Origin of the sequence: Rubidibacter lacunae KORDI 51-2, from assembly GCF_000473895.1 — a bacterium.
Classification (GTDB): domain Bacteria; phylum Cyanobacteriota; class Cyanobacteriia; order Cyanobacteriales; family Rubidibacteraceae; genus Rubidibacter; species Rubidibacter lacunae.
In genome coordinates this window covers 57,672-173,014 of sequence record NZ_ASSJ01000076.1, presented here as the reverse complement: position 1 = coordinate 173,014, position 115,343 = coordinate 57,672, and the positions used below count along the sequence as shown (strand labels likewise).

The following is a 115,343-nucleotide window of genomic DNA, read 5'->3' as shown; positions in this document are numbered from 1 at the left end:
GCATGGTGGGAACGGAAACCACGACGATCGCGCCCGTGACGCCCGTTGAAGGTGTTTATCGTTTGCCTCTGACGGGGACCGACCCGCGACACGTCCCTTTGGCCGAGAAGAAGGCGCTATGCGATCGCTACAACCACATCCTGTGCGATGCCGATCCGCGCATCGCAACCACCTCCGTTCGCTATGGAGATGTGACCCAGCGCGTGACCCTCGCCACTTCTGACGGCACCCTGGTCGAGCAGGTGTGGTCGGATCTGGAAGCGCGCTTTGCGGCGACCGCTCGCAGTGGCGAACTGGTGCAAACCGGCCGCGAGACTACTGGCTCGCGTAGCGCCTTCGAAGACTTCCGCGATCTCGACGATCGCGTGCGCGCCGCGGCCGAGCGTGCCACCCACGCCCTGTCGATTCCGCCCGTCACGGGCGGTACCTACACCGTCGTCATCGACCCGATTTTGACCGGGCTGTTCGTGCACGAGGCGTTTGGGCATCTGTCTGAAGCCGATATGGCTTATGAGAATCCCGATTTGCTGGAGGTGATGAGTTTCGGCCGCCGCTTCGGACCGCCGGAGCTGCAGATTTTCGACGGCGCGGCACCGACCGGCCATCGCGGCAGCTATGCGATCGACGATGAGGGGACGCCTGCCACGACCACGCAACTGATCCGCGATGGCATTCTGGTCGGACGGCTGCACTCGCGGGAAACGGCAGGCAAGTTGGGGGAGCAACCAACGGGGAATGCGCGCTGTCTCGATTACCAATATTCGCCGATCGTGCGCATGACCAATACCTGGATCGAGCGCGGCACCACGCCCGTCGCCGACCTGATTCGCGACGTGGATCGCGGTATCTACGCACGCAACTGGCTCGGCGGCATGACCAATGGCGAAATGTTCACCTTCAGTGCTGGGGAAGCCTGGACGATCCGCAACGGCAAGCTGACCGATCCGGTTCGGGACGTGACGCTCTCGGGCAATGTATTCAAAACCCTCGCGAATATAGAAGCGATCGCGGACGACTTCTATTGGGACGAATCCGGCGGTTGCGGGAAAGGGGGTCAGAACGGTCTGCCCGTTGGATGTGGCGGTCCGAGCTTGCGGATTCGAGACGCGATTGTGGGCGGAGAAGCGGACTAGGGGGAGATACCGAATCAACATCCATTCGTGGGTCGGTATATGTCAGCTTTTCGTAATGGAGATTGGCGATACCCCAAGGAAGAGCCAGTGTGTTGTTCCCGCAACCCATCTACTTCAGTCATAGGGATGTCAGAAGCTTTGAGTCTGGGTAGCTGAATCCCTGATTCTGCAGAAAGTTTGGTCTGAAGATTCTTCAAGAACCCATATTAGTTTTCGGACAGGTAACACGTCCGCCCTTCCAACGGACGCGCGATCTTATCGGCAAAATCGCTCCCAAAGCCGATACTTTTACTCGAACGCTTAGCTAAAAATAAAGTTCTATAGCACTCGGCTTCAGGGATAGTCGTGTTAACGAGTTTGCCCTGACACCCGCTTGCGAGTGTAAAAGGGTGACGAGTGGCAGCACTACTTGCCGAGTGCATCGAAGCGCTACCCTCGGAGCAATCTCCGGCCGACCTGAATTACAGCAAGCGTTTCGATCGACTCGCGAGTGCCAAGGCCATCAAGTTAACTTCAATCGTATGACAAGCGATCGCCCGTTGATTCTAGGTATTAGCGGAGCCTCCGGCATGGTTTACGCCGTCCGTGCTCTCAAGTGGCTCCTCGAAGCTGACTACACTGTAGACGTTGTTGCTTCCAAGGCAAGTTTCATTGTTTGGCAGGCAGAGCAGGGCGTGCGCGTACCAGCCGAACCGGATTTGCAAGCTATGTTCTGGCACGAGCAAGCCGGCTGCCCCAGCAAAGGCAAACTACGCTGCCACCGCTGGGGCGACGTCGGTGCCACGATCGCGAGCGGCTCGTATCGATCGCTCGGCATGATCGTCATACCCTGCAGCATGAGTACGGTGGCGAAGATTGCAGCCGGGTTGAGTTCGGACCTACTGGAACGAGCGGCAGACGTGCAGCTCAAGGAAGGCAAACCGCTGGCGATCGTTCCACGCGAGACGCCATTTAGCTTGATTCACCTGCGCAATCTCACGGTCCTTGCTGAAGCTGGTGCGGCAATCGTTCCTGCGATTCCAGCGTGGTATCACAATCCCAAAACCATCGAAGATCTGGTCGACTTTGTTGTTGCGCGGGCGCTCGATCGCCTCGACATCGACTGCGTCCCCCTGAAGCGTTGGGATGGGCACTAGGTTAAACGCAATTGTGGTTGAAGTCGGCAACTAGTGCTCGCAACGAGACTGTCATCTGCGGAGGGAACAAACCAAGGCTATTTCGTTCTATGAAGAGTACGACGTTTTGTAGGGCATTGAGACTTTAAAGCTACTTCTGCAACCTGCGATCGTTGAAACCTTCATCAAATCTGAAAATAGTCGACTCCAGTCCGGTCAAAGTCATTTAAAAGCGCTTTATTTTGGCTATGCTCGCCCTGGCTGTCCGCTGATTAGATCCGAGCTTTCAAACCATTTTGGTCTGACTCAGAACTACCGAGATCCCCTGCCAATTAAGGGTCATGCCTCTTGAGGAGCGATTGCCCTCTTCCAGCACTATCGGTCCAATCTTGTTGATTGCGGACTATCAGGTCTACAGCCAACGCCTGCCCTAGTTTTTGATTTCAATCCATCCGAGTTGGCAATAAATTCATACTCGAATCCGATCTTTTCTCTCGCCATTGAGCTGCTTTTTCCAAAGTCCATTAGCCGAAGACAAAGTAAGCGGGAAGTCGCTGGTTCAGAAGCTGCAACGCAGTGCGAGTTTGCCGGTTTAGCTGAGGAAGTTGGAGCGTAATGAGGACAAAGTCGCGCGCGCGATCGCCATCTCTCAGACGGTAAAAGCTGGGCATATTTGCCCCCAGAAGGTGCCGTTTTGGTGGGCGGTTTCGTGCAGTAGTTTAGCAATTACCCCAACAGACCAATGAAGGATTCGAACGCGCGTTCACCCAAGCGATCGCATCCCTGTGCAGCAGCACAATCAACGCGTAGCCCACTGTGGCGAGTGGTGGCATTATATTTCTTCTCATGTGAGCTTGATGGAACTGACTGCTGTAACCTTTGCTAGAAGTTGAGCGAATATCAGAGTAGCCGTAGTTTTGTGGCAGTAAGCTCTGTAACTGAGAATACCGACCGCTCTTCGCAACAAATGCTAACGATTGAGAACAAGCAATCGCATTGCGATCCCGCAAAGCCCCTTCCAGTAGAGATCTTGCCATCTCGAGCTCTGTCGTACTTACGTTTCCCGATCCAGCGCAGCCCACTCAGAAACCCCTCGTAGTACTCCGTTGTCGAACCCTCCCGGGCATTGTCACCGCGCGCGCCCTCGCAGAAGCCTACAACCCACTCGATTCGCTGCCATGTGTCGCCGGCATGCGGACATCGCTCGTCAGCGGCGCGATTGCGCTCTACAAGCTGCTTAATCATTGGTTCCCCCAAATCTTGCTCTAAGACGATCGGGTGTGCCGAAGTGTGAGCAGAGCGCCTGTAAAGTCCACTATTGCCGCCTTGTTTACATTGCCACTCTGATTTCAGACGCGACGTAAGCAATTTGCTGCTAAATCGCTATGCGCCTCTGGCGGGAGGTTTCAGAGCCCTCCAGTCAGCTCGCAAACCAGGGACCATGAAGCGGGCTCATACCAATGCTCTCGATACCAGCTACATAAGTCGTGACGCTCATCAAGCCGCTCTCAACAATCTCTTAGCCGCAAGCAACGCTGCTAACGTGCCCTCATTCCAGCCAGCAGCGGCTCTAAAGATTCCAGCCAGCAGCGGTTCTAAAGAAAGACTAGCTTTCTTCCCAACTGCTCGAACGCAGTACCTAAAGCTCTTAACGGCACAGAGACCGATCGCTACGCTGCCAGCGGCACGCTGACCGTAAACGTGCTACCTTCCCCGGGCTTGGAGTTAACCCACACGTCGCCCTCCATGCCCTCGACAAGGATTTTGACGATTGACAATCCCAGTCCCGTCCCACCAGTCGATCGCGATCGCGCCTCATCAACCCGATAGAACCGCTCGAAGATACGCTCCTGGTGCGGCAGTGGAATCCCGACGCCGCGATCGCAAATCTGGATACAGGCAACGTTGCCCGGACGCAAGACCCGCAAGGCGATCGGTTGGTTCGGGGCAGAATATTTAACGGCGTTGTCGATGAGGTTGAGCAGTACCTGCGTCAGGCGGCTCTCGTCGGCCCGCACCTTGCAGTCGCAGCTGTTGAGATCCACCGTCACGGTGCGGTTGCTATAAGCGCGAGCCATCTCGGCAATCTTGTTGACGAACTCGCACAAATCCAATGTTTCGATCTGAAAGTGCATGTACCCGCTGTCGGCCCGCGCCAAGGTCAATAAGTCCTGCAGCAGTTGCGTGACGCGATCGGACTCAGATGCGGCAATCGTCAGGGCATCACGCTGGGGTTCGGTGAGGTTCGTTTCTCGCCGCAGGATACTCTGCAAATACCCCGAAACAATCGTCAGCGGAGTCCGCAGTTCGTGGGATACGTTACTCACAAACTGGCGCTGCTGCTCCCAAGACATCGACAGCCGCGCCAGCATCTTGTCGTACGTTCGTGCTAAGTCCTGCACCTCACTTGGCGCATGTTCGAGTTGGATTTGCGAACTGCTTAGGCTTTCAACCGAAATATTCTCCGCCAGTTGTCCCATACTCTGCAACGTCGCAAGCGAGTGACGCACGTACAAGGCAATAGCGAGGGTCATCGCACCAGTTGCCAACACGCTTGCCAACGTCAAACTCCCGATCAACTGGTCGAACAGCTGGCGATCGTTGTCGATATCTTGGGCGATATAAAATGTGCCGATGCCCATGCTGTTCGAGATCAACGGTCCGCCACATAGCACCCAATAGCGTCCGCCCACTTCAAAAACTCGTGTCGTGCGATCCGGCTCGATTCGACCAGACAGCAGCGAAAGGACCATTGAATGACCGGTGCCCTGGGAATGAGCGACGATCCGATCTTGATGATTTTCCACCCAAACCAGGGTGTTGCCCGCTCCGAGGTTGTCAATTGCCTTTTGAATCGCCCGTTCCGTCGGCATTGACTGACTGTAAAGTCCTACATCATCCGGCAAGCGTTGGGCTATGTACTCAATATTTTGCGTGTGGCTCATGACCAGGATACGCTGCATACTCCAAGTCATCCACAGTGCCACGCTTCCCAAACTGACTACTGAAACGGCCGCTACGCCTACAGTCAAACGCGTCCGCAACGAATTGGGCGCGAGCAATTCCAGCCAGCGTCGCTTCCAAGCATTCAACCAGCTGCGAGGAGCGCGTGCCAGTTGCTTTGGGATAGGCATGGCGTAGGGAGTAAAACGTTCGATCGTGAGGCGGCCTGCCAAAAAACATCCCGCAATTGCGGGCAGGCACGATGTCAAATCTCGGCTTTCGACAAGCGTATCTAACTTAAAATACCGTAGGTTGCGTTCCTGAGAACTTCCTGATAGATAGCCAGGAGAACCCGGATTTGAGCGACTCTAAGCTGGCACAAACCACTCTCTGAAGAATTCGCGGCAGCCGATCGCTACGCTCTGGTGTATCCATACAAGCCGAATCCTAAGCCCCAAAATCCAGGCAGATCCTGCCGGTAAATTGCAGCCAGTTTGCGAGCGATTCTTTAAGGCTGCAGCGATCGGTCTTCACTCCACGCATCAGCCATTGTTGATTCAACACGATCTGCGCGCGTGCTTGACACGATGGTTGCTCTTCCGGTTGCTAGACGCTTTAGTACGTCGAGGGCAGCGAGGAGAACCAACGTCGCGATCGCAACTAATGCTTGTTTTAAGGGCAGTGTACCGTCGGCCCAGATAGTCGCAGCTAATAACGCCAATACAACCGCTAAGAGCAGCAAACCCGTCAAAAAGGTATACGAGGGGTGGGTTTTCTCGTCCTTAAGGACTGGCTGCACCCGTTCCTGGGCGAGCGACTTTCCCCAGACTCCCACCACTCCCAGGACAATGGCAACCGGTCCCAGCAGCGGCGAAACCGTGACCGTCAGGCACAACCCGATGGTGGTGGTCACGAAGCCGGTTGCGATCGCGACGATCGTTTGGGTCACAACCATCCGCCGTTTGAAGCGATCGGTAGCTTCGCGCTCGCCGCGGCGCTCGAGTTCGCTGCAAAGATCGGCCAGGCGCTCGATGTCGCTTATATCCGTACTGCCCCGAGCCATGCGATCGAGCAGCAAGCGGTTCATCGCCTGCAGGTCGCTCTCGCGTGGAAGCGCGGCCGGTGCAGGGGCACGGCGAGGTTCGTCAATGTCGGTGTGGTTCGAGACCAGTGCCCCGCCATCAGATGTTCCAGTGGTTTCAGGTTCGAGTTCGTTCATAGCTTTCATCAATAGACCGTTAAGTGAACTGGTGATTGAATTGTTTCACAACTGTCAGCAACTGCGGTCTGTGGCAAACAACACCAGACTTCTGGCAGGCATCTTTAACTAGTTCGCTAACTAGTTCGCTCCAGCCGTCGAGATCGTCTAGCGTCTTAACGAACACGTCGTTTTTGCAAGAAAATCATCTACGCATGAAATTTTCGCTCGTTGGCAAATAACTCCCCCGATGGGTTGCCCACGCGCGCCAGACCATTCCGAACCCAGCTGTGCGGGCGCGACTGCGTGGGTGGCGCAGGTTGTCAGGTGCCCGGTCGGTTGCGGATGTGTTCGGGGATGTGGGTACGATCGCCGAGGACCTCCAGCAGCGGTCCGTGAACGTCGAACTTGACAATCGACACCGACGTCGTCAGAGCGGCAATGCGATCGCGATAGCGCCCGAGGTCGATGCCGAGTAGCGAACACAAAACGATCCGTATCGTCGCTTTGTGGGACACCACGAGCACGTTGCCGTCAGCATAATTCTCTTCAATTTCGGCAATGATGGGCATCGCGCGACTGGAGACCTGCGTTGCCGTCTCGCCGCCAGTTGGTGGGTTCCAAGCCGGTTCAGTCAGCCAGCGCACGTAGTCGGCATTGAAGCGCCGCTCGACGGCTTCGTGGGTTTGGTCCTCCCACTCGCCATAATTTAGCTCCTTGAGTCCGTCGCGGAGCTGCATCTGCAAACCAGCGGCCTCGCATATGGGCTTGGCGGTTGCGATCGTGCGGCGCATCGGGCTGACGTAGATGGCTTTCCAATCCAGATTGCGATAAGCCGCTGCAAACGCCTCGGCCATGGTGGCCCCTTCGGACGTGAGGTCGGGATCGAGGATGCCACAGAAGCCGCCTTTCTGGCTGTAGGTAGTTTCGCCGTGCCGCAGCAGGTACAGTCTCAGACTCATCGAGGTACCCTCCGTCTGGTTCTGCCCCAACTGTACTGCAGGTCGCGCAGGCGGGCGGGCAAAAAAACGTTCGCGGCGATCTGACCCACCGCGCACGCGTCTCGGATTAAGACGATCGCGGTGCCGACCAAGGCAAATGATGGTACTTGAGATAAAACCCGCCGACGACGAAAAGGGCAATCGCGATCGCGCCCCAACCCAGGGGTTCCACCGACCAAAATGCTGCCTCCAAGGAAGCGATCGTACCGGGTTGTAATGTCCACACGAGTTGCGAACCTTCGCGCCGTGCACCTGGAGACGCCTTACGGACCGAGCCAGGCACGTCGAGGTGGAACTCCAGATCGACCAGCGACCCCGCATCGACAACTTCTGCTGCCTCCGGCGACAGCAGTGCCAATGCCCGCAAGTCCAGTGCCAGCTTCAGGTACGTCCGCTGCACCAATAGTAAGTTGGTCTGCCGCACGTCCAAGCTGGCATCGAACGCCACCAAGTCGCTACTTGCCGGTGCGTCGGGATGGAAGAAGGCGTTAAACTTTTGTGCCAGTTCCGGACCGCTTCCGAACGGAATCTCGACCGCTAATTCCAGCGGCGACACCCGTTCCACTCTCCCACCGAGCTGCTGGGCCCGCCGCTCGATACTCCGCAGCCATTCCCGCACGCTCGACTTGCTAAAGCTCGATAGGCGATCGCCGAGCTGCACGCGTTGGACGATCGCGCCGCGATGCAATCCCTCGAAGCGAATGCCCGCGTCGTACTGCACGCAGCCCGACAAGAGCAACATGCAGCCCGCCAAAACCAGCGCCCAAACTCGTCGCAGCATCATGTCTTGCTTTCCCGCCTCGACGCGCTTATCTTACAGCAACGCTCGGCGATCGCAGGTTTTGCACTACATCAATCGTTGCCGCAGCCGCCCGTTCGATCTCCTCTTTCGTCACGAACCGGCCGATGCCGAAGCGCAGCGTCGCCCGCGCCAACTCCGGCGAACGCCCCAAGGCTCGCAACACGTGCGAGACCTGTTGCGATTCCGACGCACAGGCTGAGCCAGACGATACTGCCACCGTCGGTCGCAAACCCAGCAGCAACGCCGCACCATCTACCCCCGCAAAACTGACGTTGAGGTTGCCCGGTAGCCGTTGCGTCGGATGTCCGTTGAGTGTCACATCGCCCGCTACCTGCAGGTGCTGCCACAGGCGATCGCGCAGTGCCAGCTGCCGCCGTCCTTCACACTCCATTTCATCCAGTCCCAGTGCGATTGCCGTCCCCAGCCCGACAATCTGCGGTACGAATAGCGTTCCCGAACGGCGATCGCTTTCCTGCCCGCCGCCGTGCAGTTGCGCCGCCACCCGCACTTGCCGCCGAACGTAGAGTGCGCCAATCCCTTTGGGACCGTAAAGCTTGTGCGCCGTCAGCGACAGCAGATCGACTGACATTGCCTCCACATCGAGCGGGATCTTGGCAATTGCCTGGGCCGCGTCGGTGTGGAAAAGGATACCGCGATCGCGACAGAGCGCGCCGATATCCGCCAGCGGGTGCAGCACGCCGATTTCATTATTTGCCGCCATGACCGACACCAACACCGTGTTCGACCGCAGCACTGCTTCTAGGTTCGCTAGCCCCAGCAAGCCATCCGCTTGCACCGGCAGATACGTTACCTCGAATCCGAGCCGCTCTAAATAGCGACAGGGTGCGAGGACGGCACTGTGCTCGGTTTGTACCGTGACGATGTGGCGGCCGCGATCGAGATACGCTTCCGCCACGCCCTTGATTGCCAGGTTGTTTGCTTCCGTCGCGCCGCTTGTAAAGACAATCTCCTCAGATCGCGCGCCGATTGCCGCGGCGACGCGATCGCGTGCTTGCGCAACGGCTGCTTCGGCTTCCCAGCCGTAAATGTGTCCCGTTGATGAGGGATTGCCGAAGTGCTCGGTAAAGTAAGGTAGCATCGCCTCTACCACGCGCCGATCGACCGGCGTTGTGGCGTGGTAGTCGAGGTAAATCGGTCGGGGAGCGGCCATACCGGCGACTGAATTCTCAAGGCATCGATCCGTCTCTAGCGTAGCGCCACTCGGAGGTTCGCCGCGCTATGGTTGGAGACCAATCAGTTGAGATTTGCGCCAGCAAGATGCAGCATCCGGGACAGCCCGACAACCCGAATGACCACGACGAGCGCTGCGCGATCGCGCTCGGTGGCAACCTCGGTAATGTGGAAGCTACCTTAACCTCAGCACTGGCGGACCTCAACGCCACGGACGGCATCCGGGTCGAGACAAAATCGCGGTGGTATCGCACTGCTCCAGTTGGACCGCCGCAGCCAGAGTATCTTAACGGCTGCGCGCTCCTAACCGTTTCGCTACTGCCCGTTGAGTTGCTGGCTGCATTACAGGCAATCGAGGCAGGCTACGGGCGCGAACGTCGAGAACGCTGGGGACCGCGCACCCTCGACCTCGACGTATTGCTGTACGGCGATCGCGTAGTGGACCTACCGCGACTCCAGATTCCCCATCCGCACTTAGGCGAACGTGCTTTCGTTCTCGTTCCTCTTGCCGAGATCGCCGCCGACTGGATCGAGCCGCGATCGGGTCTCAGTATCGGACAACTGGCCGCACGGGTTGGGAACACCGGCGTACGGCTGGCTGCAGCCAATTGATGCCATCCCGAACCCAAGTTAGCTGCCGTGCGCCCTGCGACTGAGACAGAATACTCGCAGGAGACAGGTGTCGTGTCTGACGGGTGTGCCGATCGCTTGCGTCAGGCCTCAAGCAACAGTTAAAAACAAGTGGCTGAGGTTTGTCAGGAGCGCTGAGCTGCGGTAATGGGGAAGTGGATGCCTCTCAAAGAGAGTAACCGCTCTCGGGTGCGGGAAGCTGCTATCCTGCAGCAGTTGAAATCCAGAACCAGCTAGGTTTCTGGCACTCAGCACATTCCATCACGATTCCCTATGGTATTTCACGTTAGTTGCTTCAATAAAAAGCTGCTCCGAACTTCCTCTGTTTTGGTAAAGATGTCCGAGCCCGATCGAGCGAAGATCGGTCGTTTCAGCTATTTTCTGCTCGTAGTCACTGCAGTGGGATTAGTAACATCCTCAGTTTTTCGGGAGCGCGAGGCGCTGGCTTGTTTGAATGAGCTTTAAGAAGCCAGCGCTCTCGACAACGGAGAGCTCGAACCGATGGGACGCGTCCCTTGGGGACCGATTGCGCTCCTCGCCCCACACTTCAGTAAAGTCAGGCACAATCTAGGCATCCTGCGCCGTTCGTGCCGGATGCATCGAGTCAGTTGTGCCGGTTAGTAGAGGATTCGAAAAACTCCACACTACCTTCAAGTTCGATGGGCAACGGCTGAACCTTCCAGATATCGCGAGCATATTCGCGAATAGCGCGATCGGAAGAGAACTTGCCCATCCGTGCCGAGTTCAAAATCGACATCCGCGTCCAGTTCTCTGTATCGCAATACGCCGCGCTCACGCGCTTCTGAGCGTCTACGTAAGCTTGGAAGTCCGCCAGCACCAAGAACGGATCGTACTTCAGCAGCGAATCCAGCAAGGGCACAAACAGTTCGCGATCGCCGTGGGAAAAGTATCCCGAGGCAATCAAGTCGATCGTCTCTTTCAACAGCGGATTGGATTTGTAATAATCGCGGGGGCGGTAACCTTGCTGCTTGAGCTGCTTGACTTCCGGAGCCGTCAGCCCAAACAGGAAAAAGTTCTCTGCTCCCACTTCCTCGCGAATCTCAACGTTTGCGCCATCGAGCGTCCCGATTGTCAGCGCGCCGCTGAGGGCAAACTTCATGTTGCCCGTCCCCGACGCCTCCTTGCCTGCCGTCGAAATCTGCTCTGACAGATTTGCCGCCGGATACAAGCGCTGGCTGTTCGTAACGTTGTAGTCCGGTACGAAGACTACTCGCAAGCGCTCGCCTACATCCGGGTCGTTATTGACTATATCGGCGATCGAGGTAATCAATTTGATAATGCGCTTGGCCATGAAGTAGCCCGGCGCTGCCTTACCCGCAAACACGAACGTGCGTGGAACGATGTCGGCATTCGGGTCGAGTTTGATCTGAGCATAGAGACTGACGATATGCAGCGCGTTCAGATGCTGGCGCTTGTACTCGTGGATGCGCTTGATCTGCACGTCGAACAGCGAGTTCGGATCGATATCGATGTTCAGATGCTCGCGCACGTAAGCCGATAGCGCTTGCTTGTTTGCCTGCTTCACGCCGCGCCAGCGCTCCCGGAAGCCCGCATCGTCGACAAAAAACTCGAGCTTGCGGAGTTGGTCGAGGTGAACGAGCCAATCCTCGCCAATAGTCTCGCGCAGCAGATCCGTCAGCCGCGGATTGCACAGAGCTAACCAGCGGCGAGGCGTTACGCCGTTAGTCTTGTTCTGAATCTTGCCCGGATAAAGCTCGTTGAAATCGTGCAGGACGTCCTGCTTGAGCAGCTCGGTATGCAGAGCAGCTACGCCATTGATCGCGTAGCTGCCAACACAAGCCAAGTGCGCCATCCGCACGTAGCGCTCGCCCTGCTCGTCGATCAACGACAGGTGCGCCAAATGTCCTTCGTCGCCAAGGTACTTAACGCGGACGCGATCCAAGAAGCGGTTGTTGATCTCGTAGACGATCTCCAAGTGCCGCGGCAGCAAACGTCCGAAGAGTTCCAGCGGCCACTTCTCCAGCGCTTCTGGTAACAAGGTGTGGTTGGTGTACGCAAACGTCTTACGAGTGATATCCCACGCCTTATCCCACTGGAAGTGATGCACATCCACTAACAAGCGCATGAGTTCGGCAACTGCCACGGCAGGGTGCGTGTCATTCAGCTGTGCGGTGTACTTCTGGTGGAACGTTTCCAGGCTGCCACCTGCATTCAGGTGCATGCGAATCATGTCCTGGAGCGAGCACGATACAAAGAAGTACTGCTGAGCCAAGCGCAGTTCTTTGCCTTCAATCTGCTCGTCGTTGGGATAGAGCACCTTGGTGATGTTCTCGGAAAGGATCTTTTGCTTGACCGCGCCGTAATAATCGCCAGTGTTGAAGGCTTGGAAGTCGAAGTCTTGGGGCGCTTCGGCTTTCCAGAGACGCAGCGTGTTGGCCGTGTTGACGCGATAACCTGGGATCGGCGTATCGTAGGGCACGCCTTTAATTGTGCGCCCGGGATGCCAGTGAACGCGGTAGGCCCCCTGACTGTTGTGATAAACCTCGGTGTATCCGCCGAGCTTAACCTCAACGGCTTCCTCCGGACGCGCGATTTCCCAGGGATTGCCAAGCTGCAGCCACTTATCGGTGATTTCCACCTGCCAGCCGTTGCGGATTGCCTGGTCGAAGATGCCAAATTCGTAGCGGATACCGTAGCCGACCGCAGGAATCTCCAGCGTCGAAAGGGAATCCATGTAGCACGCTGCAAGACGACCCAAGCCGCCGTTCCCGAGTCCGGGTTCTTCTTCCTGAGCGATCAAGTCATCGAGCGACAAACCGGTGGCTTCTACCGCCCGGCGAATTTGCTCCTCCAGTCCGAGATTGAGTAAGTTGTTCGCAAGGTGCGGACCCAGTAAATATTCCGCTGACATATAGCACACCACGCGCACGTCTTCGCGCAGGTGACTCTGGATAGTATTCAGCCAGCGCTGCAACAAGCGATCGCGCACGGTATACGCCAACGCCATGTAGTAGTCGTTGAGGGTCGCATTCCCCGGATATTTACCCTGCACGTAGAACAGGTTGTCGGCAAAGCCCCGTACGAGGGTCTCGAGGCTCAACCCGGTACGATCGTCTTCGATACAGCAAATGTCGGACTGCGAAGCCTCGAACTGCGGAGTGTCGGATTGCGGAGGCGTATCTAGCATGGATCTCGGGATTGAAAGGTTTACTGAGGCGGTCAGAGCTCGCGCTCTGCTGCAGCGCATCCCGCTGCTGGAATTAGCTTCACGTAATCACAGTTGGCCGATCGCGTCCGGTCAGTGTCGGGATTTGGGCAACATCCTTGGCGATCGCGATGAGGTCGCCAAGAGCGTCTTGAGTGTCGCGATTTTGACGGGCAGAATCGGGTTCGTAGCTTTCCACGTACAAGCGCAAGGTTGCTCCTTGCGTACCCGTGCCCGACAACCGGAAGACGATGCGCGAGCCATCCGCGAAGCCGATGCGTATACCCTGCTTTTGCGCAACGCTGCCGTCAACGGGATCGGTATAGCTAAAGTCGTCGGCATATTTGACGGTGTAATTGCCGAATGGCTTGCCCTCGAGGTTGGGAATCACCGCTCGCAATTGCTCCATCAGTACGTTGGCTAGAGCCTTATCGACACCCTCATAATCGTGGCGCGAATAGTAATTGCGGCCGTAGGTTCGCCAGTGTCCTCGTACGATGTCGGCAACTGGCTGTTGCTTAACAGCCAGGATATTTAGCCAGAACAGTACTGCCCAGAGTCCGTCCTTTTCGCGGATGTGGCTGGAGCTCGTGCCAAAACTCTCCTCGCCGCAGAGCGTAGCTTTGTTTGCATCGAGCAAGTTGCCGAAAAACTTCCAGCCCGTCGGCGTCTCATAGGAGTGGATGCCGAGCTTCGCAGCAACGCGATCGGCAGCTTGCGAGGTGGGCATCGAGCGCGCCACGCCAGCCAATCCGTCCTGATAACCCGGGACGAGCGTGGCATTAGCTGCTAGAACGGCAAGGCTGTCGCTGGGCGTAACAAAGAAGTTGTTGCCCAGAATCATGTTTCGATCGCCATCACCATCTGATGCCGCTCCAAAATCGGGAGCGCCATCGCCGAACATGATGTCGACCAGGTCGTGAGCGTAAACCAGGTTCGGATCGGGGTGTCCGCCGCCAAAATCCTCGCGAGGCAATCCATTCAACACCGTACCGACCGGCGCACCGAGTTGCCGTTCCAGAATCGCCGTAGCATAGGGTCCTGTCACCGCATGCATCGAGTCCATACAGATTCGGAAATCGCCGCGCAGGTAATCGCGAATGCGATCGAAGTCGAACAGCGACGACATTAGCTCGGCATAATCGACCACAGAATCGACGACCTCAACTGCCATATTGCCAAGCGTGGAGGTGCCGAGGCGGTCGAGATCGAGTTCAACAGCCTCTATAGTCTTGTACTCGAGAATTTCCTGACTGCGTGCGTAGATTGCTTCGGTAACCGCCGCCGGGGCTGGACCACCATTGCCGATGTTGTACTTGACACCGAAGTCGCCATCGGGACCCCCCGGGTTGTGGCTAGCCGAGAGAATAATGCCGCCAAAGGCCCGATACTTGCGAATAATGCAAGAGGCTGCTGGGGTAGAAAGAATACCGCCCTGTCCGACGAGAACGCGCCCGAACCCATTCGCCGCAGCCATCTTGAGAACGATCTGGATAGCCGTGCGATTATAATAGCGTCCGTCACCACCGAGGACAAGAGTTTGTCCTCGAAAGCCCTCGAGGCTGTCAAAAAGCGACTGAATAAAGTTTTCCAGGTAGTTGGGTTTTTGGAAAATAGAAACCCGTTTGCGCAGCCCCGACGTGCCGGGTCGCTGGTCGTCATAGGGTTGCGTCGAGACGGTCTTGACATTCATTTCGGTGTATTTGCCCTCCCCGGCAACTCAAATCGCGCGATCGCAGTAGCAGCTTGCATTCAGTGGCTGAGACCGGCGGATTACCCGATCTGAAAACCAACATCCGATGCGCCAAAACCCCCTCTGCGGGCGACTTTGGCAAGAGTGCTTCAATGGTACAGCAGCCACTTGCGCGATAACGTTAACGAGACCTTACGATTTCTCACCACGACTCTCAACAGCAAGATGACATCGACATGCGTGCTCGCGGAAAGAAACTTAATCGGACGTTGATGTTGGCAATCACCTCACCACCCGACCGCTCCAATTCCAGAAACTTATGTTGCGAGCAGTGCGGCTAGTTTGAGACTTAGAGAAACAGAAAGGGCACGTCACTTTCGGGAGCTGAATATAGCTCTTTCTAGGAACGCTTCAGCCGTAAGATAGGAGCCTGCAGGTCATGCAGGCTTCAATATGCTCCAGCCGGCCGATGCCAGTCTAAATCTGCTCGCTGGGGGTTGTTCGCCGACTGACCAGTAGCGATAGAGAAGGGACGGTTAGATCGCGATCTCCTTCTTAAGGTTTCAGCCGCAAGTTCTGGCCCCCGGCACGGCTTATCCGCTGCATCTTCGCGCTTCGGCTGATTGCTTCGGTAAAACTTGTGGATGCACTGCAACCGTGCTTCGTTATAACACCCCTCGCGAGTCTAAGTGACCCCTAAACCTATGAATCAAGCAATCCAGACCCATCGCGCTCCTGCTCCGGTCGGACCTTACAACCAAGCCGTCAGCACTGATGGGCAGCTCGTCTTCGTTTCCGGCCAAATTGCTCTCGACCCTACCACTAGCCAGCTCGTCGGCGCGGATGACATTGTCGTTCAAACCCAGCAGGTGATGGCTAACTTGGCTGCCGTTCTCGCAGCCGCTGGCACTGACTGGTCGAACGCGGTCAAAACCACGATTTATCTTGTTGACTTGAACGACTTCGCCGCAGTTAACGAAATCTACAGCACCTATTTTGACCCCGCGATCGCCCCCGCCCGCGCTTGCGTCGAAGTCTCCCGCCTCCCCAAAGATGCTCGCATCGAGATCGAGTGCATCGCCGCGATCGCCTGAGCGCGAGGACTCACCCCTCTCGCCGTAACCATACACTGCTCGCCAAAGGCAAACTCGAATTGTAAATATTCATGACAGAACTGCCGTCAAGGTGGTAAGTCGGCTTGACGTTTACGTTTGTAGCCTCTAGCGTGGCAGGGTATACCCGGGTAGTACCTGTAAGTGACATGCCGGACCAGTTAATTAGCAAAGACAAGCCAAAAGAAAAGCAAAAGCTCACGCTGTATGTGCCGCCGGGGTTGCATCGCCAGCTGAAGATCCGAGCTGCTGTTGAAGCCGAATCGATGTCTGCACTAGCGGAGCGAGCTTTGGGTTTTTATCTTCAACATCCCGAAGCCGTCGAGAGTCTGGAGGCAGCCAGTTGCAATACGCACCGGGTTTATAACTGTCCCGAGTGCGCGAGTTCGCTGGTTTTTCGCGAGAACGGGATTTTGACCCTCGGTCGCCATCCGACGATTGTCACCGATGAGCTTACGGCTGAGGAGATCGAGGAGCTAGCTGTTGAGGAAATTTGTGAAGACTTTGTATCGCACTCGGATTCGCCGGGCGAAGGCGAACTCGTTCCCTGCTAGCACTCTTTCGGTCGCTGGAGGCGTCGGGTAAAAAACCAATTCTGGGTGGTATCGGACAACTAGATTCGGCGCTGTCTGCGCCTGGAACACAGGAGATTAACTGTTTGAAGCTATGAAAGAAGAGCTTAGCCTACTTTTCAAAGCTCAATACCCTTTGATCTATCTTGTCACCTCTGAAGAGGAGCGTGCCGAGCAGGCGATCGCCGCTCTCGCCGATTTGCGACTGTCTTCGTCGTCTCAGCGCCGGGTTTACGTGTGGACGGTAACCAGTGGGCTAGTCGAGCACGGTCAACCTCGTACCAGCACTCAACACAACACGCTCTCGCCTGAAGCAGCTATTGAATGGTCCCTACGCCAGCGCGATCCCGGCATCTACATTTTTAAAGACTTGCACCCGTTTGTCGATTCAGCAGCTGTGACGCGATGGTTGCGCGATGCGGTCGCCAGTTTCAAGGGTACGGATAAGGTGCTAGTAATGATGTCGCCTGTACAGAAGGTTCCTATCGAGCTCGAGAAGGAAGTGGTCGTCCTCGACTTCCCGCTGCCCTCCCTCAGCGAGCTCGACGACGTCCTGCAAGAGCAAATCGACAAAACCAATCGTCGCGTGACCACTGATGTGCGAGAAAAGCTACTGAAAGCTGCCCTGGGCTTGACGCGCGATGAAGCCGAGAAAGTTTTCCGCAAAGCTTACGTCAAATCCGCCCAGTTTACCGAAGCGGAAGTTGATATCATTCACACCGAGAAGAAGCAGCTGATTCGTCGGAATGGGATTCTCGAGTACATCGAACACGACGAGACCATCGACGCTGTTGGCGGTCTGGACGAGCTGAAAGTATGGTTGAGACAGCGCTCCGATGCCTTCACCGAGCGTGCTCGTGAGTATGGCTTACCCCAACCCCAAGGCATGCTGATCCTCGGCGTTCCCGGCTGCGGCAAATCAATGATTGCCAAAACAACTGCGCGACTGTGGGGATTACCGCTGCTCCGCCTTGATATGGGTCGCGTGTACGATGGTTCCATGGTCGGGCGATCGGAAGCCAACCTTCGGAACGCGTTGCGCACTGCCGAGTCGATCTCCCCAGTCATCCTCTTTATTGACGAACTTGACAAAGCTTTCTCTGGAAGTGCTGGCTCGGCTGACTCCGATGGTGGGACGTCCAGCCGGATATTCGGGTCTTTTCTGACCTGGATGCAAGAGAAAACGCAACCCGTTTTTGTGATGGCGACGGCAAACCGCGTCGAACGTCTTCCGGGTGAGTTTTTGCGGAAGGGTCGCTTTGACGAAATTTTCTTCGTCGATTTACCCAATACCGAAGAGCGAGCAGCAATCTTCAAAATCCACCTGCGCAAGCGGCGTCCGGATGCCGATCGCTTCAACCCAGAGCAATTGGCTGCTGCATCGGATGGATTTTCTGGAGCCGAGATCGAACAGGCGATCGTTGCAGCTATGTATGACGCTTTTGCTCAACACCGCGAGTTCACCCAGCTCGACATCATTGCTGCGATGAAGTCAACGCTGCCGCTGTCACGGACGATGACCGAGCAAGTGACAGCGCTACGAGAGTGGGCGCGGCAGCGAGCTCGACCGGCTTCTGCTTCAGTAGCTGAGTACCAGCGGCTGGAGTTCTGACAGGCTTTGTCCCTGCTTGGCAGGGCGAAGGTCGGTTCGTCGAGAGCCGACAGAAAAAAAGCCGCACAGCGCGTGCGCCAGCGGCAAAAACCCCAAACGTTGTCGTTTACGTCTCTTCTACACAGGAGGATACCCCCCAATGTCACACTTTAGCACTCTGCGTACCAAGATTGCCGATGCCGTAATTCTTAAGTCGTCCTTGCGCGACCTCGGTCTGACGGTACAGTTCGATGCAGACGTTCGCGGTTACAACGGTCAGCGCTTGCGTGCTGATATCGTGGCAGTCCTAGATGGCGATTACGATCTAGGTTGGTCGCGCAACAGCGACGGCACCTTCGATCTTATCGCCGACCTCTGGGGCGTGGCGAAGAAGCACAATCAGACCGAGCTGATCAACTCGATCAACCAGAAGTACGCGGTCAACAAAACCCTGGCGGACGTCAAGCAACATAACCTGCAAGGGGCAAACGTCAAACTGGTCGTTCAGTAGTCCCGGCTTCGGTTAAGCGTGTTCCCAAGCTCTGGGGCAGCTGCTCGGCAGTTGCCCCTTTTTTTAAATATCCGTCGCATAAACGGAGTTCGATTGTGTTTGGTTTGAGCTGGGACAACAGGTAGGTTTTCGCTCTTTTTCTGGCAGTTGAAAGGTTGGTTAGGTTGGCTCTCTGAATCCTCGGTCCGCGTCTTCTCAGAAATCCTCCGACGGGTCCAGTTGCTGACGCAGATGTTGCTTCAACCTCGCCCAGAACTTCTCAAGCTTATTCGAGCCCGGCAATTACGGCAACCGGGAACGGCAGCTTGCGTCCAACTTGTCGATTGCCTCCACCATTGCTGACACTTTATGGAAGCTGGCATTGTCCATCAGCGCCGCCTGTCTTGGATTGGCTTTCTCGTCTGCTGCGATGGGAATAGGTGGAAAGACAGTAACCAGACCATTAACAACCAAAGCGCTGATTCCATCCGTAACCCCAGCCTCACGCAAGGACGGACTATTTAGGCAAAGCGCTGAAATAAGCATGTTGAGCACCGCTGAGTTTTCAATTTCTACATCCGCGGCAATGCGTGCAAGATATCTTTGACAGACTCCAGCAGCAGAGCAATACATACCGTAATTCTCGCGCTGCATTGTTGACTTAAGCTCTAGCAGTCGCAACTTCCTGAAAGCCCGTCGATGCCAACACCGCTGCAGGTAGCAATAAATGCGCCTAGACGACCCGAGTTGCCGATTGAAAGCGCGGAGTCAGTCATCACGCCCTGAGTGACTGACACAAGTGCTTCAACCACGCCAGCTAATTGGGAGATTTCAGGGGTTTCATGAGATGTGTCACTCAGCCAGTATCAGACCTATAGAATTTGGATGACTTGTAAAATCCTAGGAACGTACCCGAGTGTTGCCCGAACACCCTGAAAAAACAGAGACACAGAGGAATCTACTCTGCCCCTCTATCTGTCACGAAAATAGCTCGGGCTCAGGGACATACAACACGGCTGTTTCTTGTCCAAAACTTGTAGCCCGGACAGCATTCTTTCGCCTGCCATCTGGATCGCTTTAGGCATCTGGCATTCCTGCAAGATCGCGGCTGTTTGCTAAGACTATACCCACTAGAAATCTCTCAAAATCTCTCCAATCGTGCTGGACCTATCTCGTTTGAGACCCGTCCAAACGCAACTCCCAAAATTTAAGAGATCTATTGCAAGCAACCAGTGGTGCTCGCACGACGCCAGACTGGTTCATGTGTTCTATCTCGCCAGGAGCCCTCTGCCTGGCGATTACCGTATTGCCCTTTGCCTGCCTCTCCCAATAGTATTTTTCGCATGAATTTAAGTCGCGAGCCCAGGTAAGAACAAAAGAACTAATAGAACAAAATATAGTACGATTCGCGCGATCGCGCGTTTGGCTTGATGTGTGTTTTTTCGCGGACAAAACAAATGCTAAAACTATCGAGATCGGGAAACATGCGATGCTAGGATGAAGTCAGTGTATAAACAGCTCACAATTTAGACAGTTTGAAATCGTAAAGTTATCGGCAAATTTTATGTCAGTAGCTCCCCGGTATCGCCCCCCGCTAGCACCACTGCCCGAGCGCGAACTTCCGACACGCCGACGCCCATCGCGGCGGGTTGAGCGAAGAGTTGAGCACTTTCCATCTGGTCGCCAGAAGACAACTGATGGAACGCGCAAGCTGCCGCCGCTGTTCCGCCTGCTTGCCTCTACGCAGCAAGCGGTGTCTCTGGCAACAATTGGGCTCGCGACTGCGGCCCTCGGCATATATGCGTGGACGCTAGCCGAACAGCGAGCATGGAACCAGGATTTTCAAGAACTGGCTTCTTTGCAGCAGCAGGAACGCGACCTCACAGTCGCAATTGAAACACTTCAATACGAGCTGGCAGAACAAGCTGCCGATCCAGATCGCGGTCTGGAAAGCGCTGCTCCATCAAGGGCAATCTTTGTTGAGCCGCCTGCTGAGATTGCCAGCGGACCAATGTCTGTCGAACCGGCGTCAGATTCTTCGTCCTCAACACTCGACGAACTCGTCCCGGTGACATCGCCTCTTGGCTACTGATGGCACCTACTGCGCGGGCGTCGCTTGCTTCCTCCAACAAACCCTGCATGAGTTCATTGTCTCGCCGCAAACAACAGCGAGTCCGGAAGCAACAAACGCGTCGCTTGCTGGTGGTTTGGTTAATTTTATTGCTTGCCAGCTTTGCCCTCGGTACGCGCGCCTACTGGTTGCAGATCGCGAGTTTGCAAACCTCCGGCGGCGGTAAGCCATCCTTGCCCGAACGTGCTCGGGCTCAGCGGACGGTGCCGCTCCCTCCATACATTCCACGTCGCGCGATCGTCGATCGGCGCGGCAGCGTCCTCGCCAGCGATCGCGTCGTGTACACGCTCTACGCTCATCCGGAAATGTTTCCCAGGCTAGAGAGTTTGGTGGACACCTCAGATGATGCGGGATCGGATGGAGGAGCTGCCTTAGTCGACGACGCTGCAGCGGTTGCAGATCGAATCGCGCCCTGGCTGGATAACTACACGGCAGACGAACTTGCCGAGCGCTTTCGCCAACAAGATACCGGTATCCGCGTCGCCGACAATCTCACTGAGGATGTCGCGCGCGCGATCGCCGACGCGCGGCTCAGTGGTATCGACCTCGAACGCACATACGCACGTTACTATCCACAACACGATCTGGCAGCGGGTATTGTCGGTTACGTGCAGCGCGACGAGCGGAGCGGTCAGGCGGGTGTTGAGTATGCCCGGGAAGAACTGCTATCCCGTCAGGGAGATCCCTTACGAGTTCAGCAAGCAGGGAACGGGCAACTTTTACCGCGATCGCTGCCCGACAATGCCGTGCAGTTTGATGACTCGCGCCTGCAGCTGACGTTGGATCTGCGCTTGCAGCGCGCTGCGCGCGAGGCATTGCGGGCACAGATGGAGGTCTTTGCTGCTAAGCGCGGAACCGTCATCGTCATGGACGTGCATACAGGCGCCCTAGTAGCACTGGTCAGCGAGCCGAGCTTCAACCCCAATCGCTACTTCGCTCACGAACTCGAAGAGTTACAAAACTGGGCGATCGGCGACCTGTTCGAACCCGGTTCTACGTTCAAGCCGATCAACGTGGCGATCGCTTTGGAAGCTGGTGCGATTGAGCCCGGAACAGTGGTCTACGATCCCGGTAGAGTCACTATTGGCGGCTGGCCGATTTCCAACCACGATTTCTACAGTCGTGGCGGTAACGGTAGCATTAATGTCGCCAAGGTGCTGCAGGTTTCCAGCAATGTCGGCATGATCCACATCATGCAAAAGCTGTCCCCGCGCCAATACTACAAGGCGCTGCTGAACTTGGGTATGGAAAAGCCCGTCGGCGTCGATTTGCTCGGCGAAACCCCCGGTCATATTAAGAGCGAGTTTCAATTCTTGAATTATCCGATCGAACCGGCAACTGCCGCTTTCGGGCAAGGGATTTCATTGACGTCGCTCAAGCTAGCGCAACTACACGCCACAATCGCTAACGGCGGTCGCCTCGTTACGCCACACGTGGCGCGCGGATTGGTGAATGCAAATGGTGATTTGCAAAAAGAGTTTGAGTTTCCGTCCCGCCGAGTCTTTTCCGAGGTGACAACGCGGGCAGTCCTAAAACTCATGGAAACCGTTGTTACCGACGGCAGCGGGAAACCCGCGCGCATCCCCGGTTACCGAATTGCAGGGAAAACCGGTACTGCTCAGAAAGCGCTGAATGGCTATTACACCAACGCTAGGATTACGAGTTTCGTTGGCATTGTCCCCGTAGAAGCACCACGCTACGTGGTTCTGGCAGTCGTAGACGAGCCAACACGAGGAGTCATTTTTGGTTCGACCGTTGCCGCACCGATTGTCAAATCCGTGATGGAGGTGCTGCTCGTGCTTGAGGGCGTGCCGCCCTCTTCGGACCCTACGGTCGAACTTGCTGACTGAACTGGTCGAATAACAGCAAGCCGCACGAACTGATTTTCACAGCGATCGCTATTGCCGGAAAATACCCTCCGAGCGCAGCAGTTTGCGTTGTAGAGACTGCATAGCATGCGGAGCGCCCTCACTGCAGTCTGCAGTCCTCGGTCTAAAATCGAGGGACCTTTAAGCAGAAAGTGCTTTAGGTTACGAACTTTCTGCAAACACGCGTGTTGGTTGCGTGCCATTACTTAGAGAGGAGAGACAGCCCCGATGGGAATCACTACCGGCTCTATTGTCGCAGTAGACCGCGGCAATTTCGAGTCCGCCGTCATCGCCACCTCCCACGAGCGTCCGGTGCTGATCGACTTTTATGCTAAGTGGTGCGGTCCGTGTCAGATGTTAGGACCGCTACTAGAGCAATTGGTCCAGGAGTACGACTTCGTGCTGGCAAAGGTGGATATCGACCGCGCCCAAGACCTGGCAAACCAATATCAGGTCGAGGGCGTCCCGGACGTCCGCTTGGCGGTTGCGGGGGAGGTATTGCCGGGGTTCGTTGGCGCGCTCCCAGAGCCACAACTGCGCGAATTACTGGAAACCCGATTGCAGCTGCACTCGGCGCTGGCAACAGGACTAAACGAGGTACGAGCAGCTGTTGCTGCCGATGACTTAGCGTGCGCAAAGACCCACCTAGATCGCCTCTTCGAACGCTACCCCAACCATCCGGCACTGACTCTCGAAGCAGCGCGTTTCTTGGTTTACGGCAGTCGGTTCGAAGATGCTGAAAAGCTGTTGCAGGCGATCGACGTGCGCCAGATCGAGCACTATTCTCCTGCCCAAGCGCTGATCGAGCTAATTCACTTGCAGCAAGCAGCCTGCAGTGAAACCGGAAGCGACCTCGATCCCCCCTTTGCCAAAGCTATCCATTTCGCGCTAACGGAAGACTACGATCGCGCTTTGCCTTTACTCCTCGAGATCGTAAGTGCGAGCCGCAAGTACCGAAGCGATGGCGCGCGCAAGGCTGCTCTGGCAATTTTTAAGTTGCTCGGTGCCGATCGCGAGCTCACGCAACGCTACCAGCAGGAATTGATGCTAGTGCTTTATTAAGCGGGCGCTCATAAGCGGACTCTCATAAGCAGACGCCGGCTCGGCGAGGGTGGCAGCGCGGCTAATGCACCTCAGTTCGCAGAAAAACGTGCATGCTGTCAATTGGCAGGCGATCGCTCTATTTGACGCAGCGACGTTTTGCGCGACGCTCTTCCAACATCTCGTTCAGTTCTTGACGTTGTTCTGGCGTCAGTACATTCCGCATCTCCAGGGTGCTCTCGAAGTGCAGGTTGCCGAGCTGCTGGCGCAGTTCTTCCACGCGCCCGTACTGAGCGCGAATCTCGCTTACCGTAGCCGTTCCCGCCATTAACTCGCGCAGTCGGTCCTGAGCTCTCTCTAGACTGGTCTCGCGTTGCTCGATGCGAGCGCGATATGCTGCGCGGATGGTCGAGATTTGCTGCAGTTGTTGGTTGCTGAGGTTAAGTTCCTCGATCGTCACTGTCGGAGGTGGCCCGCCCGCCCCGGCCCGAGGGCGGGGCGGGCGGTTTGACTCGCCACTAGCATGCGCGATCGGGGTCTGCGCGCGTGCAAAACGGTTGCATTCACCAGCAGTTGCACCCTCGCTCGGTAGCGAGAGCAGGAGCAGACAGGATAGCGACAATACTACAGTCGACAATCCAGTCAGGTGGCGAAATTGTTCGTTCACGATGATTCTCCGCATCGAGTCAAGTCACGGTTGTCTGCAAGTTCAGGCCTGCTCTCCTGCAACAACCGCCGCGAGCAAGGCACAGCTGGCTGGCTAGCGCAGCCTTGGGCCCTTTTATTCAGAACTTTGTGCTGGCTGGATCGGCCCAGCATCCGTTGCCTTCAACCAGCTGCTTGCGGCCGGATCTGCGACAACCGGCCCGGTCGTTGCTCCGGTCCATGTCTCGAAAACGAACGTTTCGAGTTCGACTTCAGCTTCAGCAACACTTGCGGCCGGCCGCGAAGCCATCCAACGCAAGCCCCCCCAAATCAGCAGCGCTCCTGTTGCGATCGCCCCGGCTGTTCCAAGGAGGCGAAATGAGCGCAACCGCCGATTTGGCGTCTCTGCTAAGCCAATTTGCCGCATCAGCTGCTCTTCGAATTCGGGCGTGGCTGGAGGCGGCTCCGGTTGATAGCGGCGCAGAAAGTCAGCCAAGCGGTCTTCGTTCTGGGGAGGGGGCTGGCTCACGGATAGACTCCTTGCTGTTGCAGATACTCGCGCAATGCGCGGCGCGCGTAGAACAGTCGCGATTTTACCGTCCCGATCGGAATGCCCAGAATTTTGGAGATTTCCTTATGCGGCACGTCTTCGATTTCATGCAGGAGGATCAACAGGCGCTGCTCGGGAGCGAGGGCATCGAGGCCCTGCTGGACGAGTTCGCGGTGATGGAGCTGCATCAAATCGGGCGCTTCAGTTGCTGCAACGTCGGCCCGGTCGGATTGGATCGCGGCCCGATCGCGGCGCTGGAGAGCAAACTTGCGACGCTGGTCGCTGGCCACATTCCAACTAATGCGGTATAGCCAGGTGGAAAAAGTAGCTGCTTGACGCATTTTCGGCAAGCCTTTCCAGGCCCGCAGAAATACTTCCTGCACCAGATCGTCCAGCACCTGTCCGCCGCAAAGCTGATACAGCAGCGATCTCACCTTTTGCTGGTGGCGTCGATAAAGGTGACGGAATGCGTCGGTGTCGCCTTGCTGGCAGCGCCGAACGAGTTCGCGATCGCTGGCCTGTGTCCGGTCTTCTGCCAACACCCGCGTTGCTTCCTCCTTGTTTGCAGTTGTGCGCTTAGACAAGCTTCCTAAAATCGGGGTTCAACAGCAGTTCGCAACAGTGGGGTTGGTGGGACCGATCTCGGCAAGCTGCCATAAAGCGAGTGCTCTTGCCGGTCAAGCGTTCCGTGACGATCGAAGCGGGAAAGCAGTATCCAAGCATCCTGCGAAAATGCGGTGAGAGAACGCGCCCTAATTTTGATGGGGAGAGCACTTAACCGCTTTAAATGCGGCTCCCCTTAAGCTATCACCTGTGCTTCAAGCACCCAATTTCGCGGAAACCGTCCCCGCTATGGCAGGAGGGCGCGTAGCGGCAGCCGTTACGTCTCGTATAGACGCAGCACTTATAGCTTGGTGCCGCAGTGGAAGCAGAAAGCGTGTGCGGCAGGGTTAGCCATGCCGCAGTTGCTGCAGACCACCGGTTCTGGGGGGGATTCGGATTCTTGCGGTTCTGGCAGTCCGAGCATCTGAGCGTTGCTCTTACCCGGTGCGACCATCGGGTAACAGTTTTCGTCGCGCGTCACGTGGGCGTCCAGTAAAACCGGGCCGTCGTGGGCCAGCATCTCGGCAATGGCGTCGTCGAGCCGAGCGCGATCGCCAACCACCATGCCTTTGAGACCGTAGGCATCGCAGAGCTTGACGAAATCGGGCATCCCGCTTTGCATATTCGACGCCGAATAGCGTTCGCCAAAGAACGTTTGCTGCCACTGGCGCACCATGCCCTGCCAGCCATTGTTGATAATGACAGTTTTGGCTGCAATTCCGTACTGTGCAAGCGTGCCAAGTTCCTGCAAGTTCATTTGGAAGCTGGCGTCGCCGCTGATGCAAATGACTTGTTCGTCCGGCAGGGCAACTTTGACGCCCATCGCAGCAGGTAACCCGAAACCCATCGTGCCCAAACCGGAACTTGAAATCCAACGCCGCGGGCCATAGTTGATAAACTGCGCAGCCCACATTTGGTGCTGGCCGACATCGGTCGTGTAGAAGGCGTTGGGGGCATGCTGCCCGATAGCGACGATGACTTCCTGGGGCGAGAGCTTGCCATCCGGGTGCGGGACTACCAACGGGTAGTTGCGCTTCCAACGCGAGATGCGCTCGCACCAGGCGTGGGTGCGACTGCTATCGGCATCAATTCCCAAGTCGGCAATCCGTGCGAGCAGCTGTTGCAGGCAAACCCTTACATCGCCGACAATCGGGACTTCGGGCGCTCGGTTCTTACCGACCTCTGCTGGATCGATATCGATGTGGATGACCTTGGCACGGGAAGCAAATTCGTCGAGCTTGCTCGTAACGCGATCGTCGAACCGCGCCCCGATCGCCACGAGTAAGTCGCATTCGCTGACGGCGTAGTTGGCGTAAGCCGTGCCGTGCATCCCCAACATACCGACGGACAAGGCGTGGCGTTCGTCGAATGCACCCAGGCCCATCAGCGTCGTCGTAACGGGAATCTGGAAATGCTCGGCGAGCTGCACGATCTCGGCGTGGGCACCGGCAGCGATCGCACCGCCGCCAACGTATAGAAGCGGTCGTGCCGCCGCCTGCAACATCCGCGCTGCGTGAGCGATCTGACGCGAGTTGCCCTTCACGGTTGGGCGAAAGCCAGGTAAATTGACGTGCCCCGGCTCGACGGGGATGTAATCGCATTCCTCGATGCCCACATCTTTGGGGACGTCGATCAACACCGGTCCCGGCCGGCCGGAGCTGGAGATGTGGAACGCTTCGGCGACGATGCGGGCCATGTCAGAGGCATGGCGCACAACGTAGGAATGTTTTACCAACGGCAGCGTAATGCCGAAGATGTCGGTTTCTTGGAAAGCGTCGGTCCCGATCGCATTGCGCGGCACCTGACCGGTGACGACGACGAGCGGAATCGAGTCCATATGGGCGGTAGCGATGCCAGTCACGAGGTTGGTCGCACCGGGACCGGAGGTTCCGAAACAAACACCGACGCGACCCGTAGCCCGAGCATACCCATCGGCGGCGTGGGAAGCACCCTGTTCGTGGCGGACGAGGATGTGCTTTAGGTCGCCGCGGGCTTCGGCGCGATAGAGTTCGTCGTAGATCGGCAGGATCGCGCCCCCAGGATAGCCAAAAATGTGCGTGACGCCGTGGCGCTTGAGACTATCCATCAGCGCGTAAGCTCCTGTACGCCGCTTGCAGTGGATGGCGATCGCGGGGGGCATTTCGGAGGATGCGTGTGGGTTGCCCAGGGTTGCTGTCACTTTCTTTAACCTACACTTCTCAGACGCTAGCTAGAACTAGCTACTTGTAAGTCGGCGGCGCAAAGCCACCGCAGGTTGCTTCGCGAAGATATTTCGGACTGGATCGCCAAAGCCCGGGGGCGAGGAGCAACTCGCAACTCCATCGCTTACGCCTTCCGATCCTAATTAGGTGCTAACAACGTTGTTTATGATGCTACGGCCATCTGAACGATTGGAACCCTATTTTAAGAGTTTTGTTAAATATTTTGCAGGTTGCTGAGAATCCCCCTGCCATGCATTGCGATCGCCGAGCGACCGTTTGCTCTTCCCATCCTCCAGAGTTAATTCAAGTTTTCCCCGTAGCGAGCCAAGAGCGATCGCGTCAGGTCGGCGGCAGTCGTGCGGTGGTGCCAGCCGGGACGCGGGACGTGCCACCCACGGGCAGTGTGTGGCGATCGCCATAGATCAAGGTGCGGAACGGGTGGGTCGCAAAAGAAAAGGTCGTCGCCAGCACCGAGCAGGGTCGAACTCCAAGCAGTGAAGCGATCGTGGCTGAAGCGATGTTGGGGATACGTGCCAGCGAGCGGGACGCCCCAGCCGTCGAAGGCAAGGAGCGAACGCACGATGCCGCCGCGTTGCTGCCACAAAGGTGCAGCCCCAATTGCACCGACAACTCCCGCGCTGAAGGCAATGAACGTTAGGGGTTCGGTCGAGGCGATCGCTCCGTCCAGGAAGCTCAGAAGATCGGCGATCGCGAATGGACTGCCAGGGGCAACTTTCGGTGCGCTCAGTCCGATGGCAGCAGCAAACTCGCGGGTGAGCTGTGGGGCGTGGATGCCGGGACACAAACAAATGGTCATGAGCAGCAAATCTGAGAACGAACTTTGGGCTTGCGTGGGATGTTTTCAGCGGAGATAACTCGGGGGAGATTAAGCTAAAAAGCTGTTTGAAAGGGGTCTAGCCGGGGATCGGACTACCCCGAGCGACCCTAAAAGAACATAAAGGCCATTCGCTTGTTGTGAGTTTGTGCCCGATTGCGCGTAATTTGAATTTGCAAAGAGCCACTGAAAGGACGTTGCTCCTAGACTTTCCTTCGAGAAACTGTCCTGACGCTCCCTTCCTTTGCTAGATTTTTTCGATCTCGCCGATTCAACGCGCAACCTTCTTGCCATTTCCAGTTAGCTGCCGGGCAAACGCTAATACAAACGAGCGACTGCACGCTCCCGGAGGAGAACGGAGACAGTCGCTCGTCGAGTGGCATCTTGTTGTTAGTGGGTGATGTTAGTTACCGTTGGTGTCGGGTGGGTTGCTGGCGGAGGGTTTGCGATCGATTACTTGGTCGATCAAACCGTACTCTGCCGCTTCGAAGGGCGACATGAAAAAGTCGCGTTCGGTGTCTTCAGCAATGCGATCCAGCGGCTGTCCGGTATGGTCGGCGATGTATTGATTGAGCTGCTGCTTTAGATACAGGATTTCCTTCGCCTGAATCTCGATATCTGCCGCCTGACCCTGAGCGCCGCCGAGCGGTTGGTGGATCATAATGCGCGAGTTCGGCAAGCTAAGGCGCTTACCCTTCGCTCCAGCACTGAGCAAAAACGCGCCCATGCTAGCAGCCAAACCCAAGCAGATAGTACTCACGTCCGGGCGGATTTGGTTCATCGTGTCGAAGATGCCCAATCCCGCGTAAACCGAACCGCCAGGGGAGTTGATATACAAATAGATATCCTTGTCGGGATCTTCTGCTTCCAAGAACAGCATTTGCGCGACGATAACATTAGCAAGTTCGTCGGTGACTTGCTGTCCGAGGAAAACGATGCGCTCCCGCAGCAGGCGCGAGTAGATATCAAATGCGCGTTCGCCGCGACCGGAGCTTTCGATGACGGTTGGGATCATGGACGTGCGGCCTTTGCTTGGAATGTTCGCTGTCTACCCTCGATTGTAGCGATCGCCCCGCGGGCGCCCGCCTCGTCCCCTAGCGCGAACTAACAACGACATCCGTCCTGAGGACACCTTGCTCCGCGCAACTGTCCGCAGCGATCGCTCAACTGCGACTGGGCTTAGAAGCTGCAGCGCGGCGACGGTTAGACTGGGTCGGCTGCGGCGTATCCAGACCTTTGAACCATCCGTCCGTGCAGTATAGCGGCAAGATTTCCTGCATGAAGGCTTCGGCTGCTTTGGAGCGATAGCGATTGGGATTGACGATCAGTGAAAGCGTCCGCCGCACCGACACGTCCTCGATCGCCAGCCGTCTTAGCGTTTGCATCTGCAACTCCTTTTCGATCGCCGTCGTTGAGACGAATGCCGCTCCGAGACCGGACTGCACTGCATTTTTGATCGCCTCTATAGAATTAAGCTCCATTTCGATCTTCAGTCGTTTGGAGTTGATGTTATGGCGAACCAAAACCTGATCGATCACCTTGCGAATGGTCGACTGGGAGTCGAGGGTAATGAACCCGAGTTTGTACAGATCTTCCTTGGGGATGGCCTCGAGCTTGGCCATCGGATGTGACCCCGTCACGATCAGCGCTAACTCGTCCTCGGCGTAGGGATAAATATCGAGCGTATCTTGGAGCTCGGTTGGAACTTCGCCGCCAATGATGGCGAGATCGACTTGGCCATTCGCAACGCTCCAGGACGTTCGGCGAGTCGAGTGAACGTGCAACTGGACCGCAACGTCGGTGTATTTCTGTCGGAAAGCACCGATCATGCGTGGTAGCAGGTAGGTTCCGGTTGTCTGGGAGGCACCAATCAGCAGGGTGCCGCCTTGAAGGTTCTGTAGGTCCTCAATCGCCCTGCACGTTTCTTGGCAGAGGGATAGTACCTTCTCGCCATAACTCAACAGGAGCTGCCCGGCTTCAGTCAATTGCGCGCGCCGACCGCCGCGGTCGAATAGCGGGACATCCATTTGGCGCTCTAGATTTTGCACCTGCAGGCTTACGGCCGGCTGAGAAATGTACAGCGTGTCGGCTGCGCGTTTAAAGCTACCCTCCGAAGCGATCGCCTTTAGGATCCGGAGTTGGTCGAGCGTAAAGGGAATGTCGGACATGAAGCTTCCGCCTTGCGCAAGGCCGCAGTGATGATTCCCGATAGTGCGATCGCCCCCCATCAGAGCGATCGCGCAAGCGGTAGGCACGCTCCTGCTATCCGCGCCGGAGGCGCAGCCATACCTGCCCTGACACTATCACACCCTTGCCGTTGTCAGATTTTCATGAATATCTGAAGTTACGAAACCGGCCCGCGAGGCAACTGCAGCCATCTCCACTGCATTCTATGCTGAGCACCACGCCCAATTGCTACTCCGGCAGCACCCGACAGGTCGGTCCGTTCGCACCAGCTAGATTCGGCTGGGTGAAGCCATCGCTGTTTGGCAGAAACCACTATGTAGGATCGACAAAGGCATCCTTACCATCGGCAGCGAGAGCGTTCTAACTGATTGTGTTTTATGGCACCTGCAACCGCGCAACCGATGGCGGCACTTGGTAACAGTTTGGGTTCGGACCTAGTTTGGTGAACGAAACTTCAAGTTGGCTCGGAATAGTGACAGGTAACTCGCGCTTGCATTGGGCACTCGGGCGCGGAACGACGCTTTTGCAAACTTGGCATAGTCCGCACCCTAGCACTCCCATAGCAGCTGGCGAACTCGAACAGTGGCTGCCGGCAAACATTAACCTAGCTTCCGAAACCCCGTTGTATCTAGCTTCGGTGGTCGGAGAGCAGACAGCGTACTGGCAAAATCTGCAACAGGCACGGGAGATCGCCCTCGATCGCGTACCCTTGCGCGGTGCCTACCCGACGTTTGGGATCGACCGCGCGCTGGCCGTATATGGAGCAGGTATAGAACGCGGATTTCCCGCGTTGGTCGTCGATGCGGGGACGGCACTCACGCTAACCGGGGTAAATCGCGATCGCGAGTTGATTGGCGGAGCAATTTGGCCTGGGTTGAGCTTGCAGGCGCGGTCGTTGGGTACCGGGACCAGCGCGCTGCCTGAGGTATTGATGAATTCGCTTTCTGCCGAGCTGCCCCCGCGTTGGGCGCGTTCCACTGAGGTCGCAATTCGCAGCGGTATTCTTTACGCTGTCGCCGCTGGGGTTGGCGAGGCGATCGCAGATTGGTGGCAGCACTACCCCAGCGCAACGGTGGTATTGACCGGCGGCGATGCGTCCTCGGTCCACGCGATGCTATGCTCCCGCTCGCCGGAGCTCGCAGCGCAGCTGGCAATCGATCGAGATCTAGTACTAAGGGGGCTCGCTCATATAGTGGGCAACGAGTCAGCCGCGACTCCTCCATGACGCAAGATTTCCCAACCTGCTTTCGTCCACTTCGCCACGGTGGAGGGCACGCCACTGCTAGGCGGTACTGCCACATCGAGCACGAGGGCATCGGGGAAGGCTCTTGCAATCGCCTCGGGGGTCTTTAGCGGTGCACAGCCCGAGCGATTGGCGCTGGTCGTTGCAAGCGGCCCGGTCGCAGCTAGAATAGCACGGGCAAAATCGCTGTCGGGAACGCGCAGCCCGATGGTGCTCGGGTCGTTGGGGTTGACTGCCGGCGGCACGTTCGATCCGGCCGGTAGCACGAGTGTCAGTTGCCCCGGCCAGTCATTCCGTACCGCACTTGCCCACGCGGCACGCTCGAGATCGCTGCCGCAGGCATAGTCCCACAGGTCTGCTGCCGTTGCCCCCATCAAGATCAACGGCTTATCCGGCAGGCGCTGTTTGGCGGCAAAGATCGATGCTGCGCAGTCGGGTCGGACCGCTAGCGCGGGTACAGTATCGGTCGGGAAACTCGCTAATTTCCCAGCGATTGCGCCGGCAACTAATTCAGCTTCAGAGACCAGCGGCATATGACTTGCGATTAGTTGGCATCCCAAAAGCTAACCGCCAGTCGACCGCGATTGCGGTGGACCATCCCGGCAACTCTGCTGCTTGCGAACTGCCGGCGGTCGGTTTCGCCTGCATAAACCTGGCGCAGGGCATTGGCAGTGGCTGGTGGCAGAGAACCGCCGAGGAGCTCGGTCAAAGCCGCTTGGATCCCCTCAAGACTATCGTTGGGAGCGAAGTGTACGTTGGTTTGGCGCAAGCGCCGCGAGGAACTATCAACCACATAACCCAAGTCGGCCTTGGTGGCAATATCGCGGTAGAGAACCACGTCCGTGCCCAATAAACTCCCCGGTGTCGTGGCAGCTGGCTCGCCCAATGCCTCGCGAATTTCGCGTTCGGGGGTGCCTTCTGCAAACCAGCGTACTGCTGGTGGGGACGGTGTTGGCTCGGTTGGAACGATAACGGTTGGTGGCTGGCGCGGCAGGGTTGCTTCGGGCTCGGGCTCGGGCTCGGGCTCGGGCGCGATCGCGGTGTCCGACTCCGCCTCGGTCGTGTCTTCCGGTTTGCTAGCAGCAATCGAATCGGGGAGTAGCTCGAAGGGGGCGACACTTGCTGACCGCTGGCCTTCCAGCCGTCGGTTTACCGTAGGTTGTGATAGCGCGTCGCTAAAGCGCACCAGTCCGTACCCGGCAATTAACCCGGCAGCGACGACGCCCGATGCTAGGAAACCGGTCACCAGCCAAAAGCGATCGCGAGGTGGTGGGGGTTCCGGTCGCGGCAAGACCTGCGTTGCGACTGTCGGATCGGTAATTGCCGTCGCGGTCGGCGGTGCAGCAGCAGTCGCGGGTGCGCTGAGAGCGGTCGCACTGGTGGGGACTGTCGCGCGGATGGGAACCGGGCCGCCGCGCAAGGATACCAGCATCTCCGCTGCTGTCGAAAATCGGTCGCGCGGGTGAAACCGCAAGCAGCGATCGAGGGCGCCAGCCAGCGACGAGTGTAGGTCTGGTAATACCTGGCGCCAGGCAATTTCGCCCGTCCGCGGATCGGTTTCTAACTCCTGAGGAGAGCGATCGCTGAGGGCGTATACGGCAGTCAAGCCGAGGCTGTATAGGTCGCTGGAGTATACCGGCCGCCCTGCTGCCTGCTCCGGCGCCATATAGCCCGGTGTACCGATTGACAGCGATCTCGTGCCGCTCCCATCGAGATCTAAAAGCGTATCGACCGCTTCTTTAACAATTCCGAAGTCGATCAAAACGGGTTTGCCGTCGGAGGCACGTAGGATGACGTTGTCTGGCTTAATATCGCGGTGAATGATGCGGCGCTGGTGAACGAAATCTAATAATCCCAACAGGTCCTCCAGCAAAACGCGGACCTCGCCGGGTGACAGGCAGCCGCTATCGGAAACGGCCTGTGTCAGCGTCGGTCCGTCTATCCACTCTTGCACCAAATAAAACGTATTAGCTTCAGCAAAATACGCGTATAGGCAGGGAATACATTCGCTGTCGCGGCCGAGGGCTTCGAGCACGGCGGCTTCACGTTGGAACCGTTCGCAAGCAAGGTCGTATCGATCGGGGTCGGTCAGCAAAGGCTTGAGCTGCTTGATAGCGCATTGCTGCCCGGAGGGCATGTGCGTATCGATCGCAAGGTAGGTCCGCCCGAAACCTCCACGACCGAGTTCGCGCAGGACTTGATATCGATTGTTGAGCAATACAGCAGCCATAATGGGCATCCTCAGGCAAGTGCCGACGACTCGACCGAAACTATTCTAGCCGTCGGCTTCTCGCGCCTTGGGACTAACTGGGCACTGCAACGATTGCCACACACCAGAGCCTCGGGCATGCGATCGCGGCTGCAGGGGATGCACAGTTCACAAGACGCAAGGAAGGATTGCAGGTATCCCAATCTTTCCTTGCGTGTGGTTTTTAGCGTTTTTAATCGATCGTCGGTAACTGTCGGCAACCGCCGGCTTCCAAAGCAGTTGGCTAAAAAGAATTTACGCAAGAGATAGCCCCCATCCATAAGCCTTGGCCTACGGAGTGCGAGCCAACACAAGCATTATTTTCGATAGAACAATTCACCCTTCGGGTACTCAACTGAGAATTGCGACACCACGTGCCGCCTCAATTTGCAAAAACTCGGCGAGTCAATTTGAAGATGCGGGAAGCAAGCGAAAACTGAGGACTAAAGCTCCGCGAGTTTTGCAGCAGGTCTAGCGCTGGAGGCGGTAGATCGCGCACAAGCGGCTGGGTTGGAATACCTTTGCTTGGAACATGAACTTCGGCGGGACATTAACAATTAAATAATCGTCTGAGAAGTGGTACGGCTCAAACTCGACGGGCATCCCGTGGGGGGTTTCCTCGCTGTAGGGCACGGGAGGGAAAACAAGTCCGGCAAAGCCAACCCCAACTGCTTGACAACGGTCGCAAACCTGTTTCGTAAATCCGGTGCTTGAGAGTAACGAAAAAAGAATGTTACGCGCGTCATGGGTGAGTGTAACGTTCGTGTCATATTTGTTGACAATCTTAAGGGGCATGATAAAACTTCCTAATCGTTATGTTGAGCAACCTCATCTAAATATCATCCTAAAATCGAACTCTGGGGCGGACCGGGTGCGTGGCGTTAACTTAATAACTCGTAAACGTCTCGCAAACAGACTTAACGTTTGCCTGCGATCGGTTGTGACACGATAGCTAAGGTATTAACTCGCTTTAGCGTATCGTTTTGTAAAAATCGATTACATCGACATCCAGGATCCACGCGATCGTAACTGAAAACGATCGGTTTTTGGTTTAAGTACTGATCGCGGTTGATATGGTCTTAAATCAAGCCTTACTTTCCTGGTAGTTTTTCTAAGGCTTGGCTGTTGCTCATTGCGTCGCCGTCCTCGTTTGATTCTCGTTCAGTCAGAATTTGGTGGAGAACTCGTGCTCGATTTATTCGCGATCGCCGAACTGTCTCGCACGCACTGCGCGGCAATCTGTGCGGTATTGGTGCCGGGTAGTGTCGCGCTGACAGCACTGGCATTGTGGTGGACGATGCGCGCTCGCACCCGCCGCTGGCGCTACGGAGCGGCGGGTGGCGCGCTGCTGGTGGCGACCATCATGGTCTTGCACGTCGGGACGTGGCTGGCAGTTCGGGTGGTAACGCCCGTAACGTTTGTGTTGCTGGCGTTGGCGTTGGTGTGTTGGGCTGAGTCGCTGTGGGCGATCGCCGCGCCGGGCTCGCTGCAACGGCTGTATGGTTGGGGACGCGCCGCGCTTGTCAGACGAAATCGCGTAGGTGAATTGAGCCGCTAACGGCGATTGCCCTTATCGGTCGTGACGCCGCAGAGCGGCGACAATCTCGCCGCTCTGTCCCGAAGTCGAGCCTACTGCTACCTGCGAGTTGGTGGTGAGGGGAGAGGTTCCCGACCACAATCTTAGTAAACGAGTATGGAGGTTCGTTGCACTGTCGCTTCGCGTGGGGGGTGCGTCACATATGTCTGTTGCCTAGACGATCCGTAACGCCAGTTTTTAGGGCAAGTCATGCCAACTCTCGGAAGTGCTTCGACAGATGGCAGGACGGGAATTTTTACTCCAAGGGATTGTTTGCCTCATCTGTCAGAAGCATTGTGTAAATTGATATCACCTGCGGCTGCATTACGATCATTGCTCGAATCTCTCGACCAGCTGCCAGCGCTCGGAAATTGCCAGCACTTTGAGATATTTAGCCCCCTGCAGCGGTACTTGATGTTTACAGGGTTTTCAGGAGCTGTTAGCCCGGTTTGACGATCGCGCCGAAGTCCGCAAGCACCCGCGCATGGTTGCGGATCGCGCCTAGTAGGTTCAGGCGGTTGCGTCGCACTGCCTCGTCCTCGTCCATCACCAACACGCTATCGGGTCCGTCGAAAAAGCGGCCGACAGCCGGTGCGAGTGCGATCAAGCCATCGACAAGTAGCTGGTAGTTGCGCTCGGCGCGAGCGGTTTCGGTTTGCGGCAACAATGTTACCAATCCATCGAACACCTCCTGCTCGGAGGCTTTCTCGAAGCGGGCGGGCGATACAATCGCGCTAGGATCGAGGGTCTGCAGGTCCAAGTCGCCTTTTTCAGCTAAGCGCGCAGAACGGTTAACTGTTTCGTAGATGGCGTCGAGCCGGCCATTTCGCCGAATGGTTTGCAGAAAACGCGCGCGGGCTTGCAGGTCCGGTAAGTCGTTGAGAGCGCGATCGCGGTATTCACGATCGGCTTCGTTTCCGAGGAGTGCGTCGATGAGGTCGTAGTCGATCGCCTCACCGAGCAAACTCCGCACGCGCTGCACGAAGAAGTCCTGCAACTGATCTAGCAACCCGCTCGTGCGATCGCCTTGCCCAAACGCCTCTTCGAACTGCGTGACGCCACGCTGCAGCAAATCTGACAAATCCAGGGGCAGCAGGCCGTCCCAAACGATCGCGACGATTGCGTTGCCTGCCCGCCGCAAGGCGAAGGGATCGGACGATCCGCTTGGCAACAGACCTACGCCAAAAATACCGACTAGGGTGTCGAGGCGATCGGCAATGCCCACGACCCGACCGACAGTCGTTTGCGGCAGGCCGTCCGTCGCGCCGCGCGGTAGGTAGTGCTCCGCAATCGCTACAGCCACGGCCTCAGGTTCGCTGCTTGCGCGGGCGTATTTCTCACCCATAATGCCCTGCAGTTCGGGGAACTCGCCGACCATCTGCGTCACCAAGTCGGCCTTGCACAGCAGCGCAGCGCGATCGACGAGCGCGCGATCGCCGGCCGACAATGCTAACTGGGTGGCAATCCAGCCGGCAACCGCTCGCACGCGCCCGACTTTCGCGCCCACCGACCCCAGATCGGCTTGGAACGTTACCGCATCCAGCTTCGGTACAAACGCTTCCAACGACTGTTGGCGATCCCGGTCGAAAAAGAATTGACCGTCGGCCAGCCGCGCCCGCAGCACCCGCGCGTTGCCGGCAGCGATAATGTCGGCTTTTGTGGGATCGCCGTTAGAAACGGTGATGAAGTAGGGCAGCAATTCGGTAGCGCTGGCATCCTTCCAGACTGGGAAGTAGCGCTGGTGGGCGATCATCTCCGTCGTCGCCACTTCCACCGGCAGCTCCAAAAACTGCTCGTCAAAACCGCCGAGCGCGATTGAGGGGGCTTCCACGAGTTCGGAGACTTCTGCGAGCAAGTCGTCATAAACGATCGCGTGCCCGCCTTTGGTCGCAGCAGCCTCTTGCACGTCGCGCGCGATCGTCGTCCGCCGGCGTGCTGGCTCGACGACAATCCGAGCCTTGGCGAGCACCTCGACGTACGCGTCGGCATGCGGGATCGTTAGCGGTTGCGGCGACAGGACGCGATGTCCTTGGGTAAAGCGATCGCTTCGCACGGTTTCCGAGCCGTTGGTCAGCGCGATCGGCAGTACGTCCCGATCTAGCAGTGCCACCAACCAGCGAATCGGTCGCGAGAAGCGCAAGTCGCCGTCGCCCCAACACATGAAGCGTTTGCCTTCCAAGCTGCCAATCCACTCTGGCACCAATGCGGCTAAAACGTCCTTCGTCGGCTGCCCGATCGCGATTTTATTGATAAAAACAAACTCGCCCTTATCGGTATCGCGCAATTCCAGCGCGTCTAGTGCCACGCCCTGCTTGCGCGCGAAACCTTCGGCTGCCTTCGTCGGCTTGCCCTCTTTGAAGGCAGCTTTAGCAGGGGGACCTTTGATCTCCTCGGCGCGATCCGGCTGCTTGGCCGGCAAGCCGCTAATCGACACTGCCAAGCGGCGCGGCGTGCCGTATACCGCAATCGCTTCCGAAGTCAGGAACCGAGCGTCGAGGCTCTGGGGTACCGAGGTTTGAAGTTGCGCGATCGCGCTCGTGACAAAAGCAGCAGGTAACTCTTCGGTCCCGACTTCCAACAGAAAGGTAGGCATAACGGCAGGTCGCCCGAGCGGGCGCTTACGGGGCGTTCGTCTCCACAGTGTACTACCGCGCTGCAGTCCTCCCCCGCGGTTCGGGGAAGCCACAGTCGATCGCGATCGCGGGCGACCCTGCAGGGTGGGGCTCCGTCAGCAAATCCGCCCAATTGGTTGTCAAGGTTAATATCCTGTTGTTAGACTGGTGAACCGAGATGCACAAAAGCATCGACCCGCGTTCCTCAGTAGCTCAGCGGTAGAGCGGTCGGCTGTTAACCGATTGGTCGCAAGTTCGAATCTTGCCTGGGGAGTTTTAAGTCACGTTCGTTATATGTAGATCGCGTTTGCACGAGCTGTTGTGGCGGTTGCCAAATTCGAGGTTGCGGTGCGCGATTGCAATCCACTCGCGAGAGCAACCGAACGGGTTTGCAGAGCTATTGCTAGCTGGCGGTAGAGGGCAGCACGTGCCGATCTCCCGGTTGAATCTCCGCTGCGGTAAGTGTGTCGCCCGCATCTCGTCTCAAATTTCTTCCAGAGAAGATAACTCGGGGGGCGGTTCGCGGTAGAATCCGCCAAAAGTACTTAGTTAGTGTCGCGGACGCGAGACCTCGATACGTTTCGACCGAGCCCCATCAGCCGTCTGCGCCGCTCCCATTGCTCTGCAAGTCCTCCGAGGGGCAATCCGATGAGCCGCATCGACCTGACCAAACTCAAGTTCTCGCAACTGCGGGCGCTTGTTGCTGTCGCCGACACGGGCAACTTCAGCCAAGCGGCTGCCAAGCTCGCTCTGTCCCAGTCCACCATCAGCCACGCGATCGCCACTCTCGAAGACGAACTGGGCGCTATCCTGGTCAAGCGCGGTCGTCAAGGTGCCTTCCTCACCAGCATCGGTGCGGACATTGCCGCTGACGCGCGCAGCGTACTCGATTTACTCGTTGAAATCGGTCGTAAAGCTGAGTCTGCCCGCAGCCTCGAGACTGGCGAACTCACGATCGCGTGCTTCCGCAGCATCGGCACCCACATTTTGCCCGGCGCGATCGCGCAGTTCCACCGGCGGTTTCCCGGAATCCGGGTCACGATTAACGAATATCAGCTGTTTCGCGCAGTCGAGGACGACATCCGGCAAGGAGGCGCCGACCTCGGCTTTACTTACTTACCCGCCGGTCCGGAGTTCGAAACGCGCGAACTCTTCCGCGACGACTACATCGCGCTGTTACCGCCGGACCCACCGCCTCCCGAGACGCTGACCTGGGAACATCTCAAACGCTACCCGCTCATCCTCTCGCCAGAGGAGTACGGCTGCCACCAAATTATCACCAACTACCTCGCCCACCACAACCAACAGATTGACCCTGCCTACGAAGTGAAAGAAGATTCCACCATCCTCGGCATGGTCCAGCGCGGCTTAGGTGCGACGGTGATGGCGCGGCTGGCCGCGCAGCCGATCCCGCCCGGCATCGTAACGCGATCGCTGCCTTCCCTCCTAGAGCGCGTGATTGGTGCGGCTTTCCTGGCCGATGTTTTGCACCCGCCTGCCGTTTTTGCCTTCGTCGATACGCTGCAGCAGATGGCTCAGAGAGAGCGCAACGGTGCGGTGGCCGACGAGTCGATGTGAATGCAGTGACGGCCGAGCGCCGGGTGCGATTCTCCTCACAGGCAATGTAAAACTGACAATGTAAAACTGACCCGCCAGTACCGTGCTCGTGTCGAGCGGGTAACTGGCGGGCGTGCAGGTGAGGTAACCCGTCCCTCCCGCGGCGACCCGCACGGTCGCGTTATGCCAGTACCGGAACTGCTGCGTCCAGGTGCGGATAAAGCGGGAAGCGATCGCACAAGGCGGCAACGCGTTGGCGGCAGTCCTGCTTGACGGCATCGCTATCCGGGTCGAGCAAGCAATCGGCGATGATGTTGGCGATCTCGCAGAATTCAGCTTCCCCCATACCTCGGGTTGTCAGCGCCGGCGAACCCAGGCGCAACCCGCTGGTGACGAACGGCGACTCGGGATCGAACGGCACCGTGTTCTTGTTAGCGGTGATGTTGATTTCGCTAACCAGCTGGTCCGCTATCTTGCCGGTCATCCCGACCGAACGCAAATCGATCAGTAATAAGTGGTTGTCCGTGCCGTCGGAAACGAGCTTGAGACCTCGCTCCTGCAAGTGCGCAGCCAAGGCACGGGCATTGGCAATAACCTGACCGGAGTATGCCTTGAATTCGGGCTCGAGCGCCTCGCCGAATGCCACGGCCTTGCCGGCGATCGCGTGCTCTAAAGGACCCCCTTGCGTGCCGGGGAACACCGCTTTGTTGAACTTCTTGCCCAGATCCGTATCGCGAGTCAGGATCAGACCGCCGCGGGGACCGCGTAGGGTCTTGTGAGTTGTCGTCGTCACCACATCGCAGTGGGGAATTGGGTTGGGGTGATGTCCTGACGCGACCAGACCGGCAATGTGTGCGATGTCTGCCAGCAGATATGCACCTGCCTCATCGGCGATCGCTCGGAATTTTTCAAAATCGATGACGCGCGGGTAGGCCGAGTAGCCGCAGACGATCAACTTCGGTCGTTCGCGCAGTGCTAGGTCGAGGATCGTATCGTAATCCAGGCGCTCGGTCTCTTTGCTAACACCGTAGTGACACGCGTCAAACCACTTGCCGGACACGTTAGCCGGCGAGCCATGGGTCAGGTGGCCGCCGTGGGACAAATCCATGCCCATAATTTTGTCGCCCGGTTTCAGCAACGCCAGGAACACCGCGAAGTTCGCCTGCGCGCCGGAGTGCGGCTGAACGTTTGCTGCCGCCGCTCCGAACAGTTTCTTAACGCGATCGATCGCCAACTGCTCTACCGCATCGATGAAATCGCAACCGCCGTAGTAGCGCTTGCCGGGCAGTCCCTCGGCATATTTATTGGTCAGCACCGAGCCTTGTGCAGCCAATACCGCGGGCGAGGTAAAGTTTTCGCTCGCGATCAGTTCCAAGTGCTGGCGCTGGCGCTGAAGCTCGCTCTGAATTAGGTCGGCAACGGTCGCATCGGTTTGCAGAAGAAAGTCGTGGTTGGTATCAGTCACGATGAATCGTTCCCTATTGGCGTAGAGTGAAATGGCTATTACAGCCGATGCGGTGGCATAGCAAGTATCTATGACGGTTTGCTAGACGGAAACATCTTGTCAGGGCGACCGTCACGAGGATCTCAAGCTGGTGCTTTGCCTCCCGTTCGCTCCGCGCAAACCACCCCTCCAGACGCGATGCAACAGCCGCCATGAAGTGTTCGCGTCCGGCAACTTCTCACTGAACAACTTAGCAGAAGCCGCTCGTGCCTGCAGGTTTGCCCATCCCTGGGGGCGTTCAACACTCGCGCGATCGCGCTCGTTGAGATCCGCTAATGTAGTGGCAATCCCAACCAGCCGTCCCCAGCCTCGGGCGCCCACCAGTGCTTTGCCCAACGTCCGTGATTGCCATCTACCCCGGTAGCTTCGACCCGATCACATTCGGGCATCTCGACATCATCGAGCGCGGAAGCCGCTTATTCGAGCACACGATCGTCGCCGTGCTCGGTAATCCCAACAAGCAACCCCTCTTTCCTGTTTCCCAACGCGTTCGTCAGATTCGTGCCTGTACGCAGCACCTGCCCAACGTCGAAGTCGACAGTTTCGCAGGCTTGACCGTGGAATATGCTCGACAATGCAACGCAAACGTTCTGCTGCGCGGTTTGCGCGTGTTGTCGGACTTCGAGAAAGAGTTGCAGATGGCGCACACAAACCAGACACTCTGGGACGGCATCGAGACAGTTTTCCTCGCGACCTCGAACGAATACAGCTTCCTCAGCAGCAGCGTCGTCAAAGAAATCGCTCGTTTCGGCGGCTCTGTCGAGCACCTGACCCCAGAACTTGTTGCGTTAGACCTTTATCAATGCTTCGCCAAGACTCCCCCCACAGTGAAACCAACCGCGATCGAACCGAGTCCGCCGCCGACACCGCCGAGAGTTTGCGATTCCAAAAAGAACTTTCACGCCTAGAAGACATCGTGACCGGCGCGAATATCCCCTTTACCAAATGGTCGGTGGTGAGTGAAGACCAGTTACTCGCTCAGATCGATGCCATCTGGACGAATCTGCCGATCGCGATCGAACAAGCAAGCACCATCTTGGAGCAGAAGCACGAGATCCTTCAGGAAGCAGAAGCCTATGCGCGCGAGACGATGCAAATTGCCGAGCGCCGCGCGGCACAGATTCTAGATGACACTGGCATCGTGCAGCGGGCACAACGGGAAGCCCAGCAACTCCACGCGCAAATCAGCGAGGAGTGCGATCGCTTGCGCAAGCAGACGCATGTAGACAACGAACTGTTGCTCGACCAAGCCCGCGAGGATTGCGATCGTCTGCGCGACGAGGCGGACGACTACGCAACTCAAGCGCTTTTCGATCTCGAACGCCAGCTTTTAGAGATGCTGCGCATCGCACGCAACGGTCGCGAGTCGCTGCTCCGGGCTCGCGAACCCGACCGTCCGTCCGATCCCTCTGCTCGCCCGAGCGGGCGAGCGCAGGTCCGCAAGGCCAGCTGATCCGGCTACCGCGCCGTCAACTCAGCATTCTCCAAACAGTTTGAAGTCTGCACAGGAGCATTTGAGGTTATTCGGTGCACCAACGTTCGGGCGCAAACTGCTATACGGGTTCAACAGTTGTCGGCAGCGCGACAGTATCCAGCGCGAGTGCGATTGCGCGCAATCGGGCGAAATTTTCGACAACGCCTGCCCGATAGGGCGCGACGTCCAACTCTAGTAGGTATGCGGTCGCCTCGACGTAATCTACCGGCTGGATAGGCTGGGTGTCGTTTTCCTTCACTTGTCATGTCTCTTGTAAGGGGTCATCATCGCCTGACCGGCCGCTATCCCTAATGTCGAAGGTGCTCGGGCGTCCGTCTTTGGCACAGCGAGGGATCGCTCTAAGCTTTGGACCTTAGTCGATTGCGGTCGGCAATGCCAGGCATTTTTGGCAAGGGCTGATTTGCCGCGGCAGAGCAAGCTGCACCAGCGCTTGCCATCCGTTCTTGGCGTCGCGGCGGAGGGCGTCCCGCCTCGCTGTACAATGAGTGGCGATCGTAAGCCAGGGAACGGACCGCCTCATGATCTCCAGCAACGACTTCCGGACGGGCGTCACCATCGTGCTCGACGACGACGTGTGGCGGGTTGTCGAGTTTCTGCACGTCAAGCCGGGGAAAGGCTCGGCATTCGTGCGCACCAAGCTTAAAAGTGTTAAGACGGGTAACTCCGTCGAGCGTACCTTCCGCGCCGGGGAAACCGTGCCCCAAGCGATCCTCGAAAAGCGTACCATGCAGCACACCTATAAAGACGGCGATCGGTTCGTCTTTATGGACATGGAATCTTTCGAAGAGGCTACACTGGATGCCGCGCAGATCGGCGATCGCGTGAAGTACCTCGGCGAGGGCATGGAAGTGTCGGTCGTATTCTGGAATGAGACGGTTTTAGAAGTCGAACTCCCGAACTCCGTCACGTTGGAGATTGTTGAGACCGACCCCGGCGTCAAGGGCGATACCGCAACTGGCGGCACCAAGCCCGCGATCGTCGCCACGGGCGCTCAGGTGAACGTGCCGCTTTTCCTTTCGGTCGGCGAGCGCATTCGCATCGACACCCGGACGGATACCTACCTCGGGCGCGAATCATCATAGCGCCATGCCAGCCCCGCCAGCCCCGTCGAGTGAGGTCCAGCCTTCGTGCCTATAGATTTCAACCAGATTCGCGAGTTGCTCGCCGCTGTTGCTCAAACTGAAATTACCGAGCTAACGCTCAAATGCGACGAGTTCGAGCTTTCCGTGCGCAAAGGCGCGACTTCGACCGCCTCGATCGTACCGAGTGCGGCTCCGGTTGTCGCCCCAGCTCCCCTCGGGGTCCCTGCCCTGGTTCCTGACGTAGTCGCTCCTACCCCCGAGACAAATAAGCCCGATACCAGTAAGTGGTCGGATGTCGTGTCGCCGATGGTCGGGACGTTCTACCGTGCCCCAGCTCCCGGCGAAGCGCCGTTTGTGGATGTCGGCGATCGAATCGGTAGCGAGCAGACCGTGTGCATTATCGAAGCTATGAAGCTGATGAACGAAATCGAAGCCGAGGTGTCGGGCGAGGTGATGGAGATTCTGGTCGAAAACGGCGAACCCGTAGAGTACGGTCAGGTGTTGATGCGCGTGAAGCCGGCTTGATGCGCGGGCGTTTGCGATTAGTATTGCCCGCACTGACAACCGTGCTAGCCTGTGGTCTGACTGGCATGCAAGCAACCCCAGCCCGGGCGCTCTGCCCGGCAGAGTTGCCGGCCGCGATCGCGCGTGTTGTCGAGCATCCCGATTGGCAACGCGCGCGGTGGGGCATCCTCATTCGGGAAATGGCGTCGGGGCGTACCCTTTACGCGCGCGAGTCCGAACGTTTTTTCATACCTGCATCGACTGCCAAGTTGCTGACGACGGCAGCGGCCCTCCAGCACTTTGGACCGGGCTGGCGCGCGCGCACGTCAGTTTATGGAACGGAGGCTTCGCCCGTCGCAACAGAGCTGCGGTTGGTTGGGGGCGGCGACCCGACGTTGTCGCGTGAAGGCTTACAGGTATTGGCACGGCAAGTCCGCGATCGCGGCATCGTTCGCGTCCGGACGCTGGTTGTCGAAGATAGTGCGTTCGTCGAACCGGACGTTGTACCCAGCTGGGAAAAGGACGACATTATTGCAGCCTATGGTACGGCAGCTAACGGTACAATTCTGCACGAAAATGCCGTGACGTTCACTGTAGTGCCGCAAGCTGTCGGCCAGCCGCCGAGCTGGAGCTGGGATGACGCGATCGCCGGCCAGCAGTGGCAAGTGACAAATCGCGGGGTTACGGCAGCTGCAGGTACGCCCTACGCATTGGAACTGCGCCCGCAGTTGGGGACGACGCAGTTGGAGATCGTCGGCAGCATTCCTGCCGATAACGGCCCAGACGTTTGGGAGCTGGCCGTGCCGCATCCCCACGCTTACCTCCGCGATGTCTTCCTGCGCGAACTGGCAGCAGTTGGCATTGTTGTGGAGCGCACCGCGCTCGCTCGCTCGCGTCCTCCCGAACGAGGTACGGAACTAGCGGTAATTGTCTCGCCGCCCCTTGGCGAACTAGTCGTGCAAGCCAATCGAGACAGCAATAACCTGGTTGCCGAAGTGCTGTTGCGGCAGCTCGGACGTGCCGTGCCAGACGCTGGTAGCATTTCCGTGCGGCGCGATCGCCTGAAGATCCTTGGCGTCGATCCGGACGGCTACGCGCTCGTCGACGGTTCAGGGTTATCGCGTCAAAATCTGGTCAGTCCCGAAGCGCTCGTGCAAACGTTACGAGGGGTAACAACCGCGCCCTATGCTCCCCTTTACCGCCAGTCACTTGCTGCGGGTGGCGAGACGGGCACGCTGCGCTGGCGCTTAGCATCACTCGACCTGCGAGCCAAGACGGGAACGCTCGCGGGGGTTGTCGCCCTCGCTGGGTATCTCGACCCGCCGCAGTTCGCCCCGCTTGTTTTCGCACTGCTGCTCAACCATAGCGACCGTTCGCCCCGCGAACAGCGGGCCGCCCTCGATGCCATTGTCGAGCGATTGAACCAAATAGACCGTTGCCCAGACGGGCGCTGACGCACTCCTGCCTCAGTGCTAGGCTTCCAACAGCCTGCCAGTTATCCACACATCTGCCCGCCTGCGATCGCATGAAACCCATTACTGTTACGGTCAAACTTTTTGCCGCTTTTCAAGAGGCCTACGGTCACGGGGAACTGCACTGGCAATTCCCACCGGGCACGCCCGTTGCCGAGGTGCTGGCGCGCGCGATCTCCGAGCACCCAGAGTTAGAGCAATGGCGGAGGCTCACGCGATTCGGCATCAACTTGCAACTTGCCCTACCCGAAACGCTCCTGCAACCGGGAGATGAGGTCGTGCTGATTCCGCCGGTCAGTGGCGGCTGAGTGACAGACCCTTCTGCGCAGCGGTCGGACGCGGCTATCACATGGCAGACAGTTACAACGTGCTTGGCTTTCCCAGTCGACTTCGAGCGTAACTCATTAGCTCAGCGTTCCGAGCTCGAGGCTAGCTGTTCGTCGCAGACGAGCGGCGGCGGCGGCGGCGAATGCGAGTGCCGCTTGCCGGCTCAGGAGTTTCCTCAGATGCAGCTGCTACTACCGCAGTTGCTTCGCTCGGCGCACTATGATTGCTATTTGCTGTTATCACGAGCAGTTCCTCAGGCGCGTCGCCGTTATTGTCGACATCGGGGACGTCCGGTGCGTCGGATACCTCATCGGAGGCGACCTCAAATGTCCCTTCAGATTCTGGCTCGAACGAACGCGATTCTTCGTCGCCACCAACAGCAGCACCCACTGCCACCGGGACGGATGGGGTTTCGCCCGGCGCGTAGACCGTCACGACCGGTCGACTACCGGGCTGGACGGTGTTGCCATTACTCATGCGCACTAATGGAGACAAACCCATGAGCGCGTAGACTTCTTGCTCCAGATGCGTCATCTCAACGGCGATGTGCTGCACCTCGCGTTCTGGAACCGGCGCTTTCGGCGACCGCGTCTTTTCGGGCTTGTCTGTCTTCTCGACGGTTTCAATTGGCTCCAGCTTCTCGACCTTTTCCGGCAGGCGATCGACTACCGGTGCTAGCGTCTTCTCTGGTTCGGGGGACTTGCGATCTCGGCCCTGGCGCGATTTACCCCGATTGCCATCGCGCGTGCCATCGCGGCGGCGGCGGCGGCGGTTGCCACTGCCGATTTCTTGATAATTCGGATGCGAGGTTAAATCGAGGTCGTCATCTTCGGCCGATACCTCGAAGAATGCTTCAAGATCCTCGTTAGAAGGAGAGGACCGCCCACTCGGCCGCTCGGAGGACCGGGCAAGTGGGGCAAGCGGTGCAACGAGCGACTCTCCCTGACCGTTTTCGCCTGGCAGGAGCGCTAGATGCCCCAACCCACCGCAGGTCGGACAGGGCTGGCCGAACTGCTCTGTCAGACTCTGACCTTGGCGCTTGCGCGTTAACTCCACCAATCCTAATTCCGACAGCTGCACAATTTGCGGCCGGGCTTTATCAGCTTTAAGCGCTTTATCAAAGTGCTCCAGCACCTTAAGTTGGTCGCGGCGCGAGTCCATGTCGATAAAGTCCACGACGATAACGCCGCCGATTTTTCGCAAACGTAGCTGCCGAGCAATTTCTGTCGCAGCCTCCGTGTTCGTCCACAAGACTGTCTCGCGAGAGGTTGCCGATCGCGTGAACGAGCCGGAGTTAACGTCAACAACCGTTAGCGCTTCGGTGTGTTCGATTACGACGTAGCCGCCAGAAGGCAAATCGACGCGGGGTTTGAGCGCTTCGCGAATAGCGGCATTAACCCGGAAGTAGTCTAAAATCGGCAGGCGATCGCGATGATGATCGACGGAAACACCGTTGGGCGGCCGCCCGCCGTTCCAGACTGCGAGCTGCTGCTTGATGCGTTTGACGCTGGCCGGGTTTTCCACCACGATGCGATTGACGTCGCCGGTAAACAGGTCGCGCAGCACTCGCTGGATGAAATCATCGTCGCGGTTGAGCAATGCAGGCGGTCGGGCGGCTGCAGCCGCTTCCTGAATCGACTTCCATTGCTGCTGGAGTGCTTTGAGGTCGGCCATAATAGCCTCTTCTGGCTGACCTTCTGCTTCCGTGCGGACCAACAACCCCATCCCTGCCGGCTTGATTAAAATTGCCAGTGCTCGCAGGCGGCTGCGCTCGCTCTCGCTCTCGATACGGCGCGACAGGTTAACGCCGCGACCGGAGGGCATCAATACCAAATAGCGTCCCGGCAGGGACAGGTTTCCAGTCAGTCGCGGCCCCTTGTTGCCAGTCGGTTCCTTAACCACCTGGACCAGCACCTTCTGGCTCGGCGATAGCAGCTCTGTGATCGCTCCGGCGCTCCGGCGCAAGCGGAGCGGTCCTAGGTCGGTGACGTGGATGAACCCGTTGCGCTCGGCATCGCCGATGTTAACGAAGGCCGCGTCGATACCGGGGATAACATTCTCAACGGTACCGACGAAAATGTCGCCGACCTGCTGGGTTCCGGCAGATACGATAACCTCCTCAACACGATCTTCGGAAAAAATGGCAGCGATGCGATGCTGTTCGGCGATAACAATTTGCTTTGGCATGCAAGTTCCTCAAAACCCATGCACGGGCGGGCACCTAAGACAGGTCTCGCTGCCTCCAGCACCGATGCTCGCATGACTCTGCTGCTCGCGATCGCGTGCGGTGCCCCCGCGCCTGCTAGTTACGGTTCAAAGCGGTCGAAGTCCTAACGGTCAAAATCTCAAAATCGTCGCGAAGCAAGGCCTGGTGTTGAATCCTCGGGCAGCGGCTCTGCCGCATAGCATCGGATGCGCCCGCTCTGCTCGCAAGACCCGACGCCGTGCGCCCGGGTTCCTCCATGTTGCTGCCGGGAATGACAGTTGGAGTGACTGCAGGGAATGGCAGTCGGAGCGGCTGCACTCGCACCGCAGCCTGAGAAAGGGTCAAGTCGAACTAGGAGTTCGGACTCGGGTCGTATACGCAAAAGCGACCGCAGTCATAGCAGTCACTTGCACCGGTCGTGCAACCGACCCGGCAAGCAATCGGTCGATTAGCTGGTACGCGATAGGTGAACGCCCGATTGGGTGGTTACCTTCGCACCATAACCTGCAGCAGGATGCAACAGGTCGCTTCCGACTATAACTCTCAGCTCTTGCCAGTGACAACTATGGAGGGCGATCGCGTCGCGTGACCGAGGGGTTTCTCAGGACTGCCTCAGTTTCGTTTGATTTTGTAGTTCCTTAGGCATCGTGGCGATACCGCCTACCAACCGACTCCGCTCGGTGGCGATTTTGCCAGCCGGTTTGCTACATAGTTCTTTAGGTTAAGGATCGATGGCATGCGTCCGAATCCCGCATGCGATGCCTGCAGCATCAATGCATCCCGCACGATCGGTGGAAGCACCAGCGAGACTGAGAGTCGAGACTGAAGATGAAGCAACGAAAGCAAAGCGTCCTGACCAGTTGGATGCGCACCGTCCTCTTGAGCGTGCTGGCACTGGTGGCGGTTGTTGCCTGCACGCCCGATGGGGCCCAAGTCCCATCGGCATCCGATGGTAATGCGGCGGCACCTGTCGAACTGAAGTTTGGCGTCGGGCCCTATTTCCCAACACCAAATGAAACGCGCGACCAATTCGAACCACTGTTTACGGAGATTGCGGGAGCCGTAGGGGCAACATCAGACGTTACCGTAACCGAAGATTGGGTGGGGCTCTCTGAAGCATTGCGGGCGGGCACGCTGGATGCTGCGTGGTTGGGGCCGTGGGGATTTGTCTTGGCCCGGCACAACTCCCCGGAAATTGAGGCGATCGCCACGGTCGAGTACCAAAGCAAGCCGTTTTATTATTCCGTGTTGATGGCACGAGCCGACGCCCCGTTCGATACCCTTGATGAGGCGATCGCCTACAGTCAGTCAGCATCAAAACCCCTGAAGTTGAGCTTGGCAGATGTGGGTTCGACCTCGGGTTGGCTGATTCCCACTGCTGAGTTCGTGCGACGTGGCTTGGACCCGAAAGCTATCTTTGACTACAGCGAAGGAGCCAGCCATGCAGCTCAGGCAATCGCCGTGGTCAGCGCCCAGGTCGATATGGCGTCGGATTACAACCGCAACCTCGACGTCCTGGCAGCAACCGATCGCATCGACCTCGGCGAGCTCAAGATCGTCTGGCAGTCGGAGCCGCTACCGAACGACCCGATTGCCGTGCGCGGCGGGCTGTCGGACGATGTCAAACGCGGCTTACAACAGGCGCTTGCAGATTTGTCGCCAGAGCGGGCAGCGGAACTGCTCCCGACGAATTACACGGGATTCGCGGCAACGGATGGAAGCAACTACGCGCCGATTCAGGTAGCAGGTAAAACCGTTGGCAAGTTGAAATAGCTGCGGGCGCGATCGCGCCCGCTCTTTATCGGCAGAGGCAGTAGCGCGATCGGTCCGCCGCGGAAGAGTGAGGAACGCCTCCTCGGGCTGTTCTGGCGGCCAATGTACCGGACGATTCGATTAAACAATCGCAGTATGACCGCAACCGATCGCCCCCCCGTTACCACGCCACCATCTCCCGATTTCGCAGCAATTTTGCGTGCCGAGCGTTGCCGTCGCGGCGGTCTCGGACGGCTCTTGCGACAGGGATTTTGGGGGCTGTTGCTTGCTGCAATTCTGGTGGCGAGTACTCGCACGGCAGAGGTGTCGCTACCAGAGCTATGGGCGGGCTTACCGCGTTTGAGTGAATGGCTGACGCGCTTCTGGCCGCCAGATCTGTCTGAGTTGCCGAGCTTTTTGGCCGCAACGTGGGAAACGCTGGCGATCGCGATCGTCGGCACGGGGGCTGCTATAGCGGTTGCCGGTCCGCTGGCCTGGCTCAGCGCGCGCAACACTACACCCTTGCCCTGGCTGGTGCCGCCGCTGCGGGGCGTGCTGAATTTGCTGCGCGGTATCGACACGGCAATCTTCGCGCTGTTTTTTGTCTCGGTGGTCGGACTGGGACCGTTTGCAGGCGTCCTGGGCGTGGCGTTTCACACAACAGGCTCGATGGCAAAGCTGTATGCCGAAGTTCTCGAAACGATTCCACCGGAGCCAGTGGAGGCCATCGATGCAACAGGCAGCGATCGCTTGCGAACGTTCGCGTTTGCCGTGTTGCCGGAAGCACTACCCGGGTTGGTGGGCATTGGTTTATATCTATGGGAATTCAACGTGCGCTCGTCGGTGATTTTGGGTATCGTCGGTGCGGGCGGCATTGGCTACGAACTACTCGTGAGCCTCAAGTTGCTGGACTTTTCGCGGCTGGCAACGATTTTGCTGCTGATTTTGGGAATGGTGACTTTAATCGACTGGCTGAGCGCTTATCTGCGCCGCCGCTTGAGTTAGCGACCGTTCGCAAGTATCGCGACGCGATCGAGACACGCTGGGGGGCGATAGCTGATGAACGCTGAAGAGACACCACTGCTGGTCGTTGAAAAGCTCACCAAACACTACGACACGTCCGTGTTAGAAGACGTCAGCTTTACAATCCGACCTCGGACCTTTACGGCGGTGTTGGGTCCGAGCGGTGCTGGAAAGTCAACGTTGCTGCGTTGCATTTTGCAACTAACGCGACCCGATCGCGGCCGCGTGTGGTTCCGAGACTGCGAGTTAACTGGCTGCGGTCCCTTGGAGTTGCGCCGCCAACGATCGCAGATCGCCACGATTGCCCAACAATACGATTTGGTGCGCCGACGAACAGCGCTGGAGAACTGTCTGGGTGGACGCTTGTCGGAGTTGCCGTTGTGGCGCTGCTTACTCGGCTCGTTCCCGCAACGACTGCAAACCGAAGCACTCGAGGCGCTGGCGCGAGTACAGCTTTTGGATGTGGCTTTCCAGCGCGCCGATCGCCTCTCGGGCGGCCAGAAGCAACGCGTGGCAATTGCGCGCGCCCTCACTCAGCGGGCGCAACTGGTGTTGGCAGACGAACCCGTTGCCAGTCTCGATCCGCAAACCGCTCGTGCGGTATTAGTTTTGTTGCGCTCCCTCTGCGATCGCGAGGGGTTGACGGTGGTTTGCAACTTGCATCAGGTGGAGTGGGCGCAGCAGTATAGCGATCGCATCTTGGGACTGCGCGACGGTCAGCTGGTCTTGGATCGTCCGACCGCTCGCGTAACCGAGTCGGACCTCGCTTGTCTCTATGGCAGCGAGCGGGCATCGCTATCGTGGCAAAAGCATTCAACCGAAAAGCATTCAACCTAACAGCAATCGAACGGGCCAGCTCCGCCAACGGCGAATACCCAGGAACTCGACTGCAGGTGGCACTCGCGGGCGATAAGCGCTACTCTTAGTACAGAAGTACCGATCGCTGACAACCCCATGCAAGACTGTCAGAGCTATTTCCTGCGACTGCTTGCCCGCCGCGATTATAGTGCGCGTGAGTTGGAGCGCAAAGCCTCTAGTAAAGGGTACGCGCCGGCTGACATTGCCGACGCGATTGCTGAGGTGCGGGGGCGCGACTTCCAGAGCGATCTCCGCACGGCCGAGGGCATTATCGAGGCAGCACGTGGCCGTTACGGGCCGACGGCAGTCCGGCGAAAATGTTTGGAAAAAGGTATTGCCGCCGAGGTTTTCGAGCACGCTTGGGACGATGTCGCTAGCGATCGCGACTTCGAGGCAGAACTGGAACAAGTCAAGGCTAAAGCCATGCGCCAATACCGGCTCGATGGCTTCGACAATCTCGATCCGGCAACGACTCGCAAGCTCGCCAACTTCTTGCAGTATCGAGGCTTTAATGCATTTGCCGTGTTGGCACAGTGGCAGAACAAATAAGTCGCGACAAGACGAGTAAGTTGAAGAAGTTAGTAACAAATCGATGGGGGCAAAAAACTGCTTGCTTCACCCCGTTAGGTCGCTCGACTCTAACGTCGGCAACTTTGGCTTCAGCGTGTTTGGGGCATAGATCGCAAAGTCCGGCATTCGGCACGCGCCTAAAAGATCCGTAACAACAGGATTGCACCGATACATTCACCCTTAGGTTCGAGCGGCAATCACGCACGGTAGAGCACTTTACTGAGTTTGTGCAGCACAAAACACCCGAACTCTAAACACCCAAACTCCACCCAAACCAAATCCCTGTTTTACCGAGTTAGCTCGCCAGGAAAAACTGGATTTAACCTTAGTTCTTTGCTGCCGGGTTGCCCATGATAAAGAAAAAGTTGGTCAGGATAATCTCTAGAATGGAAGTCTCGATACACTAATGTTGAAGACTTGAAGTGATAGAGCCATCTCCTCAACTGCTATATGATGGCGATCGAGGAATTCCCGTATCAAGAACTCGTGTTGTGAAAGTTTCCTACAGCAAGTCTAATTCGCACTCAACCTCATTCGGCGAAACAACAGATAGCGGCGTGCTCGATTTTAGAGGTCGGACCTACCGACTATTTGCTGCTAATGCCAGCCCCGCACCATCAGCAACGGTGGGTAGTTTGCAACTCGACGGTCGACGATTTTGGGTTGCCAGTATCGAACCGCACCAGCCCGTTCCCAACATCATCGCGAAGCTGACCGCTCGCGAGCGCTCGATTACCGCACTCGTCGCGCAAGGTTTGTCCAACGAACAAATTGCGCGATACCTCGGTATCAGTAAATGGACGGTCTCAACCCACCTGCGCCGCGCATTTACCAAGCTCGGGGTCGATAGCCGCGCCGCGCTCGTTTACCGCTGTGCATCGCAGCTAACTCCGCCAGAGAACCGAGTGAGTTCGGGAGAGAACGCGACTTCCTCCGATCTAGCGCAAGCGGCAACGCAGGGTCCGACGCAGGAAGAAACTTATTAGGGCGTGTTACGGTATGGAGCGTTGCTGGCATCTTCAGTAGCGTTAGCGGCAAGAATGCTACGCCAATCGTGCCCGAGCTGAATCGTGACCGCGGAGTGGAGCACGCCGGTGCTCTCGACGCGCACTTCACCAACGCCCAAGAGCGCTTGTACCTTTAAGGCCGCGCTTTCATCCCCGGATTGTGCCACGACGCGAGTCGTGGCCAGCGGTTCGCGCCAGTCTTCGCTGATGTAAACATTGGTGTAACCGGCTCGCTCTAAGGTACGTTTTAAGCCAAGTACGGCTTCTGGATCGTCAGTGCTGTCTTGGATGGCGATGCGCGGGTCAATGAAGCGTTCGGTGCAAGTGTCGTTATCGAAGTCGCGCGCGACGTTGGCATCGAAGTAGATCGCGGCAAATTCTCGAACGCAATCGCGACTGGGCACCCAGTAGCTGGAATCCGCGGGGCGCGCGCCAAAGTCGCCTGGCAACATCAGTAGCTTGAGGTCATTGCCTTTGGTTTGAGCTGCAAAGCTAGAAAGTGCCAGGATTTCCTCAACACTGAGATTGGTATCAACGTTGGTCTGAACGACGCGGAAGATCTGCGGAATCCGCGTGAGGGTCCGCGGGTTGAGCGCCTGTTCGACGAGCGCGCGCATAAACGTTTGTTGGCGCTGGACGCGCCCGATGTCCCCTAAGCGATCGTGACGGAAGCGCAGAAACTGCAGGGCTCTCTCGCCGTCGAGGTGTTGTTCGCCTTCCTTGAGGTTGATATACAAATGCTGGCTGTCGTCCTGGTAGCGCATGTCTTTCGGGACGTAAACCGAGACGCCACCGAGGGTGTCGATCAGATTTTCAACACCTTGTACGTTGACGCGCACGTAACGGTCGATTTGGATGCCATCGAGCAGTTCGCTCGTAGCTTCTGCTGCCAGAGCCACACCGCCGCGTAGATTGGTCGAGGCAATTTTCATACGGCCGAGACCTTCGACAGTTACAGGCGTATCGCGCGGAATAGAGAGGACGACGAGCTTGCCGGTTTCGGGGTCGAATCGTGCCAGCAGCAGCGTGTCGGCCAGCCCATCAAGGGAATTCACTAGCTCGTGAAAGCCAGATTCTTTGGGCGATCGCCCTACATCTGCGGTGAGGACTTTAGTCCCAACGATCAAAATGTTGACTGAGCGCGTCAGGCGCGGCAGACTCAGATCGGCGGCCGAGATCGGATCGTTGTCGAAGATGTTTTCCGCTTGCGGGTCTTTCGGCTCGAACGGCTTTACTTCCAGCCCAAGTGCGAGCAACGCTCCGGCTGCCGCCGAGAGCGTTGCCACCACCGACAGCCCTAGTCCCATCCAAAACCAACGCTTGCCGCTCGACGGTTGGGTCGGAACGGCGGTTGCAGGGGCGCGCCGGGCGCGGACGTTAGGTACGTTGCGGGCTTGCACGTAAGTTCCTCGGGATAAGGGATGGAAACAGTAGAAAGATGCTGCTAAGTGGGCGGGCGATCGCGTTGGGATCTGCTTGGGTGTGGCAGGCGCGGTAAATGCCCTTGCAGCAGGCGAATCGCAAATATCAAAAAACTTAAAAAGTAACCCGTACTGAGCAATCCGTTGAGATACAACAAGCGCAGCGATAGGGAGCTTGCACTGGCACCGGCTCCAACCCAAAGCACGCTGTAGGCACAGAGCCATGCCAAGGCGAGGGTTACTGCAACGCGGCTGACTTGGCGCTGCTCGCGGGTGCTGTTTCTACGGAGTAATGTCCACGCCGACGGAACCAGCCCGATAACGGGCAGCAAGTACATTGTCAAAGCGAGTGCTCGCTCTCGACGTTCGAGGGGCGAATCGGAGGCGCTCATAGACATTCAAGCAAGAAACTGCAAGCAGCTTATCAAAAATTTATCAAGTTCGCGACAGCGGACTGGAGAGCTCGCGGGTATTTTTCGTTCCAGTCATCACTGGTCGATATGCCGGTCTGCGGCTATTTTGACGGGTTCTGAGAAAGCTTTGTTTCGCAGGCTTACCCGCCATTCGGCGGACAGGCGATCGCCTGCAGCCCCGCGTGCGGCTGCAACTCAGTCCGCAACTTGGGAGCTGAGACCAGTCGGCGTTGGGAGGGTGGCTGCCGCATCCCCGAACCCCGGAGTGTCAAGATTCGGCTTGTTTGCGGCTGTAATCAGCGCGATCGCCGTTTAAAGCTCGCGATTCGAGTTCCAAGTTATGACCGATCGTCAAACCTAGCGCAGCCGTAGTCCCCGACGATTGCCGTTCCCGAAAGACGCGGGAAGTCTCCTGTAAGGAAGTCGAGGAGACGGGTTTGATAGGGTGAAGAAAACCGCGATCGCGCTGCCTAGATCCTCTCATGCAGCGTGCCGGCATCGTTTCTGCAACAGAGTTTCTGCAACACTGCATGCTACCGAGAGAAGAGCTACTGAATGGCATCGAAAACCGCGAGGAGGTCGCGCGGGCAATCGATCTGGCCGAGCGCGCGGTTAAAACCTGGGAGGTAGTCTGCTCGGGTTTTTATTCGCCGCCCGTGCTGGCGGAAATCCGCGATCGCTTCGGGCGGCTGACGGAAATCGAGCTGCTGAGTTGGGGCGGCTACCCGCAAGCGGAGCGGCAGCGGTTGGCGATCGCCCGCGCGGAGCTGCCGCTGATGCCGGAGCAGGTGGAGGTGGCGGCGGTCGAGATCGCTGGGAACTTTCTCTTCGACACGGCAACACACCGAGATTTTCTGGGGGCGACACTGGCAACCGGTGTGGTGCGCGAGAAGTTCGGCGACATCATCGTCCTGGGAGAACGCGGCGCGCAGATGCTAGTGGTGCCGGAGCTGGTGGAGTTTCTGGAGCTGAACTTGCAACAGGTGCGCTCGGTACCGGTGAAAGTCAAGGCATTGTCCCTAGACGATCTAAAGGTTCGGCCGCCGCGGACGAAGGAGATCGCGACGGTGGAAGCTTCGCTGCGCTTGGACGCGATCGCCTCGGCTGGTTTCGGCATGTCGCGCAGCAAAATGTCCGACGCGATCGCGGCTGGCGACGTGCGGGTGAACTGGAAAGAAGTCAAGCAAGCCAGCCATACCGTCCAGTCGGGTGACCTGATCGCGATGCCAGGGAAAGGTCGCCTCAGCGTCGGCGATATTGCCATCACTAAAAAGCAGCGCTTCCGCGTGCAGCTGACGCGCTATGTATAGCCTGCGGTAAAGCGCTTGTCCGTCCGACCTCGGTGCTCCGGTAGCGTCACCTCACATCCCCGCCTGCAGACAAGAGCGAGGGCGAACGTCGGACCTCTGCAGATTACCGACTCTGATTACAGCACCCAGGTAACGAGTTGCGGAAAGCGGATAAGCAGAAGCAATCCGACGAGCTGAATGCAGATAAAGGGTATAACACCCCGATAGATGCTGATCGTGCTGATTTGGGGAGGGGCGACGCCGCGCAGATAGAACAGCGAAAAACCAAAGGGTGGCGTCAAGAATGAGGTCTGTAAATTGACGCCCATCATGACGCCAAACCACACCAAATCGTAGCCGAAACTGGCGGCAACCGGTGCCATCAGGGGCACGATGATAAAGACAATTTCAAAGTAATCCAAGAAAAAGCCTAAAAAGAACACCAGCACGTTCACGAGGATCAAAAAACTGACCACGCCGCCGGGCAAGTTAACCAGTAGCTCTTCGACCACGCGATCGCCGCCTAATCCGCGAAACACGAGCGTGAACAGCGTTGCACCCAGCAACAGCACGATGACCATCGTCGTCAACTCTACGGCGGCTTCTAAAGACTCGAACAGCGTCCGCAACTGCAGGCGTCGATTGAGTGCGGCCAGTATCAACGCGCCAACAACGCCCATCGCGCCGGCTTCGGTAGGCGTCGCCAGTCCGGCAAAGATACTCCCCAGTACGATCAAAATCAGCGCTAGCGGCGGCAGCATCACGCGCACCACGCGGAGAACCAATTGACTGCCGGAGGTAACCAGCTCGCTGTCGGGCAGTGCCGGAGCCATTTCGGGCTTGAGGATCGCCACGGCGAATGAGTAAGCTAAATACATCCCGGCTAGCGCTAAGCCCGGTAGCAACGACCCCAAAAACAAATCGCCGACCGACACCCCCAATTGGTCGCCTAGGACGATCAGCACTACACTGGGCGGGATAACTTGCCCGAGCGTACCCGAAGCGGCGATCGCCCCAGTTGCCAGGGATGGGCTGTATTTGTAGCGCAGCATCACTGGCAGTGAAATCGTTCCCATTGCCACCACCGTGGCACCGACAACGCCGGTGGCTGCTGCAAGCAGCGCGCCAACCAGAATCACTCCTACGATCAAGCCGCCGCGCAAGCGGCCGAACAGCACGCCGAACGCGGTCAGCAAGTCTTCTGCCAGCCCGGAGCGCTGGAGCAGCGTGCCCATCAAGATAAAAAACGGAATTGCCAGCAGCACGTAATTGCTCATGATGCCGAAGATGCGCTGTGGCAAAGCCGTGAGCAAAATCCAGTCGAACGAGCCTGCGGCCCCACCCATTGCGGCGAACAGCAAACCGGTACCGCCGAGTGCAAAGGCTACCGGATAGCCGGTGAAAATCAGCAGCAATGCGCCCGCGAACATGAACAGGCTGAGGTATTCGCTCACGTTCGCGCCTCCCGATCGCTTGCGTCATCGGACACGGCATCGAGCAGGATCGCTGCTTGCTTGATGATTTCCGAGATGCCCTGTAAAGCCAGCAGTGCCAGCCCGACCAAAATGGCAGTTTTCAGCGGATAGCGCGGCAGTCCATTGGGGTCTGACGAGGCTTCAAGGACTTTCCAGGAGTTGAGCACGTAGGGGAGCGAGAACCAGAACATTACAACACATACGGGCAGCAGCAGTAGGCAAGCCCCCAGCAGATCGACCCAAGCTTTGCCCTTAGCTGACAGGTGGCTGTAGAACACGTCGACGCGGACGTGAGCTCCGCGCTGCAAGACGTAGGAGGCACCGAGTAGGAAGATCGAGCTGAACAAGTACCACTGTGCTTCGATGTATAAGTTCGAGCTGAGGTTGATGTTGTTGAAATTCCCTAAGTAACGCGCGATCGCGTTGTACGCTCCCAACGCCACCATCACGAGCATCAACCCAAAAGTGAAACGTCCGACCCACACGCTCGTCCGATCGATCCAGCGCGACAGGCGGAGCAAAATTTGCATCATATTTGCTCAAAACCGCCAAACATTCAGCCATCATACCCAGAAGTCGGGTCGGAAACCGTGGCGGCGGTTCGGGCAGCAGGGTCGTCATGACCGCGACCCGCGGATAAGGGATTGCCTCCGCATGCAAGGTGCCCCAAACTTGCCCGACATGCAGGTTCGACATTAGCCAGTTTGACCGCGCGATCGCCCACAAGCCGCAAGTGATTGGTTCCGATGGCGTTCTTGCCAAGCAGAGAAGGACTGTGCGATGCTCTGGGAGAAGAATTCAGAGTCGGACATGGTCTGTCAGCGTCCAGGCGATCGCCGTCCGGACGAGATGCGTCCGGTACGCTTCGAGCCGCACTTCACGCGCTCGGCGTTCGGGTCGGTGTTGGCGTGCTGCGGCGAGACGCAAGTGCTGTGTACGGCCATTGTCCTGGATGAGGTCCCCCCGTTTTTAGAAGGTACGGGTCGGGGCTGGCTGACTGCCGAATATCGGATGTTGCCAGGGGCAACGCCAGGACGCCACAAACGCGAGTGGCAGAAGCTGTCGGGGCGCACCCAGGAGATCCAGCGATTGATCGGACGCAGTTTGCGCGCGAGTCTAGATTTGAGCGCTCTCGGTCCGCGCACGATTTATATCGACGCCGACGTGCTGCAGGCCGACGCGGGGACGCGGACGACTTCAATTACCGGCGGTTACATAGCACTAGCCCTGGCGGTGCGGCGCTTGCTAGAAGCAGGTAAGCTAGAGAACTCGCCCTTACTTAAACCAGTCGCGGCGGTTTCGGTCGGCGCGATTGCGGACAACTTGTTGTTGGATCTCGATTACCGCGAGGACAGCACGGCAGACGTCGACTTTAATGTAGTCATGAACGGTGACTTGCAGTTAATTGAAGTGCAAGGAACCGCCGAGAATGGCAGTTTCAGTCGCCCGCAACTCGAACGGATGCTCGATCTCGCCCAAGCCGGCATTACGATGCTGCTGGCTGCTCAGGCGGCAGCATTGACAGCGGCGTGATGCGCCCCCGCCGGCCGCTCGCGCTGCAGGTAGCACGGTTGCCCGCCCCGTTGCGCGTCGGCACGTTTTTGCTCGGGGTGGCGCTGGGCTGGATGCCGCTCGCGCTGCCGATTTATTTACTCGTTCCCGATGCCAACTTGGCATCGATTCTGGGAACGGGGTGGCTGTTCGTTGCGTTCCTTATTTGGCTGCAGGTATGGAATCGCTGGGTTTACAGGCGATCGCTGCCGCTGGCGCGCTACGGTTGGCGGTGGGATAAGGCGAGCGGTCGCGCGTTTGTTGGCGGCTTTGGTGTTGGGGCTGTCGCCGTATTGGCACTGTTCGGGTTGCAAGCATTACTGGGATGGAGATCGCTGCAAGTACCGACCGCACCAACGCTGTCGCTGTGGCGAGCAACTGTGGAGGGTGCGATTGTCGCGGTTGCGGTTGGCACGGCGGAAGAATTGCTGTTTCGAGGCTGGCTGCTGGATGAATTGGAACGCGATTACCAGCCTCCCCTCGCGCTTGCGCTCGATGCCGGGCTATTCGCTATTGCGCATTTTCTCAAACCCTGGGCCGAGATCGTGCGAACGTTGCCGCAGTTTCCGGGCTTGATACTGCTGGGCATGCTGCTTGTGTACGCGAAGCGGCGTAGCGGTGGGCACTTGGGGTTGGCAATCGGCCTGCATGCAGGTTTGGTGTGGGGATATTACCTGGTTGCGGTGGGAGAGTTGGCGGGCGCGCCGCGCGCCGCGCCGTGGTTGGTCGGCATCGACAACAACCCGTTAGCCAGCGCGCTTGGCTGGCTTGGACTGAGTAGTTTGGTGGTGTGGATGCGTCCCCAGCCGGGATCGCCCGACGCTGGAACCTGAGTCCTGCGATAACCCGATGGCAAGGCAAGCTCGCGGTGCGATCCCAACTGCTTTCGAAGCATTGACAGCAAGTGCACGTCGACTCACCACCAGGGATTGTCAATGGCTCCTACAACTCGTAATTCCCTAATACAAGCCGGTTCTAAGGTTTCAGAGAATAGACAATAGTATTATTTAGGGCTTGCTGAAAAAGTCCACAGAGCGAATCTAAGGGACAGAGAGTTCATGGAGTCAAGCTTCTACCATCTAGCCGCGGAATTTTGCCCACTATTCTTCGCTCAAGTGCATAGGCTTTGAGGCTCTGGCAACCATAACCTTGAACTTCATCTAACGCAGAAAATGCTGAAACCTTTTCGCTGAAACCTTTTCACCCTTTTTCAGCAATCATTATTTTACTCCCACGCCTGGAAGTGGCGTGCAAATTTGTCCCTCTGCGGGGCCAAGATCCTTGCCAGGGTCGCGGATGTTTTCGTCGGGACTGCCCGGCGATCGCGTGCAGCTGTAGGCGCGAGTCTGTACAATGCGCCCAGAAGCCAGGCTGCATCAACGATCGCAAAGGCAACCTTGCAATCATACCGCTTGACTAATACGGCAACCCGAACGAGCCGCCATAGTTTTTTTCTCTGATGGCAGTGTATCCTGGGCGATCGCTTGCTGTGGTAGTCAGAGACTGTCAGCATGATGCTGCTTAACCCGATCGGCTATCGAACCGAGATGCCGGAGTGCGCTCAACTGCTCCGTCGCACCTCCGAGTCACTTGAATGCGCAATACCCCAATGCCATTGGGAGCGTGGAACGACTAATAAATTATTGGGGTTCTTAGCTTGGTCTATCTGCGATGTCCTGGGGACGCGACGTACCTGGAACTGGTATCCTTTACCAGCAGGATTGCGTTAGTTTGCCGTTTCGAACCTCTAAACCAGCAATGCGGATTGCCCTGTTTACCGAAACCTTTTTGCCCAAAGTTGACGGCATCGTTACGCGCCTTTGCTATACCATCGAACACCTCCAGCGAGCCGGTAATCGCGTGCTGGTTATCGCTCCAGATGGCGGTTTAACCGAATACAAAAACGCCCGCGTCTACGGTGTTTCTGGATTTCCATTACCCTTATACCCAGAGCTAACTCTGGCACTGCCGCGCCCGGCGATCGGCGCGCTGTTAGCAGAGTTTCGCCCGGATTTGATCCATGCCGTCAACCCAGCCGTGCTGGGACTGGCTGGACTTTACTATGCCAAAACCATGCAGCTGCCTTTGGTGGCGTCTTATCACACGCACCTGCCGCAGTACCTGCAGCACTACGGACTCGCGGCGTTTGAGGGCTTGCTCTGGGAGATGTTGAAGGCCGGGCACAACCAGGCCGATTTGAATTTGTGTACCTCGACGGCCATGGTCTCGGAGCTGACGGCGCGCGGCATCCAGCGCGTGAATCTCTGGCAGCGCGGCGTCGATACCGAGCTCTTTCGGCCGGAGTTGGCATCTAAAGAAATGCGATCGCGTCTTTCCCAAGGTCATCCCGAATCCCCACTGCTCCTTTATGTGGGACGCGTGTCGGCCGAGAAGGAAATCGATCGCATCAAGCCCATTTTGGAGTCGATTCCCGACGCGCGGCTGGCGATCGTCGGCGACGGACCGCATCGCGAGGTCTTGGAGCAGCACTTTGCCGAGACGCCCACCTACTTTGTCGGTTACCTGCGCGGCGAAGCGCTGGCGTCTGCCTATGCATCGGCAGATGCGTTTATCTTCCCGTCGCGAACGGAAACCTTGGGGTTGGTGCTGCTCGAAGCGATGGCGGCCGGTTGTCCGGTCGTGGCAGCGGCTTCCGGCGGCATTCCAGACATTGTAACCGACGGGGTTAACGGCTATCTCTTTGCACCGGACGACCCGGATGGTGCGGTCCGCGCGACCCAGTGCCTGCTCGATGCTCGGACCGAGCGCGAACAGTTGCGCCAGAACGCCCGGCGCGAAGCCGAGCGCTGGAGCTGGGCTGCTGCCACGCAACAGCTGCAGGATTACTACCGCACGATGGTCGGGCAATCGCAGCTCTCGACTGCTGCCTAGATACTGTCGAGTGGTATCGGGATCGAACCCGTTCGGCCGGTATGCCCCGCAGAACTGCCAGCGGCGATCGCGAATGCCGTTGATTTGGCCAGCGCGCGACCCGAGATACAATTCTGTCGCCATGCACGGTCGGGGTCCTGGGAACGGCAATCCTGAAAAAAATTGCCCCTTAGTCTGGATTATTCACGAAGATTTTGACGAAGCCTCAAACCCTTGTTCTGACTTGGCTCCAATCGACATGTATAGAAACGCACTGTCATTGAGCAAAAAAGTTTGCAAGCCTTGCAGGGCAGAAGGGTTTAGGGTACCCGCATAAGAGTTCATGAATAATCCAGGATAAGCTCCGAGCGGCCGATTCCCTGACGTTTTCATTCACACCCGGTCATTCCAGAACAATTTACTTAAACCTCCGCCCCCGACAACCAACAAGCAAGTCTCACGCGGTCGGGAGCGATCGCCGAGCGGGCCGGGTAAATCCGTGCGGACATCGGACGGAAAGCTGCTATGTTATGTGGAGGCAAACGCACACCGAGCGCGGGCAGGGCGAACATGAAGTACCGGAGGGTGCTACTCAAGCTCAGTGGCGAGGCTTTGATGGGCGATCGCGGTTTCGGCATCGACCCAGCAGTCGTCGCGGGCATCGCACAACAAATTTCCGAGATCGTCCGGACGGGCATACAGATGGCGATTGTCGTCGGGGGCGGCAATATTTTTCGCGGCGTCAAGGCAGCAGCTGGCGGCATGGACCGCGCTACGGCCGATTACATCGGTATGATCGCCACCATCATGAACGCGATTACCCTCCAAGACGGTCTCGAACAAATCGGCGTCCCCACGCGAGTTCAAACCGCGATCGCTATGCAACAGGTTGCCGAACCCTACATTCGCCGTCGCGCCATTCGCCACCTGGAAAAGAATCGGGTGGTTATTTTTGGTGGTGGCTCGGGCAACCCCTTTTTTACCACCGATACAACTGCTGCGCTGCGCGCGGCCGAGATCGACGCCGAGGTCATCTTCAAAGCCACACAAGTAGATGGCATCTACGACTGCGATCCCAAACTCAATCCCAACGCCCACCTTTATCAACACCTGACCTACAGCCACGTCCTCACCCACAACCTGCGCGTGATGGACGGTACCGCGATCGCGTTGTGTCGGGAAAATAACATTCCTATCGTCGTCTTCAATTTGTCCGTGCGCGGCAATATTGCCCGTGCCGTCCAAGGCGAAACTGTTGGAACCATTGTCGGAGGTCAAGCATGAATAAGTCCGAAGTCGAAGGTCTGATGCAGAAGGCTGTCGAAGCCACCCAACGTGCCTTCAACGCCATCCGGACCGGACGCGCGAACGCGTCGCTGCTCGATCGCATCTCGGTCGAGTACTACGGAGCGGATACGCCCCTAAAGTCCCTCGCCAACATCAATACCCCCGACGCCACGACGATCGCCATCCAGCCCTTCGACATGAGCAGCCTCGGAGCGATCGAGCGCGCTATCTCAATGTCTGACTTGGGTCTGACGCCGAACAACGATGGCAAGATTATCCGACTGAACATTCCACCGCTGACCAGCGAGCGCCGTCAGGAATTCGTCAAGATTGCCGGCAAGTATGCCGAAGAAGGACGCGTGTCCGTCCGCAACGTCCGTCGCGACGCGATCGACGCAATTCGCAAACAAGAGAAAAATAGCGAGATCTCCGAAGACGAATCCCGAGATCTGCAAGGTGACGTCCAGAAGTTGACAGACAAGTACACAAAAAAAATCGACGAGTTGCTCGCCGCCAAAGAGAAAGACATCACCACGGTTTAGATATTCTGCCAGTGCCCTGCAGCGTCTCGAACTTCCGGTACCCACAGCCCTTGAGGTAGTAAGACGCTTAAGTGGGATTGCATCATCATCGGTGCCTGCCCGGCTGACCCAACGGCTGCCTATCGCCTAGTCTGTTAGGGCCGATCGGTCCTGCTGTTGGTAAGGGAGTCCTTACCGCGCGCCAAATCCTGCGGGGGCGGAGTTTGCCCGGCGATCGCAACGGCGATCTCGCACGTACTTCAACGTCGGCATCCTAAAGAACGCTTTTATCTGGCGCTTCCCCCAAGGCGATCGCGACGGGGTTACTGCTGCTGTCTTGAGCGGCGCCGAAGGCAAATCCCGCAGCTTCTCGCAGCAAAGTCTTAACAAGAGCGCACGCCATGCCGGACTCGACATTACCAGACGACAGTACGGCGAGTTTCCGGCGACCGTCTGGTCTGGTTCGCGGTCGCTCCATCGCGAGCGGAGGCTCATAGTCAGCGACACTGCAGTCTTGGGCAATCCGCTCTCCGCTGAAGGCATCCGCCAGGCAATTGTCATTGGCGTTCGTGCTGCCGAAGAGGTCGAACGTGCCCTCGTGGGCGACGCGGGTGCGATCGCGAGCTTTCAGCGACGCCATGCAACCGCAACGGGGGCAGGGAATCACCCTCGCCTAGCGCTTGGCAAGATTTATCATCATTTCCCGGTATTCCCTACAAGGTCGCGTTCAAACGACTGACAACCATGGAAATGATAAGCGTAATTCTCTGCGGGCAATTAAGCTATGCCAACGTTTCCGAACGGGCGATCTCGTGTAGCGAGCATAGCTTAATTCCCGGTCGCACCTAGGCAACACCAACTCTAGGAAGTGATGCGACAGATGGCAGATCTGGAACTTCGAATACATGGGGCTTGCTGAAAATGGCTGGAATTGTTTCAGCGAGTAGGTTCCAGCGTTTTCTGCGTCAGAGAAGTGCAAGGTTATGGTTGCTAGAGCCTCAAAACCCTTGCACTTGAGCCGAGATCTAGGGGCGAAAATCTGGGGCTAGATGGCGAAAGCCTGATTTCATGAGCTCTCTGTCCCCTAAATTCACTTTGCGGACTTTTTCAGCAAGCCCTACATGGGATTGTTTGCTTCATCTGTCGTAGTCATTGTGCAAATTTGTATAACCGCAACTGGGTAGCAGCTATGTCTTAGGGGGGTAGCGATCGCCGGGAAATCACCTGGTCGGGGCGCGGACCAAATTGACTTCTAGGCATTGAAACTATGTACTCCCACCATTCCCCAACCCCTGAGCCGCAGGTGCGGATTGAGAGCAGCGAGCGGGGCGCTCGGTCCGCTATCATCGAGCGTGCGGCGGTTGCTAAACTGCATTTTTACTTTGCGATGAATTGGGATAATAACCCGATAGGAATCTCTCGGGGGGGTGAGGCTTGGGTGCGACTGAGCGGTGAATAATGACTGACGTTCGAGAAAGTGTAAAAATATTGTCTTTCATTCGCTATTAATTGCCATTAGTGGATACTTACTTGCCACCTGCCAAATGCGATCGCCTCCTCGTGGTCGATGACGCTCCCGATAACCTGCTGCTAGTCGAAAGCATCTTGGAAGAAGAAGGCTACGAGATCGCTACTGCGGAAAACGGGCGCATTGCACTCGACATGGTGGCGCAGGCTCCGCCGGATTTGATCCTGCTTGACGTAATGATGCCGGAAATGGATGGCTTTGAAGTCACGCGGCGATTGCGCCAGGATGTCAGCTTGCCATTCATTCCCATTTTGTTGATCACCGCCTACGACCAGCCTAGCGTCGTGCAGGGATTGGACAGCGGTGCCGACGATTTTATTCGCAAGCCTGTTGAAGTGGACGAGTTGCTCGCACGCGTGCGCTCGCTCTTGCGCTTGAAGCACAGCGTTGACGAACGGGACGAGATCGCGCGCCAGCGGGCCGATTTTGTTTCCCGTCTGACCCACGACCTGCGCACGCCTTTGGTTGCAGCCGATCGCATGCTCGAACTGTTCCAGCAAGGTGCCCTCGGCGAACTGTCACCGACCATGAACGAGGCGCTGCAAACAATGGCGCGCAGCAATCGTAACTTGCTTGACATGGTCAACACCCTCTTAGAGGTTTACCGCCATGAAGCCGGTCGCAAGACGTTGAATTTTATGGCGGTTGACGCGCGCGCGGTGTTGCAGGAAGTTTTGGAAGAGTTGATGCCGCTGGTCCGCGAAAAGCACCTCGCACTTGAGTGCAATCTCGGGACCTTCAATGCGTTCGTTGAAGCCGATCGCCTAGAGTTGCGGCGCGCGTTTTCCAATTTGGTGGGCAATGCGATCAAGTTCACCGACAGCGGCTCGATCTCGATCTCGCTGCGAACTGAGACGATTGCAGGGCCAACCTGGATTGCAGCAGACGTGCGCGATACAGGTCCGGGCATTTCCCCAGAAGAACAAGTTCATTTGTTCGAGCGCTTTCGTCAGGGCCAGCACGGACGCTCTGGTAGCGGTTTGGGGTTGCATTTATCCCAACGCATCCTGTCCGCACACGGCGGTGAGATTGAGGTGGAATCGGAGTTGGGGAAAGGCAGTTGCTTCACGGCACGCCTGCCTGCAGCACGTGCGGATGAAGCTTCAACGGCGGCGTAAATTCCGTCGCGCGCGCTCAGCCGGCACAGGATTTGAGCGCCCAGCCCAACAAAAAACCGATGCCTCCGAAACGCACGACTTGCCAGAATGGTTCTTTGAAATCCTTCCAGCTCAGCAGGCGGCTTTCCAGGTCGGTTTCGAGGTCGGTAATGCGCTGCTGCAGACGCTGCAGTTCGCTTTGCAGGCGCGAACGCTCCCGGGTGCCGCGAACGATTTGGGCCCGACGGGCTTTGAGGTCAACCAGTGACGCTTCGATTGCCGCAAGTTGTTGTTCCCATTGAGCGCCTTCAGGGGAAGGAACGTCGGTCGATTGCGGGTTCGAGTCGTCTGGAGGCATCATGAAAGGCAGCGCCAATAGGGAAACGCGAACAACATGACGAATTTAGCGCAATCCGATACCGCTCGCGACACTGGTATTGCCGCCGATGCAGGGCCGTTGGGCGCGGAGGCGATCGCCCGCACCCTAGCCGAACAGCTGGCGATCGCGCCGCAAGATTGGCACCGGCTTAAGTCCAACCGCCGCGCCCGTGCTGCCGAACAGGCTGCAGCAGCGTTGGTTTATTTGCTCGGCGATCGCCCCGAGGAAGCCATCCCGCGCTTGCAACAGGCAATTGGCTGGCTCGACCGCTCCATTTCTGCACCGCCCTGCCCGACCCACGGCCCCGCCTCGGACGCTGGCGAAAGGTCTCAATCGTAGCGATACCATTAGTTATTTTTACGCGACACTTCTAGAAGTGCCCATCGAGACACCCAGTAAAGGCATAGCAGAGATCGATGCCCCGCCGAGATTTTATTGACGCGGGTTTGATGCCGGTGTCGCGCGAACGGTCGTCGTATTTTGGGGTTCTCTACTAGCAAAGTCTGGGGGCAAAGTGCTGCTGTCCCCAGCTGGGCTAAGAGCGGTAGAACCCGCCTGCCCACTCTGCGTTTCACAGTCCTTCCTTCTTAAGGAAGTCGAAGCGGTATTCGAAGGCGGCACAACCAAGTCATCGCCGCCATCGCAGTGCGGTGGCTCGGCTCGCATGAAGACGGTTACTTCGGACGGGCTAGTTGCAGCCGCCGATGGATTGGTATCGGTTGCGGAGCAATAGTCAGGCTTGCAACCATCGCCCACAATCGAGTTGCCGACCGCGCTTAGCGCGATCGCGATCGGTCCCTATCCTCTTCAAGGCTGCACGCGTGCGATCGTAACGGTCGAATTCTCGGAAGTTACAGCGATCTAACAAGGCACTGGGATTACAGAAGATGGATGAAAAAGGCGATCGCGTATCCTTACCAAATCGCGATCGCCACCGTCTCACTCCATGCAGTTGCAAATCTAGGCGATCGCGGGAGCAACTGCCGATGACTCCAATGCAGCAACGAGACTGCGAACCGCTGCGACCATCGCAACTTTGCTGTTGAGGCGATTGACTGCCGACCCGACACCGATGCCAGCCGCACCGGCCGCGATCGCCAGCGGTGCCGTCACGTCCGTCAGACCCGACGCGCAGAGGACTGGTACGTCTACGGCGCGGGAGATGCAGTGGGCGGCTGCTAGTGTCGGAGCCGCCTTTTCTATCGCGCCTAGAACGCCGCCGTGGGCCGGCTGACTGCTGGTACCGCCTTCAGTTTGGATGACGTCGGCACCGGCGCGGACGAGGTCTTCAGCTAACTGTACTTGGGCGTCCAGCGGCAGCACGTGGGGTACCGTCACGGAAAGCATCACTTGCGGTAACAGCGCCCGCGTGGCGCGGGTCAGCGCCAGCACTTCCTCGGCTTCAAAGCGTCGCCCTTGGGCGTAGAAACAGTCGAAGTTACCGATTTCGATCAGGTCGGCACCGGCCGCTACAGCAGCAACAAATGCCTCCGGTTCGACTGCCGACGTGCAAATGGGCAAATCGCAGGCTTGGCGTGCGCGACGGACCAACTCAGGCGAGGCGGCGATGTCGACAAAGGTGGCACCGCCAGCCGCTGCTGCACGGGCAACGGCCGCAACGCGATCGCCGTTGAAGTTATTCAATCCGCTGATGATTTTGAGCGCGTTGCGACGGGCAAATGCCGCTTGAAGTCCGGGATGAAGCATGGTTTGGCTCGCGTGCAATTCTCGATAGCCCTCATTGTACTGGCAGGGTACGAGGCATCGCTCCGGAAGCGTTCGTTTGCTTCCAATCACAACCTCTAGTCGGTGGTGCGATCGCTTCGCGCTACTTGCGAGCTTCGCTACTGCGCGAATGATGTCGTTGCAGAATGAGTTGGGTTTTCTAGCAGACCGCACGGACGATTCCAACCGCGGTGCCGGAGGCGCGTTTCCTCACCTGGCTGACGCTGCGAAACTGGTAACTTCCGAAGGGGTCTGGAGGATGCACTCCACCTGCTCTGAAGAAACTTGACTGACAGAGGACGAATTAGCTGATGGAGAGCGACCTTATTCCGCCGCCACTAGCAAGGTTCGACGGACTTGAATTCATCGGACACTTCGCGGAAAAGAATTTTGAAGCCCTGAGGTCAAGCTTCATCACCGCCGTGCCTTCAGTGAGATCGAGCTGCGCGAAATCGACCCATAATGAAGACGCTCGAGTTTTTAGCGCACCTTCATAGCAATAGCGCATCTGCGGAATGTTGGCGACGATTCGATACTGCGTGGTGGATAGTTTAGGAAGAGCGGGACTAGCGATCCCGAGTGGGACCGAAATGTGGCGGATCGGCGGTTAAGGCGATGCGATCGTTCGCTTCTCTCACGCTCCACAATGCCCTAAATGCAGGTCGATTGTGGGTTAAAGAAAAGAATCCCGAGATCCATAGTTTAGGGCAATTTTCAGGAGTTATGAACGCTGTCCAAATGTCTCAGAACGATCGTGATTTAGCAGCTTTTGTGGGTTTTGGATGTGCTTCCCCGAGTTACAATTCGATACAAGGTAAGAGCTTATTATGTAGGGCTTCCTTTTTCGATCGATTTAATTTCCTGAAGCGATATCAAATCTGCCAGGGTAGGATCCAAACCAAGGTACTAGAAATCCTGCGCATAAGGATGAAGGGGGCAGTTGGGATAAACGATCGCCTGTTCGGGCGATCGCTTAAATTTAATCGTTACATGTGAAAGAAGTGGAGAATAGGAGATTCGAACTCCTGACCTCTGCGGTGCGATCGCAGCGCTCTACCAACTGAGCTAATTCCCCGCGCGTCGCGTTTGGCTCGCGATGGCAGATTGCTATGCTAGCTTGCCAACCGTACCCTTGGCGAATACTTGCTTCACGCGCTCGAGTTCTAACTCGCCGAGGCGATCGACAGCCCAATCGGCTTGGCGCTGGATCATGTGCAGCGGATAGGCATGGGCGACGCCAACAACCTGGATGCCTGCCTGCCGCGCGGCTGCAATACCGACAGGCGTTCCTTCAACCGCCAAGCAGTCGTGTGGTTGCAACCCGAGGTCTGGGTAATGTCGGTTGAGGCGTTCGATCGCCAACAGGTACGCATCGGGAACGAGTTTCCCAGTATCGAGGTCGTCAGCCGTCACGATCGCGTCGAACGGCTCGGCGAGCTTGGCGCGCTCCAGCAAATAATCCACATCGGTCCGAGTGGAGCTGGTTACGATCGCCATAACCAGCCCGGCCGCCCACAACTGGTTGACGAACTCACCAGTCCCCGCATAAATCGGCAGCTGTTCGAGGGTGTCCAGGCGCTGGCGGTAAGCGGTGGAGTGACCTGCCAGCAACTTGTCGAGATAGGCATCCTCTACAACGCGGCCGCGGTCGCCAAGGATGGCGCGCAAGCAAGCTCGGTCAGATCGCCCTTGGCACAGGGCATCGTAATCCTTAACCGACGGTCTCAGGTTCTCGCCGAGTAAGATATCGGCGATTAGCTCGCGGCGGATAGAGTCGTCATCAACGATCGTGCCGTTGAAGTCGAAGAGGAGGGCTTTAAGGCTCATGGATTCGTAACGGGGCGTTCGAGCGAACCCGATCGGGCGGGTACTGCAGCCGGCGACTCATTCGCAGGGTAGCTTGCCGATCGCGATCGCGCAACGTTCGTGACTAGGGGCTTGCGAGCGCTACTAACTTGGTGCAGTCCCCACAACGGTTGGGTCCGCACGGCTTCAAAACCCGTTGACTGCAACCAATCATCCAGAGTGCCGGCAGCATAATCGCAGATATAGGGCTCTTCAAAGATTTCTGTCAGCCAAGTGAACGTCCGCAAAGTGACTTGATTGCCGTCCAGTGTTAGGAATTGTCCGTTAGGTCGCAGAAGGCGGAAGGCTTCGCGCAGGATTGCTTTGGTTGCCGATGCCGGGGTTTCGTGGAACAACAGCGAGGCAGTCACGAGATCGAATTCGTTGGGCGGCAAACCTGTTGCTTCGGCTAAGCCGTGCTGCCAGCGGATGGTTAGGTTCGCCCGACGAGCTTTATCGTCGGCGACAGCCAGCATGAACGGCGAGAGGTCTAACCCGAGAACGGTTGCTTTGGGGAAGGCGCGCTTGAACAGCAGCGTGGTCGAACCGGTGCCGCAGCCGAGATCGAGGATCGCGCGCGGAGAGCCGCCAACGGCGCGAACGGCATCGGCGCGAATCCAATCTTCGTTGGGCGGCAGAGCGTAATGCGTTACCGGATCGTAGGTAATAGCAGCATCGGCAGTCAGGTAACCGCCGGCGATGCCGTGGAAATTCTGGGTGCGGTAGTACTCCGGATACTCCAGATCCGGGCGGGAAAAGCGATCGCGGGCGGCGTCCCAATCCCACCCTGCGTATTGTCGGTGGATAGCTTCGCCATCGATGAGCGTAGTTGCGATGGGCTTTAGAAAGCGGTCCCAGAGCGTGTCTTTACCAGTTGCCACGATTGCTATCTCCGCACTGCCAAATGACTCGCCCGTATTGTAACGATTCGCAACAACTATTCCATAACAGCTCGCGATGACTTGTGAATGATTGCATCCAAGTGCGCTCCATCCGCAAGCACCCGGCAGCAACAAATTCTTATGGATAGACGAACGCGACAATCCAGCGCAGCCCGACCGGCAGTCCAAGCAGCTACTCCAGCCGCCAGCGATCGCGCCATACAATCCCAGCAATCCTGCCAACCCCAAAAACACTGGCGGGAAGAAGGTCGGTTTCCCCGCCAATAGGTGCCTAGCGCGTTCGGCAGTTGATAGCCCCGAACAAAGCCAGGCCCAGCAGCCATGTACCAAGTCCCACGACCTCGACTGAATACACACTAGCGCTAAGCAGGACTCCTATATATCGACGAGGGCCGGCAAAAAACACATCGCGATCGTGCCGGGGAGCATCAGCCCCCAAAGCACGACCTTGTGAAGCAGGATGCCCGCTCAACAGCAATAACCAAGGCTAGTTAGCATGGCGTTCGCGCCTATTGCTCGTTCTGGATCGTGCCGAACTCCTCTTGAAAATGGACGGTTGCTTCATCTAACGCTGCTGCTGAGGCATCGCTAATCCAGAGCAGCTTCTTAGGTGACTGGCTGATGTAGGTGGCGTAAGCAGACGACAGATAAGACAGAAACCCCTGGTTATCAAGTAGATGAACTTCCAGGAAGGCTAGGCTCATCGAGTGGGTGTAGTTATCGAGAAGATCTGGCGACGGCAACGTTACAAAGGGAGCGGCTTCAATCGCCTCGGCAACCCCTGCATCCACCTCCGAGAGATCCACGTGTGCTTGGCCTTCGATCAGTCCGAGATATGAGGGGACTGTCTCTGGGAAAAATGAGAACGTGCTGATTTGCTCGAGTGCGGCTGGCGTCGCCGGATCGTAACTGCCCGAAAAAATCACAACCGGCGTCTGAACCTTTTCCAAACCAGTTCTGCCGAGGATGACGCCCATGACCGGATTTAAGGCCGCAACCGCCGCGATGCGCGGATCGCGGAAGTCGTACTCTTCACGGGGCAAATCCAGCGCGCGACATTGCAGGAGTAAGGACACATTTGGACCGAAGCTCGGTCCGCAGTCGATGTCCAATTGGTCGAAGTTGATAGTTGCCCCCCCGAGGGCTAGAACCGTGTAGCCGCCGAAGGAATGTCCGAAGGCAGCAACGCGTTCGAGATTCAAGCGACCGCCGAACTCGCTGGCATTTCGCCGCTCGAGTTCGTCGAGCACGAAGCTGACATCAGCGGGGCGGTCGATGAACTCGTTCAGTTCGTAAACGACGCGCGAGTATCCACCCAGTAGGGCTTGAGCTTGGATAGAGTCACTGCCGGGATGCTGCGGAACGGCAACAAAGTAACCGTGGCTTGCCAGAAAACGTGCGTGGCGGTCGAAGCTTTCCGGGTTGGAGGCTAACCCGTGGGACATGACGACAACCGGTGTTTCGCCGTTGCGCCAGCGTTGCGGGCGGTATGTCAGTACATAGAACTCGCGATCGCGCGACTCATCGCGCAGGACAACTTTGTCGGCAACGACGCCGCGATCGCCATCCTGGCGAATGTCTGGCAGGGTGTCAAAGTCTACGCTCGGGCCGGCAGCGGCCTCTGCCTGGGACAAATCACGCATGACATTGACGGCGAACTCGGTTCCTTTGGCTAGCAGCTCCACGCGATCGGCAGCTTTGAACAAACCTTTGGCATCGATTTCGATATCCGTAGGGAAACGGCGCAGGGCGTTGAGCAAGGTCAAGCCTTCATCAGACAGGGCTGCGCCCACGATTGCTGCACGTAAGGCGTGAATGCCGTTGATGCCCCCGGGAATATTCACCAAGGTGCCGACCTGAGTCAAGAGTGCTTCTCCGGTTGGCGTGTTGAAGAAGCGATAAAGTGGCAGGGGATCGAGGTCGTCCCTAGTTTCGGTCAGTGCCAACCGGAAGAGTCCCTGTTTCTCTTCGTCGACACGCGATAAGTAAAAACCCAGTTGTCGGTCGATTTCGCCAGTCTCGGCATACCGTTCGAGCGAGTCAATCTGCAAAGAAATTCCCAGCAGTCCGTAAAAAACGCGAATTTCTTCAGCGGCATGTGCTGGCGTAGCTGTAGAGAAGGTCACCGACAGCGCGGCGATCGCGCCTGCCCCCATGCGCTGCATTAGCTGCCCCAGTTTCCACGAGTTGCGATTCACCGACACGAGCTCTACCTCCAAGGAAAAACCTCTAATACCTTATGGTATTAGGTATTTAAGACCTGCGATTACCTTTTCAATCGCGAACGTAGAGGGGTCGTGAAATGAACTTGAAAAGCCCCGAAAGTCCTGTGTCCTCGTCGCGAGGCATGTACCCGATTTCGCGCTGCCCGAAATTTTAAATAGCCTCCAAGTTACACTTTTAAAGTGTTTCTAGGGTAGCCTACACCGCTTTTGTTGAGGGCGAAGCCGCAATCTTCAGTTGGCTCCCCGCGATCTTGGTTGACGAGGGTGAGATTCGGATGCAAAGGGTGTCGACCCCTCCGGCGCTGGTTTTTTTTGGCAAGGATGCTGACGCCTTCGGGGGACTCTTTCCAGTCGAGGCAAATTCAGCCTTCGCCTTGTTATGGACAAGGAACAACGCTGTCCGGGGGCTTGTTGGGCAGCGCGGGGGCGGCGTCCACCCGATCCAGGCATGAACTATAGCGTTATGCTTTTGGCGAGTCAAATTGGTAGGTCTTGAGGTTGCTTGAAAGCCAGGTTATTTCGTTGTGCAATCTCACTAGCTTCAGCTGGTTGGGAATCACTTCAGAGCTTGAAAGCATTTCGATGAAGATGTTGGACAGACTTGGCGGGAAAAGTAGGGATGGCCGTCTGCAACGTGCAGCAGGGCATCTGGATTAATTCGCCCAAGACCCAAGGCATGGCTTCACGAGCATTTCAGCCGCCAGTAAGCCCCCAATCCAGCAATTTTTCGAGGTGCTCAGTCAGTAGTGGCGATTAAATTATCTGAATTTCCCCATCAAAATTGCTGTTGTGAAACTGCAGGTCTATGTAATCCTTACAGCATTGTGGGGAGCAAGCAAACCATCATGGCAAGCGCGATGAATGCTAGGGATGGTGGGTTGCGGGGTTAACAAGCGATCGCGCCGGACACACCTCGAGACTGCGGGGGTGGGGGTTCAGCCACCGGTCGGTCGCGGTCCCGAAACAGCGTGCAGATGGAGGCGAAAGGACGCTGCAGCTAAGTGCAAGTATTGTCGTGATGGTAGGCACAGCGATCGCGCAAAAAACCCTCGCCTACCGCACGGTGTAACGGAATGCCGGGATGTCAGAACGGTAACGGAATGCCGGGATGTCAGAACGCTTTCAGTTCTATTCCGCAGCGCGGGCAGCGAATCACACGAGCATCCACGCAATGTTGGCAGCGGGAACAGGTGGGCATAAGGTCCGCAAGTTAAGGATGCGCTCGGTCCGACCGGTCCGACCGCCATCTGCAGCCTAATCGATGTGAATCGTTACGACATATGGTCGATCCAATAGCAACGCGACCTACACGGGAATGCCTTTTGGTCAGCGGTGTGGAAACTTTCGAGCTTGATAAGCCCGCACGGCAAGCAACTCGTAAGGATAGGGGAAAGCCCCATCGAAACGAACTTGGACGCGATCGATTTCGGATGGCGGGATGTCAAACCACTGCTCGAAGCTCTCCCAACGAATCGCGATCGCCAGCTCGTCGGGGCGATCGTTGTCGAGCCAGACTTCCTTGCTAATAAATCCCACTTGCTCGGCCAGAAAGGGCGTCCATATCTCTGCATCGATCCGGATGAAAGCCTCGCGTTGTTCGGGAGCTAAGCGAAACTGCAGCCATTCGACAACCATTGGCAAAGTAGTCCGAGGGTCTCGGAGAGAGAATATCGTCAGTATCGCTCGGGTTTACGGCAACCGCAGCATGCTCGGAAATAGCAGTTCCTCGATCGCCGCCTTGCTGATGATTGCCCGAGCAACTGAGAAATGCTGCGGGCGAGATCGCTGCGCCAGGTCAGCCTGCACGTCAGCTCGGCTTATCGTTAAGAACGCACGATACGAAGATCGCACGACACGCCCCAACTATGCCATTATGTGGGAGCGGGTACGTCCCGAATGCGGTTATGAACCCGCAGAGAGATCGGCAGCTAGCACCGCAATGAACAACGATAACTGGATCGAGCGGCTGCTGATGCTCGGCATCGGCACCACTTCATTAGCCGCCGAAAAGATGCGCGAGGTTACCGACCAATGGGTTAAAGAAGGTCGAATTGACCCTAAGCACGCACAAGAATTTGTGAATGAATTGACCGAGCGCATGCGCTCTGAATCTGGAAATTGGGAAGAGAATATGGAGCGCCAGATGCGCAACATCCTCCAGGATTTGGGCGTGCCGCAGCAGCGCGAGATGGACGAGTTGCGCGGACGGCTCGACCGCCTGGAACGCCAAGTGCGAGACATCGAAAATAAGCTATGGCGCTAGCGAGCCGCGTTTGGGTCGCTTTCGGTCCGATCGAGTCAGTGGTTTAAGGCAAATTAAAGGCTAATTATGCGAGAGATCGGAGCGAGTTTGGGATTAGTCGTATTGTGCGCGTTGCTCACGATCGGCGCGCAGTTGTGGAATGGCGGCACCGCGATCGCTGAGGAAGCTGCACCCCCAGCAGCCATTGCACAGTCACGCGTAGCAGGAGAGAATGTCATGTTGAAGGATGCCATTGAGGCGGATTCGGGTTTAAAGTACATCGATATCGTTGTCGGAGAGGGAGCTAGCCCCCAGCGCGGTCAGACGGTGGAGGTGCACTACACGGGTACGCTAGAAGACGGCACGAAGTTTGATAGCTCGCGCGATCGCGGGCGACCGTTTTCGTTCAAGCTCGGTGTCGGACAGGTGATCCGCGGTTGGGATGAAGGCGTGGCATCAATGCGCGTCGGCGGTCGACGACAGCTCATCATCCCGCCTGATTTAGCGTACGGGCGACGTGGAGCTGGTGGAGTGATTCCGCCCAATGCCACGCTAATTTTTGACGTTGAGTTGCTGCGGATCGACTAGGCTCCATCGCGCGTCGCTATCGACGAAAGCGGACTTAAACATCCCTAAACGTACAGTCAAACGGTCTGCTACCGCGAAAGGTAGTAGACCGTTTGTTGTTTGCCGACTCGATTGCAGCTCAATTGCCGGTCTGCGAACGATCGACGAACGACACGCGGTAGCATTCTGGAGGCAAGGGGCGTCAACCAAACCAGCAAAATAGCATGATCATGAGCGAGTCACTCGAAACAATTCGCGATAGCTTGCAGGATCTAATCGGTCGGGCCGTTGAGTTAATTCCCGGCATCTTGGCAGCACTCATCGTCCTTGCTCTCACCGCTTACGCTGCTAAAGCTGCCCGGGATATCGGGTCAAAAGCGGGCATGGCCACCGCGAATAGCGCGTCACTAAGGCTTCTGATCGAGCAAACTTGCTACATCGCTACCTGGGCGGGCGGGGTTCTCTTCGCAGCGATTCTGGCGTTCCCCGGTTTACAATTGGGCGACGTGATTGCCGCACTCGGTCTCGGGACGGTCGCAATTGGTTTCGCGTTTCAAGACATCTTCAAGAACTTCCTGGCAGGTATCTTGTTGCTCTTGCAGGAGCCGTTTGAGATCGGCGACCAGATCGTCGTCAGCGACTACGAGGGCGTCGTCGAACATATCGACATCCGCACCACGAGTATTCGCACCTACCAAGGCGAACGCGTCCTTGTGCCCAACTCCACGATCTTCACCAATCCCGTGCAGGTGCGGACTGCTTATTCATCGCGGCGTTCCGACCTCGGCGTCGGTGTCGATTACAACACGCCGCTCTCTGACACGGCCAGTCTGCTCGAGCGCATCATTTGCCAGGTTGAAGGCGTGCTGCCAGAACCGGAACCTTCTATCGATCTTGTTTGCTTCAATGATAGTTCGATCGACTTCGTCGTCCGCTACTGGACGTTACCGCAAATGAAGGAAGTCTGCGTAGTGCAGACGCGAGCAATCTTGGCTATCAAACGCGAATTCGATCGCGCCAATATTACGATTCCTTACCCCATTCGCACGCTTTACTACTTCGACCAAGAGAAATACAACGACTATTTACCCGCAGGTGATGGCAACACTACACCAAGGTAAAATTGTTAACCCTCTCATACCACTTGCATAAGGTGGCGTAACTGCATGCTCTCGTCGCGACGCATGTCTCATATTTCGCGACGCCCAGGCTTTTCAAACAGCCTCATACCTGGTTTAAATGCCAGCGTGACCGAGTGCCAAGCCAGTGACCAACATGCCTAACACCAAAAAAGGTTGTGCGCTCGCCTGATACTTCACGTCATTTTTTAGTGGATCGCGGAGAAAATACATGTCCTGGAACGCGATCTGCGGAACGATTAGCAGCACCAACAGCACGGCATAGAAGTTCTCGCGAGCATAAATTAAGTATCCTGCAATACCCGCTTGAAACGTGTCGATCATCAGAGCGCTGAGCCAGGCCGCCGTGCCCACGCCAAACATAACCGGCAAGGATTTCAAACCCAATTGGGTGTCGCCTTGGACGCTTTTGAAATCGTTAACAACGGCGATGCCCAACCCTGCAAAGCTATAAATCAAAGTCAGAACGGCGATCGTTAAGTTCATTTCGCCGAACATCGCGTGACCCGTCCACCACGGCAAGGCAATATAACTCGCACCGAGCGCGTAGTTCCCCAACCAGCCATTCTTCTTTAGCTTCAGGGGCGGTGCGGAATAGATATATGCAACAAACGCGCCGCCGATCGCTGTAAACGTTATGGTTGGCACCTCATTGCCTGCCCACAAATCCAGCACGTACGCCAGCACCACACCCGCCACCAGCAACACGACAACTTGCACCACTACCTGCGGCACGGAAATCGCGCCCGACGGAATCGGTCGATAGGGTTCGTTGATGGCGTCGAGGTCGCGATCGTAAAAGTCGTTGAGCGTTTGGGTATAGCCCGTCATCAGGGGCCCTGCGAGTAACATACACGCTGCCGCTTGCAACAAGCATTCAAGCGACCAGACGTAGCTACCCGATGATGCTGCCCCGCAAACAACGCCCCAGATCAGCGGGATCCAAGTGATCGGCTTCATCAACTGCAGCCGAATCTTCCAAATCGACGTTTCGCCAGAGGCTGCGCCCTTCATACCCAGCATCTGTCGCGCCTTGGCGCCGGGGGCTGGGACTTCTTGGGTTTGCTCCGGTGTGGATTGCTCGGGTGTGGGCGAGTCAGACATAGTTTGGCAGGTAGAAACAGTGCGCGTTTCAGCAAACGACAGCCGCCCCCGGCGGCACCAAAACCGATCGCTTGGCTTACACCAGCTTAGCGGCGGCAATTCTGGAACGGAACAGATCGGTGAATATTGGCATCGACGAATTCGAGCGGTCGCGACCCGACTTGCCAACGCTCGAGCTCGCGTGGCAGCAAAATCTAGAGCGTCACGATCAAATAACCGTCTTGGAACTTTGCACCCTTGACCGATTGCCCGCTGAGTTGTGGCGGCAGCATGAGATTGCGACGCAGATCGCCGGCCTCAATTGTCAGCTCGAGACCGTACTGCGTCAGCTTGACCTGCTTTTTATCGAATCCCGGCAAAAAGAGGCGCACCTGTCGCTGCTTTACGTCGATCTCCACCGGCCGTGGAGCGTGCAGGGCTTGTTCGCGCAGGTTCGGAAGTGAGTCGCTCAGCACCTGCCAGTCATTGGACTCTGGAAGTGTGGTCGTTGCCAGGGGGGCAAACTGCGACGCGATCGCTCCGGCATCCACCGCTCGATTTAGCAGCAGCCCGCCGACCGTCAAGCCTGCTTGCTGGGCACTGCCCCAGAGATATCGCGCCGACGCGATCGCGCCCGGCTCCTGGGTGGCAACCAGAAACCCTGCAACACGACGGGGGTCGGCTAAGGCCGCTTTGCCCTCCTCAAGCAACTGGTTGGCATCCCGCGCTGGAGCGGCTTGCTGGTTGACAAGGTCCTCCGCCGACCACGAGACATTGAGGACGGCACTGCCGATCGGCTGCAGGAAGGGCGAGATCGTTTTCCCGATATCGGATTCGGCAAACAGCTGGCGCGATCGTCGAGCATACCAGCTCAACATCTCCGGCAGCGCGAGCATCCGCAGCGTGTCTGCGTTACCGCTACCGTCAAATACGATCGTGTCGTAGTCGTCGCTCGCGCCAAATTCCCGTAGTGCGTTCAGAACCAAGGCGCGATCCATGCCAGGCAGTACGCACAGCTCTTGACCGTATACGTCCTTGAGCACGGGCGATCGCAGATACTGCGCTTCGAGCTTTTTGACTTCTTCCCAGCTCTGCTCTAGGAGCGTCGGCGCATGCAGGCGCACCGCGCTCAAGTTAGCCGCGATCGTTTGCGGGTTGTTCGTTAACGTCGCGCCCAGCAGCAGGCTCGCAGTCGGACCCGGCTCGCAGGTCGCCCATAAAACTCGCGAACCCTCGGCAGCCAAACGTTTAGCAGCTGCAATCCCGACGGTGGTGCGTCCGGTACCGCCCTTGCCCAAAAACGTGAGAATAAATGCCATGAAATGAAGGGAATTGCAGGGTTACTGCCGGTTGGTAGACTCCTCCGATGGCAGCTCTAGCCCGTCGGCTCCAGCTCGTCCCCAAAGAACCAGGTTTCCGAGCGATCGTCGAACTTCACCACCGCGCCGACACCGCTACCATCCGTCATCTTGAAGTCCGCTATGGTGCCAACTTTTCCCAGCTTATCGACAATATCCGACGCAACGCGATCGCGCAGGCGGCAAACCTTGACCTTCTGTCCGATTTCCAATGCCATTCCCAAGTCGTTCCTTAAAATACAAATGCTCGGCGCCATAAATTGCCAACCCATAGTGTAGGTCAGTTTGGGGCACTCTAGAACGCGCGCGCGCGATCGATACTTGATGCAAGGCTCCCCCTGAAGAGCTAGCGGTCGCTCCACCATGCTTTAGGACTGAGCAGCGCGCGCTCGACACAGTCCCGCTGCGACCCCAACCTCTATTGCTTGCTACTGCTCTGGTCACGAGGAACGCGCCCGCGCGATCGCCTGAGGGTGCGCAACAAAAGTTAACACCTTTGAGCCGAGATTTGGTTGTGCTGACAAGGCATCGGCAAGCGATTCGCCGTATGTCAATGTAATACAATGCCGCGTTCGCCCGGTTAGAGCCTCGCTTGTATGATTTCTGAGGCTCGCGTGCAACCAAGTCCCGCTTCGCCGGAGTGGATTCCGTGGCGAGGCTGGGGCCCTGGTCTAGCACCTTGTCTTCAAGCTTGATGTCGGTGTTGGAGCCAAACTGCAAGAGCAGCTGGACCTGGTCCCCGATCGTGTGGTGTGGGAGCAGGGCTCAACGAAAGCGGCAGTTGATGGTGTCGTAAATGAAGTTTTCGAGGTTGTCGGCGAGGTGAGTCAGGGGGAAATATTGACGTGACGATAGAGGCGGAATTGGCAATAGTTGAGTACCATGTTCCCCATAGAACGTGGTCGCCATGATTGCTCCTCTGCTAGGTCGCGAGACCTGTCTGCGTAAGATCCGGGATTGCTAAATCGTAGCAAGCACGTGGATGACCCAGTTGCGCGATCTGGAACGGGAGTTCGTGGAATTGGTTTGACGCCGCTTAACCCATATAGCTCGGGTGCCGCGATCGCGCAGGGAACTGGATAGAGAATCGATCGCTACTGCGGGAAGTTAGGCAAGCTTTGGGGCACGGCAGGAAGTTCGAAGGTTCCCGCTTCAACAGAGGTTTGAAACTCCGTTGCGGTCAGCGACGTGAAGTAACCGTCCCCCTCAGATCCGAGGTAAAGCGGGATACCTCCCTGGGTGAAACAAACCTCGAATACCATTGCCTCGTCCGATTCGTCAAAGCGGAAACAGCTCGTCGGTGCGCCTGCGATCGTGCGATTCTCGAGCTTCTTGACGCGCCCGCGATACGATTCCACGTCGGTTCGAATTGCCTCCCATCCCAGGTTGCTAAACTCAGCCCCATCGGGAACGTCCTGCATCGACGGTAGTTGTAAGCATAGCCATTCTCCGTCCGGAGCAACGCAATTCACAATGGTTCCGTTGTTGATATAAATGCGGATTGGACCTTGGACTTCAATATCGTCGAGAGCAACACTATCAATTCGCATCTGAGCATCGGCAAACCAATGCTTTATCGATGCGGAGAAATCGGTTGCCTGGAGTTGATAAGCAGCGTAATACTCGAGGTTTTGCCCGATACGCGCAACTTTCTGGGCAAATTCATCGAAGTCGCTGTTGGTTTGCGCGAGCGCCGGCAAAGGAAACGCGATCGCGGCAACAGTAGCGAGTAAAGCAGAGCGAAGGGTTGCAGTCATCATCCTAGATTCGATCTCGGGGTCGACAAATGCGAGGATGCGCTAAGGAGAAAGCGCATCCGATCGTAAGAGTGGTTGCGCCAAAACAGCAAAGTCGCAGTTTACGGCCGCCACGGATACTGGCGAAAATCGGGCGATCGCTTTTCCAGGAAGGCTTGCTTGCCTTCAGTGCCCTCTTCAGTCATGTAGTAGAGCATTGTGGCATTGCCGGCTAACTCCTGCAAACCCGCTTGCCCGTCACAATCTGCATTGAAGGCTGCCTTCAAACAGCGAATTGCAGTCGGGCTTTTTTCCAGAATTTCATTCGCCCACCGTACGCCCTCGGCTTCGAGGTCCGCTACTGGGACAACGCAGTTAACCAAACCCATCTCCAGCGCCTGCTGAGCGTTGTACTGGCGGCAGAGGAACCAAATCTCCCGTGCCTTCTTATGCCCGACCACGCGCGCCAAGTAACTCGCGCCAAAACCTCCGTCGAAACTGCCAACCTTCGGACCCGTTTGTCCAAAAATGGCGTTGTCCGCCGCAATGGTCAGGTCGCACAGCAGGTGCAGCACGTGACCGCCGCCAATGGCATAGCCTGCGACGAGGGCAATGGTAACCTTCGGTAACGAGCGAATCGCCCGCTGCAAATCTAAAACGTTCAGGCGCGGTACGCCGGCTTCGTCGAGGTATCCCGCCGTCCCGCGCACGCTTTGATCGCCACCCGCACAGAAGGCATATTTCCCATCCGTATGCGGTCCGACGCCGGTCAGCAGCACGACACCAATCTGCGGATCCTCGCGAGCGTCCGCAAAAGCATCAAACAGTTCGACCACCGTCCGCGGGCGAAAGGCATTGCGCTTGTGCGGTCGGGCGATCGCAATTTTGGCAATTCCTCCAGCTTTGTGGTACTGGATATCCTCGTAGGTTCTGACGGGTTGCCACTCAACGGACATGAATTGGGAGTTTGGGTGCACGGTACGGTAGCGGACTGGCGCAAGTGCCTGCGCCCAAAAATACTGCTGTGGGTCCGCGGCTGATGTCGATTTTAGCTGATTCGTCCCAGCGCCGCGCAATTGGGCTGGCCCCAACCCACTTTCAATAGAACTCTTAAGTCAAATTTGCGCGCGCGACTGGAAAGCATTAATGAGTCCTTTTCTCCGCGCCTAGCCTCCTAACTGTCATGAGCATCCTAATCCGCCCGATCGCGTCGATTCGCGCTAAAAGCTTGTCGATCTCTCGCAGTGATGGAGTTTTTGAGCGATCGCGGCATACCGCTGAAACTGAGAGTTGCCCGTGCAGGCGCGAGCATCTTCCTGCACCCTGAGGCTGCCCACAGCAGACCAACTGACTCGTGAAATAACCGCGAGCACTATCTGTAGCGCAATTCATGCAATAGCACCCTAGGTTTACCGAAGATATGGTGTTATCGTATTGAGTAACAATAGCAGCCCAGTTGACGATCGCGACACCATATGAGGGGCAGCCGCGGTCGCAGTCCTTGCTGCAGCGTCCCGTCACTTGGAACTGTGTAACCTTGATTAAAAACGATGCTTGGATTGCTCGCATGGCCGATCGGGGCATGATCGCTCCGTTCGAGCCACAGCAGGTTCGTCAGGTTGAGGATCTGCCGGTCATCTCCTACGGCTTGGGCAGTTTCGGGTACGACATTCGCCTGTCTTCGAGGGAATTTCGTATTTTCAAACACGTTCCAGGCAGAGTTGTCGATCCGAAGAATTTTAATCCGGAGAATCTAGAGCCCACCCAGCTTTACGAAGATACTAGCGGCAGCTACTTTATCCTGCCCGCTCATTCTTACGGCTTGGGCGTTGCGCGAGAATGCCTGACCATTCCGGATAACATCACGGTAATCTGTATTGGCAAAAGCACTTACGCGCGTTGTGGCATCATTGCCAACCTCACGCCCGCTGAGGCTGCCTGGCGCGGGCACCTGACGCTAGAGTTTTCAAACTCGTCGAGTGCCGATTGCCGAATTTATGCCAATGAGGGGATCGTACAGCTGATTTTCCTGGAAGGCGAGCCGTGCCAAGTCAGTTACGCGACGCGACGTGGCAAGTACCAAGGCCAACCGCAGGCAGTCACGCTCGCTCGCGTGTGATAGAGACGGCTAAAGCAGATGTTAAACAAGCACCGTCAATAACCGTCAGAAAATTTGCTTGCTAGATCTCTGAAGGTTGGGCGGATGTGCATTGAGTTTGGGTTGAGCGTCGCGCTGTTTATTGCGCGTTAGCGACCGAGAACATCAATCCGGACCGGGCCAATGCCGCTATTGACCAGTCCGATCTCGCGAGCCGCTGCTGCCGAGAGATCGATGACACGTCCGCCCGTAAATGGTCCACGATCGTTGATTCTGACGATCACCGACTGACCGTTGCGCGTATTTGTTACCCGAACTTTCGTCCCGAATGGCAACGAGCGATGAGCTGCGGTCAAGTCGTTGGAGTTAAATCGTTCGCCGCTAGCAGTGGGTCGCCCGTGAAATCCTGGACCATACCAAGAGGCAACGCCTTGCAATTGCTTGCGAACGGCTTGGGCAACTTGGACCGTTTCCGGTCGGGGGCGGCCGGCCACAGCGGTCAGCGGCTCTGCACCACCTAACAGACGACGCAGGCGATTGGTTGCCTGGAGTGCATCCTGCGCGCGATCGCCGGTAGTGTCTGGCAAGATCTCCCGGTCGCTGAGGCGAACCAACTCTTCATCGCCCGCCAGAATTCGGTAGGTGTCGTCTTCGCGCTCCCAGCGCACCACCAGCGCGCCGGCATCAAAGTCTTCCCCCAGCTGCTGAACGCGCGCCGCAACGGCATTGGCTCGTTCGCCAGCCAGTTTCACCGGCGAACTCGGGTCGGACCCGCTCGAATCTCCAGTGTTTACGAAAGTCAGAACTGGGATTTGGCGAACGTAGAGCGTTGCGGCCGAGGTGTCCTCATGAGGATGCTCGAATACACTGGTCAGTGCCGCAGAATTTGCCAAAGCGGTCTCAACCGCCGGTTCGCGGCCGGCCAGAGCTGGCGCAACCATACCAAAACTGGAGGTTCCTAGGGTCGCTGCCAGTACGGCAACCGCGAGAGGACTCTGAAACATGTTTTTCATGAGCTGCTATCAAATGCGAGTAATTGTTTCGATCCACACACCTGTCGCATGCGAGCCATCTAAACCATGAGTACATATACTCACGCCAATTGGAGCGATCTGAGTCACAAGGAGCTGTTGATTTTGGTCTCGATAAGGTCGGGCATTTGCTGTTGGCGGAAGGCTTAAATTCTAGGTCGACAACCGATAGCACCCTTAATCAGAAGCTTCTGGCGCAAACGTTTGCGCTTTCAATGGCGTATAGTGAGACCCTGTGGATGACACAAGCGGGTGCGACGAATAGTTACAAAATGCAACGCAATGAGACACTCGACTGACCCTAGCAGCATTGCAGGGCAATTGCAAGTCAGTGGCGCTGTTACTAAGCATTAGATGGATTATCGGCAAGCTGGGGTTGATATCGCTGCGGGGCGCGCGTTTGTGGCGCAAATCGGGCAGCTCGTAGCGAGCACGCGCCGACCCGAAGTGCTGGGAGATTTAGGTGGCTTCGGCGGTTGCTTTCGCTTGCCGAGCGGCTATGCAGACCCGGTACTCGTAGCCGGCACCGACGGTGTGGGCACGAAATTAGCCATCGCCCATGCCTGCAATTGTCACGACACGGTAGGCGTGGATTTAGTTGCCATGTGCGTCAATGATGTCTTGGCAATGGGCGCGGAGCCGCTATTTTTCCTGGACTATCTGGCAACAGGTAAATTGTTGCCCGCTCAGCTGGCAAGCGTCGTGGCCGGGATTGCCGCTGGCTGCCGGGAAAGCGGTTGCGCGCTGTTGGGCGGGGAGACAGCTGAGATGCCCGGCTTTTACGGTGCGGGACAATACGATCTGGCGGGATTTTGCGTCGGTATTGCCGAGCGCTCGCAGTTGCTCGATGGCAGCCGCGTGGCTATTGGCGATGTCGCGATCGCTTTGGCTAGCAGCGGGCTGCATAGTAATGGGTTCAGTTTGGCACGCAAAATTGCAGCCGACGGCGGCTGGGTTTGGGACGACCGCCTACCGGAACTAGGCGATCGCGCGCTCGGCGAGGTGTTCTTGACGCCAACGCGGCTGTACGTGCAGTCAATCCTAGCTTTGCAGGCCTCAGGAGTCGACGTGCGCGGGCTGGCGCACATTACGGGTGGTGGATTGCCGGAAAACTTGCCCCGCTGTCTCGGAGCAGAGCAGGCGCTACAAATCGATGTGCATAGCTGGGACGTACCGCCCGTTTTCCAGTGGCTGGCGGCGGCCGGTGGCGTTGCGCCCGCGGACATGTTCTCGACGTTCAACATGGGGGTTGGGTTCGCCGCCCTCGTGTCCCCGGAGGACGTGGAGCTCGCCCTCGGGCTGTTGCGCGACTGCGGGCAGACTGCCTGGCCGCTCGGCACGGTTGTGGCCGGAAAAGGAAACGTGCTAGGGCTGCCGAATGCATAACATCCCGTTAGGACCCGCCCTTGTTATTTACTCGCGCGTGCACCTTATCCTAGGGCAGCAGCACATTGAAGAGGTTGATATCGGGTTCTTCGTCGTACTCTAGGAGCGCCTCGCTGAGGCGGCTGCGAACGCCCGCTCGCAATTGCTCTAGTAGCAGATCGCAATCGCGCAGACTGGGTTTGAGAGTGCACGTCCAACTCAGCGGCATGCCAGTTTTCAGTTCGACTTCGAAGCAGTCTGCCGACAAAAATGCTAACAGTGTCATGCGGATGGCTTGCAGGCCGATATCGAGTTCGCCATTCGAGAGGTGGCGGGCCAAACGGCGCGCTGCTTCTTCTAACACTTCGTGCTGGATCGAATGCTCGGCCAGAGCTGAGGCGATCGCGCGCACGCGGCCGGGTGCTTCGAGTTTGTAGCGCTTGTAGCCGCTCATCAGAATTTGTCGGTAGCTTTCTTCGGAGTGAACGGTCCGCGGGCTGTCGTCGCTGTCATAGTCGTCACTCAACACGAGTTTGGCGGGGTGACTCGGGTCTAGATCGAACTCTGTCCCTTCACAAGCAGACGCAATCAGCGAGGTGAGCTTGGCATCGGGATTAAGCTGGCGATACCGTTCGTAAAGTTCGTCAAAGGTGGCGATGTCGCTAGCCAGGAATTGGCGGACCTGCGGCAACACGAGCCCGCCAAGTTTCAGCCGCACGTCGTTACTAAGGTGCGGCAGCGCCGCGCGAATTTGATCGACGAGGGCAGCCCGAGCGGCAATTGCTTCGGGGCTTAGGGGTTGAGAGGTGTAGGAGCGCGTTACCAGCACATCTTCGGGATCGGAGAGCGGGATAAAGGCATCGCAGACCGATTCGAGCACGCGGCTTTTCTGGGTTTCATAGGCACAGGCGATCGCCGTTTTGCCAAGCTCGTGCAGCTTTTTGGCCAAAGACGCGAAAGCACCGTCGCCGGAGACTATGACAAACACGGTCACCGATGGCCGGGAAAACGCAATCTCCATGGCATCGATCGCCAGCTGAATATCGGCAGCGTTCTTAGACGGACCGCGACCGAAGCCAAAGATTTGAATCGGATCGATTCCGAGGCTGACGATTTCAGTTTGCAGCTTCCGCAGGCGTCCGTCGGACCAGTTGGCATACGCGCGCTGGATGGCTACGTCGCCGACGCGATCGCTTTGCAAAACAGCATTGTAAATGGCCGATAGCGATAGGTTTTCGAGCAGATCGGGGCCGTAGTTGTAGCCTTTGGTGAGATTCTCGATGTCGTAGAGAATTGCTGTGTTAAAGACGCGCTCGCGCCGTGTAGGAGGCGTTCCTACCTCGCGGGATTCGCGGGAATAGCGCGACTCAAGGGCCAGTTCGCGCGTCTGGAGCGTTGCCAGTTGCCCGCGAACTTGGGCAATCGCGTCGTCGAGATCTAGCAAACGTTGCTCGACGGCAGCGGCATCGTTGAGGCGCGCTTGGCGTTCGCACGCCAAAGCGCGGGCGTCGGCGACGATCTCCCACCCTTGCTTAAGCTGCGTTTGCCCGAAGTCTTCGAGCAGCGTATCGTACGCCGCGATCGCGACGGCAAGGTTGACGGCAGCATCGCCCACTTCGAGGTCGCGCATGGCACTGCCAAATTCATAGAGTGCCTTCATGCCGGTCGCGGTGTTGCCCTCGGCTAGAAGCGCGCTGAGGTCGGCACGCAACACCGGTGCAGGCAGCGTGTAGACGCGCTCCAGATTGGCACGCAGGTAGGTTTGCAACTCCGAGCGGTCGTTTTGTCCGGCAGCTTGCAAAATTGTATCGAGCAAGCTTCGCGTTTCGTTCGTTTCGCCTGTTTCTCGAGCTATCTCGCCGTTTAGCTCGCCGTTTATGCTCTGGGAAACCATACGCAAATTTGCTTGAATCTACTTAGATTGCGCTCAAAAAGTTCGTCGATAACAATCGCGCGCGTGGTTACCACAGTTGCGACTGATTCGTTCGGCTACCTTTACTGTAGCTAATGCAAACTGACTGCGGTAGTTCCGCCAAAATCGCCTGAAATCTCTGCGATTTCAGGTTGTCAGAATGCAAGCTGTCGCTGTGAGACACTGCTCGATCGAAGCCGAGATTCAGCAAGAAACATATAAAAACGGACGATTTCAACAATTGCTGGGCTTTTGGCACCAATAAACTCCAGTGCACATACCCGCTATTGCTTGCGTGCAACCCGAGATTATTCACTCACGATCAAATAGTACAATTCGCCCGTCCAGTCGATCTCACCAGCGCGCGCGCCAGCTGCGGTGCCCCTGCCGAGGAAAATGTCTACCCGCCCTGCCCCGCGAATAGCACTCCCCGTATCTTGGTCGAGAACGTAGCGGCTGACTGTTGGTGTCATGAGAGCACCGGTTGCGTCGAAATCTGGAATTTGGGTGTGAATAAGAGCCAGCGCGCCGGGCGGCATGAGGGATTTGTCAGTTGCAATCGAGCGATCGGCTGTGACCGGGACGCTGAGCGTGCCGAGGGGACTGGCAGCTGGTGCTTCCTGGAAGAAAACGAAGCTTTCGTTGCGCGGCAGATAGCGCGATAGGTCGGCGGGACGACTGCGAAAATGGGCGAGCACGGCGGGCAGGCTGAGTTCGTCGCGCGTCAAGTGCCCGTCGGCCACGAGTTCTTTGCCGATGCTGGCGTAGGGGCGATCGGTTTTGCCGTGGTAGGTAATGCTAGTGCTGCTGCCGTCGGGGAAACGCAGCGTTGCCGAGCCTTGAACGTGAACGAGGAATGCTTCAAGGCGATCGCGCAACCACGCCAGTTCGCTGCCGGCCAGCGGGCTGCCCGCGCCGGTGCCATGCCGTCCCTCGAGATCGGCGCGCGCGGGGTGCGGCGATTGCCACTGCTCGAAATCCGCCGGTCGTCGGTATAGCGGGTAGCGATAGTCTGCGGTACGCGTGCGGCTGGCGGCGAAAACCGGCTCGTAATAGCCGGTGAAAGCGACCGTGCCCTGCCCGTCGCTGCCGGCCGCGCGATAGAAAACGAATTCTCGCCGGACAGCGGCTTGGAGTTCTTCTGGAGAGCTCGTCTGCTGCACGAGTTGTCGGAAGCGTACGAGCGATCTCCGCACGCGCGCGCGGGTAATGCCGGGGACTGGATAATCTTGGTAAGCCGCCACGGAAGCTGGCGTATCGAGATAGCCCAAGCTGCGATCGATCGCCAGCAACAGCGCGGCGCGATCGCTGGGAATGCGGTCATCGCGACCGAGGTCGTCGGTCAACCTTTGGTTGGCAACCGGTTGTAGCGGTAAAGGCTCTGCCGCCAGGGGGGATGATGTTGCCCCGATCGGCATCGGCGCGAGCGCTAATAGGATGGCGATCGCGCGGGTTGCGGTGTGGACTCTACATGTCATCAGAATACGAGGGCGGTCGTTAGGTCGGGTGGGTCCGGGCCGTCCTCGGGACGGCTGAATGGCAGGTAACGTTCCGAGCAATGGTTGCCGGCTCGGTCGCTGGTCGGAGCGAAGCGGTGCGGTTGGGTGGTAACAACGGCCGTTCGCGGTCGAGCCGATGGGATGGAGAGGCAAGTGCAGGGGGGAGAGCCGATGCAAGTTTAGTAGCGCTCGACGCTGCCAGAGAATACGGGCTCAACTCGAATACCGACCACGCACGCCGGACGTACGACCATGTACTCGCCTTCAATCGTCCGCAGTGGGACGTTGATAAACTCGTTAGACTCGGCATTAGCCTTCAGCTCGCCGGAATACCATTTTTGGAAGTCCTGTAGCGTTTGAAAACGAACTTCTTCGCGGTGACCGGTCGACAGTAGTAGATACACGGCGTACTCGTCGGGCGTTCTAGGCACGGGGTTCTCCTTTGCGCATAGCCGTTCTGGACTCCGGATACAGCTTACGATATCCTGCTACCCGAGCCAGCCACGCTTGTATCAAACAAACAGATTGAAGCGCTGCAGCAACATTTCCAGAATCTGCGGCAAACTTCTGTCGAGATCCTTCGCCGTCCCATATTGCAGCTGCTGGTGGTTGGGTAGGTCAAACGGCATGGTCCCCCGCAGGTTCGGGCGTTCCATACTCACAAGCAAGATCTCGCCGGGACGCTTGGTCTGCAGTGCAAACCCCAACTCCACGCAGGTATTCGACCCCAGCAACAGACTTGCATCCTCATCGCCCCCGACCCGCGCGATCGCCGTCGTATCGGCAATGAGCAGCAAACATTTGCGGATCTGGCGCAGCTGCGTGCTGCTCAAGCGCATCGGTCCGTCGGCTGGGCGCGGCGATGATTGCAGACTCAGCGGAACGCGCGATTTTTTGCCGAGCTTGGCGATCGCGCGTTCTAAAGCTTGGGCGAGAGCCGAGCGAGCGGGTTCGTACTCGGATTGGAAGCACAGATAAATCGTCGGGTCGAGGCGTGCGGAAACATCTTGCTTGACGAAGTAGATTTCGTGGGAAACCAGGTCGATGTTAGCGATTGCGTAGCCGCCACTGCCTTCGATGTAAAACTCGACAGCTTCGCCTTCTAGATAGCGCTGAAACCAAACCGTGCTCTGCACGTCAAGGCGCTCTTCTAGAAAATCCGCGCGCAATCCCGTCTTTAACAACGAGTTTTTATTCAAGCGCAAGTCGTGCGGGCGCTTGACGACCTCGCGAATCGGTTCGTAACGCTCCAAATACCAAGCTTTTAGCGCAATAATCGCCACAGTTGCTGCCTTGTAACCCAGACGCAATAGATAGGCAACCCGAGGGCACGTCTAGGGCGATCGCGTCGGGTAACCGGTTTCAAGACGCAAGAACGGTCGGAGAGTTTCGGCAGGCGATCGCGTTGGAGACTGGAGTCGAATCTCGCAGAAGCTCGGGAGCACTGAAGCGCTGAGTCAATAGATGTCTTTACTGCTGCGCGAGATCTCACTGCTAAGCGGGACCGTTCCAAATGGCAGGCGCAGGATGTCTTTGTTCGCCCCGATAACAACCATTGCTGCTCCAGAGGCAAGGCGGTAATTCGGCAGGGGGTTGATCTCGAAGGTTTCGCCCTCGCCAATCGCAATAACATTTAGACCGTAGCGATTGCGCAGCTCGAGGTCGGCGAGGGTTTGGTTGTCGAATTGCTCCGGCACCCGCACCTCGACAATGCTGTGTTCGGGATCGAGGTCGAAGCGCTCGAGAATCGCCGGTTTCGTGAGGGAGTAAGCCAGTTCGCGGCCGGCATCGCGTTCGGGATACACGACGTGGTCGGCACCAACGCGTCGCAGTAGCTTGCCGTGAATGTCCGAAGAGGCCTTCGCGACTACACTTGGAACGCCGCCTTCTTTTACGTTTAAGGTCGTGATGATGCTTTCCTGGACGTAGTTGCCGATTGCCACGATCGCAACGTCAAACTCGAATATCCCCCCCTCCTGTAGGGCGGACGGTTCTGTGGAGTCGATTTGGATTGCTCGCGACACGATTTTATCCGTAAGCACTTGGGCAACTAAACGTTCGTCGCGATCGCTACCGAGGACCTCGTAACCCATATTGTGTAGTTCCTCGCAAACGGCTCGGCCGAAGCGTCCCAATCCAATCACGGCGAACTGCTGGGTGCTCTGACGCAGGCTATTCAGAAACTTCAGCGACCGCATTGAGAATGTACCCCGCCCGCCAGGAGCAGGAGGTTTCTTTTTCACCATGAGGATGCCTCGACTGATAGCCCTAACACGACGGGGAGGAAGGAATGGGCAAGACCGATCGATCTCGCGTCAACCCCTGCTGCGATCGCCTATCCGACGAGCAAGTTCTCTTCGGGGTACTTCACTGCAGTCGGATGCGAATCACCAAGAATTGCACTCACGAACACTAACACGCCCACTCGCCCGACGTACATCGTTGCTACGAGCACGAGCTGGCTGAGCGGCGTGACCTGACTGGTAATGCCGGTGGACAGGCCGACAGTGGCGAAAGCCGACACCGACTCGAAGAGTAAGTCGATAAACCGCATGTTCTGATTGAGAAATGCCAAGAGAACGGTCGTCCCGATTGCAACTAGGGCCGAGCCGCAGAGTACGGCTACTGCCTTCAAAATCGTTGCCACGGGCAAACGCCGCTCGTACATGACTACCTCGGAATCTCCCCGCAGTGTGGAGCGTGCAGACCCCAGCAAAATCCGCAGCGTGGTGGTTTTGATGCCGCCACCCGTACCGCCGGGACTGGCACCAACGAACATGAAACTGATGATGATAAACAATGTCGCATCCGTAAGCTGGCCGATGTTAAGGGTATTGAAACCAGCCGTGCGGGTAGTGACGGATTGAAACCACGCAGCCAGAAATTTCTCGGGCAGCGAGAGCACGTCGGGTACCTGCGGTCCGGTGGCATCAACGAGCAGAAAAGCCAGCGTTCCCAATACCAACAGGGTGACGGTAGTGCTGGTGGCGACCTTGAAGTGCATGGAGAAGCCATAGCGCGACTGCCGGCGCTCCACTAAATTTTTCGTCCAGCCGAATAGTTCTAAGAGAATCTGATAGCCCAAACCGCCACTGATAATTAGCAAGGGCACGACGAGGTTGGCGATCGCGTTGCCGCGATATTGCGTAAGACTGTCGGGAAACAAGCTGAAACCAGCGTTGTTCCAAGCACTAATGCTGTGAAACAGGGCTTGCCAAAGTGGCAAGTCGGCATCGGCGAACAGGGGCAGCAGGGCAATAGTGCCGGTCAGCTCGAAGATAACGGTCATCCATACGATCGCGCGAATCAGGCTGCGGCTACCGCTGCCGAAGGGGCGCTCGAAGGATTCCTGCAGGGCAACGCGCTGGCGTAGGTCGACTCGCCGCCCGATCAGTATCAGCAAAAAGGTGTTGGTCGTCATGTAACCCAACCCGCCGACTTGGATCAGCAGCAGGATGACGAGCTGTCCCCAGAAGGTGAAGTACGTCCCCGTATCGACGACCGCCAGTCCAGTGACGCACACGGCAGAGGTGGAGGTGAACAGGGCAATTAGGGGATGGAAGCCGCCGTCCACGGTACTGCCGGGCAGCAGCAACAGGAGCGTTCCTAACAAGATCGTGCCTAGGAACCCAACGCAAATCGAGCGGGCAATGGTCATGGCAGCAGAAGCACGACGGCAATGGGCAAGGAACCGCCGGGACGGCGCCGTCACCAAAGTTTAGCGGCGATCGCGCGCGCGCAGCACTCCCGACTACCTGGAAACAATAAATCGAGCTTTGATTCAAGGCGATCGCGCGACTGCCAACTGCAACCACTACCTGATATAAACTTTAGGAAGTGCTGCGACAGATGGCCGATCGGGAACGGATACTCCTCGAAATAGATTGCATTATCTGTCGTCAACATTATGCAAATTGGTCCGTTATCGTTTTTGAATATAAATCGGCAGGTCTTCGAGGCTTTCAAAATCCTTATTATCCCGTTGTGCGATCTCAATATCCTCGGCTTCTCGGGCATCGCTACAAGGCTTGCAGCCCCTGCCGTACGTTTTCTGCAGACTTAGCGGGAAAAGTTAACCCTGCAATGGCTTCGGGGCAATGGCTATTTACCCATCGTTGGGAGGGGTTGAAGCGTCAATGTGCGCGTGCTGGAGGCTGCTTAGAAAGCAGCGATTCCGGGGCAACGCAGCTCCTAAGCTTGCGCAAGCGTCATGGCGGCAGCAGCAGCAAAGCCGCCATCGGCTGGAGTTCGAAATTCAGACTACTCGCTATGCCTTCGCTTCCGCGAAAATTTTCTCAATCACCCAGCCTGGAATTATTTTTGGCTAGGATATAAAGAAGCATGAAACCAGGAGTCAGCCGTGCTGGAAGGGATTGTCAAAACATTGCAGGATAACCCCGCATTGGCTATTTATTTAGCAATTGCAATTGGTTATTGGATAGGCAACATTAGGGTTGGCAGTTTTAATTTAGGCTCGGTGACGGGAGTGCTGCTGGCTGGCTTGTCGATCGGGCAGTTGAGTATCTCGATTTCACCCGATGTTAAATCTGTTTTTTTCTTAATGTTCCTTTTTGCCGTCGGTTATGGTGTCGGACCGCAATTCGTCCGCGGCATCGCTACCGACGGACTTCCCCAAGCCATTTTTGCCGTTGTTATCTCGATAATTTGTTTGCTTTCGGTCTTCGCTTGCTCGCTGATTGGTGGTTTTACCGGCGAACAACTGGGCTTCGGCGCGGGTTTGCTCTCGGGTACCCAGACGATTTCTGCGTCGATTGGCTTGGCAACCAATGCCATCAACAACCTTGGTTTGACAGCAGATCAAGTGCAGGCGTTGCTCGATCAAATCCCCGTTGCCTACGCCGTGACCTACATATGGGGCACAGTGGGCACGGGTATGATTATCGTCTACCTGGGACCGATTCTGATCGGAACCAACATTGAAGAGGCTTGCAAAGACTATGAAGCCCAGATGGGGGGTAAGCCCGGCCAAGATTTCAAGTCGGCCTGGCATCAACTGGAAATTCGCGCTTACCAGATCGATGAGAATAGCCAGGTTGTCGGCAAGACGGTGGCCGAAGCCGAGCAATTGCACCCCGAAGAACGCATTTTTATAGAGCGCATTCAGCAGGGCAACGGCTTCATCGACGCCGACCCGACCACAATTATTCAAGCCGGTGACATCATCGCCGTCTCCGGACCGACACAAGTGTTGGTGGACTCCATCGAGCAGACGGCAACCGAAGTTGCCGGTCGCGACCTGTTGAGCATTCCTGTGGAATCGGTGGATGTAGTCGTCACGCGCAAAAGCCTCAGTGGGAGAACAATTGAGGATCTGGCTCAAAGAGACTTCGCCCGCGGAGTTTACCTGAACGACATCGTGCGGGGTGCGGCTGGTGTCAGCATCCCGATCCTGCCTAAAACCACCATCCATCGCGGCGACATCCTGAAGATCGCGGGGACCCGCCGGCATACCGATCGCTTGATTAAGGAAATAGGCTACCCCGATCGCCCGTCCCAAATTGCGGACATGGTATTTGTCGGTCTCGGCATTGTCATCGGCGGCATATTTGGTGCCATTACGCTGCCCGTGGCAGGTGTACCCCTGACCATGTCCACCTCCGGCGGCGCGCTGATTGCCGGTTTAATCGTCGGTTGGTTGCGCGGCGTGCATCCTACCTTCGGCCGCATTCCCGGACCGACCCTCTGGTTCATGAACAACGTCGGCTTGAACATGTTCATCGCTGTGGTGGGGATTTCCTCCGGTCCGGGCTTCGTGTCCGGTTTGAAATCCTCTGGCGTTCAGCTGTTCCTGCTGGGGATTGTGGCTACGTCCATTCCGATGATACTGGCACCCCTCATCGGCAAGTACATCTTCAAGTTCCACCCCGCAATAAATTTGGGATGTTGCGGGGGCGCGCGCACCAGTACCGCCTCGGTCGGCATGGTGGCTGAAGCTGCCCAGAGCCAAATTCCCATGCTGGGCTACACCGTTCCTTACGCCGTCAGCAACACCTTGCTGACCTTGTGGGGATTGGTCATCGTGCTAATGCTGCCGAAGGGATAGCACTTGGATCGCTCCCCTTGTTTTGCTGCCAGCTTGCCAGTTGCGATCGCTGCAGCGAACGGGCTGGCTGCTCTCTAACCCACACCACTTAAACCCTTGTATCCGGAGATTCCAAACCATGCCGCTCTCTTCTAAAAATAAAATCCGCCAGGACTTGGACGATTCCGTATACGCATCGACCGACCTCTCGATTGCGTTACCCAAGTACAAATTCCCCGAGGAAGAACACGATCCTCGCCACGCATATCAGGTGGTCCACGATGAGTTGATGCTCGACGGCAACGCACGCCAAAACCTGGCAACGTTCTGCCAAACCTGGGCTGAGCCAGAAGTCCACAAGCTAATGGACGAGTGCATCGACAAAAACACGATCGACAAGGACGAGTACCCGCAATCAGCAGAACTCGAGGCACGCTGCGTGCACATGCTGGCCGGCCTCTGGAACTCCCCTGACGCCGCCAACACCCTGGGGTGCTCCACCACCGGTTCGAGTGAGGCCGCGATGTTGGGCGGCATGGCGATGAAGTGGCGTTGGCGCGAAAAAATGAAGGCGGCCGGGAAAACCACCGACAAACCCAACATGATCTGCGGACCGGTGCAAATTTGCTGGCACAAATTCGCCCGTTACTGGGATATCGAACTACGCGAAGTTCCGATGGCTAGGGGCCGCTTGCTGCTGACCCCCGAAGAGGTCATCAAGCGCTGCGACGAAAACACCATCGGCGTAGTCCCGACTCTGGGAGTCACCTTCACCTGCGGCTACGAACCGGTCAAAGCCATCAACGACGCTTTAGATAAATTCCAGCAAGAGACGGGATTGGACATTCCGATTCACGTTGACGGCGCGAGCGGTGGTTTCCTCGCCCCCTTCTGCGCGCCCGAGCTGGAATGGGACTTCCGCCTGCCGCGGGTGAAGTCCATCAACACGTCCGGTCACAAGTTCGGTCTGGCTCCCCTCGGAGTCGGTTGGGTCATCTGGCGCGAAGCAGCTGACTTGCCGGAAGATCTAATTTTCAAAGTCAATTATCTGGGCGGTGAGATGGCTGTTTTCGCGTTGAACTTCTCGCGTCCAGGCGGTCAGATCGCCTGCCAGTATTTCAACTTCCTGCGTCTGGGCAAGGAAGGCTACCGCAAGATTCAGACGGCTTGCTACGAAACCGCCCAGTATCTCGCTGAAGAGATTGGCAAAATGGGTCCGTTTGAAATCCTATATGACGGCAATATGAAGACCGGTATTCCTGCTCTTAGCTGGAAAGTCAAGGATGGCTTCGATACCCACGGCTACACACTCTACGATCTCGCCGATCGTCTGCGCAGCCGTGGCTGGCAAGTTCCCGCGTATTCCCTGCCGGCAAACTGTGAGGACATCGTCATCCAGCGCATTCTCGTGCGCCAAGGGGTTAGCCGCGATTTAGCGACACTCTTACTCGAGGACATCAAGCGCTGCCTCGACTATTTCCGCGCTCACCCGGTTATGAATCCGCTGACACCGGAGGAAGGGACCGGCTACCACCACTAATTCCATATACGCTGGATCGCTATCCTAGCCTGGATTATTCATGAACTCTTATGCGGAGACCCTAAAGCTTTTGCCGTGCAAGACTTGCAGACTTTTTCGCTCAATGACAGTGCGTTTCTATACACCTAGATTGGAGCCTCGTCAGAGCAACAGTTTGAGGCCTCGTCAAAATCTTCGTGAATAATCCAGGCTAGCTTTCGTCGGGTTCGACGCGCTCGCGGTCGAGGGTGAGTTCTTGCTGTTCGTAGGTACGTTGATGGTTTTTGTTGCCAGGGAGATAGTTGTCGGCGTTTCCAGGGCGATTCAGGCCGAGGGCAAGTTCTTGTTGTTTGTAGGCGCGGAATTGCTCGTCTTTGGCGGATCGATATTTCTCGGTTATTTCCTTGGCTTTGGCAGCGCGGAGATACTCACTGCTGCTACCGTGCTGCTGGTCGTGCTGAAGACGATCGCGGACGGCTGCACGTAGATCGGAGACGCGCTTGCCATTGATGAGTCGAGTGGCGTTCCAGTCCAAGATTGGGGCGGGATAGTTACATTTGCCGAGATAGCGGCCGGCGAGTAGGTCGGGCAAGCTGTAGCCGCGCAGCTCGGGCACCCAATAGTGCACGAAGCGCAGGTCGGCGTCTTTTTCCTGCAGGTTTTTAGTCGGATTGTAGATGCGGAAGGTCTTGGCTAGCGGATTGGTGATGCCTGCTTGGGCTTGCCACTGCCAGTGGTCGATCGCCAGGTCGCCATCGACGAGGCAGTTCATGTAGTGGAGTGCGCCATGATGCCAGGAAATGCCGCAGTTGATCGTCAGGAACGTGGCACACATTGCCCGCATCCGGAAGTTCGTCCAGCCGATCGCGCGCAGTTGCCGCATGGTGGCATCCACCAAGGGAAAGCCGGTCCGGCCGTTTTGCCAGGCTTGCAAGCGGTTGAGATGTACGTCGGTCGGCAGCGTTTCGGTGTAGCAGTCGTCAAATTCTGGATAAAGGTTGTGGTGGACGCAGTGCGGGTCGAGGTAAAGCCGCTGGGCGGCACTGTCGCGCCAGCGCAGGCGATCGCGGAATTGCTTAAGAGCAAAGGTGGCTTTGGGATTGTCAGCCAGTTCCGCAGCGCGAGCTTTGGTGCGTTGGTAGGCGTCGCGTGTAGAGATCGTGCCCCAGGTCAAGTGGGGCGAAAGGTGAGAGGTCGCCCCACGCTGAGTTAACCACGGATGCGAGATTTTCCAGTGATAGCCTTGGTAGCGGCTTTCCAGAAAGGAACCGAGTGCCGCTTGCGCGCGCGTCTCGCCGCCGCGAAAGAAATCCGTGCCGTTCTCCCACAAGTGGGCGTACTTTTGCTGCAGGTCAGCGAAGCTGAGTTGTGGAATACCGAGTTGCGGGATGTCCAGTGTGAGGGGGTTGGGAGAAACTATGCACTTTGGCGTGGGGTGTTGCGGTTGCCGCAGGTAACTGTAGTATCGATCGCGCCACTCCGATCGCCGATCGCCGTCGGGTTGCAGGAAGTAATTGAGCCCCAAATGTATGGGCAGCTTTTGCTCGCGGTAGAGCCGCGCGATCGCCCGATCGCGATCGACGCCATATGGGACTTGTACGTCGCGATTAAAAAATAAGGCAGGACGGTAGCCTTGGGCTTGCAGTTGTTGCGTCAGTTTTTGCAACACGGCAACGGAGGTGCCGGAGAATATGTAAAGTTGGTTGCCTCGCTCCCGTAGATTCGTATCGAGGTCGGCTAGGGATTCGAAGAGGAACCGCACGCGGTGGGCGCTAATTTCCGGTTGCTCGTAAAACCATGGATCGACGACAAAGCAAGGCAGTACAGGCACGTCACCGATCGCCGCTCTGGCAATCGCTTCGTTGTCGCGCAGGCGCAGGTCGCGCCGGAACCAGACGACGTGGATGGGACCGTTCATGGGGATGCTCCGGACGTTGCTGGATTCGCTGACGCGGGCGCTTTTCAGTCAAGCGATCGCTACTAATTAAATCCTGCCGTTTGCAACTCGCCTGAGACCTGACTCTCCGGGTAGTTGTCGATCGCGCATCAGGGACTTTATGAGAATCCGATAAGGCTTGGCAGCAGCGGCTGGGTTAGCCCATGCGGGTTTGCCAGGATTGCGCCCTCGAGGCTCTCATTCGGCGATCGCAATGGCGTATTCAATTGTCAGAAGCTGGAAGTCCGCCCACAATTTTATTCAGCTCGGCCCTTCTTGACCATGATGTCCGAGCTGTCGATTGTCGAGATCTGGACGGGCAGACGAGCGTCCAGGTGCGAGGAGCTGTCGTCGAGTTTTTGGTTGCATGGCTGGTCTCGCCGATGTTGTTCGGCGAAGCTCAGCGAATGCGCGTTGGCGATCGCGCAGAGCCCTCAGGCTCAGTCCTAAGGCCCGGCCCCTGACCGCTTGCCGATGACCTGGAGACTGCCAAACTGGATGACGAGCCAGTCTATTTATTGTTGAAGCACATGGCCGGATTGGTTCATGAGACTGGAGCCGCTTAGCCCCTTGTCGACGCTTCTCTCGAATCCGAGCCAGGAGTGTTTGCTTACCACTAATGTGGTTCCGGAGAGTAGTTCAGGAGGCTTCGAGCGATCGCGACCAATGGTAGCCGCGCTCACACCAACCCTTTGTAAGAGGGTCCTAGTGCCTCGCGCGGTTCGGCCGAATCTCGGGGAGAGATGGAGTTTGCCTAAGCAAGGACCTCCAGCTGCTCGATCGGCTCATTTTTCTGTAAATTTTGGGTTCGCTGCCAAAAAACCTTTAAGAAGGTGCCCGAAACCACGCAAACGCCACACGAACGCTTGCCAAAGTAGCGTCTAGGTTCTAGAATATCTGCCATTGATGCAGCTTTTCGAATTCGGTACGGCTGCTAAGCATCTTCTTCTCCCAATCTTGAAGGTTTTTCTGTAAGTCCCACGCGATCTAGAGTGGGAGCTATCCAGTTGGTTGGAACTATCGCTCTGACCGTATTCCTCTTAGAGGCAGTTGCACCAGCAAAGGACGGCGGTTCATGCGTAAGGTAGTCTGTAGGCTTTCACGAACGTATTCCAAATTCCACCTTAGGGTTAGAGAATTAGGAAACCGGGCAAGGGCGTTCCCCGCCATCAATACACAATTACCATCCCCAACTCGGATTTAAACATACTGAGGAGTTTGTCATGCTGAGAAAACTATCAGTTGCGGCCTTAACTGGCATATTACTTGCAACTGGATTCGCCGGCACTGCTAGTGCGGAAACGGTTCTGGAAAAAGTTGCCCGCACGGGTGTTCTAACAGTTGGTGCTAGGACCAACCTGATCCCATATTCATACACCGACGGGCAATCCGAGCTCGTAGGCTATTCCCTCGATATCGCCAACCTGATTAGAGATGAGGTGGAGCAGTACCTCGGCAAGGAAATCGTTCTAGATATCGTCGAAGTGGGTAGCTTCAGCGATCGCATTTCCCTACTTCGGGGGAATAGAGGGATCGACATGAGCTGTGGTGTCATCTTTACCTGGGAACGCAATCTGGTTGCCGACTTCTCCATGAGCTACGGAATCGCTAGCACTCGGTTGCTAGTTCGGTCGGTTACCGACCTCGACGATGACACATCACTATCGGCAAAGAAAGTGGGTGTTCCTCCCGGGCCCTTGGTTCGACCTGCCGTAGAGCTGATTTACCCAGATGCGGTCCTGGTTGAAATTGAGACCTACGAAGCCGGGATGGATGCACTGGATAGTGGGGAAATCGATCTTCTAGCCGGCGATAGCATTCTACTCAACGGTTATACGCAACCGAGAGGTGCAGAGAACTACACGTTCTTCTCTAACAATCCGCCCATACGCTATGGCGTTGCCTGTATGACCGACCAAGATAACTCGAGCTTCATGAACTTAGTCGATTACAGCATCGCTCGGTTTATGGACCGCTATATTACCGGCGACCCCGCAGCAGTTGCGATTGTCGAGCGGTGGTTTGGTCCCGAGGGAGTCGTGCCAATTGGAGAAGACAGATTGTCACTTCTTGATGATTTCTTCCGCTTTCAACTACTCACCCGAGCCCAAGTTCCGCCAGATGGCATCGACTTTAGTTTCTCGAATTAGTAGTCCAAATTACGGTTCGGAGTCACCTTCAAAAGCACCTCTGGTTCTAACCAACTGAATACCGTTCCCCATCCCATAGCAACTGAGTTTCTTAGGAGCAAGTTCGTTGAAAATTAGTACGCAAGTAGGTTTGGTCGGCTTCATGATGGCTTTATCCGCACTGACTGCCCAAACCGCAACTGCAGCCGGTGACCTATCCGAACTGCATGCAGATCGCCACGGACAATCAGTGGAGAGTCGCCTAACCCGGCTTTCTGCTGCCCTACGTCAGAGAGAAGGCCAACTGCCCGCATCGACAGCAGCAGAGATAGAACATTTGCAAGCTGGGTGGATCAATGGCGGCGGGTTCGCCAACCGGCGGGTCTGGCCGAACGGATGGCGAGATAGTGGTGGCTTCATTAATAACCGCGATGGCGGCGGCTTCGTGAATAGACGTGGTGGTGGTGGCTTCGTCAACGTTCGTTAGTCATTAGTTCTAGATTAGTTAGTTGGAATGCTCAATAACGATCTGGATGGTCGGTCCTTTAATGGATCGACCAGTTAGGTCTTACCAAGCTGCTACTACCCCCCGTACCCTTCCAGCTCGCAAACAGACCGAGAGGGGTTCAGCTCTATAGATTTGGGTTCACCCGAATCACGGTGCCCTTAGCTAACGGGAGGGTGAATTATCCCAGTCCCAAGGAGCCGCATAAGACTCAGATCGGCTTTGAGTAGGTTGGATAGACGCCCGAGCCGGCAAGTTGATTATGCCAATTGCAGCCAGTTCATAGGATGGCGGGATTGCAGAATTTTCATTAAGAGTTCAACTAGGGGAAGGTTTTATCAACTGTCGCTTTGGCCGGTGGCTTTGCTAACTGCATAGCTGCCAATGTTTTAATCAATCAACGCTTAAGCCGCAATGCCTGTTATCGTATTTTCCCAGATTTTAAATCAATCATGATAGCAAATCGCTCAACTGCTTCGCGATTAGAAGAAGTGGATGCTTCTGATGCCGACCTCGATCTTGATAGTTTCGGACCTATCGGATTGGTGGTGCTCCAGCCAACCTCTTTTTGCAATCTGGATTGTGACTATTGTTATTTGCCCGATCGCCACTTAAAAGAGCGGCTGTCTCTGGATCTAATCGAACCAATATTCAAACGAGTCTTCACCAGTCGCTTTCTCGGGCAAGGCTTCACCATTTGCTGGCATGCAGGCGAACCGCTTGCGGTTCCCATTTCCTATTATGAGTCTGCCTTCGAACGCATTCGGAAAGTCGAGCAACAATTCAAAACCACCGACTGCTTATTTAACCACTCGATTCAGACCAATGGGACGCTGATCGGCCCTGCCTGGTGCAAGTTTCTGAAGCAGCACTCGGTGCACGTAGGTGTCAGTATTGACGGTCCGGCCTTCCTCCACGACGCCCACCGCAAAACCCGTGCTGGTAAAGACAGCCATGCCCTTGCTATGCGCGGAATTAGATATTTACAGGAACACGAGGTCGACTGGAATGTGATTGCAGTCATCACGGAAGACTCGTTGGACTACCCCGAGGAACTCTTCCACTTCTTCGTGGAAAACGGCATCATGGATGTCGGTTTTAACATGGAAGAGACCGAAGGCGTCAATCAATGTTCGTCTTTACAGAAACACGAGATTGAAGACCGCTACCGAGCATTTATCGATCGCTTTTGGGACCTCACAACTCAGACTAACGGAGAATTCAAACTACGCGAGTTCGAATCAATTTGCAGTTTGATCTATTATGACGAGCGGCTTGTCAACACGGATATGAACAACCCCTTCGCGATCGTCAGCGTCGATCGCTTAGGCAACTTTTCCACCTTCGACCCGGAATTACTTTCGGTCAAAACCCAACCTTACGGTGATTTTGTCTTGGGTAACGTTTTAACCGACACCCTGGAGTCTGTCTGCACGACCCAGAAGTTTCAGCAGATCTATCGAGACATGAAGTCAGGTGTCGGCCGCTGTCGTCAGACCTGCGAATATTTTGGCATTTGCGGCGGCGGTGCCGGGAGCAATAAATTCTGGGAAAACGGCTCGTTCGATTCCACCGAGACTCGGGCTTGCAAGTTACGCATTCAGTCGATCGCCGATCTCGTGCTGACAAAGCTAGAGAGTTCGCTGGGGATCGACGCTCGGTCTTAAGGGCAAATAGCCGCCAGACCATTGGGCACGTCAATACACACCCGGTTCCGACGAATGCGTGTAAGTAATGAGTTGGGCGATCGCAGAATCGACGTATGTTGTTGCAACCGATCGTTCAACTCGAAGGGACGGGGGCTAGACGTTAAATAGTCTTCGCTGCGGGTTGATATCCCTACTGAGTTCGTTAGGCGTCACTCAAGAATGCTCCTAGAGACTGTTGCAGCCGCGATCGGATTGGTCGTTCTAAAAAGTTAAGGGGTGTTATCGGGGCGAATGAAATCCCATAACCAGTTTTTGCGAGCGAAACAGACGTTTGGAACAAGCTAAAGTCTTTACCGTCCCTAAGTCTGGCAACGAGGTCGAGAGATATTTGCAGAAGGCGATCGCGACATTATCGAGGATCTAATAGAGTTGGTTCGCACCCTGTAAGTGGTATCCGGGCAATCCCGATAAGAAGTTGCAAAACCTTCGTTGAAGGCTTCGACCACGACTCGGTATTTTATCTTGAATCGCTGGCGGGGCTGGCACGAACTCTGCGGTTCCTGCCGCAATTGCGTTACAAATCTTCAAGTAACCAAAAAATATTGTCAGGCGATCGTTCTGGTTTATGTCGGCTTTGAACGAGCGGCTGGTGCTATTGCCTCGGTCCAGGGGAATTCCATTTGCGGGGACGATGTTGGCGTTGACACTCCCACCTAGTAACAAAACCTACTTGAAGCGCTACTCAGTAACACTGCGAAATTCATAGGATGTACTCATTGAGCCTCTAACAACCATGAACAGAACCTCAGTCAGAATGCCAATCATGGTCTTGTTTGCCACCCTCGGGATTGCTGGGACGGTCGCCTGCAATCGCACTCCGCCTCCCGAGCCGACCGAAAAATCGAGCCCGGCAGAACCCGCCGATGCCGCGATCGCTCCCGTGGAACCACCCGAAGATGCTCAAACTGATGCCTCGATCGTCTATAACCAGACTGCTGAGGGCATTCCAGTAACCACGCTCTATCCCGAGACGATGACCGTCACCTCTAATAGGAGTGGAGACGGGATCGAGATCTTCTTTACCTTCAAACCGCAAGGGAACGCCCTCGACAATGCCGAGGTTGGTATCTTTTTGCCTGAGGGAGCCGCAACTGCAGACGAGATTGAGGCGTTGGTTAGGGGTCCCAACGGTCTGCTGGATAGCAATGGCTGGACGCCTACTGGCGAGGGCGACCTAGCCGAGTTTCCCTATGATTGGGTCGAAATGGCGATCGCCTTCAACACCGAGCGCGAGGAATCCGGCTACGTGCTTCTCGGTCAGGCCGAGGGGCAGGCCATTCAGGCGATCTTGCGCTATCCGACAGCAATGCCCGATGCATATTGGCCTGCAGCGAGGGCGATCTTAGACAACCTAGAGTTCGGCCCCACTTTTCTGGGAGCAGAAGCTTCCGAGCAAAGTGCGATGGCGATTGTCGCTTTAGCAGACACTGAGTGGCGTTTGGTAGAGATCCAATCGATGAGCGAGGAGATCGGGACTATTCGCCCGGACGATCCATCTTTATATATCATGCGTCTCAATGCAGATGGCACGGTCAACATGCGCCTTAACTGCAATCGCGCCAACGGTACCTGGTCTGCCGAACCCAGTGACGACGATTCAAACGGTCGCTTCCAGTTCGGTCCGCTTGCAACCACCAAAGCTCTTTGTCCGGCTCCGAGTCTCGACGAACGGATTGCCGCTGATGCCGGATACATTCGTTCCTATCTCCTCAAAGAGGGCAAGCTTTATCTGAGCTTGTTTGCCGATGGGGGTATCTATGCGTGGGAGCCGATCGACGTAGTGCGCTTCCAGACCGAGCCCGATGCCCAGCTCGAGGCGGCAATTTTGGAGGTGTCGCCCGACTACATCACCGAAATTGGTGAATTCGGCAGCGGTCCCGCTCGCTACATCTATAGTCGGGGTGATTTAAATGGTGACGGCATAGACGAAACACTCGTGCTCCTCATGGGACCTTTTTTCTGCGGCACCGGTGGCTGCAATCTCCTGCTCTTCACCGAAGCTGACGGAGAATACACCCTGGTCAACAACTTCCCAATTAGTCGCGCGCCGCTCATCGTCTCGGCCGAGAAAACGGAGGGATGGAACGACCTCATCCGACTGGAGTCCGGGGGTGGCGTTGAGCCTGCCTACATTAGGCACACCTTTGACGGCGATCGCTACGTTGAGCAGGAGCGCCTGCCGGTGGATCCTGCTCCTGAGGGCAAACAATACCTTGCCGGTGACGTCACCTTCAACAACGGAATTCCTCTAAAGCCACAGAACCGATCGAACTGAAGAGAGGTGAATCCCCCGTACCGTCCAGTAACCGCGAGTAGCACTCAGCGATGACGTCTTTGCAAGGACATCACTTGATCTGGGGACGACTCGCTCTCGCTCGTACCCTCTCCCGGATCGCCTCTCGGTAAGTGCTGTAAGCACTCTATTGCAACCGGACGATTTGGATGCCGCTGTACTCTAGTGCTACCTACGGCCGGAAGTGAAACTCGCAACCGATCTTAGTCTGCTGTAGCGGCGAGATCGTGATTCAACCCGAATGCAACCTGGCTCGTCTAAACTGGTCGTCATACCGCTGGAATTGATGACGCGCGCCTCATTCAGCCTAATGTATGCGAATCAGGAGGTTTGACCATGAGACGGCGCCAACTTCTGCAGTGGAAGAGTTTGATGGCAGCCAGCGCGATCGCTGTTACCCACTCCAACGACCCCAGATACCTATTTCCCTCAGCAACTCAGCGTGTCAGAGACAATTTTCAATGGCGTCACTATCCGGTCGCTTCAGCATCAGCGACCCCGACGTTGTCTACAGCAACACCTTCGAGCTACTTGAAAATAACCATAGACGCTCCACCCTCCATGGCGATCGGCCGATCGATACCGACGCCGACGGGATCTACTTCGAGTTTGCCACCTACCAGGGCATCCGCGTGCGCGCGACAGATCGCGCGTGTACCTTACTCGAGCAGGAATCGTTGAGAACCCCGTCGTCGGCACCGCCGACGCCAGCATCGAAGTCGCTTATCGATTTCAACTTCGCGTAAGCTTTTGAGTTGTTCGACACAACTGCCGTGGCGTTGAGTCTAGTTCGAGCAGAGTTGCACATTCCACCGGCAACTTTTCCGACCAACGTGCTTGAAATCTCTCGCCAACCCAGCAAGTCCTTCGATCCGGACAAAACTATGCCCCTTGGAGGAGTGCGAGATTTCTCTTTCGGCGGTCGACATCCGGGTCATTCACTGCAGAAATCGAGGTTAGCGCGCTTAAGTAGGTGCTTGGCAAACCGTGCTCTCGCGCGCCGGCGAGGACAAAACTCAGGTACCAGTCAAATGGGCGTAGTGAGACATCAATGTGAGTTGCATAATACGTTCCTGCTTCGATCGCGAGCCCTTGGGCGAACAGGCTTACCGTTTTGTATTCGTATCCGCAACCTAATCCTTCTGCGCGATCGAGTACGGACTTCTCAGCACTAGCAATCTCGAACAAGATGCCCCAAACAAAGTCGTCGGGTCGACCGGTCTCGCGGATATCGCATTTTGCCGAGCCGTCGCGCCCGATCTTGTGCCAAGCAAGCCGATGGCCGGGAAGCCGAGCGATCCCAAAAGGCCGTGCCGATGGAGCGCGATCGCGCAGCCGCCGCGTAAACATGTTCGAGCCGTAGGCAAAATAAAGCAGGCGGCGCGACGATACCATCAACCACAAACCTCGAACGTTCTCGGCAATGTTAACAATATCGGCAGCATCTACTGTCGCAGGATCTTGAGGAAGTTTTGATGTTCTTCGGGGCTGCCAACGACTAATAACCGATCGCCTGCTTCTAAATCGATCTCTCCAGTAGGATACTGATAAAAACGTTTGTGCCGATCGATAGCCATGATCGTCGCACCGGTTCGACGGCGAATATTAGCAGCTCCGAGAGTCACGCCTGCTAGTAAGCTATCTGGAGTGACGTTATACCATTCGTGATGTAAGCCCTCAATGGCAAGTTCTAACTCTTTCAAATTCCAGTATTCAGCCCGCTCGGGTAGGATTTCCCGGTAATGGCCGGTACGATAGCGTTGCACCACTTGTTGAACGGCATAAGCAGAGTCTCCTAATTGCAATAGCATGTGAGCTCCCATTTCTAATGCCGCCTCGAACTCAGGTTGAACCACCTCCTGGGCACCTAGCTGATAGAGGGATTCGATCTCGTCTTTGAGATGAGCCCGTACTGTAATGTCTAGGTCTGGGGCAATGCTTAGAGCGCGGTTGAGAGTCAAGCGGGTAGCAACGGGATCGGGAAGCGCGATCGCCATCGCCATCGCCTCGGACAGTTGAGCTTTTTCTAAAACCAACGAGCTTGAGGCATCGCCAAAAAGGTAGGGGATTTGCCTTTCTCGAAGGTGTTGCAATACCGCTTCGTTATTATCGATGACTAGAATGGGATAGCGCTGAAAATAAAACATGCGCACTAGGGTTCGTCCTACGCGCCCGTATCCCACAACAACGACGTGATTCCTTAAGTTTTCTTCTAGCCCAAACGAATAAGGTTCGGGGTTGAGGTTGAACCATCGATTCAACTGTGGCAATCGCTCTAAATATTGAATCAAATATGGAGTCAACTTAAGCGAAAATGGGGTGATTAACAAGGTTGCCGCTGTTGTGCCCAATGCCAGATTGTATAGGTTCGAGGAGAATAACTCTTGACTCCGAGCTACACCGGCTAAGACGAAAGAGAACTCCCCAATTTGGTTTACCCCAAGTCCCACAACAAGGGCGGTTTTTAGAGGATATCCGAAAAGCCGGACGATAGACGCAACCAAACTTGCTTTGCCCACCATCGCGATCGCCACGAGTCCCGCAACGATCCAGGCATTCTGCCAGAGAAAGAGAGGGTCGATCAACAGTCCGATCGAGGCAAAAAAAAGTGTCGCGAATACGTCTCGCATGGGCAACACAAGGTCTAGAGCATGATCCGCGTATTCCACGTTGGAGATTGTCAGCCCCGCCACGAAAGCTCCCATCGCAATACCCAAACCTAAGCGATCGCTGAGCAGAGCAATCCCAAGGCAAATCACCAAAATGCCTAACAGGAAGATTTCTTGGGAACCGCTGAGAGCGAGTTGTCGGACCAGCCACGGAATAACGTATTTCCCTGTAACGAGCGCTCCTATGATAAAAAGCAAGACCTTAAGCGCAGCAACAAGCAAGGCTTGCCCCAACACCTCCGGTGGCTGAGTTAAGGCAGGTAAAATGGCCAACATTAGCCCCAGACTCAGATCTTGCACGACCAGCAACGCTAGCATGATCTGTCCGTGAACTGTCTGCACTTCATTGCGTTCGATGAGGCTCTTCAACACGACCGCTGTTGAAGAAAGCGAGAGCACTGAGCCTAGGAAAATAGCTTTTGGAATCGTGCTGACCCATCCGGTACCGTAGGCTAGCGCACCGCCGAGCATTATTGTCAGGAAGATTTGGAGCGTTCCCCCTCCCAAAGCAATCTTTCGCATGCGGAGGAGTTCTTTCAGGGAAAACTCTACACCCAGGGCGAAGAGCAAAAGGGCTACTCCAACTTCAGCCAGAACTTGAACTTCCTCTTCATCGACTACCCAATGCAAGCCGGCAGGTCCCACGACAATGCCGCCGATGAGATACCCCAACAAAACGGGTTGTCCGAGACGATTAGCAACGTAGCCGGCGATCGTCGCAGATCCCAGCACGGTTACCATGTCAAAAATCAATGTGAGTTCCGAAGATACACTTGCCATGATTCTGCTATCTCGAGGGTGCCGGGCAAAGCAACGTTTCTAAGGTATTCGTGGGACGCTTGAAAACGCACGATACCGTAACAAAAAGACCTTTATAGCTCTCCAAAACCGGTCCTTGGCATCATAATTCGCCGTTTTCGTCGCCTTCATCGGTGGGTGCTAGGAGTGCTTGCAATTCGACATCAAGTCCGAGATCGAGTACGGTTGCTTGTCCAGGTGTGGGGCGCTCGACCGACCTGGCGACGGCGATCTCGCGCTCGAGGCTCCCCCAGACTGGCGAAGATACGATTGGCTCGCGATCGCCCAGTTCGCTCTCTAGGGTGTCCCATAGTTCCGGATTCGCGATGGAAGCTGTTTCCGACGGCGGGGTGCTCAGTTTGCTCAGTTCGCTCTCCAGCAACATCGCAAGCATTCCGTCGGCGCGCGTGAGCTTGCACGGCGGCGGCACCGGTGGCGGTGGCGGCCCAACCTCTGGTGTTGAGGGCTGCTGCTGGGTTACCTGTGGCGGCAACGCGGGCTCGGGCGTGGTTGGAGGCACCAGCGAGGCCTGCGTCTCAGGAGCTGTTGTCGGATAGGCCAGCTGCGGCTCGGCTGCTTGGGGAACGGGCGGAGCAGGTATTGGTGGAGCTGCAACTGCCGGTGCTACCGGAGCTGTTTCCGGTAATGGACTTGCCTCGGGAGCCGCAGTCGGAGGCAGTGGATAATTGGGCGTTGACGGTGGCTGATAATATCCCAGTGGCAGCTGGTGGTAATGGTAAGGCGGGTGCTGGGGGGGCACGCTCTCGTCTGGCTCCGGAACCTCAAACACCGCTCCGAGTTCTCTGCGAATGAAGTCCAGCCCATCTTTAAGCATCTCCAACATATCAATCGGCCCGCGGCAACGGGGTTACTTACGGCCGTCTCGCGACAAGCTAGAGCGCGTGTGCAAAACTGCTGTCATTATCACAATTCTTACGAGCGTCTGGATCCTGATAACGTGGTCGACCCGAGTCACGGCAGTTCGGACTTGGACGCAAACGGCAACCTTGCTGCTCGGGGCAGGGGCTGACACAATCAAAACAATCCGTACTCGCAAGCCCCAACTCTGCGCAAACTGTGGACCTACTTGAATACCAAGCGAAAGAACTCTTCCGCACCGTCGGCATTCCCATCCTGCCGTCCCAGCGTATCGACACAACAGCCGATCTCAAGCGCTTGCAAGTACCTTACCCAGTCGTCCTCAAATCCCAGGTACGTGCCGGCGAGCGCGGACAGGTCGGTGGCATACGACGCGTGGAGAATACGATCGACGCGATCGCGGCCGCACAGGCTATTTTCAATCTGCCGATTCGCGGCGAGCGCCCGCGCGCGCTGCTGGCCGAAGCCCATTACAATGCCGCGCGCGAGCTCTTTCTCTCGGTCGTCGTCGATTGCCGACTCCAACGACCCGTTCTGCTCGGCTCGGCCTGCGGCGGCACCGACCGCGACGCGATCGCCCGCACCCTTCAGCATCTGGTCGTCGAAGGCGAGTTTTCCCCCTACCACGCGCGGCAACTCGCTCTCAAAATGGGGCTAAGCGGACCGCACGTTCATGCGGTCAGCACGATTGTCGAGAAAATGTACTACCTGCTCGCGAGCAAAGACCTCGATCGCGTTGAAATCGACCCACTTGCCATCGGACTCGATGGCGAGGTCATGGCCCTAGACGGCAAAATTCACGTCAACGATAGCGCTCTCGGCCGCCACCGCGACTGGCTAACCGATCTCGACGCGCCGGTTGCCGCCACGGCGTCTCCCTCCCGCCTCGACTGGGACCGTGCCGACGGCCGCGTTGCCATTATCGGGACCAGTCGCGGTCTGGTGCTCGCCGCTCGCGATGCCCTCAGCGAACGCGGAGCCGTTCCGAGCAGTGGATTCCTCCTCGCTCAGGACACAGCGGGCGTCTTGCTCGACGATGCCGATGCGGCCGGCACGATCGCCTGCCAATTCGATGCTGCCCTCAACGAAATTGCTGCCGACGAGGCGATCGCGGTTGTTCTGGTGGTGGCCCTGGGCACCGCACCGGCGCTGACACGACTGGCCGAACAAATTAGCGTGCGATCGCAACCCACAACTGCAGCAACCGCTCGCGGCGGTGAGGAGCGCGTCAACCGTCCCACTGGAGCAGCCTGGCGCTTGCTCCGTCGAGAAACCACAACCGCACGACCGGCTGCCATGCCGCCGCCGATCGTATCGTGCTTGCTGGCCGCTGCGCCAGCGGCCGAGACGACCGTCCCTTTACCCGGAGCGCGATCGCTGGATGCGGCGGTCGCGCGCGCGACCGCGCACCTCAATGCCGGATCTTCAGCGGCCGTTCGCTCGCCGAACGGCTCCGAATCCTAACTCACGATCCCGCCTGCTAGTGGCGATCGCCGTTGCCGATTATTCCCACCTTTACTGTTTGCCGAGGAATTCAGCCATGTTCGAGTCGTTCGCAAACGACCTTGCCAGCGGGTTTGGAGAGTTCGACAGCAATTCCAGTCTCGTTATTTTCATTGCTGCTGGTGTGGGTGGCTTGGTGGGTATTCTGCTGAGCGCGATGGTCTTTGCCCTTTCCGGACAGTCACCACAGCGCCAAGAACGGGAGACGTTCTTGCACGAAAATTTGCATGATATCTATCGCAATACCCTCTTCGCGATCGCGGAAACCATTGGGACTGACTCTCGAGCCGGCGATCGCGCGCAGAAGGTTCGCAGCACGAGCGCGTGGTTGAGCTTGCTTTTGGCCTATCATCCCAACCCCCGCGACAAGCACTACAAAACCCTGACTCAAAAGCTGCCGTTGGTGGATGTACAGCGTCAAAAGCCGTTTTTCGAAGAACTGCGCGAACTGACCATCGACCTCGTCCGCAGTCAGCGGTAAGGCTGGGGAGCAGACGGTAAAGGCGCCTTCACCGCGGAATTGAGCGTGCTTGCTGCTTCGAGTTCGGGGCCTCGTAGTACATCTTGGGCGCTCCCAACGGGAGAAAGTTCGCTGGTGCGATCGCCGCCGATTTACCTGGCATCAGAATGGTGCGATAAGGGTAAGCTGTTGGGAGAAATTCCACATTTTGGGAGGCTGTGGTATGTCGGAAGCATATGACAACATGCAGGAGCAGTACGGCGTCGCGCTCTTTCAAGCGGCCGAACTCGCCTCTCAGATCGTTCAAGCTTATTTGGTAGAGCAGTCTCAACGTCCGCTTTCCGATCGCAGAAGCGAGGTTCCGACTGACATCGACGTCGCCTTGCGTTTGCTCGCGATCGTCCAGGGACAGTAGTGGCACTAAACGGCTGTGAATGCAGAGCACTCCGGCACGCGTGCCTCCAAACTCGGTTCTGCCGGGGTCGCTCTGTTTCGTGCTCCAGCGATCGCTGGCAATCGAGTTCTCGCAGGATGATGATGCGCGACTGCTCGATGCCGTAAGGTAACGAGCTCGAACGCTAGCTTCCAGCAAACGTATGCTTCTCGCAGGTCCTCCCGAGCAAGCTGCTGCTGACCGACTGCCCCGCGCACTGTCCCGCGATTGGCGTAGGCAATAACAAAGTCGGCTTCCAGATCGATCGCACGGTCGAAGTTCGCAAGCGGGTCTAAATGGTTGCCTACTTAGGCGCGAGCACTGCCGCAAATGAAGTAAATTTGTACTTACCTATCTGCAAGCCTCAATGGGACTTGACTTTGGTTTTTGTGTTGAGTCAACTTCCCCACTCATCCACTGATACTTTGCATACAGCGCGGACACGATCGCCCCTTACATCCCCACTTGTTAGATGATTCAGTGCCTAAACTGCGATCGGACATGTCCTGTGGGTTGCTCCGCCGCAGGTCACCAGAATTATAGGAAAATTAGTGGCTGACCAAACACCAAGAGATAGCGTCATCATTGCTTCTCGCCACGCTGCCGGAAACGCACCTTCAAGCCATTCTTTGGCTTTGGAACTGGTAAGGTCGTCATGGTGAAATCTTGGCGTGGAAGCTCCCACTCATAATGTGCTAAGGCTTTTGAACAGAGCACTCTCATCTCCAATCGGGCATACTCCCTGCCCAAACACTCGCGCATGCCTCCTCCGAAGGGAATAAAATCTGTAGGGGGTGAACTCAAAAAACGTTCGGGTTGGAAAGCGTTGGGATCGTTTTCAATTCCAAGATGAGTAGCATCGATCGACCAAATTACAATCCATCCCTCAGGAATCTGATAACCTGCGATTTCGCATTCTTTAATGACGCGGACAAAGCCTGCGGCAATTGGCGGATAAAGTCGCAAAACTTCATTGAAGGTGGCTTCTAAATAGACCATCCTATCAATCGTGTCAGCCCTAGGCAGTTGCGCCCTTGCAAGTTCATCCTGCTCGGCACGCAGCTTCTGTTCGACATTTGAGTGTTGCCCAACCAATAAGAAGAAAGACGTCAGTGCAGAAGTCATCGTCCCGAAGCCTGCACCTAGGATATTCAACAAAATGTCAACTATAGCTCGATCTGAAAGTTCACAACCATTTTCATCGCGAGACTGAATCAAGATACTCAGAATATCAACTCCAAAATCATCCTCAAGACGGCGTCGATCGATTTCCTGCCTGATAAAATCGAAAAGTTTTTGACGGGCTTGAAAAGCTTTTGCTGCGCGCCCACCAGGAAAAATTGGACCAAATGAAAACAATCCAGCAAACCAGGTCTTCAGCAATTTGCCAACTTCAGACTGACTTGCATTATCAATCCCGGCAAATAATTTCCATGCTAGGTCGAGTGAGAACGAACTCAGCTCGTCATACATGACTATATCTCGACGTTCAGCCCATAGTCTTAGATAGCGGCTAGCCGTTTCTTCAATGTATTTGCGATAACTATCGAGAGCCCGCGGTCGGAATGACCGGGACAGTATCTTTCGACGGTGAGCTAGTGCAGTCCCAGTTGAGTTGGCAAGAGAGTGCTCTCCGAATAACTTTCGGGTATTCTCGGGCAAAGAGTTTTGAAAATAATGCCCCTCATTGCGCAGCACAAAGAGACACTCTTCCAAGCCACGTACGAATACGGTAGGTGTTTTAAAAATCCGAGTCCGAAACACATTTCCATATTTTCGGTGTCGCGCAATTGTAAAATTCCTATCGCCAAAAACCTGAAGCGCCTCACCAATCAACGGAAGGCCATTCTGCCCGGGAGGTAGAGGCTTCTCTTCGATACGGGGATCGATTGCACTTGACATTTTTAGTTTAAATGACTGGTGTCACATCTAATGTGGGCAACAATGCACTCACGTAGCTCTTTTTGATATTTGATGAGGTGTGAGAGCAACCAAAAAGCTTGAGGCGATAACTGCAGTTCTACCCTCAGCGAGGGTATCCTATCACAGCCTCAACGAAATTGTTACGGCCGGGGAGCTCGAAAGCGATCGCTTATTCCTGAGCGAAATATGCTGGCGAAAGGCAAGTGGTGAAAGTAGCAAAGTACGCGATC

General features: G+C 56.8%; 105 protein-coding genes and 2 tRNA genes (2 of these 107 cut by a window edge). 50 read left to right on the top strand and 57 right to left on the bottom strand.

Going from position 1 to position 115,343, the window contains the following annotated elements; all coding sequences use genetic code 11:
• Together KR51_RS13890 and KR51_RS13885 are read left to right on the top strand one after the other, a co-directional pair.
• Window positions 1-1,133, top strand: the 3' portion of a protein-coding gene (locus tag KR51_RS13890; protein WP_022608679.1) for a TldD/PmbA family protein. It extends 265 nt beyond the left edge of the window; 1,133 of the gene's 1,398 nt are visible here — the last part of the coding sequence; its start codon lies off the left edge, out of view; the stop codon is at window positions 1,131-1,133.
• Window positions 1,134-1,654: 521 nt separating this feature from the next.
• Window positions 1,655-2,269: a flavin prenyltransferase UbiX gene (locus KR51_RS13885; protein WP_022608677.1), complete on the top strand. Its 615-nt coding sequence runs from the start codon at window positions 1,655-1,657 to the stop codon at window positions 2,267-2,269.
• A gap of 503 nt (window positions 2,270-2,772) precedes the next feature.
• On the opposite strand, the gene KR51_RS19850 is transcribed toward KR51_RS13885, so the two are convergent.
• The 7 genes from KR51_RS19850 to KR51_RS13855 all read right to left on the bottom strand — a co-directional run bounded on the left by KR51_RS19850 (window position 2,773) and on the right by KR51_RS13855 (window position 9,363).
• The gene (locus KR51_RS19850; RefSeq protein ID WP_156915117.1) at window positions 2,773-2,919 is read right to left on the bottom strand and encodes a hypothetical protein; all 147 of its coding nucleotides are present in this window, start codon (window positions 2,917-2,919) and stop codon (window positions 2,773-2,775) included.
• A 999-nt stretch (window positions 2,920-3,918) separates the two neighbouring features.
• The gene (locus KR51_RS13875; protein ID WP_022608675.1) at window positions 3,919-5,382 is read right to left on the bottom strand and encodes a sensor histidine kinase; all 1,464 of its coding nucleotides are present in this window, start codon (window positions 5,380-5,382) and stop codon (window positions 3,919-3,921) included.
• 317 nt (window positions 5,383-5,699) lie between these two features.
• Window positions 5,700-6,410 carry a hypothetical protein gene (locus KR51_RS13870; RefSeq protein WP_040656283.1) on the bottom strand — a complete coding sequence of 237 codons (711 nt, stop codon included), beginning with the start codon at window positions 6,408-6,410 and terminating at the stop codon, window positions 5,700-5,702.
• A 19-nt stretch (window positions 6,411-6,429) separates the two neighbouring features.
• Window positions 6,430-6,576, bottom strand: a complete 147-nt coding sequence (locus KR51_RS19845; RefSeq protein WP_156915116.1) for a hypothetical protein — start codon at window positions 6,574-6,576, stop codon at window positions 6,430-6,432.
• 136 nt (window positions 6,577-6,712) lie between these two features.
• A complete protein-coding gene (locus tag KR51_RS13865; protein ID WP_022608673.1) occupies window positions 6,713-7,351 on the bottom strand; it encodes a histidine phosphatase family protein in 639 nt (212 codons plus the stop codon).
• A gap of 106 nt (window positions 7,352-7,457) precedes the next feature.
• Window positions 7,458-8,174 carry a DUF3153 domain-containing protein gene (locus KR51_RS13860; RefSeq protein WP_022608672.1) on the bottom strand — a complete coding sequence of 239 codons (717 nt, stop codon included), beginning with the start codon at window positions 8,172-8,174 and terminating at the stop codon, window positions 7,458-7,460.
• Window positions 8,175-8,199: 25 nt separating this feature from the next.
• Window positions 8,200-9,363, bottom strand: a complete 1,164-nt coding sequence (locus tag KR51_RS13855) for a cysteine desulfurase family protein (RefSeq protein WP_022608671.1) — start codon at window positions 9,361-9,363, stop codon at window positions 8,200-8,202.
• 107 nt (window positions 9,364-9,470) lie between these two features.
• Here KR51_RS13855 and folK point away from each other — a divergent pair, with 107 nt between their 5' ends.
• A complete protein-coding gene (gene folK, locus KR51_RS13850) occupies window positions 9,471-9,995 on the top strand; it encodes a 2-amino-4-hydroxy-6-hydroxymethyldihydropteridine diphosphokinase (protein ID WP_022608670.1) in 525 nt (174 codons plus the stop codon).
• Window positions 9,996-10,617: 622 nt separating this feature from the next.
• Here folK and KR51_RS13845 read toward each other — a convergent pair.
• Both KR51_RS13845 and KR51_RS13840 read right to left on the bottom strand, forming a co-directional pair.
• Window positions 10,618-13,182 carry a glycogen/starch/alpha-glucan phosphorylase gene (locus tag KR51_RS13845; RefSeq protein ID WP_022608669.1) on the bottom strand — a complete coding sequence of 855 codons (2,565 nt, stop codon included), beginning with the start codon at window positions 13,180-13,182 and terminating at the stop codon, window positions 10,618-10,620.
• A gap of 79 nt (window positions 13,183-13,261) precedes the next feature.
• The gene (locus KR51_RS13840; RefSeq protein ID WP_022608668.1) at window positions 13,262-14,893 is read right to left on the bottom strand and encodes an alpha-D-glucose phosphate-specific phosphoglucomutase; all 1,632 of its coding nucleotides are present in this window, start codon (window positions 14,891-14,893) and stop codon (window positions 13,262-13,264) included.
• A 704-nt stretch (window positions 14,894-15,597) separates the two neighbouring features.
• On the opposite strand from KR51_RS13840, the gene KR51_RS13835 reads away from it, so the two are divergent.
• The 4 genes from KR51_RS13835 to KR51_RS13820 all read left to right on the top strand — a co-directional run bounded on the left by KR51_RS13835 (window position 15,598) and on the right by KR51_RS13820 (window position 18,679).
• The gene (locus KR51_RS13835; protein ID WP_022608667.1) at window positions 15,598-15,987 is read left to right on the top strand and encodes a Rid family detoxifying hydrolase; all 390 of its coding nucleotides are present in this window, start codon (window positions 15,598-15,600) and stop codon (window positions 15,985-15,987) included.
• A gap of 167 nt (window positions 15,988-16,154) precedes the next feature.
• A complete protein-coding gene (locus KR51_RS13830; RefSeq protein ID WP_040656281.1) occupies window positions 16,155-16,559 on the top strand; it encodes a hypothetical protein in 405 nt (134 codons plus the stop codon).
• Window positions 16,560-16,671: 112 nt separating this feature from the next.
• Window positions 16,672-18,189, top strand: a complete 1,518-nt coding sequence (ycf46, locus tag KR51_RS13825) for a stress-responsive protein Ycf46 (protein ID WP_022608665.1) — start codon at window positions 16,672-16,674, stop codon at window positions 18,187-18,189.
• Window positions 18,190-18,328: 139 nt separating this feature from the next.
• The gene (locus KR51_RS13820) at window positions 18,329-18,679 is read left to right on the top strand and encodes a DUF1257 domain-containing protein (protein ID WP_022608664.1); all 351 of its coding nucleotides are present in this window, start codon (window positions 18,329-18,331) and stop codon (window positions 18,677-18,679) included.
• A 282-nt stretch (window positions 18,680-18,961) separates the two neighbouring features.
• Here KR51_RS13820 and KR51_RS13815 read toward each other — a convergent pair whose 3' ends face one another.
• Entirely contained in the window at window positions 18,962-19,312 is a 351-nt protein-coding gene (locus KR51_RS13815) for a hypothetical protein (RefSeq protein ID WP_040656279.1), read from the bottom strand.
• 1,099 nt (window positions 19,313-20,411) lie between these two features.
• Between KR51_RS13815 and KR51_RS19840 the strand changes: the two genes are divergently transcribed.
• The 3 genes from KR51_RS19840 (at window position 20,412) to KR51_RS13800 (ending at window position 23,719) form a co-directional block, all read left to right on the top strand.
• Window positions 20,412-20,750 carry a hypothetical protein gene (locus KR51_RS19840; protein WP_156915115.1) on the top strand — a complete coding sequence of 113 codons (339 nt, stop codon included), beginning with the start codon at window positions 20,412-20,414 and terminating at the stop codon, window positions 20,748-20,750.
• Window positions 20,751-20,797: 47 nt separating this feature from the next.
• Window positions 20,798-22,639: a peptidoglycan D,D-transpeptidase FtsI family protein gene (locus KR51_RS13805; protein WP_040656277.1), complete on the top strand. Its 1,842-nt coding sequence runs from the start codon at window positions 20,798-20,800 to the stop codon at window positions 22,637-22,639.
• A 246-nt stretch (window positions 22,640-22,885) separates the two neighbouring features.
• The gene (locus KR51_RS13800; protein WP_022608661.1) at window positions 22,886-23,719 is read left to right on the top strand and encodes a tetratricopeptide repeat protein; all 834 of its coding nucleotides are present in this window, start codon (window positions 22,886-22,888) and stop codon (window positions 23,717-23,719) included.
• 118 nt (window positions 23,720-23,837) lie between these two features.
• On the opposite strand, the gene KR51_RS17670 is transcribed toward KR51_RS13800, so the two are convergent.
• The 7 genes from KR51_RS17670 to KR51_RS13765 all read right to left on the bottom strand — a co-directional run bounded on the left by KR51_RS17670 (window position 23,838) and on the right by KR51_RS13765 (window position 30,700).
• The gene (locus KR51_RS17670) at window positions 23,838-24,365 is read right to left on the bottom strand and encodes a Spy/CpxP family protein refolding chaperone (protein WP_022608660.1); all 528 of its coding nucleotides are present in this window, start codon (window positions 24,363-24,365) and stop codon (window positions 23,838-23,840) included.
• Between the two features lie 114 nt (window positions 24,366-24,479).
• Window positions 24,480-24,872 carry a hypothetical protein gene (locus tag KR51_RS13790; protein WP_022608659.1) on the bottom strand — a complete coding sequence of 131 codons (393 nt, stop codon included), beginning with the start codon at window positions 24,870-24,872 and terminating at the stop codon, window positions 24,480-24,482.
• Window positions 24,869-25,477 (bottom strand): sigma-70 family RNA polymerase sigma factor, encoded by a 609-nt coding sequence (locus KR51_RS13785; protein WP_408638127.1) that lies wholly within the window; start codon window positions 25,475-25,477, stop codon window positions 24,869-24,871. Before KR51_RS13785 ends, KR51_RS13790 begins: the two co-directional genes overlap by 4 nt.
• 320 nt (window positions 25,478-25,797) lie before the next feature.
• Window positions 25,798-27,636, bottom strand: coding sequence for a biosynthetic-type acetolactate synthase large subunit (gene ilvB / locus KR51_RS13780; protein ID WP_022608657.1), 1,839 nt, complete (start codon window positions 27,634-27,636; stop codon window positions 25,798-25,800).
• 359 nt (window positions 27,637-27,995) lie between these two features.
• Entirely contained in the window at window positions 27,996-28,514 is a 519-nt protein-coding gene (locus KR51_RS13775; RefSeq protein WP_022608656.1) for a hypothetical protein, read from the bottom strand.
• A gap of 421 nt (window positions 28,515-28,935) precedes the next feature.
• Complete coding sequence (gene clpP / locus KR51_RS13770) at window positions 28,936-29,547, bottom strand: ATP-dependent Clp endopeptidase proteolytic subunit ClpP (RefSeq protein WP_022608655.1); 612 nt, start codon at window positions 29,545-29,547, stop codon at window positions 28,936-28,938.
• A gap of 148 nt (window positions 29,548-29,695) precedes the next feature.
• Window positions 29,696-30,700, bottom strand: a complete 1,005-nt coding sequence (locus KR51_RS13765; protein WP_022608654.1) for a LysR family transcriptional regulator — start codon at window positions 30,698-30,700, stop codon at window positions 29,696-29,698.
• Window positions 30,701-31,191: 491 nt separating this feature from the next.
• Between KR51_RS13765 and KR51_RS13760 the strand changes: the two genes are divergently transcribed.
• Window positions 31,192-31,944, top strand: a complete 753-nt coding sequence (locus KR51_RS13760; RefSeq protein ID WP_051358214.1) for a pantothenate kinase — start codon at window positions 31,192-31,194, stop codon at window positions 31,942-31,944.
• Here the strand turns inward: KR51_RS13760 and KR51_RS13755 are convergent.
• From KR51_RS13755 to KR51_RS13745, 3 genes are all read right to left on the bottom strand, one after another.
• Window positions 31,905-32,495 (bottom strand): L-threonylcarbamoyladenylate synthase, encoded by a 591-nt coding sequence (locus KR51_RS13755; protein ID WP_022608652.1) that lies wholly within the window; start codon window positions 32,493-32,495, stop codon window positions 31,905-31,907. The genes KR51_RS13760 and KR51_RS13755 overlap by 40 nt on opposite strands.
• 11 nt (window positions 32,496-32,506) lie before the next feature.
• Window positions 32,507-34,192 (bottom strand): serine/threonine-protein kinase, encoded by a 1,686-nt coding sequence (locus tag KR51_RS13750; RefSeq protein WP_022608651.1) that lies wholly within the window; start codon window positions 34,190-34,192, stop codon window positions 32,507-32,509.
• Window positions 34,193-34,681: 489 nt separating this feature from the next.
• Window positions 34,682-35,005, bottom strand: a complete 324-nt coding sequence (locus tag KR51_RS13745; RefSeq protein ID WP_022608649.1) for a hypothetical protein — start codon at window positions 35,003-35,005, stop codon at window positions 34,682-34,684.
• A 391-nt stretch (window positions 35,006-35,396) separates the two neighbouring features.
• Between KR51_RS13745 and KR51_RS13740 the strand changes: the two genes are divergently transcribed.
• The gene (locus tag KR51_RS13740; RefSeq protein WP_022608648.1) at window positions 35,397-35,768 is read left to right on the top strand and encodes a hypothetical protein; all 372 of its coding nucleotides are present in this window, start codon (window positions 35,397-35,399) and stop codon (window positions 35,766-35,768) included.
• Window positions 35,769-36,225: 457 nt separating this feature from the next.
• Here KR51_RS13740 and glyS read toward each other — a convergent pair whose 3' ends face one another.
• Window positions 36,226-38,379: a glycine--tRNA ligase subunit beta gene (gene glyS, locus KR51_RS13735; RefSeq protein WP_022608647.1), complete on the bottom strand. Its 2,154-nt coding sequence runs from the start codon at window positions 38,377-38,379 to the stop codon at window positions 36,226-36,228.
• A gap of 221 nt (window positions 38,380-38,600) precedes the next feature.
• On the opposite strand from glyS, the gene KR51_RS13730 reads away from it, so the two are divergent.
• Window positions 38,601-38,672, top strand: a tRNA-Asn gene (locus KR51_RS13730).
• Window positions 38,673-39,046: 374 nt separating this feature from the next.
• Window positions 39,047-39,976: a LysR family transcriptional regulator gene (locus KR51_RS13725; RefSeq protein ID WP_022608645.1), complete on the top strand. Its 930-nt coding sequence runs from the start codon at window positions 39,047-39,049 to the stop codon at window positions 39,974-39,976.
• 160 nt (window positions 39,977-40,136) lie between these two features.
• Here the strand turns inward: KR51_RS13725 and glyA are convergent, their stop codons facing one another.
• A complete protein-coding gene (glyA, locus tag KR51_RS13720; protein ID WP_022608643.1) occupies window positions 40,137-41,420 on the bottom strand; it encodes a serine hydroxymethyltransferase in 1,284 nt (427 codons plus the stop codon).
• A gap of 380 nt (window positions 41,421-41,800) precedes the next feature.
• Between glyA and coaD the strand changes: the two genes are divergently transcribed.
• Both coaD and KR51_RS13710 read left to right on the top strand, forming a co-directional pair.
• Window positions 41,801-42,367, top strand: coding sequence for a pantetheine-phosphate adenylyltransferase (coaD, locus tag KR51_RS13715; protein WP_022608641.1), 567 nt, complete (start codon window positions 41,801-41,803; stop codon window positions 42,365-42,367).
• 8 nt (window positions 42,368-42,375) lie between these two features.
• Window positions 42,376-42,912 carry a hypothetical protein gene (locus KR51_RS13710; protein ID WP_022608640.1) on the top strand — a complete coding sequence of 179 codons (537 nt, stop codon included), beginning with the start codon at window positions 42,376-42,378 and terminating at the stop codon, window positions 42,910-42,912.
• Between the two features lie 100 nt (window positions 42,913-43,012).
• Here the strand turns inward: KR51_RS13710 and KR51_RS13705 are convergent, their stop codons facing one another.
• Window positions 43,013-43,192 (bottom strand): DUF4089 domain-containing protein, encoded by a 180-nt coding sequence (locus KR51_RS13705; protein WP_022608639.1) that lies wholly within the window; start codon window positions 43,190-43,192, stop codon window positions 43,013-43,015.
• 280 nt (window positions 43,193-43,472) lie between these two features.
• Here KR51_RS13705 and efp point away from each other — a divergent pair, with 280 nt between their 5' ends.
• From efp to KR51_RS13685, 4 genes are all read left to right on the top strand, one after another.
• Window positions 43,473-44,036 carry an elongation factor P gene (gene efp, locus KR51_RS13700; RefSeq protein ID WP_022608638.1) on the top strand — a complete coding sequence of 188 codons (564 nt, stop codon included), beginning with the start codon at window positions 43,473-43,475 and terminating at the stop codon, window positions 44,034-44,036.
• Window positions 44,037-44,081: 45 nt separating this feature from the next.
• Entirely contained in the window at window positions 44,082-44,561 is a 480-nt protein-coding gene (gene accB, locus KR51_RS13695) for an acetyl-CoA carboxylase biotin carboxyl carrier protein (protein WP_022608637.1), read from the top strand.
• A 23-nt stretch (window positions 44,562-44,584) separates the two neighbouring features.
• Window positions 44,585-45,994: a D-alanyl-D-alanine carboxypeptidase/D-alanyl-D-alanine endopeptidase gene (gene dacB, locus KR51_RS13690; RefSeq protein WP_198016790.1), complete on the top strand. Its 1,410-nt coding sequence runs from the start codon at window positions 44,585-44,587 to the stop codon at window positions 45,992-45,994.
• 71 nt (window positions 45,995-46,065) lie between these two features.
• Entirely contained in the window at window positions 46,066-46,320 is a 255-nt protein-coding gene (locus KR51_RS13685; RefSeq protein WP_022608635.1) for a MoaD/ThiS family protein, read from the top strand.
• 121 nt (window positions 46,321-46,441) lie between these two features.
• Here KR51_RS13685 and KR51_RS13680 read toward each other — a convergent pair whose 3' ends face one another.
• On the bottom strand, window positions 46,442-48,526 hold the full coding sequence (locus KR51_RS13680) for an Rne/Rng family ribonuclease (RefSeq protein ID WP_022608634.1): 2,085 nt from the start codon (window positions 48,524-48,526) through the stop codon (window positions 46,442-46,444).
• Between the two features lie 847 nt (window positions 48,527-49,373).
• On the opposite strand from KR51_RS13680, the gene KR51_RS13670 reads away from it, so the two are divergent.
• From KR51_RS13670 to KR51_RS17665, 5 genes are all read left to right on the top strand, one after another.
• Window positions 49,374-50,318 (top strand): phosphate/phosphite/phosphonate ABC transporter substrate-binding protein, encoded by a 945-nt coding sequence (locus KR51_RS13670; protein WP_022608633.1) that lies wholly within the window; start codon window positions 49,374-49,376, stop codon window positions 50,316-50,318.
• Between the two features lie 135 nt (window positions 50,319-50,453).
• Window positions 50,454-51,302 carry a phosphonate ABC transporter, permease protein PhnE gene (phnE, locus tag KR51_RS13665; protein ID WP_084202471.1) on the top strand — a complete coding sequence of 283 codons (849 nt, stop codon included), beginning with the start codon at window positions 50,454-50,456 and terminating at the stop codon, window positions 51,300-51,302.
• A 54-nt stretch (window positions 51,303-51,356) separates the two neighbouring features.
• Window positions 51,357-52,157, top strand: coding sequence for a phosphonate ABC transporter ATP-binding protein (gene phnC / locus KR51_RS13660; RefSeq protein WP_022608631.1), 801 nt, complete (start codon window positions 51,357-51,359; stop codon window positions 52,155-52,157).
• Between the two features lie 117 nt (window positions 52,158-52,274).
• Entirely contained in the window at window positions 52,275-52,727 is a 453-nt protein-coding gene (locus tag KR51_RS13655) for a regulatory protein RecX (RefSeq protein ID WP_022608630.1), read from the top strand.
• 578 nt (window positions 52,728-53,305) lie between these two features.
• Entirely contained in the window at window positions 53,306-53,734 is a 429-nt protein-coding gene (locus tag KR51_RS17665) for a response regulator transcription factor (protein WP_084202479.1), read from the top strand.
• Here KR51_RS17665 and KR51_RS13645 read toward each other — a convergent pair.
• From KR51_RS13645 to KR51_RS19835, 3 genes are all read right to left on the bottom strand, one after another.
• A complete protein-coding gene (locus tag KR51_RS13645; protein ID WP_022608628.1) occupies window positions 53,731-55,155 on the bottom strand; it encodes an LCP family protein in 1,425 nt (474 codons plus the stop codon). The two genes, KR51_RS17665 and KR51_RS13645, sit on opposite strands and share 4 nt — an antisense overlap.
• 44 nt (window positions 55,156-55,199) lie before the next feature.
• Window positions 55,200-55,520: a hypothetical protein gene (locus KR51_RS13640; RefSeq protein ID WP_232214618.1), complete on the bottom strand. Its 321-nt coding sequence runs from the start codon at window positions 55,518-55,520 to the stop codon at window positions 55,200-55,202.
• A gap of 337 nt (window positions 55,521-55,857) precedes the next feature.
• Entirely contained in the window at window positions 55,858-56,073 is a 216-nt protein-coding gene (locus tag KR51_RS19835) for a hypothetical protein (protein ID WP_156915113.1), read from the bottom strand.
• Window positions 56,074-56,119: 46 nt separating this feature from the next.
• Here KR51_RS19835 and KR51_RS13635 point away from each other — a divergent pair, with 46 nt between their 5' ends.
• Window positions 56,120-56,899 carry a photosystem II S4 domain protein gene (locus KR51_RS13635; protein ID WP_022608626.1) on the top strand — a complete coding sequence of 260 codons (780 nt, stop codon included), beginning with the start codon at window positions 56,120-56,122 and terminating at the stop codon, window positions 56,897-56,899.
• 116 nt (window positions 56,900-57,015) lie between these two features.
• Here KR51_RS13635 and KR51_RS13630 read toward each other — a convergent pair whose 3' ends face one another.
• Complete coding sequence (locus KR51_RS13630; RefSeq protein WP_040656345.1) at window positions 57,016-58,308, bottom strand: TRAP transporter large permease; 1,293 nt, start codon at window positions 58,306-58,308, stop codon at window positions 57,016-57,018.
• 20 nt (window positions 58,309-58,328) lie between these two features.
• Window positions 58,329-58,883, bottom strand: a complete 555-nt coding sequence (locus tag KR51_RS13625; protein WP_040656344.1) for a TRAP transporter small permease subunit — start codon at window positions 58,881-58,883, stop codon at window positions 58,329-58,331.
• Between the two features lie 280 nt (window positions 58,884-59,163).
• Here KR51_RS13625 and rph point away from each other — a divergent pair, with 280 nt between their 5' ends.
• The 5 genes from rph (at window position 59,164) to frr (ending at window position 64,604) form a co-directional block, all read left to right on the top strand.
• Window positions 59,164-59,886, top strand: coding sequence for a ribonuclease PH (rph, locus tag KR51_RS13620; protein ID WP_022608623.1), 723 nt, complete (start codon window positions 59,164-59,166; stop codon window positions 59,884-59,886).
• The gene (locus KR51_RS13615) at window positions 59,886-60,737 is read left to right on the top strand and encodes a CPBP family intramembrane glutamic endopeptidase (protein ID WP_022608622.1); all 852 of its coding nucleotides are present in this window, start codon (window positions 59,886-59,888) and stop codon (window positions 60,735-60,737) included. The genes rph and KR51_RS13615 overlap by 1 nt, the downstream gene beginning before the upstream one ends.
• A gap of 925 nt (window positions 60,738-61,662) precedes the next feature.
• Window positions 61,663-62,796 (top strand): glycosyltransferase family 4 protein, encoded by a 1,134-nt coding sequence (locus tag KR51_RS13605; RefSeq protein WP_022608621.1) that lies wholly within the window; start codon window positions 61,663-61,665, stop codon window positions 62,794-62,796.
• Between the two features lie 549 nt (window positions 62,797-63,345).
• On the top strand, window positions 63,346-64,059 hold the full coding sequence (gene pyrH / locus KR51_RS13600) for a UMP kinase (RefSeq protein ID WP_022608619.1): 714 nt from the start codon (window positions 63,346-63,348) through the stop codon (window positions 64,057-64,059).
• Window positions 64,056-64,604: a ribosome recycling factor gene (gene frr, locus KR51_RS13595; protein WP_022608618.1), complete on the top strand. Its 549-nt coding sequence runs from the start codon at window positions 64,056-64,058 to the stop codon at window positions 64,602-64,604. The genes pyrH and frr overlap by 4 nt, the downstream gene beginning before the upstream one ends.
• 253 nt (window positions 64,605-64,857) lie before the next feature.
• Here frr and KR51_RS13590 read toward each other — a convergent pair whose 3' ends face one another.
• Together KR51_RS13590 and KR51_RS21025 are read right to left on the bottom strand one after the other, a co-directional pair.
• Window positions 64,858-65,223 carry a hypothetical protein gene (locus KR51_RS13590; RefSeq protein ID WP_040656270.1) on the bottom strand — a complete coding sequence of 122 codons (366 nt, stop codon included), beginning with the start codon at window positions 65,221-65,223 and terminating at the stop codon, window positions 64,858-64,860.
• A 612-nt stretch (window positions 65,224-65,835) separates the two neighbouring features.
• Window positions 65,836-65,958: a hypothetical protein gene (locus tag KR51_RS21025; RefSeq protein WP_269634915.1), complete on the bottom strand. Its 123-nt coding sequence runs from the start codon at window positions 65,956-65,958 to the stop codon at window positions 65,836-65,838.
• Window positions 65,959-66,101: 143 nt separating this feature from the next.
• Between KR51_RS21025 and KR51_RS13585 the strand changes: the two genes are divergently transcribed.
• Window positions 66,102-67,229, top strand: coding sequence for a sensor histidine kinase (locus KR51_RS13585; protein ID WP_022608616.1), 1,128 nt, complete (start codon window positions 66,102-66,104; stop codon window positions 67,227-67,229).
• A gap of 16 nt (window positions 67,230-67,245) precedes the next feature.
• On the opposite strand, the gene KR51_RS13580 is transcribed toward KR51_RS13585, so the two are convergent.
• Window positions 67,246-67,569 (bottom strand): hypothetical protein, encoded by a 324-nt coding sequence (locus tag KR51_RS13580; RefSeq protein WP_022608615.1) that lies wholly within the window; start codon window positions 67,567-67,569, stop codon window positions 67,246-67,248.
• A gap of 33 nt (window positions 67,570-67,602) precedes the next feature.
• Here KR51_RS13580 and KR51_RS13575 point away from each other — a divergent pair, with 33 nt between their 5' ends.
• Window positions 67,603-67,926: a DUF6439 family protein gene (locus tag KR51_RS13575; protein ID WP_022608614.1), complete on the top strand. Its 324-nt coding sequence runs from the start codon at window positions 67,603-67,605 to the stop codon at window positions 67,924-67,926.
• A gap of 400 nt (window positions 67,927-68,326) precedes the next feature.
• Entirely contained in the window at window positions 68,327-68,452 is a 126-nt protein-coding gene (locus KR51_RS21020) for a hypothetical protein (RefSeq protein WP_269634914.1), read from the top strand.
• 95 nt (window positions 68,453-68,547) lie between these two features.
• On the opposite strand, the gene KR51_RS13570 is transcribed toward KR51_RS21020, so the two are convergent.
• The 6 genes from KR51_RS13570 to KR51_RS13535 form a co-directional block, all read right to left on the bottom strand.
• A complete protein-coding gene (locus KR51_RS13570) occupies window positions 68,548-69,294 on the bottom strand; it encodes a DUF561 domain-containing protein (protein WP_022608613.1) in 747 nt (248 codons plus the stop codon).
• A 1,020-nt stretch (window positions 69,295-70,314) separates the two neighbouring features.
• Window positions 70,315-70,387: transfer RNA gene (locus KR51_RS13560), tRNA-Ala, on the bottom strand.
• Between the two features lie 32 nt (window positions 70,388-70,419).
• Complete coding sequence (locus tag KR51_RS13555; RefSeq protein WP_022608612.1) at window positions 70,420-71,139, bottom strand: HAD family hydrolase; 720 nt, start codon at window positions 71,137-71,139, stop codon at window positions 70,420-70,422.
• Window positions 71,136-72,323, bottom strand: a complete 1,188-nt coding sequence (locus tag KR51_RS13550) for a class I SAM-dependent methyltransferase (protein ID WP_232214617.1) — start codon at window positions 72,321-72,323, stop codon at window positions 71,136-71,138. Before KR51_RS13550 ends, KR51_RS13555 begins: the two co-directional genes overlap by 4 nt.
• Before the next feature lie 245 nt (window positions 72,324-72,568).
• Window positions 72,569-74,263 carry an alpha/beta hydrolase gene (locus tag KR51_RS13545; RefSeq protein WP_022608610.1) on the bottom strand — a complete coding sequence of 565 codons (1,695 nt, stop codon included), beginning with the start codon at window positions 74,261-74,263 and terminating at the stop codon, window positions 72,569-72,571.
• Window positions 74,264-75,610: 1,347 nt separating this feature from the next.
• A complete protein-coding gene (locus KR51_RS13535; protein ID WP_022608609.1) occupies window positions 75,611-75,919 on the bottom strand; it encodes a TIGR03792 family protein in 309 nt (102 codons plus the stop codon).
• 304 nt (window positions 75,920-76,223) lie between these two features.
• Here KR51_RS13535 and KR51_RS13530 point away from each other — a divergent pair, with 304 nt between their 5' ends.
• From KR51_RS13530 to KR51_RS13520, 3 genes are all read left to right on the top strand, one after another.
• Window positions 76,224-76,547, top strand: coding sequence for a phasin family protein (locus KR51_RS13530; RefSeq protein WP_022608608.1), 324 nt, complete (start codon window positions 76,224-76,226; stop codon window positions 76,545-76,547).
• Window positions 76,548-76,613: 66 nt separating this feature from the next.
• Window positions 76,614-77,114: an FKBP-type peptidyl-prolyl cis-trans isomerase gene (locus KR51_RS13525; RefSeq protein ID WP_022608607.1), complete on the top strand. Its 501-nt coding sequence runs from the start codon at window positions 76,614-76,616 to the stop codon at window positions 77,112-77,114.
• A 209-nt stretch (window positions 77,115-77,323) separates the two neighbouring features.
• On the top strand, window positions 77,324-78,214 hold the full coding sequence (locus KR51_RS13520) for a mechanosensitive ion channel family protein (protein ID WP_040656337.1): 891 nt from the start codon (window positions 77,324-77,326) through the stop codon (window positions 78,212-78,214).
• Between the two features lie 114 nt (window positions 78,215-78,328).
• Here KR51_RS13520 and chlG read toward each other — a convergent pair whose 3' ends face one another.
• The 6 genes from chlG to menB all read right to left on the bottom strand — a co-directional run bounded on the left by chlG (window position 78,329) and on the right by menB (window position 83,365).
• Entirely contained in the window at window positions 78,329-79,336 is a 1,008-nt protein-coding gene (gene chlG, locus KR51_RS13515) for a chlorophyll synthase ChlG (RefSeq protein WP_022608605.1), read from the bottom strand.
• A 194-nt stretch (window positions 79,337-79,530) separates the two neighbouring features.
• Window positions 79,531-80,634, bottom strand: a complete 1,104-nt coding sequence (locus tag KR51_RS13510; protein ID WP_022608604.1) for a Get3/ArsA fold putative tail anchor-mediating ATPase NosAFP — start codon at window positions 80,632-80,634, stop codon at window positions 79,531-79,533.
• Window positions 80,635-80,690: 56 nt separating this feature from the next.
• A complete protein-coding gene (petP, locus tag KR51_RS13505; protein ID WP_022608603.1) occupies window positions 80,691-80,885 on the bottom strand; it encodes a cytochrome b6f subunit PetP in 195 nt (64 codons plus the stop codon).
• Between the two features lie 553 nt (window positions 80,886-81,438).
• Window positions 81,439-81,582 (bottom strand): hypothetical protein, encoded by a 144-nt coding sequence (locus tag KR51_RS19830; RefSeq protein WP_022608602.1) that lies wholly within the window; start codon window positions 81,580-81,582, stop codon window positions 81,439-81,441.
• Between the two features lie 185 nt (window positions 81,583-81,767).
• Window positions 81,768-82,430 (bottom strand): hypothetical protein, encoded by a 663-nt coding sequence (locus tag KR51_RS13500; protein ID WP_040656264.1) that lies wholly within the window; start codon window positions 82,428-82,430, stop codon window positions 81,768-81,770.
• A 101-nt stretch (window positions 82,431-82,531) separates the two neighbouring features.
• Window positions 82,532-83,365, bottom strand: a complete 834-nt coding sequence (menB, locus tag KR51_RS13495; protein ID WP_022608600.1) for a 1,4-dihydroxy-2-naphthoyl-CoA synthase — start codon at window positions 83,363-83,365, stop codon at window positions 82,532-82,534.
• A 581-nt stretch (window positions 83,366-83,946) separates the two neighbouring features.
• On the opposite strand from menB, the gene dcd reads away from it, so the two are divergent.
• On the top strand, window positions 83,947-84,528 hold the full coding sequence (gene dcd / locus KR51_RS13490) for a dCTP deaminase (protein ID WP_022608599.1): 582 nt from the start codon (window positions 83,947-83,949) through the stop codon (window positions 84,526-84,528).
• A gap of 128 nt (window positions 84,529-84,656) precedes the next feature.
• On the opposite strand, the gene KR51_RS13485 is transcribed toward dcd, so the two are convergent.
• Window positions 84,657-85,511, bottom strand: a complete 855-nt coding sequence (locus KR51_RS13485) for a septal ring lytic transglycosylase RlpA family protein (protein ID WP_232214616.1) — start codon at window positions 85,509-85,511, stop codon at window positions 84,657-84,659.
• 381 nt (window positions 85,512-85,892) lie between these two features.
• On the opposite strand from KR51_RS13485, the gene purM reads away from it, so the two are divergent.
• A complete protein-coding gene (purM, locus tag KR51_RS13475; protein ID WP_022608597.1) occupies window positions 85,893-86,924 on the top strand; it encodes a phosphoribosylformylglycinamidine cyclo-ligase in 1,032 nt (343 codons plus the stop codon).
• A 49-nt stretch (window positions 86,925-86,973) separates the two neighbouring features.
• On the opposite strand, the gene KR51_RS17660 is transcribed toward purM, so the two are convergent.
• The 7 genes from KR51_RS17660 to KR51_RS13440 form a co-directional block, all read right to left on the bottom strand.
• Window positions 86,974-88,797: an NYN domain-containing protein gene (locus KR51_RS17660; RefSeq protein ID WP_051358212.1), complete on the bottom strand. Its 1,824-nt coding sequence runs from the start codon at window positions 88,795-88,797 to the stop codon at window positions 86,974-86,976.
• A 326-nt stretch (window positions 88,798-89,123) separates the two neighbouring features.
• Entirely contained in the window at window positions 89,124-90,260 is a 1,137-nt protein-coding gene (gene mltA, locus KR51_RS13465) for a murein transglycosylase A (RefSeq protein WP_408638128.1), read from the bottom strand.
• Between the two features lie 233 nt (window positions 90,261-90,493).
• On the bottom strand, window positions 90,494-90,745 hold the full coding sequence (locus KR51_RS13460) for a hypothetical protein (protein ID WP_022608593.1): 252 nt from the start codon (window positions 90,743-90,745) through the stop codon (window positions 90,494-90,496).
• Window positions 90,746-90,826: 81 nt separating this feature from the next.
• Window positions 90,827-91,597, bottom strand: coding sequence for a hypothetical protein (locus tag KR51_RS13455; protein WP_022608592.1), 771 nt, complete (start codon window positions 91,595-91,597; stop codon window positions 90,827-90,829).
• 174 nt (window positions 91,598-91,771) lie between these two features.
• The gene (locus tag KR51_RS13450) at window positions 91,772-92,512 is read right to left on the bottom strand and encodes a potassium channel family protein (RefSeq protein ID WP_022608591.1); all 741 of its coding nucleotides are present in this window, start codon (window positions 92,510-92,512) and stop codon (window positions 91,772-91,774) included.
• A 137-nt stretch (window positions 92,513-92,649) separates the two neighbouring features.
• Complete coding sequence (locus tag KR51_RS13445; RefSeq protein WP_022608590.1) at window positions 92,650-93,972, bottom strand: TrkH family potassium uptake protein; 1,323 nt, start codon at window positions 93,970-93,972, stop codon at window positions 92,650-92,652.
• 50 nt (window positions 93,973-94,022) lie between these two features.
• Complete coding sequence (locus KR51_RS13440) at window positions 94,023-94,220, bottom strand: hypothetical protein (protein WP_040656259.1); 198 nt, start codon at window positions 94,218-94,220, stop codon at window positions 94,023-94,025.
• A 454-nt stretch (window positions 94,221-94,674) separates the two neighbouring features.
• Here KR51_RS13440 and aspT point away from each other — a divergent pair, with 454 nt between their 5' ends.
• Window positions 94,675-96,378 carry an aspartate-alanine antiporter gene (gene aspT, locus KR51_RS13435; RefSeq protein WP_022608588.1) on the top strand — a complete coding sequence of 568 codons (1,704 nt, stop codon included), beginning with the start codon at window positions 94,675-94,677 and terminating at the stop codon, window positions 96,376-96,378.
• A 118-nt stretch (window positions 96,379-96,496) separates the two neighbouring features.
• Complete coding sequence (locus tag KR51_RS13430) at window positions 96,497-97,897, top strand: glutamate decarboxylase (RefSeq protein WP_022608587.1); 1,401 nt, start codon at window positions 96,497-96,499, stop codon at window positions 97,895-97,897.
• A gap of 190 nt (window positions 97,898-98,087) precedes the next feature.
• Here the strand turns inward: KR51_RS13430 and KR51_RS13425 are convergent, their stop codons facing one another.
• A complete protein-coding gene (locus tag KR51_RS13425) occupies window positions 98,088-99,794 on the bottom strand; it encodes an FAD-binding domain-containing protein (protein WP_022608586.1) in 1,707 nt (568 codons plus the stop codon).
• A 1,241-nt stretch (window positions 99,795-101,035) separates the two neighbouring features.
• Here KR51_RS13425 and grrP point away from each other — a divergent pair.
• From grrP to KR51_RS13395, 5 genes are all read left to right on the top strand, one after another.
• On the top strand, window positions 101,036-101,962 hold the full coding sequence (grrP, locus tag KR51_RS13415) for an extracellular substrate binding-like orphan protein GrrP (RefSeq protein ID WP_022608585.1): 927 nt from the start codon (window positions 101,036-101,038) through the stop codon (window positions 101,960-101,962).
• Window positions 101,963-102,068: 106 nt separating this feature from the next.
• Window positions 102,069-102,428, top strand: coding sequence for a GrrA/OscA1 family cyclophane-containing rSAM-modified RiPP (gene grrA / locus KR51_RS13410; RefSeq protein WP_022608584.1), 360 nt, complete (start codon window positions 102,069-102,071; stop codon window positions 102,426-102,428).
• 470 nt (window positions 102,429-102,898) lie between these two features.
• A complete protein-coding gene (gene grrM, locus KR51_RS13405; RefSeq protein WP_022608583.1) occupies window positions 102,899-104,113 on the top strand; it encodes a cyclophane-forming radical SAM/SPASM peptide maturase GrrM/OscB in 1,215 nt (404 codons plus the stop codon).
• 805 nt (window positions 104,114-104,918) lie between these two features.
• Window positions 104,919-106,430 (top strand): META domain-containing protein, encoded by a 1,512-nt coding sequence (locus KR51_RS17655; protein ID WP_051358210.1) that lies wholly within the window; start codon window positions 104,919-104,921, stop codon window positions 106,428-106,430.
• A 479-nt stretch (window positions 106,431-106,909) separates the two neighbouring features.
• A complete protein-coding gene (locus KR51_RS13395) occupies window positions 106,910-107,194 on the top strand; it encodes a hypothetical protein (protein ID WP_022608579.1) in 285 nt (94 codons plus the stop codon).
• Window positions 107,195-107,330: 136 nt separating this feature from the next.
• On the opposite strand, the gene KR51_RS13390 is transcribed toward KR51_RS13395, so the two are convergent.
• The 3 genes from KR51_RS13390 to KR51_RS13380 all read right to left on the bottom strand — a co-directional run bounded on the left by KR51_RS13390 (window position 107,331) and on the right by KR51_RS13380 (window position 110,759).
• On the bottom strand, window positions 107,331-107,843 hold the full coding sequence (locus KR51_RS13390) for a gamma-glutamylcyclotransferase family protein (protein ID WP_022608576.1): 513 nt from the start codon (window positions 107,841-107,843) through the stop codon (window positions 107,331-107,333).
• A 50-nt stretch (window positions 107,844-107,893) separates the two neighbouring features.
• A complete protein-coding gene (locus tag KR51_RS13385; RefSeq protein ID WP_022608574.1) occupies window positions 107,894-109,897 on the bottom strand; it encodes a cation:proton antiporter in 2,004 nt (667 codons plus the stop codon).
• A 121-nt stretch (window positions 109,898-110,018) separates the two neighbouring features.
• Complete coding sequence (locus KR51_RS13380; RefSeq protein WP_022608572.1) at window positions 110,019-110,759, bottom strand: hypothetical protein; 741 nt, start codon at window positions 110,757-110,759, stop codon at window positions 110,019-110,021.
• A 233-nt stretch (window positions 110,760-110,992) separates the two neighbouring features.
• Between KR51_RS13380 and KR51_RS17650 the strand changes: the two genes are divergently transcribed.
• From KR51_RS17650 to KR51_RS13365, 3 genes are all read left to right on the top strand, one after another.
• Window positions 110,993-112,258, top strand: a complete 1,266-nt coding sequence (locus KR51_RS17650) for an ATP-grasp domain-containing protein (protein ID WP_022608570.1) — start codon at window positions 110,993-110,995, stop codon at window positions 112,256-112,258.
• 76 nt (window positions 112,259-112,334) lie between these two features.
• The gene (locus KR51_RS13370) at window positions 112,335-112,778 is read left to right on the top strand and encodes a hypothetical protein (protein ID WP_022608568.1); all 444 of its coding nucleotides are present in this window, start codon (window positions 112,335-112,337) and stop codon (window positions 112,776-112,778) included.
• Window positions 112,779-112,980: 202 nt separating this feature from the next.
• The gene (locus KR51_RS13365) at window positions 112,981-113,172 is read left to right on the top strand and encodes a hypothetical protein (RefSeq protein ID WP_022608566.1); all 192 of its coding nucleotides are present in this window, start codon (window positions 112,981-112,983) and stop codon (window positions 113,170-113,172) included.
• A 600-nt stretch (window positions 113,173-113,772) separates the two neighbouring features.
• Here the strand turns inward: KR51_RS13365 and KR51_RS13360 are convergent.
• A complete protein-coding gene (locus KR51_RS13360; RefSeq protein WP_022608565.1) occupies window positions 113,773-115,092 on the bottom strand; it encodes a cytochrome P450 in 1,320 nt (439 codons plus the stop codon).
• A 227-nt stretch (window positions 115,093-115,319) separates the two neighbouring features.
• Here KR51_RS13360 and KR51_RS13355 point away from each other — a divergent pair, with 227 nt between their 5' ends.
• Window positions 115,320-115,343, top strand: partial view of a hypothetical protein gene (locus KR51_RS13355; protein ID WP_022608563.1) — the 5' end (the start) only. Its footprint extends 285 nt past the window's final position; 24 of the gene's 309 nt are visible here — the first part of the coding sequence; the start codon lies at window positions 115,320-115,322; its stop codon lies off the right edge, out of view.

What these genes read in the sequence shown, in the direction of transcription:
- KR51_RS13885 (WP_022608677.1), top strand. Translation starts at nt 1,655, where the DNA reads ATGACAAGCGATCGCCCGTTGATTCTAGGTATTAGCGGAGCCTCCGGC.
- KR51_RS19850 (WP_156915117.1), bottom strand. Translation starts at nt 2,919, where the DNA reads ATGCCCAGCTTTTACCGTCTGAGAGATGGCGATCGCGCGCGCGACTTT.
- KR51_RS13875 (WP_022608675.1), bottom strand. Translation starts at nt 5,382, where the DNA reads ATGCCTATCCCAAAGCAACTGGCACGCGCTCCTCGCAGCTGGTTGAAT.
- KR51_RS13870 (WP_040656283.1), bottom strand. Translation starts at nt 6,410, where the DNA reads ATGAACGAACTCGAACCTGAAACCACTGGAACATCTGATGGCGGGGCA.
- KR51_RS13865 (WP_022608673.1), bottom strand. Translation starts at nt 7,351, where the DNA reads ATGAGTCTGAGACTGTACCTGCTGCGGCACGGCGAAACTACCTACAGC.
- KR51_RS13860 (WP_022608672.1), bottom strand. Translation starts at nt 8,174, where the DNA reads ATGATGCTGCGACGAGTTTGGGCGCTGGTTTTGGCGGGCTGCATGTTG.
- KR51_RS13855 (WP_022608671.1), bottom strand. Translation starts at nt 9,363, where the DNA reads ATGGCCGCTCCCCGACCGATTTACCTCGACTACCACGCCACAACGCCG.
- folK (WP_022608670.1), top strand. Translation starts at nt 9,471, where the DNA reads ATGCAGCATCCGGGACAGCCCGACAACCCGAATGACCACGACGAGCGC.
- KR51_RS13845 (WP_022608669.1), bottom strand. Translation starts at nt 13,182, where the DNA reads ATGCTAGATACGCCTCCGCAATCCGACACTCCGCAGTTCGAGGCTTCG.
- KR51_RS13840 (WP_022608668.1), bottom strand. Translation starts at nt 14,893, where the DNA reads ATGAATGTCAAGACCGTCTCGACGCAACCCTATGACGACCAGCGACCC.
- KR51_RS13835 (WP_022608667.1), top strand. Translation starts at nt 15,598, where the DNA reads ATGAATCAAGCAATCCAGACCCATCGCGCTCCTGCTCCGGTCGGACCT.
- KR51_RS13830 (WP_040656281.1), top strand. Translation starts at nt 16,155, where the DNA reads ATGCCGGACCAGTTAATTAGCAAAGACAAGCCAAAAGAAAAGCAAAAG.
- ycf46 (WP_022608665.1), top strand. Translation starts at nt 16,672, where the DNA reads ATGAAAGAAGAGCTTAGCCTACTTTTCAAAGCTCAATACCCTTTGATC.
- KR51_RS13820 (WP_022608664.1), top strand. Translation starts at nt 18,329, where the DNA reads ATGTCACACTTTAGCACTCTGCGTACCAAGATTGCCGATGCCGTAATT.
- KR51_RS13815 (WP_040656279.1), bottom strand. Translation starts at nt 19,312, where the DNA reads ATGCAGCGCGAGAATTACGGTATGTATTGCTCTGCTGCTGGAGTCTGT.
- KR51_RS13805 (WP_040656277.1), top strand. Translation starts at nt 20,798, where the DNA reads ATGAGTTCATTGTCTCGCCGCAAACAACAGCGAGTCCGGAAGCAACAA.
- KR51_RS13800 (WP_022608661.1), top strand. Translation starts at nt 22,886, where the DNA reads ATGGGAATCACTACCGGCTCTATTGTCGCAGTAGACCGCGGCAATTTC.
- ilvB (WP_022608657.1), bottom strand. Translation starts at nt 27,636, where the DNA reads ATGCCCCCCGCGATCGCCATCCACTGCAAGCGGCGTACAGGAGCTTAC.
- KR51_RS13775 (WP_022608656.1), bottom strand. Translation starts at nt 28,514, where the DNA reads ATGACCATTTGTTTGTGTCCCGGCATCCACGCCCCACAGCTCACCCGC.
- clpP (WP_022608655.1), bottom strand. Translation starts at nt 29,547, where the DNA reads ATGATCCCAACCGTCATCGAAAGCTCCGGTCGCGGCGAACGCGCATTT.
- KR51_RS13765 (WP_022608654.1), bottom strand. Translation starts at nt 30,700, where the DNA reads ATGTCCGACATTCCCTTTACGCTCGACCAACTCCGGATCCTAAAGGCG.
- KR51_RS13755 (WP_022608652.1), bottom strand. Translation starts at nt 32,495, where the DNA reads ATGCCGCTGGTCTCTGAAGCTGAATTAGTTGCCGGCGCAATCGCTGGG.
- KR51_RS13750 (WP_022608651.1), bottom strand. Translation starts at nt 34,192, where the DNA reads ATGGCTGCTGTATTGCTCAACAATCGATATCAAGTCCTGCGCGAACTC.
- KR51_RS13745 (WP_022608649.1), bottom strand. Translation starts at nt 35,005, where the DNA reads ATGCCCCTTAAGATTGTCAACAAATATGACACGAACGTTACACTCACC.
- glyS (WP_022608647.1), bottom strand. Translation starts at nt 38,379, where the DNA reads ATGCCTACCTTTCTGTTGGAAGTCGGGACCGAAGAGTTACCTGCTGCT.
- KR51_RS13725 (WP_022608645.1), top strand. Translation starts at nt 39,047, where the DNA reads ATGAGCCGCATCGACCTGACCAAACTCAAGTTCTCGCAACTGCGGGCG.
- efp (WP_022608638.1), top strand. Translation starts at nt 43,473, where the DNA reads ATGATCTCCAGCAACGACTTCCGGACGGGCGTCACCATCGTGCTCGAC.
- KR51_RS13685 (WP_022608635.1), top strand. Translation starts at nt 46,066, where the DNA reads ATGAAACCCATTACTGTTACGGTCAAACTTTTTGCCGCTTTTCAAGAG.
- KR51_RS13680 (WP_022608634.1), bottom strand. Translation starts at nt 48,526, where the DNA reads ATGCCAAAGCAAATTGTTATCGCCGAACAGCATCGCATCGCTGCCATT.
- KR51_RS13670 (WP_022608633.1), top strand. Translation starts at nt 49,374, where the DNA reads ATGAAGCAACGAAAGCAAAGCGTCCTGACCAGTTGGATGCGCACCGTC.
- phnE (WP_084202471.1), top strand. Translation starts at nt 50,454, where the DNA reads ATGACCGCAACCGATCGCCCCCCCGTTACCACGCCACCATCTCCCGAT.
- phnC (WP_022608631.1), top strand. Translation starts at nt 51,357, where the DNA reads ATGAACGCTGAAGAGACACCACTGCTGGTCGTTGAAAAGCTCACCAAA.
- KR51_RS13655 (WP_022608630.1), top strand. Translation starts at nt 52,275, where the DNA reads ATGCAAGACTGTCAGAGCTATTTCCTGCGACTGCTTGCCCGCCGCGAT.
- KR51_RS19835 (WP_156915113.1), bottom strand. Translation starts at nt 56,073, where the DNA reads ATGAGAGGATCTAGGCAGCGCGATCGCGGTTTTCTTCACCCTATCAAA.
- KR51_RS13635 (WP_022608626.1), top strand. Translation starts at nt 56,120, where the DNA reads ATGCTACCGAGAGAAGAGCTACTGAATGGCATCGAAAACCGCGAGGAG.
- KR51_RS13630 (WP_040656345.1), bottom strand. Translation starts at nt 58,308, where the DNA reads ATGTTCGCGGGCGCATTGCTGCTGATTTTCACCGGCTATCCGGTAGCC.
- KR51_RS13625 (WP_040656344.1), bottom strand. Translation starts at nt 58,883, where the DNA reads ATGCAAATTTTGCTCCGCCTGTCGCGCTGGATCGATCGGACGAGCGTG.
- rph (WP_022608623.1), top strand. Translation starts at nt 59,164, where the DNA reads ATGGTCTGTCAGCGTCCAGGCGATCGCCGTCCGGACGAGATGCGTCCG.
- KR51_RS13615 (WP_022608622.1), top strand. Translation starts at nt 59,886, where the DNA reads ATGCGCCCCCGCCGGCCGCTCGCGCTGCAGGTAGCACGGTTGCCCGCC.
- KR51_RS13605 (WP_022608621.1), top strand. Translation starts at nt 61,663, where the DNA reads ATGCGGATTGCCCTGTTTACCGAAACCTTTTTGCCCAAAGTTGACGGC.
- pyrH (WP_022608619.1), top strand. Translation starts at nt 63,346, where the DNA reads ATGAAGTACCGGAGGGTGCTACTCAAGCTCAGTGGCGAGGCTTTGATG.
- frr (WP_022608618.1), top strand. Translation starts at nt 64,056, where the DNA reads ATGAATAAGTCCGAAGTCGAAGGTCTGATGCAGAAGGCTGTCGAAGCC.
- KR51_RS13590 (WP_040656270.1), bottom strand. Translation starts at nt 65,223, where the DNA reads ATGGCGTCGCTGAAAGCTCGCGATCGCACCCGCGTCGCCCACGAGGGC.
- KR51_RS21025 (WP_269634915.1), bottom strand. Translation starts at nt 65,958, where the DNA reads ATGCAGTTTAGCAACCGCCGCACGCTCGATGATAGCGGACCGAGCGCC.
- KR51_RS13580 (WP_022608615.1), bottom strand. Translation starts at nt 67,569, where the DNA reads ATGATGCCTCCAGACGACTCGAACCCGCAATCGACCGACGTTCCTTCC.
- KR51_RS13575 (WP_022608614.1), top strand. Translation starts at nt 67,603, where the DNA reads ATGACGAATTTAGCGCAATCCGATACCGCTCGCGACACTGGTATTGCC.
- KR51_RS13570 (WP_022608613.1), bottom strand. Translation starts at nt 69,294, where the DNA reads ATGCTTCATCCCGGACTTCAAGCGGCATTTGCCCGTCGCAACGCGCTC.
- KR51_RS13555 (WP_022608612.1), bottom strand. Translation starts at nt 71,139, where the DNA reads ATGAGCCTTAAAGCCCTCCTCTTCGACTTCAACGGCACGATCGTTGAT.
- KR51_RS13535 (WP_022608609.1), bottom strand. Translation starts at nt 75,919, where the DNA reads ATGGTTGTCGAATGGCTGCAGTTTCGCTTAGCTCCCGAACAACGCGAG.
- KR51_RS13530 (WP_022608608.1), top strand. Translation starts at nt 76,224, where the DNA reads ATGAACAACGATAACTGGATCGAGCGGCTGCTGATGCTCGGCATCGGC.
- KR51_RS13525 (WP_022608607.1), top strand. Translation starts at nt 76,614, where the DNA reads ATGCGAGAGATCGGAGCGAGTTTGGGATTAGTCGTATTGTGCGCGTTG.
- KR51_RS13520 (WP_040656337.1), top strand. Translation starts at nt 77,324, where the DNA reads ATGAGCGAGTCACTCGAAACAATTCGCGATAGCTTGCAGGATCTAATC.
- chlG (WP_022608605.1), bottom strand. Translation starts at nt 79,336, where the DNA reads ATGTCTGACTCGCCCACACCCGAGCAATCCACACCGGAGCAAACCCAA.
- KR51_RS13510 (WP_022608604.1), bottom strand. Translation starts at nt 80,634, where the DNA reads ATGGCATTTATTCTCACGTTTTTGGGCAAGGGCGGTACCGGACGCACC.
- KR51_RS19830 (WP_022608602.1), bottom strand. Translation starts at nt 81,582, where the DNA reads ATGGCGACCACGTTCTATGGGGAACATGGTACTCAACTATTGCCAATT.
- KR51_RS13500 (WP_040656264.1), bottom strand. Translation starts at nt 82,430, where the DNA reads ATGACTGCAACCCTTCGCTCTGCTTTACTCGCTACTGTTGCCGCGATC.
- menB (WP_022608600.1), bottom strand. Translation starts at nt 83,365, where the DNA reads ATGTCCGTTGAGTGGCAACCCGTCAGAACCTACGAGGATATCCAGTAC.
- KR51_RS13485 (WP_232214616.1), bottom strand. Translation starts at nt 85,511, where the DNA reads ATGTTTCAGAGTCCTCTCGCGGTTGCCGTACTGGCAGCGACCCTAGGA.
- purM (WP_022608597.1), top strand. Translation starts at nt 85,893, where the DNA reads ATGGATTATCGGCAAGCTGGGGTTGATATCGCTGCGGGGCGCGCGTTT.
- KR51_RS17660 (WP_051358212.1), bottom strand. Translation starts at nt 88,797, where the DNA reads ATGGTTTCCCAGAGCATAAACGGCGAGCTAAACGGCGAGATAGCTCGA.
- KR51_RS13450 (WP_022608591.1), bottom strand. Translation starts at nt 92,512, where the DNA reads ATGCGGTCGCTGAAGTTTCTGAATAGCCTGCGTCAGAGCACCCAGCAG.
- KR51_RS13445 (WP_022608590.1), bottom strand. Translation starts at nt 93,972, where the DNA reads ATGACCATTGCCCGCTCGATTTGCGTTGGGTTCCTAGGCACGATCTTG.
- KR51_RS13440 (WP_040656259.1), bottom strand. Translation starts at nt 94,220, where the DNA reads ATGTTGACGACAGATAATGCAATCTATTTCGAGGAGTATCCGTTCCCG.
- KR51_RS13430 (WP_022608587.1), top strand. Translation starts at nt 96,497, where the DNA reads ATGCCGCTCTCTTCTAAAAATAAAATCCGCCAGGACTTGGACGATTCC.
- KR51_RS13425 (WP_022608586.1), bottom strand. Translation starts at nt 99,794, where the DNA reads ATGAACGGTCCCATCCACGTCGTCTGGTTCCGGCGCGACCTGCGCCTG.
- grrP (WP_022608585.1), top strand. Translation starts at nt 101,036, where the DNA reads ATGCTGAGAAAACTATCAGTTGCGGCCTTAACTGGCATATTACTTGCA.
- grrM (WP_022608583.1), top strand. Translation starts at nt 102,899, where the DNA reads ATGATAGCAAATCGCTCAACTGCTTCGCGATTAGAAGAAGTGGATGCT.
- KR51_RS17655 (WP_051358210.1), top strand. Translation starts at nt 104,919, where the DNA reads ATGGTCTTGTTTGCCACCCTCGGGATTGCTGGGACGGTCGCCTGCAAT.
- KR51_RS13395 (WP_022608579.1), top strand. Translation starts at nt 106,910, where the DNA reads ATGGCGTCACTATCCGGTCGCTTCAGCATCAGCGACCCCGACGTTGTC.
- KR51_RS13390 (WP_022608576.1), bottom strand. Translation starts at nt 107,843, where the DNA reads ATGGTATCGTCGCGCCGCCTGCTTTATTTTGCCTACGGCTCGAACATG.
- KR51_RS13385 (WP_022608574.1), bottom strand. Translation starts at nt 109,897, where the DNA reads ATGGCAAGTGTATCTTCGGAACTCACATTGATTTTTGACATGGTAACC.
- KR51_RS13380 (WP_022608572.1), bottom strand. Translation starts at nt 110,759, where the DNA reads ATGTTGGAGATGCTTAAAGATGGGCTGGACTTCATTCGCAGAGAACTC.
- KR51_RS13370 (WP_022608568.1), top strand. Translation starts at nt 112,335, where the DNA reads ATGTTCGAGTCGTTCGCAAACGACCTTGCCAGCGGGTTTGGAGAGTTC.
- KR51_RS13365 (WP_022608566.1), top strand. Translation starts at nt 112,981, where the DNA reads ATGTCGGAAGCATATGACAACATGCAGGAGCAGTACGGCGTCGCGCTC.
- KR51_RS13360 (WP_022608565.1), bottom strand. Translation starts at nt 115,092, where the DNA reads ATGTCAAGTGCAATCGATCCCCGTATCGAAGAGAAGCCTCTACCTCCC.